Below are 106,656 nucleotides of genomic sequence, written 5' to 3'. Positions count from 1 at the left end.
ACGAAAACCCTCTCCGGGCCTAAGAGCCCGACTCTCCCAGTGGGAGAGTAAAGGCGAATCAAATGTTGCGACGTGCTTAGAACAAGAGCGAACCGGATCCCCGCCACCGGCGCCTGCGCCACCCTACCGCGGCACTTCCAAGGGGTCGGGGCCGAGCGTGACGATGCGAAAGTCCTGGGCGACGTGGCGTTGCCAGTAATCGACGATGTCCTCGCTGCGCACCGCTTCGATCCGCTGTTCCAGTTCCTCCGCCGACATGACTCGGCCCAGATGAAACCAGTCGCTGACCATCGAGGAGGCCCGCGAAGCACTCGATTCCTGTTCCATGATCAGATTGCTTTGCACGCGGACCTTCAAACGCCGCAGCTCGTCCTCCTCGACGCCCTCGACCAGAGCCTGGATCTCGGCCAGGGTCACATCCAGGGTCTGCTGGGCCCGTTCGGCCGTGGTCCCCGCGTAACCGAACACGCCGCCCACGCCACGCAAACTGTGGCAGCTGGCCGAAACGCTGTAGCACAACCCGCGCTGCTCCCGCACGCGATCGAACAATCGGCTGCTCATGCCATCGCTCAGCACGCCCAGGCCGGCGCGGAGCGAGAAGTAGTCCGCGTGGCCATACGGGACGGCCGGATAGGCAAAGCCGATGTGGGTCTGTTGGCTGGGGTGCGAGATATGTTCGTACGCCGCCGGCAAGCGAACGATCTGCGGCGCTTCGGGGCGCGGTTTGGGCTGCCAGTCGGCGAACAATCTTTCGATTTCAGCCAGGATCTCGGACCACTCGAAATGTCCGGCAACCGCTAGGATGCCGCCGGCCGGCGAGTAGTGATTTTTGAAGAAGTCGCGGACCTCATCGGACGACACCGCTCGCACCCCGGCTTCGTTACCGTAGACGCTGCGTCCGAGCACCGGCCCGTAGTGCAATGCTTTCAGCCGCGTCATCACGCGCTGGGTGGGTTCATCGGCCATCGCTCGCAATTCCTGCAGAGCCATCCCCTTTGCGTCGTCCAGTTGGTCGGCCGGCAGGTGAGGACGACGGACGATGTCGGCATACAGCTCCAGCGCCGCCCGCAGCGAAGCGTGCGGCATCGCCGCCCCGAACGACACATTGGCCGTGGAAACGCCCGACGAGCGGTCCAGCCCCAAATTGTCCTGATGCGCCACGATGTCGCGGCTGCTGCGCGATCCCGCCCCGCGCTGGACCATCTCGCAAACGATTCCCGCCAACCCCGCGTGCCGCTCCGATTCCCACTGCACGCCGGCCGGCAAACACAGACTGAACGCCGCCGTGCGCAGCCACGGCATCGGCTCGCCCAAGACCGTCAAACCATTGTCAAAGACGTGCGAGAGCGTGGGTGAGGTGGACGGGTCAGCGGTCGACGACAAAGGAATCTCCCCATTCGGTTCTGGTTCGGAGCGTTCGGCTGGTGGGCCGGAGCGGATAACCTTGGTTATAGCGAGCGTCGCGGAGAAAGTAGACCCGTCCTTGCCGTCGGTCCTGCCAGCGGCCGCCCGGTCGTAGTGAGGGGCCGGGCTGTTTAACGGGGCATATTGCGGAACTGCAATTATTTTGAAAGACTTCGCCCCGATGCAACCCTCGCGATTCCCCTTGAAAAGCGGTTCATCTTTCTCGCACCCGAAGTGCACAAGCATGCCTTCCAACCCGACAAACGCCACGGTCTTCCACCTTCCCGCCGGACGTGGGGTGCGTCGTTTTGCGGCGGGTTTTGCTTTGCTGAGCCTCGTGGCGCTGAGCGTAACGGCTTGGATTTTTCATGATGTCGCGCGCGAACAAGAGATCGTCGCCCGCATCATCACGCACCTGCCACAAAGCGACATGGCGGTGGTCGAGGAGCTGTCCAGTGACATCCGCTTGCGCAGCAAACTCTCATTGTTGTTGGTGTTGAACATCGTGGGCACGGCCATTGCGTTTGCCGTGGTGGTGCGAGGTTATGTCAGCAGCGAGCAATCCCTGCGCGAGGCGCAAATCTTGGCGACCGACATTCGCGCCAGTTTGGATGGAGGCATTATCACGACCGATCGAACAGGACGGATGACCAGCCTGAACCCCTGCGGTCGAGAGCTGTTGGGATTGCCCGAGGGCAGCGGGGAGGGAATGACGCCGTCGCAAGCGAGCCAGGAACACGCCCCACTCGATGCGATCTGCGATGAAGTCAATCGGCATCAAGCCCCCATTCGTGATCGCGACTACACGATCCGCCGCCACGGCCACGAGCATACGCTACGCGTGGGTTGCACCCGCCTGAAGAACCGGCGGAACGAGGCGATCGGCACGGTGATCCATGTGCACGATGTCACCGAGCGGGTTCTCATGGAACAACGTCTACGGCGGATGGAACGCTACATGGGCCTCGGCTCGTTGGCCGCCGGACTGCAGCATGAGATCAAGAATCCGCTGAGCGCCCTCTCGCTTCATCTACAATTGTTGGAAGAGCATCTCAGCACGCATCCTCCCGACACCGAGACCCAGGATATGCTGGATGTGCTGCATACCGAAGTGACGCGGATCACGGACGTGTTGGATAGTTTTCGCAACTATGCCTCCGTCCACGAACTGGGACGCTCCTGGGTCGATGTCGCCACGCTGATCGAAAAATTAGTTCGCTTTCTTCACCCGCAAACCAAACAGCAAAACGTGATCGTCAAAGTCGAGTTGCCGCCCCAACCACTCGGTTCGATCGAAGCCGATGCGGGGCGACTCGAACAAGTGCTGTTGAACTTGGCGCTCAATGCGTTGGCCGCGATGCCCCAGGGAGGAACCTTGCGGTTTCGCTTGAGCCGCCGCGAGCATTCCATTCGCATCGATGTCCACGACACCGGTAATGGCATCCCCGCGGAGATTCAATCACAGATTTTTGACCCCTATTTCACCACTCGCAACGACGGTACCGGAATGGGATTGGCAGTGTGCGACAAGATCGTTCGTCAACACGCCGGCAGCATCGATTTTCGCACCAGCCCTAAAGGAACCGAATTTTCAGTGCTGCTGCCAATGGAGGGAAGCCATGAACACTGATGCCTTCCGCTTGCTGGTCGTCGATGATGAACCGAACATCCGTTCGGGGCTGGCCAAGGGGTTGGCCGGCGAAGCTGACGTCGTCGAAACCGCGGTGGATGCCGAGGACGCACTGCAAAAAACCGAGCAGGCGAACTACCAATTGGTGATCGCCGACGTGCGTCTGAATTCTCAGATGACCGGCATTGAATTGCTCAAAAAGATCCTCGTCAAACAACCCCAAACCGCGGTGATCATGATCACCGCACATGGGACTGTCGCGATGGCGGTCGAAGCGATGCATGCGGGCGCCTTTGACTTCATTTCAAAACCGCTCGACTTGAATCTCATTCGCCAACAGGTCCGCAAGGCTCGCCAGTACCACCGGCTCCGCGTTGAAAACCAACAACTGCGAAATCGCCTCGCCGAAGCTGGTGAAGTCTCCGGCATCATCGGCGGTAGCGCCGCGATGCAGAGTGTGTTGCAGCAGATTCGCCAGGTCGCCGCGACCGAAGCCACCGTGATGATCCAAGGCGAGAGCGGCACCGGCAAAGAATTGGTGGCTCACGCGCTGCACGACTTGAGTGATCGCAGCGGTGGTCCGTTCGTGGCCGTGAATCTCGGAGCGATGCCAGAATCGTTGCTCGAAAGTGAACTGTTCGGGCATGAGAAGGGAGCCTTTAGTGGTGCCACCCGCCAGAAACCGGGATGCTTTGAACAAGCCTGCGGAGGTACCCTGTTCTTAGACGAAGTGACCGAGATGTCGGCCAAGAGCCAAGTGGATCTGTTGCGCGTGCTTGAATCGCGACGCTTTACTCGCGTCGGTGGCGAACAATCGCTGCAAGCCGATGCGCGAATCGTCTCGGCCACCAACCGCAACATCAAAGACTTGATCGCCGAAGGCACCTTTCGCGAAGATTTGTTCTATCGGCTGAATGTGGTCCCGATCCAAGTCCCCGCCCTCCGAGCGCGGCGTGAAGACATCCCGCTGTTGGTCGAACATTTCTTGGAACACTTCTGTCAACGTCACAAACGAGCCATCAAACGACTCGCGCCCGAGGCGATGCAGACGATCTCGGCCGCCGCGTGGCCCGGCAACGTCCGCGAACTACGCAATGTAATCGAGCGAATCGTCGTCACGCACGACGACAACGTAATTAATAACATCGAGCTGCCGAGCGAACTCGGCCCTTCCCAACCGAGCAATCGCGGCCTGCCCCATTCACTGGCGGAAGCGGTGGAAGGCTGCGAGCGTGAGACGATCCAAATGGCACTGCAAGCCTGTGAGATGCACCGCGAAAGAACCGCCAAGGCGCTCGGGGTGAGCGTCCGCACGCTGCACTACAAGATGGGGCGGTACGGGCTGCACTAACGGTACGCTGCGAAAGCGGGCCACCGGCAGCCGGTTTCGGCGTGTCTGCAATAACTTGCACGCATCTGCACAACTCTGCACCCTCACGCCTTGTTGCAGCGACTTTTCCATCGTAGCGGAGAAAACCGAAAACTTTTCTGGCGACGTTTTTTGCGGGCAGATTCCGCGATTGCAGGCTCGGCAGCGAGACCGTGCGTCGGGAACTGGCATCCACCTTGCTTTACCCGCTGGCACACCGTCCCCGAGTCGCCCCCGCGCCGCGCCGAGTCACCCCCGCGCCCAGGCGGTCCCGCACCGAGTCGGCCCACGCGCCGAGTCGGCCCACGCGCCGAGTCGGCCCCCGCGTGCCCCCCGGCCCCCGCGCCCCCCCCCCCGGCCCAGTCGCCTTTAGGAAAGAGTCGATGCAAGATGCCACCTCCAGTCTGGTGCTAGATCCAGATGCCCCCTCCGCACGCTCGCCCGATCGTTCCGGCGTGTTGCGTTCGGCGATCGCGCGTGCGGCCGGTTACCTTCCCACGCAGGGTCCGATTTCGATCTTCGTGCACCACAACACGCTTCATCGGTTCGAGGATCTACCGTTTGAGGAAGCGGTCATCGCAGGAGGAAACCTGTACGGTTGCGAGCCCTACCTCAGCGAGGACCGTTATCGAAGCGAGCTACATCGCGGCCGCATCTCCGTCGACGATCTACGTCAGGTTCTGATCGATGATCTCGAGGACGAGGCCGATGAGTTGGTCGCCAGCTTCGGGACGCGCTACACCCTGCGGTTGGCGATGCTGCAGATGACGTTGCACACGGTCCCCGATGCGGAGCTGCGTTGGCTGCTGGCGGAGACCGACATGTTGCGTCAGTTCCGCGATGACATTTCCGCTCCTCGTCGCGAACAGATGATCCAGCGAACACGGGCTTGGGTGATGCGAGATCGCGAGTCGTCGCCTCACCATCCCGCTCGCGCAGATGCCGCGGCGAGCTCGGCGGCCGATCCACTCAAGGGCCATCGCGGTGCGGCAGCGAGTCGGTTGCCGCCGGTCGTCGAATCGCTGCTCCGTGAATCACGCGGCGAAAAGGTTCAATCATGGAACGAGGCGCAGTGGGAAGCCTTTGTGCTGGAATTGTTGTGGCGAGTATGTCGCGACGGGGTGAGCGCCGCAGATCTGCCCTCGTCAAGTGAAGCGGCGCCGCGACAGATTCGCGATCTCCTGCTCGCCGCGACCGGAGACGACATCGACGCGCTGGTCAACGATGTCCTGATTCGCTGCTGTGGCGGTTTCCTCGATCAAGGTTTTGCGACTTGGGCCTTGCCCCATCGTGACGAAGGGTTTGCCCGAGCGTTTGCCAAGTTGTACTTGCAGCGCATGACCGTCAAACCGAGCTGGATGGAGGGGATGCGGGCTGAGTTGCAGGCGATTTTGGACGGGCCATTCGATCCACTCACCTCGATCGGTAACTCGCTGGCAAGGCTGGGAGTTCCGCCCGCCGAGTTCGATCGCAAAGTGTGCTCGGCGCTGCTGGCTCTGAAGGGCTGGGCGGGAATGATCTGGCAGATGGAGACGGACGCGCCTTGGATGCCCAAACCGATCCCTCAGGGATCACTGGATGAATACCTTGCGATTCGTTTGATTCTGGAATGTCACGCGGTCGCGGAGGTCGGACGGCGACAGTTCGGCACCCGTGATTTACAGGAAGTTCAACGGCTTGCCGAAGTTCAATCGCCGCGTGACCGAGGAGCCTCGCTGGAGCAGCGCACCTACACGGTGTTTCAACTGGCGCAGGTCAGCGGCTGGACTCCCCAACAATTGCTCGACATGGCCGATTCTCAGTGGCGATGTTTGGTTCGCGAGATCGAAGCCTTCTCGTCGCTGGAGCGTCGGCGTATTCTGCACGCCGCCTACGAGCGACATTATCAAGTCGCGGCGCTCAGTGCGGTGGCCAGCCATTCACGACGTCGTCGGCAAGGCGATCATGGTGTCAAGAAAACGCCCGCGTTTCTGGCCATCTTCTGTATCGATGATCGAGAGGAATCGTTCCGCCGGCATTTAGAGGAAGTGGATCGCGAATGCGAAACGGCATCGGCGGCTGGCTATTATGCGGTGGCGATGTATTACCAAGGTGCGGACCATGCTCATTATCGTCCGCTCTGTCCCGCCATCGTCACGCCGCAGCATTACGTGTGCGAGGAACCGCTGTTCTCGGCGGTCGACGTGAACCAGCGACGGGCCAATCGACGACGTCGGATCGGACAATTCACCCACCAAGTGCATGCCAGTTCGCGAACCTTGATCGGCGGTTGGGTGACGGGCGTGTTCGGCGCGATCGCCACGTTTCCGATGGTCGCTCGGATCATGGCGCCCGGTTTGACGTCACGGATTCGCAAATCGCTGGGGACCTTCACCCGTCCGCCCGCCACCGAATTGCATCTCGAACGCGAAGCGGACGAGCCCGGCTGTGCGCCCGAGTCGCTCGGTTACAGCCTCGATGAGATGGCTGCGATTGTCGTCCGCATCCTCCAGGACATCGGCGTGGTCGATCGGTTTCCGCCGATCTTGGTTTTCTTTGGTCACGGTTCGGCGAGTTTGAACAACCCCCACGAATCCGCTTACAACTGCGGTGCGTGCAGCGGGGGCCGCGGCGGCCCCAACGCCCGCGCGTTCGCGATGATGGCCAACGATCCACGCGTGCGACGATTGACAGCCCAGCGTGGGGTGGAGATCCCTGAGAACGTCCGCTTCGTCGGCGCCTTCCACAACACCTGCAGCGACCACGTCGAGTACTACGACCTCGACTTGTTGCCACGCACCCACCGAGCGCTGTTTCGGCGGATCGAAAAAAGTGTCAACGAGACTCGTGCCCGCAATGCTCACGAACGCGCCCGACGATTCGAATCGGCACCGCTCGATTTGACTCCGCGGCAAGCACTCGAGCATGTCGAACAGCGCGGCGAAGACCTCTCCCAGGCCCGTCCCGAATACAACCACGCCACCAACGCCTTGACCTTTGTCGGTCGCCGCCAGTGGAGTCGAGGTTTGTTCGCCGATCGCCGCGTTTTCTTGACCTCTTATGATCCCTGCGTGGATGACGAACAGGGCTCGGTGTTGGCACGAATTCTCGCGGCGGCGATTCCGGTTTGTGCCGGAATCGCGCTGGAGTACTACTTTTCCACGGTGGACACCGAAGGCTATGGGTGCGGATCCAAACTGCCCCACAACGTCGCCTCGATGTTGGGCGTCATGACCGGCGCGGCCAGCGATCTGCGTCCGGGATTGTCGCAGCAGATGATCGAGATACACGAACCGCTGCGTCATTTGTTCGTGATCGAAACGACCACCGAAAAGATGGATCTCGTGATCGCAGAGAACCCGGCGATCGCCCGGCTCGTCAAAGGCAACTGGATTCAGATCGCCCTGCTTGATCCGGAAACATCGACGCTGTTGCGATACGTCAAGGGCGAGTACGAACCGTTTGTCCCGGAGACTTCGGAGTTGCCCGAAGTGGATTCGTCGATCAGGTGGTATCGAGGCCAACGGGGACATCTCGATTTCGCTTCGATCAAAGAAACCCCGCGTCAGGAAAGCCTTGATGAACTTCACTGAAACCGCCTTTGAAATTCTTGGCACCGTGGTGGTGGCAAGCCCCGTCGGGTTGCTTGCAATCTTAGGGCTATCGACGCTGTTCAGTCGGCCTTTGAGCGAAACCAGCATCTCGCGGCTGACACAGATGGGCGTCCTGTTCACGATGGTGCCGGGGATCATGATCCTCGCGCTGATGTTGATGGTGGGGACGCGTTATGTCCCGGTGGAACTGGGCGATTGGGTGACGATCCCGGAGCAGGAGTTTCATTTCAGTTTGAAATTTGTGTTCGATCGTTTGAGCATTCCCTTCTTGTTGTTGTCTTGCGTGCTGTGCGGCGTGGTCGGCGCGTTCACCCGCCGCTATCTGCATCGTGAAGAGGGCTTTGGACGTTTCTTTCTCTACTATGCGGTGTTCTTCTGTGGGATGGTCATCTCCTCGCTTGCTGGCACCATCGAAACTTTGTTCGTCGGCTGGGAAATGGTCGGGTTGTCCTCGGCATTGTTGGTCGCCTACTTCCACCAGCGCCGCAATCCGGTTCGCAATGGGCAACGGGTGTGGTCGGTCTATCGACTCGCCGACGCCGCTTTTCTGATCGCCGCGATCGCCATGCACAGCATGACGGGCGAAGGCGATCTAGGGGGGCTGATGGGATCCGGCGTCTGGCCCGAAGGGGTTGCCGCGATCACGTCGCAACAAGCGTTTGGGGTCGGCACCTTGTTGTTGATCGCGGTTGCAGGAAAATCGGCACTGTTTCCCTTTTCCGGCTGGTTGCCGCGAGCGATGGAAGGGCCGACGCCCTCCAGCGCGATTTTCTACGGCGCGCTGTCGGTGCACTTGGGTGTCTATCTGCTGCTGCGAGTCAGCCCGCTGCTCGAAGCGTCGCTGATGTTGCAGGCCCTGGTAATCACGCTGGGCTTGATCTCCGCGGGCTGTGGCGCGCTGATGTCACGCGTGCAAAACGACGTCAAGGTCTCCTTGGCTTACGCCTCCTTGACCCAGGTTGGCATCATCGTGGTGGAGATTGGGCTGGGGCTACGCTACCTGGCGTTGATTCACATCATCGGCCATGCCTGTTTGCGAACGATGCAATTGTTGCGAGCTCCGACGTTACTGCGTGATTACAACGAACTGGAGAATGCCCTCGGACGACGTCTGCCCGAAGGAGCCTCGCCCTGGACACGCCATCTTCCCGAAGGCTTGCAGGGTTGGCTCTATCGATTTGGTTTCGATCGTGGTTTTATGGACATCGCGTTGGACAAATGGGCGGTGGGACCGTTCATGAATCTGTTCCGGTGGTTTGATCGAATCGAACGTCGCGCGACCAATCGGTTATCCAGCGAGAACCATCGTCAATCGGACCGAATCGAACTGCATCCCGAATCAACCGGCAGGGCCGCGACATGACTGAACTTCACTTTCCTTGGATCGAAGTCTCGATCCTGACCCCTTTGTTGGGCGCGGTTTGGATTCATTTGCTGGGCGCACGCGCGAGCGTGTTGCGGCACGCGATCGCGATCGCGTCAGTCACGTTCGCGTTGACGGTGGGGGAATTGCTCGACTTTATCTTGCTGGGCGCTTTTGAGGCTCACGATCGCCGTTTGTTTCTCGATTGGCTGTTCGATCGCGATATTTTTGTCGTCGATGAGCTCAGCGCGTTTCAATTGCCGTTGGCTGCGTTGATCTTTTTGGTCATCATCATGTCGACGCTCCGCACCAAATCGCCGCGTTTCTCTTTAAAAGCAGCGCTCATTTCGGAGACCTTGTTGTTGGCGACCTTCAGTTGCCGCACTTCCTGGACGCTGGTGGCGTTGTTGGCCGCATCGACCATCCCGCCCTTTTTGGAGCTGCGTCAACGCGGCCACTGCACACGGATCTACACGCTGCATATGAGCCTGTTCGTGGCCCTCTTGGTGGGCGGTTGGGCCTGGCTGTCGATGGTCGACGTGAACTCACCCGCGGCGTTGATCCCGGGGGCCTTGCTGACGGCCGCGGCACTGCTGCGTAGCGGCATCGTGCCGTTTCACCTCTGGATCGCGGACCTGTTCGAAAAGGGCACCTTGGGGACGGCGATCCTGTTCACAACCCCCTTGGTAGGCGCTTACGCGGTGATGCGATTGGTGTTGCCGATCGCTCCTTCGTGGGCTCTGCAGAGCATCGCGATCCTATCGCTGCTGACCGCGGTCTACGCCGCCGGCATGGCGTTGGTACAACGCGAAGCCCGCCGCATGTTCTGTTACATCATGCTCAGCCAATCCTCGTTGGTCCTGGTGGGGTTGGAACTGGTGACCCCGATTGGTTTGACCGGGGCGTTGTGTTTATGGTTATCGGTCGGCCTGTCGTTGACCGGATTCGGCATCACGCTGCGCAGCATCGAGGCCCGCATCTCGCGTATCTCGTTGGTTGATTATCACGGCTTGTATCGCCAGATGCCCATCTTTTCCGGTTTCTTTTTGTTGACCGGTTTAGCATCCATCGGATTCCCGGCCACGGTCGGCTTTGTAGGCATGGAACTGTTGATCGAAGGGGCCGTTGATATTTACCCGTGGGTCGGAACGATGGTGGTGATCGCCGCGGCACTTAACGGGATCACGGTCTTGATGGCCTACTTTCGTATTTTTACCGGACGGCACAATCCAACCCTGATTCCGATGCATGCGCGACGGAGCGAGCAGGTCGCCGTCCTGATCCTCAGTCTGCTGATCCTGGTCGGGGGACTGGTTCCCCAGCCCGGCGTCGCATCGCGGTATCACGCCGCCACGGAACTCACTCGTCAACGCCAGCGCAACCCGATGACCGAAGACGAAACGGTCGCCCGCATACTCGACGCCGGCTCGGAAGAGCAGAACGTTATCACTCGTCCCGTTTCCGTTTCCCACTGATCACCGACGAAGCAACCGAACCCATTAGGAAAGTCCGAAATGAGCCCTCCTGTGCCTACCGCCTCCGACAAACCCCGTGGTGATCTGCGCGGATTGACGCGTTACTTCAAATACGACTTTATCTCGGGGCTGCTCGTCTTTTTGATCGCCTTGCCGCTCTGTCTAGGGATCTCGATTGCCAGCGGTTATCCACCCATCGCGGGCATTTTTACGGCGATCGTCGGCTCGGTGCTGGCCACGTTCATCAGCGATTCGGAACTGACCATCAAAGGCCCCGCGGCGGGTTTGATCGTGATTGCGATCGGATGTATCGGGGACTTTGGTGGCGATGGCATGGTGGGCGGGTGGACGGAGGTCGACACCGCCGCCTATCGAGCGGCGTTGGCCGTGGGAGTCGTCGCCGCGGTTCTGCAGATTCTGTTCGGTGTTTTTCGGGCGGGGATCTTGGGCGAGTTCTTTCCGATCTCCGCGGTGCATGGCATGTTGGCGGCCATCGGCGTGATCATCATCGTCAAACAAATCCCGGTCGCCTTGGGCGTCAGCGCGTCGGGCGAGCCGCTAGAGATGCTGCGGGAAATCCCTCACTACGTCGCCTCGGCCAACCCCGCGATCGCCGTGATCGGCGTGACGAGTGTCTTGATCATGTTCATTTGGCCGATCGTTACCCGCAAAGTCTCACTGCTGAAAGTCCTGCCGTCTCCATTGATCGTGTTGCTCGTCGCCATCCCGATGGGCATGGCATTCAATCTGATGCACTCGCATTCCTATACGCTTCAGAATCATCAATACCAACTGGGCGAGAACTTTCTAGTCGCGATGCCGGATCGCGTGTTCGGCATGTTCGATTCCATCGCGTCACCCGACTTTACGGCGCTCGAACAGCCACAAGCATGGAAATGGATCTTCATGTTTTTCATCATCGGCAGTCTCGAGTCGTTGTTGAGCGCCAAGGCGATCGACATCATCGACCCTTGGAAGCGCAAAAGCAGCATGGACCGCGACATGGTCGCCGTCGGTGCCGGAAATCTGTGCTGTGCATTTATTGGCGGCCTACCGATGATCTCCGAGATCGTGCGGAGCAAAGCCAATATCGACAACGGTGCCCGCACCCGGTTTGCCAACCTCTGGCATGGGATGTTTCTGTTGGTGTGCGTCGCCTTGATCCCCATGGTGCTGCATCGGATCCCGATGGCTGCGCTCGCCGCGATGTTGATCTATACCGGGTTCCGCTTGACGCACCCCAGCGAATTCATGAATGTCTGGAAAATTGGACGCGAACAACTGGTCATCTTCACCGTCACCCTGGTCGCGGTCCTGGCAACCGACCTGTTGATTGGAATCGCGATCGGGATTGCGACCAAGGCCGCCATTCACTTGACCAACGGCGTTTCGCTGCGAGCCCTGTTCAAACCCGAGATCGAGATCACCGCCGACGACGGTGCGACGGTACGCTTGACCGCCTACCGATCCGCGGTGTTCAGCAACTGGATCCCGATCCGTCGTCAAATCGAACGTGTCGGCTTAATCGAACGCAAGAATGTCGAACTCGACCTCTCTGAAACCAAGTTGGTCGACCATAGCGTGATGGACAAACTGCACGAGATGCAAAACGACTTCGAACAACATGGGCTCTGTTTCACCGTGGTCGGACTCGATGCTCATCAACCCTTTGCCGGTCACGCCCAATCGGCCCGCCGCAAAGGACTTTGCACGGTCCAGCGTTTGACGATCATCACCCACCCCGATCTGGAACCCCTGATCGTAGCCGAAATGGTGCGGCTCGGTGCCAGCGGCTACACGTCGATTCCTTGCCGCGGCGCCGGACGCCAACAATTGCAACTGGGGGGCGCGCAAGCGGTTCCACAAGTCCGCATCGAGGTGATCGCAGCAAAGGAGTCGGCTACGAGGATGATGGATCAGCTGCGCCGCGAAATACAGCCACAACATCGTTTGACCTTCTGCCTCGAAACCGTGCAGGTCGAACGGCTGGACGCTTTCGTTGCCGATCCGCAGCCGAACCAACCGAACCAACCGAACACGCCTGCCGAACGCGTGTGTGTGGACGCATAACCGTGCGTCAGGGCCCCGTTGCGGACGAACCCATCAACTCGATGGTTTTTTATTTCACCGGTCGAAAACCTATCCCGCAGGATGCTTACGGATCCGACAAAAGGTCCAACACACGGTCGGCGGCACGGCAACCGCTGGCCAATCGTTCCTCGATGCCGTCTCCTTCCGGACGTTGGCAAACGGTGATCTCGTGGGCATCGCTCTCGCCGCTGCCGACCGACACTTGTGATGCGGCCGATCGCTTGCGAGCAAACCCGCGCAGGCTGCGCCACCGCTTCACGTCCTCGCCAAACCATGCTTCCAGCCGTTCTCGGAAGGCACCTTCCAGTGCCCAGGGGGCCGCGTGTTGACCACTGGCCAGCACACCCACGAGAGTTGCTGCCGCAGTACGAGACCGTTGTGGGGCCGGACCCGAGACATGAATCTGAGTGATTCGCATGGCGTCGTCGCTGGCTGAGCCGTCACGTGGCTCAGCGGAATCGGCTGCGCGGCCGAGCCGCGCTTCGGAGTCGGCGAAGAGCATTATCGAGGCTTCCGGACGAGGCGGCAGAGGTGCGGAAAAATACCAGCACGTCCGCAGCCGGCCAGCGCTGGCCGCCGCGTCCGTTGTCGGTGCTCGACCCGCTGTGTCCAGTAACCGTTGGCTCGCCGAGCTGCCGCATGCCAGGACCACGTGTTGGTACGCCAGCCGTTGGCCATCGCTGGTCTCCGCATCCCCGCGGGCCAGCGACGCGATGGTGCAGCGGAGCGACCGAGTCGCCGCCGGCAGCCGTCCGGCCAATTGCGACGCCACCGCCTGCACACCGTCGTGTGGCCGTGCCCAGGCGGCTCGCTGGGTCGGTGCAAACACCTCGCGGAATTCCGCCGCCCGGCTGTGGTCAAAACGAATCGACGGGTCCTCGATCCAGCGGTCTTCCGAGCGCATCGCGATCGGCTCGCCCAGTGGTTCGAGTCGCAACTTGTCCAGATCCAACAACCGCTGCGTCGCCGGCCCGCCCGTTCGCAGCGGGAAGAAGTCGTGATCGAGGAGGAAATCATCGACTCGGTCGGTGCGCACGCTACCGCCCCAGCGATCGGTCGCTTCGACGATCCGGACCTCGCGGCCCGCTTCGTGCAAACGCGTGGCGCAGGCCAGGGCCGCCAATCCTCCACCCACGACGAGGACCGGTTTGGAAGCATTCATGACGGAGCTTTATCTGAGGAACGCAACGCTCGCCTACCGAGTTAGGTCAAGTATTCCTGCTTCTTGACCAAGCCCGGCATCGGCACAGGGTACTTGCCGTCGGCGTTGGCCTTCAACGGCGATTCCGAATCCAGCGTCAACGATTCGATCTCCGGCGCGAACTCGTGATCGTGCTTCATGAATTGCTCCAGCGTCATTTCCTGACCGGTGTGCGCCACCATGCGGCCCATGGACGTCACGGCGCTGGCCATCACGCCGCGTTCGACTTCGTTGTAGGGCAGGTCGTTGCGGACGGCGTCGATCAAGTGGTCCCATTCCAACTGATAGGGATTGCGTTCGGGTTGCGGGAACGCCCACGCCAGCGAATCGCTCTCCATCGTCTGGTCGGTAAAGATCCGCGACTTGGCCGGCGTATGCGAGGCGGTGGAGATGACCGCACTGCCTTTGCTGCCGTGGGCGTAGCTGGCAAATTCCTGTTTGCAGCCGGGAATGGTGCGTCCATCGACCATCAGTTTGGCACCGTCCTTGAAGGTGTATTCGATGCCGTACACATCGAAGTTCTGGTCGACGTTCTCGCCGCGGTAATGCCGTCCACCCACCGCCATGGCTTTGACCGGCCAATCGTTCTTCATCCAGCAACACTCGTCGATATTGTGAATCAAGAAGTCGCTGACCGCACCGCCGCTGAGCCACAGGAAGCCATGGAAGTTTTTGATCTGGTACATCAATTCGCTGATGCCTTCGGGCTTGGGCAGCACGGCGGCGGTCGCCGTCAGCCCGGCCATCCGGTAAGCACGCAGCAGATGAAGGTCGCCAATTTCGCCGTTCTGGATGCGGTCGAACAATTCCTGTCGACCTTCGCAGTGACGGCACATCAGGCCTACGCCGACCTTCAAGTTCTTGGCTTCGGCCTGCTTGTTGATCTCCAGCATCCGCACCGAAGTCGGGGCATCGACCGTGACGGGTTTTTCCATGAACACGTTCAAGCCGCGCTCGATGGCGTACTTGTACATGACCCAGCGGAAGGCCGGCGGAGTGGCCAGGATCACAACGTCGCCGGGACGCAGGCAGTCCATCGCTTTGCGATACGCATCGAAGCCGATGAAGCGGCGTTCCTCGGGCACATCCACCTTGGAACCGATCGACTTGCTGCCCGAAAGCGCGACGTGCTTGTTTTTGAGGTTCTTTTCAAACACGTCGGCCATCGCGACCAGTTTGATTGGGCCGTTGTCCACCGAGAGAGCATTGCGCGCGGCACCGGTTCCACGACCGCCGCAACCCACCAGGGCCAACTGGATCGTATTGTCTTCTGCCGCATGAGCTTGTCGAGCGGCACCGGTGACCAGGGCACCCACTGCGGCTGCTTGACCGGTTTGTTTCAGGAAATCGCGACGCGTTGAGGACATGAGAACGTACTCCAAAGGAAACCAGGTCTCGTGCGGGCATCTGGGCAAGCCGAAAACGCACCGGCGGAAGACAGGAAGATCAATAAACCAAAGATAATTCGTCGCCACCAACAACGCTCGGCGGACGACATCCGGGAGGCAGGGAAAGTTCAGGTAGGTTGAGCCCGGGACAGGCCGCTGGGACTCGAGACGATTCTAACCGATCCCGTCAAACTGTGCTGCAAGTTCCCGCCAGGGGGGCGGGGGAAGGCTTGACGATTACTCCGGATGTTGGAGATGAAGCACCAAAACGGAAGCGGCTGGGGGGCAACGGACGATGCCCTCTAACACGGCGTGGCGTAGACGCTGCCGCGAGCGGTTGCTCGCCGCGAGGACCAACAAAACACGGATGGCCGTTATGAAAAAAATCCTGAAGCGAACGATTCCCGTGGCGTGCCTGGCCGCCACCGCGTTGACGATGACCGCCACCGAGCGGGCGGAAGCGAGCAACTGGTGGGACAGTTTCAAGCATGAAATGCACATCACCTATCATCGCAATAACGCTTGGCCGCAGCCGTTTGCCGAACTGTCCGCAGCCCAGACCCGGGCCCCGTTCGAGGTCATGACGCACAAGGGTTGGGCGCTGCACAACACAATCGGCCACGAACTGTTTCGCGAGGGCGACGGAGCGTTGACCGCAGCGGGCCGCAACCGCGTGCACTGGATCGCCACACAGGCCCCGCCCGCCCGGCGCGCCATCCACGTGCTTCGCGGCGGCAGCGAACAGGAAACCGATGCTCGCATCGAAGCGGTCCGCGGTGCCCTCGGCCACATGCACCTCAACGGTCCCCAGCCACCGATCTACATCACCGACGTCGCTCCGTCGACCAGCTCCGGCGAGCGAGCTTCGCGAACCAGCCGCGAAGCCCTCGAGAAAATGCTGCCCCCGGTGCTGCCGCAATCCAACAGCTCGGCGGCCACCGGCGGCTGAGCGCTGCCCTCATCGTCACCAGCTCTCCAAACTCGACACGGCGTCCGAAGCCCCCTTCGGACGCCGTTTTTTCATAGCAGCTCGGCTGTCCCCAGCCGAGAAAACGCGACAGCAGCTCGGCGGTCCCCAGCCGTGCTACTTCTTTCCCCGTGCTGGCAAACTAGGAACTCCTGGTTCTTTCCCTACCGATGGGGAAAAACAATGAAGCGTTGCCAGCGGCACAACCGATCTGATCCATACGCCCACAGTATGTGTCCCGAGCAAGGACGCCAAAAGCTCTTTTGGGTTTTGGGTTTTGGAATTTGGGATTTGGGATCAGGGATTAGGGAGATACAAGCCGTGAACCGTTTAGTACCCACTCGCACGCGTAACGCCAAACGGGCGTTGCTGACCGCCACGTTGCTAGCATGCACGGGATGTGCCGGTGGCGGCGGGCCATCGCTGGCATCCTTGAACCCGTTCCAGCAATCGCCTGGGCCGGCCACGGCGAGCCTGGAAGACACTTCCTCGCCGGGCCTGACCGAATCGGTCGCCTCCACCGCACAAGGCGCCCGAGGACAGGTCAGCAGCATGTCCGCGGCCGTCAAAAGCGCCTACAACAAGACCGCTGGCGGGATCGCAGGACTGTTCGGTGGCGACAACGCTACGGCGACCGTCGATCAAGCGGGCAACGCCATTGCCGCTGACGACCCGTTGAGCTTGCAGAACAAGCCGGAGTCGATCGGAGCCGAAGTCTACGTGGCCAATGGCCAGTTGTGGGAGACCAGCGGAAACCTCGAAAGCGCCATGGAAAAATATGCCAAGGCGCTCGAGATCGAACCCAATAACGCTCCGGCCCTGGCCAGCATCGCCCGGCTGAAATTCCGTCAGTCGCAGTACCAAGAAGCCGCCGAGTATTTCAAGCGCGCCACGACCGCCGCACCCAGCGACGCCTCGCTGTACAACGATTGGGGGTTGACGCTGTCCAAGCTCGGACAGCACCCGGAAGCCGCCAAGACGATCCAGAAGGCGTTGGCCATTTCCCCCGGGACATCGCGGTACGCCAACAACCTGGCCAGCGTGCAGTACAACGCCGGAACGCCGGACAAGGCCCTGCATACTCTGCAGCAACACAACAAACCGGCCGTCGCGCACTTCAACATGGCTTACCTGGAATTCAACCAGGGCAATTATGACAAGGCGCGGGTGCAGTTGACCGAGGCGCTCAAGTTCGAACCGCAAGCCGAAGAGGACACGGCCGTCAAACGCGCCGTCGATCGCTCTCGCGAGCTGCTGGCCAAACTTGACGGCCCCATGTCCCAGATCAGCAACGTCGCTCAGGCCGCGACGCAGACCTACAACGCGGCCCAGCAACTGCAGCAAAGCGGCCCGGCCGCCGCCCAGCCGGCCAGTGCCCAAACGGCCCCCGACGATGCCGCCGCAGCGCCGCAGCAAGCGGTGGCAAAGACGCCCGCCGCCCCGGGCGACGATGGCATGTTCAGCTTGCCGCCGGAGTACCAATTGCCCGCCGCACAAACCGCCGCCGCACCGAGCGACACCACCCAGCGCTAACCGTTTCGGCCGAGTGTCGCCTTTCGCTCCGCGAAAGTTGAGACCAAGCCAGCGGCTTTCAGCCGAGTGTCGCCTTTCGCTCCGCGAAAGTTGAGAACCAAGCCAGCGGCTTTCGGCCGAGTGTCGCCGTTCGCTCCGCGAAAGTTGAGAACCAAGCCAGCGGCTTTCGGCGGAGTGTCGCCTTTCGCTCCGCGAAAGTTAAGACCAAACCAGCCGCTTTCGGCCGAGTGTCGCCGTTCGCTCCGCGAAAGTTGAGAACCAAGCCAGCGGCTTTCGGCGGAGTGTCGCCTTTCGCTCCGCGAAAGTTGAGAACCAAGCCAGCGGCTTTCGGCAGAGTATCGCCTTTCGCTCCGCGAAAGTTGAGAACCAAGCCAGCGGCTTTCGGCGGAGTGTCGCCTTTCGCTCCGCGAAAGTTAAGACCAAACCAGCCGCTTTCGGCGGAGCGAAAGGCAACTCTTTCCGGCAGCTACTGCGCAGCGGCGGTTCGGGGTGTCCGCAACATTGGCAGCAGGCCGGCAAAAGCTTCGACGCTGGGGTCGATGCGTTCGCACAACAGCGTGCCGTTTTCGAAACATCCCGGTCCCAAGCGACGGCTGCGCACCACGCGCACCCGCATCCAGAAACTGGGCAGCAGGATGCGAACGCTTTCCTCGGGAAAGAATTGGCGATCGGTCACAAAGCCGAATCCGGTCCGCGAAAAGTCACTGGTATAGATCCCGATCGCTTCGACGGCTCGCGGAATCGCCGGTAGCGTCTGTTCGAGGATGGCCAGGGCGCGCGTTCGCACGCGGATCCGCCCGCCACGGCGATCATCGGCGGCAAGCGCCGGGGCCGGCCCACTTTCTTCAAAAAAACGGACCTGGTGCTCTGGCAACTGGATCGTCCACTCGGTGCGGGCGATCAGTCGTGCCAACAGTTGCGGGTAATCTCCACCCAGCATGCCAGTACCTCCGGCTCGAATGCTTTTCCTGAATCACGCTGCAACAGTTCCAATGCCCGCAGCTTGGGCATCGGCGTACGGTAGGGGCGGTGGCTGGTCAACGCTTCGAACACATCCACCACCGTGCACAGTTTGGCCCAGGGGTGGATTTCGGCGTCGACCAGACCCACGGGGTAGCCGCCGCCGTCGCAGCGTTCGTGATGCTGGTACACCATCATCAGCTGCCCCTCGGTCAGATCGTCTCGATGCGCCAGCTGTAGAAACCCCAGCAAGGAATGGCGTTTGACTTCGCGGAACTCGGCTTCGTCCAGACGCCCCGGTTTACACAGAATCCGATCATCGATCTCCAGTTTCCCCAGGTCGTGCAGCAGGCCGCCGGTCGTGATCTGTTGGATTTCGGTTTGGTTGTAGCCCAGCTCTTTGGCAAGAATCCCGGCGTACATGGCGACGTTGGTGGAGTGGGTAAAGGTCGCATAGTCGTGGCTGAGCACGCGCGACATATCCTTGGCCGCGAAGCTGTCCTCGCAGATGATTTCGGCGGTAAACGCGCCCAGCTGAGTCGCCGCGGCGACGACGGTGTTCGTGTCTTGTCGGTCGAACGCTTCGGCCAGAATATCTCGGACAACCGCACTGAGGGCCTGGGCCCGCACGGCCGTCGAAACCGCTTCGTCGTCGGAGGATTCGAAGGCCAACTCCCGCAGGTAGCTCTGATAACGCTCGCGGTCTTGCTGTTGAATGAACAGGGACGTGACGCCGCGGTCACGCAATTTCGCCACATCTTGATCGCTCAGCGGATACTCGTCGCCGCGGTACAGCGTCAAGCGGTCATGGTCTTCCGATGGCAGAAACAGGTTCAAACCTGTCGCCAGACTTGGCACCAGCGTGGACACACTGATGGGGATGAAGGAGGATATGGTCGCAGCAGTCATCGCAAGCACATACCGAAACGGGCAAAGGGATCACACAGGCAACTGTAGGACACCGCTTCGGCGTGGCTCGGATAAATTAGGCACGACCACCCATTTGGGAGCTGGCCATCCGCCGTGCGCTCCCTGTCACCGCTACAATCCGCGCGGTCGCTAATTCAGCCAGGTAGATGGGGACGCTCGCCCTGCGGTTTGCCGCGAGGCCCGGCCGGTCACAGCGAGCGATACACGTCGACCGTCCGCCGAACCATCGGCTCCACGCCGAAATGCTCGGTGGCGTGGCGGTAGGCTTGGCGGAGGAAATCGGCGCGTCGCGGATCGGGCTGCAGCAAGGTCTGCACGCCGGCGGCGATACTGTCCGCCCGGCCGGGTTCGCAGACGACGGCCAGCGGTGCCGGCCGCAGGTCGACCGCTCGCGTATCAGAATGGCCCGCGGTCGCCGAACTCGCCGCGATTACTTCACGGAGGCCACCGACCGCCGAAGCGACGACCGGACGCTGGAGCATCATCGCGGCCACGACCGTCAGGCACAGGCCCTCCTCGAACGCCGGGTGCACCACCACGTCGGCGGCGGCCAGGCACTGGTGAGGGTCGTCGCGAAAGCCCAACAAGTGAATGCGATCGGGAAACCGCAGCGATGCGATCTTTTGCTCCAGCCCCGCCCGCTCGGAACCTTCGCCAGCGATCGCTAAGACCACCGCGTACCCCTGACAATTCAATCGGTCAACGGCGTCCACCAACGCCGCATGTCCCTTGCACGGCACCAGATTGCCGACCGCCACGGCCAACTGCTGGCCGTCCTGGCACAGGGAATGTCGCAGCCGTGCCACCGCGTGTTCGTCTACCGTCGGTGTGGGGATGCCGACGTGGACCACCGAGATGTGTTCGCGGCGGATCCCATCGCAAACGCAGCGGTCGGCAACCGCATGCGAAACACCGATGACGCGATCGGCCAAGCGATGGTAACGGCGCGGCGAGCGCACGGGAAACATGGTGTGACGCATCGCGATCGTCTTCATCTGCGGCAGGCCCGCCGCAGCCATTCCGCCCAAAGTCAGCGAGTGGGAGTCGTTGCAGTGCACGACGTCCGCACCAAAACGGCGGAGCTCGCGACGCAGCCGCCAGATCGTGCGCGGACTGCGGCCTCGGCCGCGGAACGCGAAAACATCGTAACCGTCATCCCGCATCTGCTCGGCCAGCGGACTGTGCCGGGGAGCCGCAAAGCGGACCTCGTGCCCATCGGCTCGCAAGCCCGCGGCCAAGTGTTGCAGGTAGGTTTCTCCGCCACCCCAGGCAGTCTGTGTCGAGACGAAGCAGATATGCATGGACGGGAAGGACACGGTTGAGGACGGGCCGGAAACGTCGTCCCTGTACGCGCCAAACGCTAGTCGCGTCAAGCTCAGATCTCCTGGCTCCGGCGGATTCGATGTATGGCGTGCGAAGATTGGGGCTACCACAGACAATCGCTCCGCGATTTAGGAACATTCGTTCCCATACATCGAATCCGCCGGAGTCAGCAAATCTCAATTCCCAAATCTCCCTGGACTCGGAAACGGACTTTTGCGTAGGTTCACCACCCCTAACCCTCTCGTTGTCGCTCCACTTGCTCCGTACTGCGATGCACGCTTCGCCCGGCTCCACCCCGTCTCCCTTGATCAGCGTCGTGATGCCGATCTACAACGCCCAGTCGCACCTGCGGCAGGCGCTTGCCAGCATCCTGGCTCAGGACTTTGAGGATTTCGAGGTGGTTGCGGTCAACGACGGCAGTACCGACGACAGCGGCGGGATCCTGCAGCAGTTTGCCGCTCGCGACCGGCGAGTCCGGGTGATCGAACAACGCAATCGCGGTCTGGTGGGAGCGTTGAACCGCGGTTTGGAGGAATCGCGCGGGCGGCTGTTGGCCCGCATGGATGCCGACGATGTGGCCATGCCCGAGCGGTTCGGCAAACAGGTGCGGTTTCTCCAGCAGCACCCGGCGGTGTTGGCCGTGGGCACAGCGATCATGAATATGGATTGCGATGGCGATCGCCTGAACGTTCAGATTTTGCCCACCGAGGCCCCGGCGATCGATGATCAATTGATGCATCGCCGCACCGGTCTGGCGCATCCCTCGGTGATGATGCGCCGCGAGGCGGTGGAAGCGGTCGGCGGATACCGAGCCGAGTTCGAATGGATCGAAGACCACGACCTCTGGCTGCGGCTCTCGGAACGCGGTCCGCTGGCAAACCTACCGGACGTGCTGCTGTGTTATCGCCAGCACTTGAAGAGTTGCAGCTGGAACAATTCGGTGCTCCGCACCCGCCGCATCAATGCGGTCATGCGTACCGCCTACCAGCGCCGCGGCCTGGCGCTGCCGCCGCACCTGGTACTGGACGAGACGCGTCCTCGGTCCGCCGGGGGCCCACACAAATGGATGCGTGCGGCCACCCGTTCCGGTCAGTGGTCGACCGCCGCGAAACACACCCTCGCCCAGTGGCGCCAGCGACCGCTCTCGCCGCTGACCTTGCGGAGCACGATCGAAGCCGCCGCTCGAAGCCTGTTGACGATTGTTTACCGGCCCGCTCCCCTGCCCGCAGTCCCGACCTTTACGGCGGATCAACTGTGTTTGACTCCATCGCCCCCGAGGACCTCTCATGCCGCTTGACACACCCACCGCTCCATCGGTCGCCGCCCCGCAAAGCATGCTGGGACGACTGCGCCGTTTCGCACAGCGCAAACTGGCCAAACGGCGGCAGCGTCATCTTCCGCCCGAGCAGGTTTTTGCGGACATCTATCGATGCAACGCTTGGAAGAGTGGCGAGTCGATCTCGGGGCTCGGTTCGGAACTCTCCCAGACGCAACAGTTGATCGAAACCTTGCCCGCGTGGTTCAAGAAATTGGACGTCCGGCGCGTCATCGATGTGCCCTGCGGCGACTTCCACTGGATGAGCCGTGTGGATCTATCGCAGGTGGACTATCTGGGCTGCGACATCGTGGACGAATTAATTCAGGCCAACCGTCGCTACGAGCGCGAGAACGTTCGCTTTCGCAAGCTGGATCTGTTGACCGATCCGCTGCCGCCGGCCGACCTGATCCTCTGTCGCGACTGTCTGGTGCATTTCTCGTTTGCCCACATCGAGCAGGCTCTTGAGAACATCGCCCGCAGCGGCGCTCGTTACTTGCTGACGACGACCTTTACCGAGCGGGCCGACAACCAGGACATCCCCACCGGTCGCTGGCGACCGCTGAACCTGAGCGCCGCGCCGTTTTCGCTGGCCGAGCCTGTGGCCACGCTGGTGGAACACTGCACCCAGGACGACGGTCAATACGCCGACAAGACGCTGGCCCTGTGGCCGATCGAAGCGCTGCGCCAGCGGACAAGGCTGCACAGCGACGCCGCCTAGGGCGTCCCGCCGAGGCGGCGTTACCAACGCAGCAGGGCCGTGCCCCAGGCCAGTCCCGAACCGAAACCGCACAGCAGCACATGGTCGCCGCGGTTCAGGCGGCCCTCGCGGACGGCTTCGTCCAGCGCCAGCGGGATACTGGCACCGCTGGTGTTGCCGTAACGGTCCAGGTTCACATAGACCCGCTCGGCATCCACAGCCAGATCGCTGACGGCCGAATCGATGATCCGCTGGTTGGCTTGATGCAGGACGACCAACTTCAGGTCTTCGGCCCGGAGGTCGGCGGCCTGCAGGACGTCATCGGCGCTTTCGGCAAACAGGCGTACGGCCCATTTAAACACCGCCCGTCCGTCCATTCGCAGGTACTGCTCGCCGGCTTGCCAAGCGGCGGGAGACAACGCTTTGCGGCTGCCGCCGGCATGGATGCACAGCAGTTCGCCGCCGCATCCCTCGCTGCCCAGTTGATAGGACAGGATGCCCGCTCCCTCCGGCTGGTCGGGGACCAACAACGCGGCTCCCGCACCGTCACCAAACAGAGGAAAGGTTTTCTTGTCATCCGGGTCGATCGCGCCGGTCATCACATCCGCGCCTACGACCAGGACGCATTGAGAGCTGCCGGTGCTGACGAATTGGGCTCCGGTCACCAAGCCGTACATGAACCCGGCACAGGCGGCATTGATGTCCATCGCCGGGGCGATCGCGCCCAGTCGCCGCTGCAGATGACAGGCGGCCGAAGGGGTTGGGTTGTCGGGCGTCATGGTGGCGACGACAATCAGATCGATGTCCTCGGCCGTGACCCCCGCGTCCCGCATGCATCGCAGCGCCGCTTCGTAACACAGATCGCTGGTGGCCTGTCCTTCGGCGGCCCGGCGACGCTGTTGAATGCCGGTGCGGCGAACAATCCAATCACTGTCGCACCCGAGGGCCGCCAGATCTTCGTTGGTGACGATCTGTTCGGGAACGAACGAACCGGTGGCCGCCACGCGAACCCCGAGCAACTGGCCCATCCGGCCACGTTTCGAGCGTTCGGGGACCGGTATTTCCTGGTTGACTGCAGAGAGAGGCGTATCGGACAAAGGACCATCAACGAACAAGGCGTGGGAGCGTGCCCCGGGAACGCGTGTCCCAGCACGCGCTTCTCGAGAACGGGAAACGCGCCGGAGCGACCTATAATGAAGGGGCCGATTATACCGATCAATGCGTTGCTGCGTCAGACGAGTTCTCGTCGTTTTCCCCAGGCTTCCCCAGACCCATCCCAATGCCCTCGCCGTCCCCCACCACGCCCGGCGCAGCACCACCAGGATCCCCGGCATCACGCCCGCCGCCCTCGGGCCGTGAAGCCTTGCTGGCGCAGCAGCCCCCCCGCCGGCCCGGTTTGACGAAGCGGGTTCTGGTCATCTTGGTCTTGGTCGTGCTCGCTCTGGCCGGACACCGCGCGGCGCAGGTCGACGGATGGTTGCGTCCGGCCGTGATTACCGGTCCCTCGATGCAGCCCACGCTGTGGGGGCCGTCCTACGCGGCCACCTGTCCCGGCTGTGCGGCCGGTCAACGTTTCCACGCCTCGCCGACCCCGGGGACGCTGCGATGCTGGAACTGCGGCGCCCGACAGCCCACCACGACGGTCCGGCCGCTGCCGGCCGATCACGTGATCCTGGATCGCGCCGCCTATCGCTGGGCGCCGCTGGGCGTCGAACTGGTTCGGCAGAACCCGCGACGCGGCGACCTGGTGGCGATCGGTAACGGGGATTCGCTGCGAGTCAAACGCGTGCTGGGGATCCCGGGCGACCGCATCTCGGTGCAGGGGAATCAATTGCGCATCAACGGCCATCCGGTCCCCACGGTGCTTGCCGAGCCGGTCGAACCCATCCCGGTGCACCGCCAAACGATCCGTGAACTAGCTCCCTCCGATCGGCGCTCTACCACGGGAGCGTCCTCTCGCGACAAGACCATCGATCCGGCGAGCGATCGCTGGCGGTACCGTGACCCGGTGGACGGTGGTCCGCGTTGGCTGGTCTATCATCATTACTCACTGCACGATCGGCGGCCCGACGTGATCCGCGACGATTATCCGTGCAACGTCACCAGCGTGCGCCGGTTGAACCCGGTGCCCCGTATCGGCTTGGATTTGACCCTCCGCGTGGTCCAGCCGGGGACGCTGCGGATCGCCCTCTGGAGCCCCGAAGCCAGCCAGGTTTATCAGGTGCCCCTGTCTGCGGGAATGCACCACGTGCGCGTGCCGCCGCCTGCCGCCTCCGCCGAGAACAAGATCCTCGTGCCTTCCCCAATCCCCGGAAACGCCCCGCTTCCGGTGGACGCCCAGCATCCGGTCGCGATTGCGGGTCTGGCCGAACTGCAACCGGACCACGTCCGGGCCACCGTCCTCCGCGGCCTGCACTGGTTTTTGCGCCGCAGCGACCGCGGCAGTTGGCCCGAGGACGAGCGCATCCTATCGGCCGGTCGCTACTTCGTCGCCGGCGACAACCAGCCGCTGTCGGAGGACAGTCGCAGTGCGCCCGAGGGCATTCCCTTCGAACAGATCGTCGGCCGCGTGGTCGCGCGATGATGCGGTGTGGAAAGACGCGGTTGAGGAAGAAACGCGAGACGAACCGCCCACGCCGCTAGGGACGACGGACGGCAAACGTGATCGTACGGCTCAGATCCTCAGGACTCGGCAGCGGTGTTCCGCGATAATGCAAGCGCCGAACGGTATTGCCGTAAAAATGGAAGGGCCGGTAGGGACGCATCGTGATGGGCGTGTGTTCGAGGTGTTGTCGATAGTGCCCACGTGCCACAATCACGGGCGACCAGTGAGGTTCTGCGGCTCCCACCCGCTCGGCATATGCGAGGCTGGCCAGCGTAAGGATGACGACGACCGCAGTGCGAAATTTTGTTCCCATGGCTCCCAGGTATCTCGGTTCGAAGGTGTCTCTCTTGATTTACAAAAACAGGTCAGGTCCCGGCGGATCGAAGCCCGGACGATCCTTGACGTTGACCGGAATCGTGCTGGGCGTCGCCGCGATCGCTTACGCACTGCTTCAGCCGCATCTGAACGCTCGCTTCGGCTGGGACCTGCCCACGCTGACCCAACAACCAGCGGAACAGCAGGCAGCGGAACAGCGAGCTGCAGAAAAGCAAACCGCGGACCAAACTCCAGACGCTGCTGCGGCTGCGGACGATTTCACTGCGGCTGCGGCAGATTCTGGGGCTCCGCAGCCTTCCTTCCAACCCGCCCCCCCCGAACAATCGGGATCGGCCGAGCCGTCGGAATCGACCACGGTGGGCGAATCGCGTCCAGCGGCGGATCAGGACTCAGGTAGGGGCTCGGGCCGGACCTTTGGATACCTGCGAACGATCGGTCCCGATCGTTATCTTTCACCGGGCGGAATCGTGTATGGCCCGGGCAGCCAGGAGGGGCATCGCCTGGACCATCTGGCTCGGCACTTGCGTGACCAACCCAACCGTCCCGGACCCCATGGCGTGTTCGCTGGCGACATGCCAACGGTGCTGCGGCTGTTGGACGAGGCTTACCGACGGAGCCAACAGCGGTCGCCGGCGGTTTCCACTCGCGTCGATCGGGATCGCACGATTCACACGGTGGACATGGATCGCGAGATCGGATTTGTGGGCGGCCGCCAGGGGCATCGCGAAGGCAACCCACCGGCCCGCCGCGTGCGGATGGTGCTGGAAGGCAAACGTCTGATCACCGCCTATCCGCTTTGATCCCGCTTTGTGCCGGCGGCTTCCCGGCCGATGCCATCCTGCAAGAATCTATTCGGCCGCCGGGCGGCGGCGAGCGATGATGTACACGTCCTGGTCGATCTGGCGGATTTGGCAGGGTTCGAACTCGGGGCTGTCGTAAACATGGATCCGTCCCAGGCCACCGAGCGGCGAGATGGCGTCCTTGCCGCCGACCACCTTGGGCGCGATGAACACGTGGTACTCGTCGATCGCGTCGACATCAAACAGGGTTCCCAGTAATTTGCCTCCGCCCTCGACCAGCACGTTGGTCATCCCGGCGGCACCGCAGTGGTCCAAGACCATGTGCAGGTGGTCGCCCGGGGTGTCGCCCTCCAGGGCCACCACGTCCACGCCGGCCTCTCGCAGCGGCGCGACGACGGTCTCGGCCGCCGACGTGAACAGTCGCACGGGCCCTTGGTCCAGCGTTTTAACGAGGTTCGAATCGAGGCTTAAGCGGCCCCGTGGACTGACCACGATCCGCGCGGGCGTCCGCGGTCCCGGCGGCCGGGCGGTCAACGTGGGGTTATCCGCCTCGGCCGTACCGCCGCCGACGATCACCGCGTCACAGCGACCTCGCAACCGATGTACGGCCGCTCGCGACGCCTCGCAGGAGATCCACTGACTGTGTCCGGTCGCCGTGGCGATGCGTCCGTCCAGCGTCATGGCCCACTTGGCGATCACCCAGGGCCGGCCTTCTCGCACCCGTTTCAAGTACGGCGCGTTCAGCGTCTCGGCTTCCTTCTGACACACGCCCAGGTGCACCTCGACGCCGGCCTGTCGCAGCCGCTGTAGGCCCCCGCCGTCCACCTTGGGAAAGGGGTCGCGCATGGCCACCACCACGCGCCGCGGCCGAGCGGCCAGCACGGCGTCGGTGCAGGGTGGGGTCTTGCCGGTGTGACAGCAGGGTTCCAGCGTGACGTACCACGTCGCACCTTCCAGCGCCACGTCCTCGGGGCAATTGGCAAGTGCCTGGCGTTCGGCGTGAAGGCCGCCCCACCGCTCGTGGTACCCCTCGCCGATCACCTGACCATCGCGGACGATCACGCAACCGACCATCGGGTTGGGTTCGACCGCGCCTTCGCCCTGCCGAGCCAGCCGGAGGGCGCGCTGCATCCAGCGTGCGTCCTCGGTCGTCGGCGCTGGCGACCGAGGAGCGCCCGGAGCGTTCGGAGCATTCGGAGCGTTCGCTTGCTGCTGCAAAGAATCGGCGTCGTCAGCGTGGTTCGACATCTTGAGCGGCCAAAGAGAAACGTGATCGGGGCGCCCCGGAATGTTAGGGCGCCCCGGGATGCTAGGGTGCCCCGGAATGTTAGGTCGCCGCAGCGTGTCGCTGCCAGAACCGCCGTATGAGCGGTTCGAGCCGCGGCAGTTGTTCGGGGCGGTCCAGCAGCGTAACGGGCCAGGCCAACAATTGGCAACGCGCATCGGCGTCCAACAACGGGCTGACCGCCACCAGATGCAGCACGGACACCGCCGCCGGACGGCGCATCCAGCGCCCCAGCTGCGGCAGCGCCGCGCGACAGGCGGACTCGGTTTCCAAGGACCAGAGCGCTACGCTGACGCGGCTCTGTCCGATCCGCTGCACCATCGCCGGAGCATCGACTGCGAGAATCGAAAGCGACTGGTCGCTCGAGGCCAGCGTGTCCGGAGCAAAACGACGGGACAATTCCAGCCACCGCGACTGCGGTTCGCAGACGAACCAATGACGCCGCTCGATCGGTGCTCGGTCGACAGCCATCACTCGGCCGCCTCGCCGATGTCGTACTCGTCGATTTTTCGCAGCAGCCGTCCGCGACTGATGTTCAACAGCCGCGCGGCCTCGGCGCGATTTCCCTCGGCACGCTCGAGCGCTTGCGTGATCAACCGCCGCTCCAATCGTTGCAGCGAACGATCCAAATCAATCGACGCGGATTCTTTGGCGGCCGGGTCGGACGGTCGATAACTGCGGACGGCCAAGGGCAGGTGCGCCGGCAAAATGGCCGACCCCGTGGCGGTCCGTACCGCGTGCCGGACGGCCGCCTCCAGTTCCCGCAAGTCGCCGGGCCAGGGATACATCACCAACGCATCGAGACTCTGCCGATTGAATCGCTGGGCCGTGCCTTCGCCGCTTTGTCGCCGCAACTGCAACAGCAGCGAAGCGATCGCGGGAATGTCGCTGGCCCGCCCGGCCAGGGGCACAAAACCGATGGCATACACCGCCAACCGCTGGGCCAACGCCGAGTCCAATCGCCCGGACTCCTGCAGACGGTCCAGCCCCTCGACGGTCATCCCCATCAAGCACAGCGTCCGCTCGAATCGTTGGCAGATCTGCTCCAACCGCGACTGGGCTTCGAAGGGCATCTGATCCAGGTTCTGCACCAACACCGTGCCGTGGGCTTCATCGTCCTCACCCAAGCGATGCATCAGAGCACCGAGCGTCGCGTCCAGCAGCTCCGCATCCATCAACGCACCATCGACGACCGCCCACGTCGCGTCCCTCACCGCTGGTCTCGAATCGGTCGGACGGCTCGAGTCGAATCGCCGGTGTTGGCGTTGCCGGTGGATCGCCAAGGCTGCCGATTCGCGGCCGCTGCCCTCCGGCCCGACCAACAACAGATGCTCCTGACAGGCGGCGGCCAACCGCAACTGGCGGCGCAGCCGCAGGCAGGCGTCTGACTCGCCAACCAGACAGGCCAGCTGCGACCAGGATGGCAATTGTTGCTGCCAGCGAAGCAGTTCGCCGTGGATCTCGGCGGCCACCAGTTGGTCGGCATCGACCGCGCTAGAGGGCGGTTGTCCCGCCAGGGCCAGCACATGATCGGCTCCACCGCCGAGAGACAAAAACAGCACCTGCTGCTCTGCCGGCGGCGTCTGGGTCGCGGAGCCGATCGGTGGCGGATGCACGCTGCGATGGAGGCGAGCGAAATCGCTCAGACCGGGTGGAGCGGCCAGGGCACGAACCATTCGGTCCACCGCCCGATCTGCTTCAGTCCGATCTGCTTCAGTCCGGGCCGCTGTGGATGATTCCCCAGCGGGCGGAGAGGTGGCCGAGGTCAAAAGCGTGCTGCGGCCGAGCAAGCGGTCGATGTCCACGCCCAACCACGGCTCGCAGGCCGCCGACAGGTAACACAGGTCTCCGGCCGGATCGATCATCCAAGCCGGCGAGTCGATCGCATCGAGCACGCGAGAGAGCGGCCGGATGCTGGTCCCTCGCTTGCGGTCAGCCATAGCGTTCGGAGTCCAACAGCCTTATCAGCCTAAAACACGTCCAGCTGGAAATGCGCACCGCTGTGGTAGCGGCGATTGGACGGGTAGTAGTTGTGCCATTTCTTGTTGTACACCGGAATCCGCATCTCGGTCGGATAGCGGTGATACATGCTGTCGCTGCTCTGGTAGTACTCCTGCCCGTAGAAGTTCTGCGGGTAGTACACGTATGGGTAGTGGTAGAAGCGATTCCAGTCGCGGGAACTGGCCTGGCCGCCCCAGGTTCGTCCGTACGCCCGCTGGTCAGCATGCGCATCGATGGTGGTGGCAACGCAGGAGCCGGCCACCAGGGCTAGCAACAAGAGCGATCGACGGAACATCGGCGGTTCCCCCTCTGAATCGGCTGATAGTTCGGTTGGTAGAGCGATACCCGGTCTATCGGCACAAGAGGCACAACCGGATCAATAAATACGATCCGAGCCGATCTCAAATCTCAAATCTCCTCGCTCCGGCGGATTCGATGTAGGGCTCGGAGCGGTAGAAAACGATTCTTTTCGTACGCCGCATCTTTTCGTACGCCGAACCCGGCGGCGTTTGCGAATCTCCAATCTCAAAACATCCCGCCGCCTCCCATCCCGCCGCCTCCCATACCGCCGCCCCCCATACCGCCTCCGCCCATGCCGCCTCCGCCCATGCCGCCGGGCTGGACGGTTTCGACTCGTTCGAACTGGGCGTCGCCGGCGAAGTGCTGCTGGCGCAGGGCCGCGAGCAGCTTTTCGATGTCGTGGTGCATGGGCGTGGTGGCACTGACGACCAAGGCCCGGCGATGCTGCGTTCGCAGCGGTGTCATCGTGGCCGGCCCGCCCAAGGCTTCCCAGTTATCGACGTCGGTATGTTGTTCGATCGTTTGCATCATCTGCGACATGTCGGGGACGCCGATGCCGTCGAGCCAGTAGATGCGGGCCAGCAGATTCGCTTCGGCAGCCTCTTCGGTCGTGATGCTCAGAAATTCGCCGCGATTGATATACGTCAGGTCCGCTCGGCCCAACATCAATTCCAGCGCCGTCCGCAGCCGCACGTCTTTCAATTCCACCGTCACCGGCAGATCGGGCGAGAGGCCGATGTCTTCCAGCTCCCGGACGTCCAGGATCAGCGTGATACCGTTGTCGGTGGAAATCTGCCGCAGGGCGTCGGCGAGGGGGACGTCGAAGAAGTTCAGCGAAGTGACGTTGTCCAGCTGCCGATCGATCTGTCGCGCACTCTCGTCCTCGATCGTGATCCACTGGGACGTCGACTTGCCTTGGCGAGCCAGGGCGGTGGGATCGAGCGTGACGACCAATCCCTCGTCTTCCACAATCGCCTGCAATCCCAACGGCTCGAGCGACTGTCGCAGCACGGTGCGCAGCGGCCGCTTGCCGTCACCGAGGCTGAGCTGCTTTGAAGGCTCGACCTCCGCCTCCGCAAGCGCCCGCTGGTCCAACAACATCGGCACTTCGGCCACCGACCGGACCAGCTCGGGCAATGCGGCCAGCGTCACTTCCTGTTGCGGCAGCTCCACCACGGCATCCAGCGCCTCGCGCGCTTGCTCGGCGACCGCCGAATCGGCCGGCAGGGGTTCGTAGTGCGTTTCGACAACGCCAGCGAATCCGCCCATGGCTCCCATGCCGCCGCCCATGCCTTCCATGCCGCCGCCCATACCGCCAAACTGGGCCTGCACCGGGCCAGCCATCACCGCGGCGGCTACCGCCAACGTTCCGCACAACCATCCGCACCTACGCATCACGATCTCGCTCCCAGAAGAAAAACAGTCGAGTGTCTACTACTGTTCTAGCAAGTGCGATGAAAAATGAGGCGCGACAAAATTGGAAAAAAAACGCGTGGCTACAGCCCAAACGTTTCGGCGACCGCTGGATTGACGACTTCGCCGTCACGAATGTTCAGGGCGGCCTGCAGCGGCGGGGCGGCGTCGACCGCCGCGTCGATTCCCCGATCGGCCAGCTGCAGGATCCAGGGCAAGGTGGCGTTACAGAGGGCAAACGTACTGGTGCGCCCCACCGCGCCGGGCATGTTCGTCACGCAGTAGTGAACCACGCCCTCGACAATAAATGTCGGTTCGTGATGGGTCGTCGGCCGGCTGGTTTCGATGCATCCGCCCTGGTCGATGGCCACATCGATGATGACGCTGCCGTGTCGCATCCGCCGCAGATCGTCCTTCCGTACCAAGTGCGGGGCTTTTGCGCCGGGAATCAGTACCGAACCGATCACCAGGTCGGCCAGCGCCAGTTCTTCGCTGATCGTATGCCGGTCGCTGAACAACACGTTCACATTGGCCGGCATGATGTCGTCCAGGTAACGGAGGCGGTCGAGATTGACGTCCAGGATCGTGACGTCGGCTTGAAAGCCCGCGGCGATCTTGGCCGCGTTGGCGCCGACCACTCCGCCACCGAGAATCGTGATATGAGCCGGAGCTACGCCGGGAACGCCACCCAGCAAGATGCCGCGTCCCATCTGCGGCCGTTCTAGAAACTTGGCTCCCTCCTGGATGCTCATCCGCCCGGCCACCTCGCTCATCGGCGTCAACAGGGACAATCGTCCACGGTCGTCGCGCAGCGTTTCGTAGGCCAAACAGGTGGCGCCGGAGTCGACCATGGCTTCGGTCAGCTTCCGGTCGGCGGCAAAATGAAAGTAGGTGAACACGGCTTGGCCGCGGCGAAGCAGCGGCCACTCCTCGGGCAACGGCTCCTTGACCTTCACGATCAGCTCGGCCTGCGAGTAAACCTCGCGAGCGTCGGCAACGATCTCCGCTCCGGCCTGCAGGTAAGCGTGGTCGGCCAGACCCGAACCCAGCCCCGCGCCGGCTTCGATCAGGACCCGATGGCCACGGTCGTGCAGCTCCTCGGCACACGCCGGCAGCATCGCCACACGATACTCGTCCTGTTTGATCTCACGCGGAACACCGATGATCACAGCTACATCCTTTCAAACCAACACGACGACGGAAACAGTACGACAACAACGCGTCGACGATCCATCGTAGTCCCCCGACTACTCCCAGCGATCATCCGGATCGATCTTCTTGTTTTCCCAGATGTAGTCGTCGCCGCGCTGCACCAGGATGCGGTGGGCGCTGCCGGGAGCGGGCGGCTGGGGGTCTTTCGGCAGCCAGCGGCGGTGCTCGGCCAGCACGTCCGCCATGGCGGGGTCGCCGGCCAGATTGTGGTGTTCGTGCGGGTCGCGGCGCGTATCGTACAGTTCCTCCGCGCCATCGAGGTAGCGGATGTAGCGGTAGTGCAGGCTTCGCACCGCGTCGTTGCCACGGTTATGCGTCGTGATCGCCGGCCGCTGGCGTACCGCCTCCTGCGGGTTCATCAACTGCGGCCGCAGCGACAATCCTTCCACGCCTTCGGGGGCGGGCAGACCGGCCAGGTCGGCCAGCGTGGGATACAGGTCCAGCAGCTCGACCGGCTGGGAAGTGCGTTGGTCGGTGGGCAGATTCGGACCGGCAAAGATCAACGGCACCCGCGTCGACCGCTCCCACAGCGAGTTCTTGCCGGAGATACCTTTTTCGCCCAAGTGGTATCCGTGATCGGACCACAACACCACGATCGTGTTGTCCGCCTCGCCGCTCTGCTGGAGCGCATCGAGAACGCGGCCCACTTGGCTGTCCACAAAACTGATCGACGCCAGGTAGGACCGGACCAGCGGTCGCAGTTGGTTGTGACGGCGCAGCCAACTGGTTCGCGGCTCGGGCAGTTTCCAGTGGATGAACCAGGACGAGTCCGGCGTGTCGGCGCGGTCGTCGGCCAGAATCGGCGGCAGTTGTAGTGTGTCCTCGGGGTACAGGTCGAACCACTGCTGGGTGGCGTAACAGGGCACGTGCGGCAAAAAGAATCCGACCGACAAGAACCAGGGTTCGTCGCCCTTGTTTTCCCGCAACTGCTCGACGGCCCAACTGGCCACCTGATAATCGCCTTTGTCCTCATCGCGGTGCGGGAACGTGCCCCAGTCCATCAGCGGATGATTGCCAAACGGCGTGGGCGGGATCAGCTTCTTTTCCGGCTTGGCACCGATTCCGGCCGCTGGTCCCCAGGCGTCCGCTTCGCGCTCGCCGTTGCGGCCGTAGGTGCCGTGATAGACCTTGCCGCCGATCATGGTGCGGTAACCGTGGGAAGCAAAGAACTGCGGCAGGGTTTCGATGTCCTCCAGCGCCGGCACGTTGCGAAACCAGGGTGCCAGTCCGTAGATGCCGGTCGTCGAAGGTCGCCGGCCGGTCATCAGACTGGTCCGCGACGGGTTGCACAGGGGCGACTGGCAGTGGGCGTTGGCAAAGGTGACGCCGCGAGCGGCCAAGCGATCCATGGCCGGAGTGCGGACCTGCGGATGCCCCTGCAAGGGGCCGACCCAGTCGTTCAGGTCATCGATGGCGATCATCAGAATGTTGGGGCGATCCGACTTGCCGGGTCGATCCGAACGCTGCTCGGCGCGGCCGGTCGTGGCCAACCACCCGCTGCAGGCAGCCGTGATCGCAAACAACAAGAATCGAACGGGGCGATGCATTTCGGTCATGGGGATCTGCTTTCGTCCGGGGGGAGCTTCCCGTCTTCTTCACCGCGCAATGGTCCTGCGGGCGCGGCGTCGTGAAGGACGGACGCTGTCGAGGGTGGGGAGTGAAGGAGAACCATCGCCCGCCTCGTTCGGCGTGGCTTGGCGGAGCTCCCAGTGTAACAAGCGATCTGGCCCCGCGTCCTACGAGATCATCGACAGCTGCGCCAGGCGTTCGCGGAGCCAGGTTAATTCGGCGGCGATGTCCTCGGCCAAGCCGCGTCGCCGCATCGTTTCGGGCAGCACGGTCCAGGCGTAGGTTTCCACTTCGACGTCGCCGGTGAACGTGGGCGCGTCCTCGCTGCCCAAGAACCGAACGCACTCGAGGATCGCTTCGCGGGTCGTTCCCAAGTTCCCGAAGGATTCCAGAAAGATGGGCACATGAAAATGCACCCGCCAATCCTCATCGCCCACGGCCTCGGGACCGGCGGCGATCAATGGCGGCAGATCCTCGGCCAGCTCGAACCCGCCCTGGCTGTCACGCCGGCCGGTCTGATGCAGGTAGCGGTCTTCGGCGAACTGGGCCAGCTGTGCAAAGGCTTCGCGGCGCCGTCCCCGGGACATGATCGTCCAGCGCGCTTCGACCGCGCTGCTGACCTGCAACTTGCCCACGGTCAAGCCGGCCGCGGCGTAGGCTCTCAGGGCGGCTTGCTGGTCTTCGAACATCACCGCCGAGTGGCAGACGTCGTGGCAGACCGTCAAGTAACGGCGATGCGGATGATTGGGCAGATGCCGGTCGAAGAAAGCAACCACGTCGCTGGATCGGTCCAGCACACATCCGGGCTCCGGTTCGATCGCCAGCACGATCCGCCGCCCGCTCTGCTGTTCGATGTCGTGCAGGTGATCGGCCACGCGGCGCAGGTTCTCGCCCGCGCGATCGATCGCCGCGGCGTCGGCCGCTTCGCCGGGCCAGCCGATCGGCAGGGTGCTGATCGAACCGTTGCGGCCCGCGGGCAGCAAGCGGTCCAGCACGGTCGCCAACTGCATCGTGTACTCGCGCCGCTGGTCGCTCCACCATGCCGGTTCGTACACGCGGTGCTTGACGATGCGTTGATGAAAGTTGTCGTAGGGGAAACCGTTCAGGGTGTAGGCTTCCAACCGCTGCTCGGCCAGCCAATCCGCAAACCGCTCCGCCTCGCCCTCCTGGCACAGCTGCGCCGCCGCTTCGGCCGGCAGCCACAACCCTACCGGCAATCGTTCCCGCTGGGCCAGCGAGCGGATCGGCACGGCGTACCGGAGCAAGTTGTCGCGAATCGATTCCAAATCGGTTCCGGCATGCACGTTGGTGCAGTAACCGATGGTCCAGGGAGCGTTACTGTGGGGCGGCTGATTGCTGATCATTTGCGAACAAGGGAAAGGAAAACAGTGGCATAGGCTTCCCAGCCTGTGAAAACAGTGGCATAGGCTTCCAGCCTGTGAAAACAGTGGCATAGGCTTCCAGCCTGTGAAAACAGTGGCATAGGCTTCCAGCCTGTGTTGATTGCCTCCACAGGCTGGAAGCCTATGCCACAATTAATAGGGCTGGACCGCGGGCATTTCTTCGTCGCGGCGGCGACGGGCAATCCGCAGTTTGGCACTGCGGGCTCGGGGGTTGTGCTGCGTTTCGGTGTCGCTGGGACGCAGGGGTTTGCGGGTCAGGACTTCCAGCCGTGGGCAGTCGCGAAATTGGTTCTTGACGATGCGGTCTTCCAGGGAATGAAAACTGATCACGGCGATCCGCCCATCGGGATTCAACCAGTCGGCCGCGCGGGAGAGGGCTTGTTCCAGGATCTGCAGTTCGTCGTTGGCGGCGATCCGCAGGGCCTGGAAAGTTCGCGTTGCGGGATCGATATCGTGGTTCTTGGAACGGGGCACACAGCGGCGCACCAGTTCGGCCAAATCGGTTGTGGTTTCGATCGCTTGACCTTCTTGGCGAGCCTGTACGATGCGGCGAGCAATCCGCCGGCTGAAGCGTTCTTCGCCGTAGCGGTAGATGACGTCGGCGATCTGTTTCTCGTTCCAACGTTTCAGCAGTCGACTGGCCGGTTCACCGGAGGACGTATCGAAGCGCAGATCCAGCGGCCCTTCGACGGAGAAGCTGAAGCCTCGCGAACGGTCGGCCAACTGGTCGCTGGACAGGCCCAGGTCCAGCAGGATTCCATCGACACCGTCCAGACCTTCGGCGGCCAGAGCGCGATCGATCTGATGGTAACTGGCACAGTACACCGTGATGGCCGCAGCCGCTTGCGGCGCGTGGACCGCCAGACGCTCGATGATCTGCTGGGATCGCTCGACCGCCCCCTCGTCTCGGTCCAGCCCGATCACACGTCCGCCGGGCAGCACGCTGGCGGCCAACAGCGAGCTGTGGCCGCCGCCACCAAACGTGCCGTCGATGATCGTTTTACCGGGGCCCGGCTCGAGGGCTGCGATCGACTCCTCCGGCATCACCGGCACGTGGATCGTAGGCGTGTTCAAGAATCGCTCTGCTGGAAGGATCGCTCGAGTTGCAGGGGCACTCGCGACGAGAGGATCACCGGGTTCAAGCCGTACCGGCGGGATTGAAATAATCCGGTTCGTTGCCCGGCTGCCATTTGATGTTGCAGCCGATGCTGGGTTTCTGCGTCTCCGGTGCCGCCTGGCCGGCCAGCAGCGCATCGAGCGCGGCGCGGAGATCCTGGCCGTTGGGTTCGGCACCCTGTTTGGGCCGCGTGTCGTCCATCTGGCCGCGATAGAACAAGCGTTTGTCACCGTCGAACAAGAAGAAATCCGGCGTGCATGCCGCCCCGTAAGCTTTGGCGACCTGCTGGGTCTCGTCGTACAGGTAGGGAAAGTTGTAACCCCGCTGGGCCTTCTCGATGACCATCTTCTCCGGGCTGTCATCGGGATACGCCGCAGCATCATTGCTGCTGATGCCGACCACGGCGATCCCCTGCTGAGCGTAATCGTCGGCGATGCGCTTCAGTTCCGGAGCCACATGGATGACGTACGGGCAATGGTTGCACATGAACACGACCAGCACCCCCTTGGCATCGCGGAACTGGTCCACCGAAACCGTCTTGTCGCTACCGGCTTCGGGCAGCGAAAAAGCGGGAGCCTCAGTACCCAATGGCATCATCGTGCTGGCGGTACGAACCATGGAAATCCTCCGTCCTACAGGGTGCGAAAGCGGGCGTCCGACGGCGTGAGCGGCCTGTCGACTTATTCGAAAACGCATTGCGTGGGTGAGCCGGTCGCCGGTGTCGAAGCCGCATCCTACCGCGCACCCGCCTCGGCTCCAAGCGACCGCCCGCTGGGCAAATCTCAAATCTCAAATCTCAAAGATACATCCCCAGGAATCCGCCGGCCTCGTCGCTTTCGGCTTGCCGCTGGGCGATTCTCTGTTTGGTCTTCTCCAGGTCGCCCGCGTCGATATACCGATCGAACTCCACCAAAACCGCTTGGCGGACGCTGGTCGACAGATGTTCGACCATCGGTTCGGTCAGCCACGCGCAGGTTTCCTGCTGCAGCTCGACGATCAAGTCGTTCTGCTTGGCGTGCAGGTCCTGTTGGTCGGTCAGCACGGTGCCCTCGAAGGAGAACCGCACCATGCCACGCTGGGGGTCGTTGGTCAGGTGATAGGTGCAGTGCGCCTGATACAGGTAATAGGTGTTCAGCGTGCCATGCTTTTGTAGCGCGTCCTTGACCCGCAACACGAACTGCTCGTATTTGGGCGACGCGTCGACCGGCACATCCAACCGCGTCACCGAGCGCAGCGGCATACAATCGAATTCAATCTCGACCCAATTCCCAGCCATGTAACAGCTCCTGTGGTGGTCTGGACGCGCCAGATGTTCGGTTTCGGTTTTTCCGCCCCCGCCTAGGTTCGAGATCCTAACGGAACTCGTCAAGATACGGGCAGACCAAGACACGGGCAGACCAAGACACGGGCAGACTCTGCCTCGGGGGGATGCTCACCGAATCCGGCCGCCCGGTCCACAATCGCCGACCGAGGGGTGATCCAACGCCTACTATTGGCGCCCCGCGGTTGTTATCCTTTTAAAGTATGCCGGCACCCGATCGCGACGATTCCTGCCGCCGGCTCCCTCCCCCGTTCCGTTCCAAGGATCTTGATAAATGAAATTCCAGTTGTGGCACGCAGCCGTCCAAACCACCTGCGTGTTTGCCTTGTTGGTCAGCCTCGGTGGCACCCTGCGGGGCCAAGATTCCGAAGCTCCCCAAGGTGACAAACAGATGAGTGAAATCGGTTACTTCCTGGGCATCTCGATCGGCCAACAGATGGCCAATCAGGGATTCGAACCCGGCGACTTTGATCTGGACGCGGTCAAACGCGGCTTGACGCATTCCCTGGCGGGCAAAGATCCGGAGATGAGCGACCAACAGATCCAACAAACCGCCCAGGCGATCGAAAGCCTGCTGCGAACGCGCCAAGAAAAACAGGCTCAGGAAATGCAGTCGGCCGCCGCCGCGAACCTGGAAAAGAGCGAGCTGTTCTTGCAAGAAAACAGCAAGAAAGAAGGCGTCAAGCAGTTGGCCGAGGGCCTGCAGTACAAAGTCCTGAAAGAAGGTGACGGCGATTCGCCCACCGCCGCCAACACCGTCCGCGTGCATTACACCGGCACGCTGATCAACGGCAAAGTGTTCGACAGCTCGGTCAAACGAGGCGAACCAGCTGAGTTTCAGGTTGGTGGCGTGATCAAGGGCTGGCAGACGGCTCTGAAAGAAATGAAGGTCGGCGGCAAGTGGAAGCTGTTCATCCATCCCCAGTTGGCCTATGGCGCCCGTGGCACCCCGGCGCCTCCCGGTGGCGAACCGGCGATCGGTCCCAACGAAGCCCTGATCTTCGAAGTCGAATTGCTCGACATCGTCGACTGATCCTCGGGGGCCTTTCGAAGTTGCCCCCGGCGCCTCGGTCATTCGAGGCACCCAATGCTCTGCCAGTCGCTCGGCCCCCCGCGGGCCGGCGGCTGCAGACAGAAACCGAGGCTAGCGCCTAAACGGCTCACTAGAACGGAAACCGAGGCTAGCGCCTAAACGGCTCATTAGAATGGACCGCCCGCTCGGGCCGGCGGCTGGAGCTCGCTTTTATCCCACGCCTTTGCATAACGTACCGCTTTGTTTTCTCACTACTGAAGGTGTCTCGACGTGATTTTCTCTACGCGTTTGCTCGCGGCCTCGTTGCCGGTTGTTGTCCAGCGGGCGGTTGCCTGCACCCTGACGCTCGGAATTGTCATTGCCGGTACGAGCCTGCCGGTCGGTGGCACGGCCGAAGCCGCGGATCAAGGTTCGCCGACGATTAATCTTGCCGATCCGCCCCAGTCGCTGGACGTTCGCCCGATGCCGGTGAAGGTGGTCGAAGCGTACCCGAACCTGCGGATCGCCCGGCCCATCGTCTTGACCGGTGCCGGCGACGACTCGGGCCGTCTGTACATCGCGGACCAGTACGGCCAAGTGTTCTGGATCGATCAGGACGACACCGAGGTGGAAGAGGCGAATCGGGTTCTGGATATTCGCGATCGCGTCCGCTACGCCGACAACGAGAACGAAGAAGGTTTTCTGGGGCTGGCGTTCCATCCTCAGTACGCTCAAAACGGCCAGATCGTGGTCTATTACACGACAACCAAGGAACCGCATCTGTCGGTGATCTCGCGCTTCACCGTTCCGGAGAACCAACGCGGTCCCGACGCCGACGGCAAGATCGATCCGGACAGTGAAGAGGTGTTGCTGACGATCAAACAGCCGTTCTGGAACCACAACGGTGGCACGGTCGCGTTCGGCCCCGATGGTTATCTGTACGTCGGCCTGGGCGACGGCGGCAAAGCCAACGATCCGCTGCAGGCCGGACAGGACCTCAGCCAATTGCTCGGTTCGATCCTGCGAATCGATGTCGACAGCACGCAGGGCGACAAACCCTACGGCATCCCCGCCGACAACCCGTTCGTCGATCGCGAGGACGCCCAAGGAGAAATCTTCGCCTACGGTATTCGCAACATCTGGCGGCTGGCGTTTGATCCGAAAACCAACGACCTGTGGGCGGCCGATGTCGGACAGAATGAGTGGGAAGAGGTCAATCTGATTCGCAAGGGCGGCAATTATGGCTGGAGCCTTCGCGAAGGCGGCAACCGCTTTACGAAAAACGGCAACGGTGCCCCGCCATCGCCCGAATTGATCGATCCCCTGGTCGAATACCCGCACACCGAGGACTGGGGCAAATCCGTCACCGGGGGTGCCGTGTACCGTGGTTCGCGGACGCCCATCCTCCAGGGGATGTATCTGTACGGCGACTACGTGAGCGGCAAACTGTGGGCGTTGGCCTACGATCGCCAAGCGGAAAAGGTTACCGCCAACCGGCCCATCGCTTGGCAGGGCCTGCCCGTGTTCACCTTTGGACAAACCGACGACGGCGAAGTTCTGATGAGCACGATGATGGGCGGCGGACGCATCTACCGCTTCGAAGCCAAATAGTGATAACGATGCTCGGATAACGCGTGTGACGACACCACGGAAGCGACCGGTTAAAGAACGTCCCTCGAAGGAGCGCCCGCTGATCGGCTGGCGCGAATGGGCCCTGCTGGAAGGCTTGGACCTGCCGCCGATCAAGGTCAAGATCGACACCGGCGCACGCAGTAGCGCCCTGCACGCCACTCGCCTGAAGACGTTCGAGCGTGACGGTCAGACCTGGGCGGCGTTCACGATTCATCCGCTGCAGCGGACGACGCGGCAGAGCCAACGCGTGGAAATGCCGGTCGTCGAATTCCGCCGGGTCCGCAGCAGCAACGGCCAGGAGACGGATCGACCGGTGGTCCGCACGCCGGTCGTGATCGGCCAGACGCGTTGGATACTGGAATTAACCTTGGCGGATCGAGACGCGATGGGATTCCGGATGCTGCTCGGGCGTCAGGCGATGCGCAAGCGTTTTCAGATCGATCCGGGCAAGTCCTATTTGCAAGGAATCCCTCAGGAAAAGGATACTCCATGAAACTCGGCATTCTGTCGCGCTCGCCCAAATGCTACAGCACCCGCCGGCTCCGCGAAGCCGCCCTTTCGCGCGGCCACCGAGCGCGAGTGCTGGACACGCTGAAGTTTTCGATCGACCTCCAGCAGGGCGAACCCGATCTGTTTTATCGCGGCAAGCGATTGAGCGAATACGATGCGGTCCTGCCCCGCATCGGCGCCTCGATCACCTACTACGGCACCGCCGTGATCCGCCAATTCGAACAGATGGATGTGTTCACCCCCAATACCTCGATCGGTGTCTCCAACAGCCGCGACAAGCTGCGGAGTATGCAGATCTTGGCGCGGCACCACATCGGTATCCCGGCCACCACGTTCGTCAAAGACCGCAGCGATGTCCTGCCCGCCATCCAACGCGTGGGCGGTTCGCCGGTGATTATTAAATTGCTCGAAGGCACCCAGGGCGTGGGCGTCATCTTGGCCGAAAACGAAAAGACGGCCGAGTCGATTATTGAAACCCTGCAGAGCACGCGGCAGAACGTGCTGCTGCAAAAATTTGTGGCCGAAAGCAAGGGCCGAGACATCCGCGCCCTGGTCGTCGGTGATCAGGTTGTGGCGGCCATGCGCCGCGTGGCCCAGGGTTCGGAATTCCGCAGCAACGTCCATCGCGGGGGCCGCACCGAACAGGTCGAACTGGACGAGCAGTACCGCGAAACGGCCGTCCGGGCCGCCCAGATCATGGGCCTCCGCGTCGCCGGCGTCGATATGCTCGAGGGCGCCAATGGACCGCAATTGATGGAAGTCAATTCGTCGCCGGGCCTGGAAGGCATCGAAACCACGACCCAGCTGGACGTGGCCGGAGCGATCATCGATTACATCGCCGCCCAAGTCGATTTTCCCGAGCTGGATGTCCGCCAGCGTTTAACGGTCAGCCGCGGTTATGGCGTCACCGAGCTGCACATTCCCGAAGGCTCGGAGTACATCGGGCGCACGATTTTGGAAAGCGGACTGCGCGAGCGCGACATCAACGTCCTGACGCTCAACCGCGGCACCACCGTGATCCCCAATCCCAAACCCTCACGCGACCTGCAAGCCGGCGACCGCCTGCTGTGCTTCGGCCGTTTGGAATCGATGCGCGACCTGATCCCGGCGCGGGCCCGCCGCGCCCGCCGGCCCAAGGTCAAGGAGTTGCCCTCGGATGCGAGCCACGAATCGCCCGCCAGCTCGTGACGCCGGTTAGGCTCTGTGTGAAAACCTCAGCCGAACGCGCGAGCCTCGGGTCCTAAGCACGTCGCAACATTTAATTCGGCATCACTCTCCCTTTGGGAGAGCCCGACCCTCCCGCTGCGCGGGAGGGTGTTGTCGCGGGGTTTCACCGAAAGATTCATGCCGACGTGCTTACCACCGAACCGAACCATTTTCGCCAGGTTTTCGCAGCGGCTCGCGGCCCATCCATTGCACCCGACCAGGTTTTCAGACCGAGCCTAACCGGTGACGTCTTGGAGCAGCCGCGCCAGTCGTTCGATGACGCGGCGGTGGCTGTGGTGCTCGTCCAGGTACGCTTCGACGGCCGCTCGGTCGATCGATAGCTGGCCGTCGTAGAAGGCCTGCAGTGCGCGGGCTGCCGCGGCGTCATCATCGTCACACACCACGCCGGCTCCGCTCGCAGCCAGAAACCCATCGAAGTCTTCCAGCGAGACGATCGGCGTGCCGCTGGCCGCCGCTTGCAAGAGCACGTTGGGAAAGCCCTCGTAGGAGGGTGACCCGGTCGACAGAAACGCGGCCGCCCCGGCAAACAGGGCCGGCATCTGGTCGTGTGGAACGTAGTCCAGCAGGCGGACGTTCGCCGGCAGTTCGGCTCGCACGCGCCGTTCGACTTCGGCGTCCGAGGGATTCGCCACCAGGCGAAACGGAATCTCGGGACAAGCCGCGGCGATCTCGATGGCGCGGTCGATGCGTTTGTGGAACGTTTCAAACCGCCCGATCCACAACACGTACCGATCCTCGCGGTCGCTTTTTCGGTTCCCGTTTTGCCAGCGATCCAGCTCGATGGCGTTGCGAATCAATACGCCGGAGCGGCCGAAACGTTGTCGCAACAAATCCTGCTGGTAGGCCGCTTGGCAAACGATGTGCGTTGCGCCGGTGAGTGCGCGGTGACACGCTGCGGCGGCTTCACCATAAACCGACACCGCGGTGTCGTGCGGATCGGCAAACCGAGCGTTCAGATCCGCCGCGCTGCGGATCATCAACAGGCTAGGGCTGCCTTGTGACTGGGCCGTAGCAACCACTGCCGCGGCTTCGCGATTGACGCCCATCGCGATCCACACATCGCTGTGCATCGGTTGCAGCCGCGGATCCGGCTCGAGTCCCGTGATGTCGCGCGGACGCCAGGGCCAGGTCACGGCCAATAGCGGCACCTGCCACAGCAACCTCAGGCGAAACCGGCTCAAGCGGCGACCCGGAACATCGATGCACTGGGCCACCTGCCGGCGGATCGCCAGAAAGCGATCGGTGACGGCCACGACGTGGACGCCGCGGATCACGGCGTCGCGGCGCGGCTTGGGCGAACGGACGACAAATCGAACCGACCACTGGTTGCCTTCGGCCAACCCCGTGGCGAACTGCCAAGCGGCTGTCTCCAAGCCACCGATCGCCTCACCCGCCCGAGGGTCCACCGCCGGCAGGGCCTGCCAAGCGACCACGGTGACGGTCTTAGCCATCGGCGAGCAGTTCTTGGCCGAGCTGGTAGATTTCGTCCGCATCGAGAACGCGGTCGTTGCTCTCGAACAGGCTTTGGATCGCGGCTCGGTGGATTTTCATTTTTAATCCGCCGACGCCCAACGCCCCATAGGCCACGCGGTCACCGCGTTCGCGCCCCTTGTCCGTCGCCTCGACGCCTTCGATGCCCGCCGGCGGCACGGCGTTCAGGTCGATCAACAGCTTGACCGATGACGCTTTCTCCAGCGCCGCTTGGTCGACCAAACGGACGCCCGCCGCCCCACAGGCGACGATGCCCTGGCAGTCCTCAAGCGCCGCGGCCAACGCGTCATCGCCAGCCGTGGAAACGCCTTCGATCGATACGTCTCCATCGATACTGGTGGCAACCTCGGCCGCGGCTTCGGCGGCTCGATCGGGCGATCGCGAACCGATCCGCACCTGCGCCCCTTGGCGGGCCAGCAACCGCGCGACGCGCCGGCCCACCGGCCCCGTGCCGCCCAGTACCAACAGCGTACTGTTGGCCAGATCCAGATGCTTGCCGGCCGACAAGACGGCCGCCGAGGCCGTGGTATTGCAGCCGTTGCTGTCCAGCATGACCGAGACACGGACCGGACCAAAGAAAGCGTCTTGGACCGCCGAGAGCAGATGTTCGCCGGCCTGCACGTCGTTGCCGCCGATAAACACCGCGGTCGACTTCAGGTCCTCACCGCCGCGGGTGAACATGGCCCCATGCACCAGGCCGGTGACGTTCTCTTCAGTCACCGCGCCGTGGCGAAACAGATGATCGACCTGCGAATCGACCGCCACCACCGCGTCGAACGTGCTGGGTTGGGGATCGCTGTCGAACTGGATCAAAATACGCGGGCGGCTCATCGCAGACGTCCTCGGTGCGGGAAACAAACAGGCCAAAGCGTAGGATAAAGCAGCCGCCGCGGAATCGAAACCGCCGAGCTCGCCTCAATCTCTCCGGAGGGCGCTACAAAAAAAGGCCAACCCGCCCGTATCGAGGCGAGTTGGCCGATCAAGTTAAGCGAGACTGAAGATCTCAAATCTCCTGATTCAAATCGATTCCTAAGAACTAAAAACCCTTGAAGGGGTGCGCGGCGGAATCCTTCTGAGCGATCATTTCATCGGCGCTGGGCTTGCCCTGCATCGCGTTGGCGATGGCCATCTTGGTGGCGCTGTAGTTGTAGTCGTGGATCTTCTGATCGTCTTCGGCGGCCGGGTGAATGAACACGCCACAGACGATGACCAGGTTTTCGGCCTGATCCTTGGGGATCACGCCATCGGCAACCGAATCGGCGACGGCTTTGGCCACGGCGGCCTGAGCCGGTCCGAACATCTGCACGGCTTGCTTCATGCCCTTGATCGTGACCTTGGTAACCATCACGGTGGCCGGTTTGACGGCGACGTTGGGAGCCAACACGGCCAACAGGTTGTTGTGCCCTTCGCTCTGCGTCGCCAGGGCGTTGGCAAACGCGGTACCGACGGGACCATCTTTGTCGCCGATCATCAGGTCGATGTGAGCGATTTCATTTCCGTCGCCATCGAGGGCTTCGCCGATGTAGAACTGCATGCGTAGAGGCTCCGTAAAGGGGGTTCAATGTGAGCCGTGAAGTTAGCAAACTACCAAGACCATGCAAACTCCCCATCCGCCTGACCGGTTCGCCCCGCAGGAATGTTTCCGGCTTCGCCGAGTGGTTGTGGTCGGTGCCTCGGCTCGAGCGGCTGCGGCGTCGGCGCTGGCAGCGGGGTACGAGGTCGCGGCCGTCGACCGCTTTGGTGATGCCGATCTGCGAGCGAGCGTGACCGCCTGGCGGCGATGGGATGCGGATCGGCCGCTGCACGAACCGCTGGCTGAAGTCCTGGCCACCGATCTCGGCACCCCCACGGCCGTCGTGCTGGCCGGCGGAACCGAAGCCTATCCCGACCAGCTCGCCGCGGCAGCCCAGCGACTCCGCTCGCCCCGCGTTCGCTTCCTGATGCCCGCCCAGACGCAGCTTGCCGCGGCCCAAGACCCGGCCCGTCTCGGCGAGATCGCCGCGCAGGGCGGCGTGGCTTACCCGTCGAGTCGGCCGCTGCCGTCCTGGCCCCAAGCTTCCGGCCGCGCCGAAACACTGCCGGGTCGATGGCTGGTCAAACGCCGCGGCGGCTGCGGCGGTCTGGGCGTGGCGGACTGGTTGCCCCGCGACCCAGCCTGCCCTGACGACGCCCGCAGCTACCTGCAAAAGTACGTCGCGGGCGTCTTGCTCGGAGCCAGCTACTGCGCCGACGACGCTGCCACGCACCTGTTGGGCGTCTGTCGCGGACGTGTTGCCGGAGGAGCGGCGGCCCCCTTTCGCTACGCCGGCTCGATCGGGCCGCTGCGTCTCGAACACTCTCTGCGGGACCGCCTGCAGGCCCTGGGCGAAGCCGTCTCTGAGACGCTGGGCCTGCGAGGTCTATTCGGTGTGGACCTGATTTGCAGCAAGGGCTCGCTGCACTTGCTGGAGGTCAATCCGCGGTACTGCGCCTCGATGGAACTGCTCGAAACCGCCGGGCGGTCCTGCGTCGGCCTGCACTGCCAAGCGGCTCTCGGAGACACCATGGACCCGACGCCGTGGGAACACAGGGACGCGGGCGTACGCTGTAAACGCATCGTGTACGCTCGGTCGCATCAGACCTGGGATGATCGCTGCGGCGCGGTGCTGCATCGCTACCTAAAAGCCCACGCCGGCGACGCCTCACTGACGGCGGTGTGCGACATCCCGACGATCGGCACCGACCTCCCGGCACTCGCTCCGATGTTCAGCATCCTCACCCGAGGCCCCACGCCAAGTGAAGCGTATCGTCAGGCGATCAAGCACGAGCGATCCCTTCGAGCAAGCCACCGGCCGCAGGGCGCCAGACCACGGTTCTCCCCATCCGCCGCCGGGCGCTAGCCCAATGCCATCTACTTTCACCATCGCTTGCGATTGAAGCGTTAGCGGAGCGGCGCAAGCCGCCCGGTGTGTGAAGGTTCGCACCGCAAAACCGGACGGCTCGCGCCGTTCCGCTACAAAGGAAGTGGCATTGGGCGCTAGCCCAGGGTTCGATCGTGACTCGGCTGAGGACAGCCGAGCTACTATTGGGGGCTCGCAAGAGAATCGCCAGTTGCGAAGCAACGACCGTCGATAGCCTGGGATGCCAATCCCAGGTCGGCGTCTCCCCCCACCCCATGGATAGTCGCGAAGCGACGACCTTTGGCTTGCGCGACGCAATTCTTCGATGGACGCTGTAAGGCACGAGCACAAACGACTGCCGTCGCTCCGCGACTCCTGATGTGTCTCGGGGGGGGCTCCTACCTCGGATTGCCATCCGAGGCTATCAACTGCCATCGCTTCGCGATTCAGTGCATCACGGCAGACGCCAGAGCACAGAACCGGACGCTAGCGCGCCAGCGGCTGATCAACGCACCGCTCAGCCGCAGGGCGCTAACCCAATGCCATCTACTTTCACCATCGCTTGCGATTGAAGCGTTAGCGGAGCGGCGCAAGCCGCTCGGTGTGTGAAGGTTCGCACCGCAAAACCGGACGGCTCGCGCCGTTCCGCTACAAAGGAAGTGGCATTGGGCGCTAGCCCACGGTTCGATCGTGACTCGGCTGAGGACAGCCGAGCTACTATTGGGGGCTCGCAAGAGAATCGCCAGTTGCGAAGCAACGACCGTCGATAGCCTGGGATGCTAATCCCAGGTCGGCCACACCCCACCCCATGGATAGTCGCGAAGCGACGACCTTTGGCTTGCGCGACGCAATTCCTCGATGGACGCTGTAAGGCACGAGCACAAACGACTGCCGTCGCTCCGCGACTCCTGACGTGTCTCGGGGGGGGGCTCCTACCTCGGATTGCCATCCGAGGCTATCAACTGCCATCGCTTCGCGATTCAGTGCATCACGGCAGGCGCCAGAGCACAGAACCGGACGCTAGCGCGCCAGCGGCTGATAGACGCATCAGCCGCAGGGCGATCGCCCAATGCCATCTACTTTCACCATCGCTTGCGATTGAAGCGTTAGCGGAGCGGCGCAAGCCGCCCGGTGTGTGAAGGTTCGCACCGCAAAACCGGACGGCTCGCGCCGTTCCGCTACAAAGGAAGTGGCATTGGGCGCTAGCCCACGGTTCGCGTGCGTAACCTACCGCGATGTACTGGCACCTGCCGCAGAACCGGACGCTAGCGCGCCAGCGGCTGATCAACGCACCGCTCAGCCGCTGGCGCGCTATTCCAATTCCACGGCCGACTCGATGGCTTGTTCGAATTCTTCGTCGGTCAGATTCAGGTCTTGGCGGATGCTTTCCAAGCGTTGGATCTGATCCGGCGGGAGGTCGCCGCCGGTCGAGGCGGCCAGGAAACAGGCTTTCATCGCGGCTTGCCGTTGTGGCTGCGACCAGCGATGGGCGACGCTTTGAACATAATTGATTGCCGGGATCCGGTTCCAGAACGCCGACGAGCACAATTCGCCCAGCGGCTCGCGCGAGACCGGCCGGCCGAATAGATCTTCGCCGGCCCGCTGGAGCGTCGAAATATCTTCCTCCGTAAAGTGTCCTTTAGCGATCACCATCAACGCGGCCGCTCGCAGCGCTTCCTCGGCAAACAGTTCCGCTTCCAAGCCGCGGTCGACGTCTCGTTTGGGCCGCTCCAAAATCCGCTCGTCGAACCGCTGTTTGCAGCCCTGGCACTGGACAAACAACTCGCGGTTCCCCAGCGGGGCCAGCGGGATCAGGTACACCGTCAGAAAGGGCCGGCGGGCCCGCAGCCGATAGCTCTCCAGCCCCCGGCACTGGGGGCAGATAAAATCGCCTCGTTGAACCGTTCGGTGCAGGTTCATCGAACCGATCAAAATCATCGGATGGCAGGGGATAGGCGACACGAAAACCTGGGACGAAGACACGAATGTAACAGGAATCGATTAATCAAAGAGTGCGGATCGGTCGACAAAGACTGAAGGAGTTCCGTTTGTAACGATTGTACTGGCTGGCCAAACCATGAGCGTGTCATCCGCCGCGGGCACCCGAATCAGCGTTCCTCTGCAGACGCAACAGCTGATCAGCCAGTTGAATTCAGACCAGACGGCGATCCAGTCCTACTACGACCAGCTCAGTACCGGCCGGCGGATCCAGCGTCTGGGCGACGATCCGGTCGTGGCCAGCCGGGCCATTGGCCTGCAAAATTCGATCCGCTACGGCGAACAACTGGTCCGCAACGCCGATCAAGCCACGGCTTTTTACGCCGCCACCGACAACGTTCTGGCCCAGGTTGATTCGGCCCTGATCGAGGGCAAAAGCGCGGCCGTCCAAGCCGCCCAGGGGGTCCTGCCGGACGACGAACGCGAATCGATCGCCGTGGGGATTCGCCAGTCCATCGATCAAATCCTGGCCGCTGGAAACGCTTCGTTCCGCGATCATCAGTTGCTCGGCGGGATCCTATCCAAGGGTCCGGTGTTCGTCCAGGAAGGCAGCACGGTGCTGTTCACCGGCAACGAGGCCACGGGAAAAACCCGAGCGGCCAGCGGGATCGATGTGCAGACCAGCCTGGCCATCGACGAGGCCTTGGGCAGCAGCCAACCGATCGTCCGCGGCGAACCGCTGAACTCCTCACTGGACGGCGACACGCGACTGGTCGACGTGCGGGCCGGCAAAGGCGTTCGGGCGGGTGTGCTGCGCGTCTCCGACGGCAGCGGCTGGCAAGAGGTCGACCTGTCTTCGGCGGCCACGATGGACGATGTCAAAGACGTTTTCGAATCGCTCGAGCTGAACGGTCGCAGCCTTTCGGTGACATTGAACGAGGACGGTTTCCAGGTGGAGTACCTGGATGGGTTGCCCGGAACACTGGCCATCGACGATGTGCCCGGCGGCACGATGGCTCGCGATTTGAATATCGAAAACGCCGATGGCAACGACCCACCGCCGTTGGTGGCCCAGGGCCTGGCCCCGCGGGTGACGCTGACCACGAAACTCAGCGGCCTGCAGCAGGGCGCCGGCATCGATGTTTCGGCCGGTTTGCAAATCCATCAGGACACCCAGCAGTTCACCGTCGACCTCAGCCGTGCGGAAACCTTGGGCGATGTGGTGATCGCCATCAACCGCAGCGGTGCCGATGTCGAGGCCGTGCTGGACGAAGCCGAAGGCCGCATCGACATCCTGGCCCGCCGCGCGGGGGTCGATTATTCGATCGGCGAAAACGGCGGCCTGGCCGCGACCAACCTGGGCATTCGTTCGGCCACCCGCGAAACCACGCTGGACTCGCTGGGACATGATGTCGGCGTGCTGCTCCGCGAGGACACGGCCGAGCTGACGATCGCTCGACCCGACGGCGTCCAATTGGACGTGCAGTTCGAGAACCTCCGCACCGTGGGCGACGTGCTGGACGCGATCAACAACCATCCCGGCAATCAGGATACCCGCCGCGTGGTCGCGCAAATGGCGGCCGAAGGCAACGGCATCCAGTTGGTCGCGCCTCCGGGGGCCGCCCCGCTGACCGTTCGCCAGCCGGCCAACGGCAACGCCGGCGTGCAGCTGGGCCTGATCCCTGCCGGCAGCAACGAAGCGGAAGGCAGCGTCGAAGGCGGCCGCGCGGTGTTGCTGGGAACCGACTATGCCACCAAAGAACCCGGCGGCGCGATCGATTCACTGCTGCGACTGGAAGCCGCGACGCGGGCCGGCGACGTTCGCGAGATCGGCCGGCTGCAAGCCAAACTGGACGTGGATCTGGACCGCTCGGTTTCCGCCCGCGGCCGGGTGGGCGTCTGGACGCAGAACCTGGAAATCCTTCGCGACACGGCCGCCAATCAAGTCGTCGCCTTGAACGGCCAATTGTCCGAAGCGGTCGACACGGACTTTGCCAAAGTGATCAGCGACATGAACTCCCGACAGGTCTCGCTGGAAGCCACGATGCGGCTGGTGGGCCAAACCTCTCAGTTGTCCGTTTTAAATTTCCTGTAGCGATTTTGTCGATTGCTGCGCTGCTTTGTACCGATAGTTCTGAATAACCTACCAAAATGAAGAGCAAGCGATCATGCGTATCGAGACCACCCGCTTTGGAAACCTGACGATCGGCGAGGACCGGCTGCTGCTGTTCCCGCAAGGTTTGATCGGCATGCAGACTCTCCGCCAATGGACGCTGGTGGCCGATCCGGCCAACCCGCGCGTCGCGTGGCTGCAGTCGGCCTCCTGCGGCGATCGCGCTCTGGCCGTGGTCAGCCCACGATCCTACGTTCCCGACTACAAGGTGCGGGTCGGCAAACGCGACTTGACGCCGCTGAATCTTCGTCCGGGTGACGAAACGTATATCTTGACGACCCTGGCCGGTCACGTCGGCAACCTGACGACCAACCTGCGGGCGCCCATCATCATCAACCTGACGCGGCGGGTAGGCTGCCAGGTGGTGACCACCGACGAACAACCGCTGCGGCATCCCGTACCCACCACGCTCTCGACAATTCGCTTGGCAGCCTGAGCCCTCCTCCGAGAGTGCGGCTCCGCGGCCGCTATAACCGCTACCACACCGCCTGTTCGGAATGACCGGCGAAAGCCGTTCCCGGCAAAGGGATATCAATCTTTGCCAAGAATGTTCCGATGACTTGTTTTGTCAGCCAATGGTTCACGCCGGTAGCGTGGTTCGCAGTGCAAGATTTGACAACCCGCTGACAATCGTATTTACACCCCAAGCCACGCCCAACTTGAATTCGAGGGCATCATGCTGGTCCTGTCGCGACACCGTGATGAAAGCATCATGATCGGAGACGACGTTGTCGTCACGATCGTCGACATCCGCGGCGATAAAGTTCGCTTGGGTATCGAAGCACCGCAAAGTATCCCGGTGCACCGCCAGGAGGTCTACGACGCGATTCAGCGAGAGAATCGGCGCGCGTCGCAGATGGGCCCCGGTGCTACCAAAGACGTCCGGGCTACCAAAGACGTGCGGGCCGCCAAAGACGTGCGGGGCGGCAAAGACGCCTAGCGGTACAGCAGGTACTGCTCGCGACGCTGCTCGAACGCCTCCAGCCCCTCGCTGCGCAGCGGCAACACCTCGTCCAGCGACGCTCCCTCGGCGACCGCGTCTCGGATCGCCTGCGAGCTCAACAGGCGGTTAAAGTTCTTCATCTCCCACGCATCCGGGTGATGCGCCCGCAGCAGCGTGGCGATCGCCAAACCGATCTTTACCGGATGCACCTTCGCTCGGTCGCGGATCAGGATGTGGATCCCTTCGCAACGCTCGCCGGCAAACTTGCTGGAGGTGGGCGTGAAATGCTTGGGCACGAAGGCGACGCCGCCCAGATCCAATCGGTTCAGTGCCGTGGCCAACCGGCGACCATCGATCCACGGCGCGCCGATGTGCTCAAACGGCGTATCGGTCCCACGGCCGACCGACAGGTTGGTGAATTCCAACAAGCCGATGCCGGGATACAGAATCGCTTGATTCAGCGTTCGCATATTGGGCGATGGGTTCACCCAGTACAGGTCGGTGTCGTCGTAGTATTCGTCGCGCTGCCAACCTTCGCAGGCGATCACCTGCAGCTTCAGATCCGGATAGCGTTCGCGCTGGAACATCCGCGCCAGTTCGCCGGTCGTCATCCCGTGCCGCACCGGCAACACGTGGTACCCCACAAAGGATTCGTCCTCGCTGTCCAGCATCGGGCCCGCCAGATCGACGCCATTGATGGGATTCGGACGATCCAGCACGACGAACCGCAGCCCGTGTTGCTCGGCCGCGTGCATGGCTTCGCCCATCGTGGCGATGTAGGTATAGAACCGCGTCCCGATGTCCTGGATATCGAACACCAACGTATCGAGTCCCTCGAGCATCTCGGCGGTCGGCCGCCGCGTCTTGCCGTACAGGCTGTAGACATGCAGACCGGTCGTGGGATCGGTCACGTCATCGATTTTGGATTGGTCCAACGCGCCGGCAAACCCGTGCTCGGGGCTGAACAACGTCTCCAGCTGAACCGCGTCGGCCTCGTGCATCAACAGCGCCGTGCTGCGGCCTTGCCGATCGACGCCCGTATGGTTGGTGATCAAGCCGACGCGTTGTGCTTGGAGCGGCTGGAAATCGTCACGCACCAGGACGTCGATCCCGCACAACACGCGACGCGGTGATTCTTCCGCCCGGATTGGCTGCGGCCCGGCCGCAAACAACGCCGCGATCGCCAGCCAGGCAACCCAGCCGGTCCGGACGCGAGCAGAAACAGGACGCGGGCCGCACGGGCGGCGGTGAACCGTCAGAAAGCAGGGAGCAAGCACTGTCATGGGATCGATGGTCTTAGGATGAGGATTTCGAGCGGAGGGAAAGCAAGGTGTCGACCGCATAGGATACCGCGACCGTCGTCAGGCTGGCGACGACCGCGGACCACCAGGAATGAATTTTCAGCGGACTGCCCTCAGGGGCCATGATAACGACTGTCGTTACGATAAAACCGGTCGCCATCCCAAACAGGATGGAACGTTGGTCCCAGCGGCGAGCGGATCGATCCAGCAGGAAGACGCCCAGGATCAGTCCCGACGCCAACCCCGCCACGGCGATGACCTGAAAGATCACCGATGGTGCCGACAGGGCCGGCGTGCTGGCCACCACGATGCCCACCCCGACCTGCAGGACGCCAAAGATCGCCGTCCACCAGCGGCTGGCTCGGGTCAGCCGCCGGTCCATCCGCGCCGCCGCTTCGGCCGAGTCGTCTTCGGAGGGCGCACGGCGCTCCCAGACCGGCTTGACAAAATCGTTCACCACGGCCGAGGCGCTGCTGCTGAGCGAGCTGGACAGGGTCGACATGGCGACGCTGAACACCGCCGCCAGGGTGATGCCGCACAAGCCCACCGGCATGTACTGCACCACATAGGCCGCCAAGGCTTCGTCCTTGTCCCACTGGGCTCCGCTGCCACCGGCCCGGTCGAAGGCCATCAGGGCCACGCCCAGAAACAGGAACAACGCGAACTGGGCGAACACCGCCGGACCGCTCAACGCCACCGCCCACCGCGCACCGCGCCGCGTGGCCGAGCACAGGTAACGCTGGACCATCATCTGGTCGGTGCCGTGGGTCGCCAGGGAGATGAAGCATCCACCGAGCAGGCCCACCCAGAGGTTGGCCGAGGTCAAACCAAAGTCCAGACTCACGCCCTGGAACTTGCCTTCGGCTGCTCCCATCCCGACGATGCTGGTCAAACCATCGGGCAGGGCGGCGGAAATCGTCCAGACCGCGGCGACCGCCCCGGCCAGATAGACCAACAGTTGAATGCAGTCGTTCCAGACCACGCTGCGGATCCCACCAAAGCTGGCGTACAGGATCGTCACCGCTCCGATCGATGCGATGCACGGCGCGATGCCCAGGCCCGTCACCTTCTCCAGCACGATAGCCGTCAGGTACAGCCGCAATCCGTCCGACACCGTCCGCGTGATCATGAAGATCAACGAAGCGGTTCGCTGGGTCAGCCCGCCAAAACGCTGGTGCAAAATATCGTAAGCGGTAAAAATCTGACCTTCGAAGAAACGCGGCAGAAACCACCACACCACCAACCACCGGCCCAGCACGAATCCGGCGGCCAACTGCAGGAAACTGAAATCGCCCCCGGTCGCATAGGTGATCCCGGGAATACTCAAAAACGTGACCGCACTGGTTTCGGTCGCCACGATCGAACCCAGTACTGCGTACCAGGGAAGGTTTCGCCCCCCCACCAGAAAACTGGAAAGGTCCTTGGCGGTCCGCCCCAGATAAAGTCCAAAGACCACCGTCGCGGCGACATAGACCAGGATAATCGCGGTATCGATTGCAGAGATGTTCAGCGGCATGATCACGTCCCGAAAGAAAACGTGGCCCGACGACCGGAGCCACGACGGTGAAGTTTACGGAAATTGTCGCCGTTTGCATGCCACCGGTCCGCGGGCCCAAAGCCACCACTGCCGCTGCCGCCTCGAAGCGTTTGTGACTAAAATGGCCGCAAACCTCAAATCGCAAACCTCCAACCTCAAATCTCCTATGCTGAACGAACCGGTTACCGAACGCGGCAACCCGGCGACGGCGAACGTCGACGCGCTGTCGACGCTCGAGATCGTCCAACGGATCAATGCCGAGGACGCCAAGGTTGCGGCGGCGGTCCACGCCCAGCAAGAAGCGATCGCGGCGGCCATCGATGCGATCACCGTGGCGCTTCGCGGCGGCGGCCGGTTGGTCTATATCGGGGCGGGAACCAGCGGCCGTTTGGGGGTGCTGGACGCCAGCGAATGCCCTCCCACGTTCCGCTGTGATCCCTCCCAAGTCGTCGGTTTGATTGCCGGCGGCCCCACCGCCCTGACGACGGCTGTCGAGGGCGCCGAAGACGACCCGGCCGCCGCGGTCACGGACCTGCAGGCCATCGGCTTTACCGCGGCCGACTGCCTGGTCGGGATCGCGACCAGCGGCCGTACGCCCTATGTGCTCGGCGCGGTGCAGTGGGCGGCCAGCCGCGGCGCGACAACGATCGGGCTGGCCTGCAACCCGGACAGCGAGCTGGCTCGCTGTGTCCAGATCATGATCACCCCCGTGGTCGGCCCCGAAGTGATCACCGGTTCGACGCGGATGAAAGCCGGGACCGCCACCAAGATGGTGCTGAACATGCTCTCCACCGGCGCCATGGTGCGGCTGGGCAAGACCTACGGCAACGCCATGGTCGACCTGCGAGCCTCCAACAGCAAATTGATCGATCGCGCGCGGCGATTGGTGGCTCGCTTGACCGGCGTCTCGCCGGCGGAAGCCCAAGACCTGCTGGATGCCTGCGGCGGCGAAGTCAAAACGGCCGTCGTCATGCACCACCGCGATGTCGATGCCGCGACCGCCAGACAGCAGCTGGCCGCCTGCGAAGGACATCTTCGCCAAGTCATCGGTTCCGTCCCGCAAATGGACCAGTAAGTTGTTAAAGCGAAAATCAAACGAGCCGGCCTGGGTGATCGGCGTCGACGGTGGCGGCACCAAGACCGAAGCCGTTCTGGCCCGCGCCCGAGCCGACGACGAACCGACTGGCGGCCAGGACGATACACAGCCCGAGATTGTCGCGACGAGCGTGACCGGACCGAGCAACCTGCAGCGGTTGCCGATGCAGTCTTCGCTGGATGCCGTCGCGGCCGCCTGCGAGGGTCTGCTCGAACAGGTTCCGGAGGCTCGTGACCGCGTCCAGGCCAGCTGCCTGGCGATGGCCGGCAGCGGCAACCCGTTGCTGAAAGCCGCCTTTGAACGCTGGGTCGAGCAGCAGCCCTGGAGCGGTACGGCGCACGTCACGCACGACGCCCGGGCGGTGATCGCGGCGGGAAACCAGAGCGACGCCGGGATCGCGTTGATCGCCGGAACCGGCTCCTTCGCCTTTGCCCTCGACCGCCAGGGCCGCTCGGCCCAGTGCGGCGGCTGGGGCGGATTACTGGGCGACGAAGGCAGCGCCCACTGGATCGCCCTGGAAGGCTTTCGCCGCAGCCTGCGATCGCTGGACGGCCGCGGCGAGCAGACTTGTTTGGTCGAAGACCTGACGCGTTGGTGTACCGACATCGGCCCTCCGCGATGGCCCCACCATCTGTCGCTGTTGCAGCCCAAGCAGATCGCGGCGGCCGCGCCGGTCGTCACCCGCGCGGCCCAGCACGGCGATGCGGTGGCCAGCCGAATCGTTCAGGCGGCCGCCGACGAACTGGCGACGCTGGTCGTGACGCTGGCCCGCCAGCTGTTTGCGGGCGAATCGTTCGAACTGGCCTGCGCCGGCGGCCCGCTGTGCAACGTGCCCGTGCTGGGCGAGCGACTGCTCGAGCGCCTGGCCGACGACGGTTTCGACAGGGTCCAACTGCAATGCGTCAAACATCCCGCCCACGGCGCCGCCCGCATGGCGGCCGATCACGATCTGACTTTTCGGGGCTCGGAAGGCTAGGCAGATCTTCTTCCCCCCCTCAGGACGTTTCCATCATGGTTCGCTCCCGTGCAATGCGGTTCGTACTTTCGGTTGCCCTCGTCGCCGCCACGCACGGTCTCGCCGCCGGTGCGGACCATCCCGGTTTGCGAATCACCACCCTGCGGCCGGACGACAAGGTGCAGGTCCATGTGGAAAGCAGCAGGACCACCGTCTCCGTCCACAGCCCCGCCGGAATCAGCCGAGCAAAGATCGAACGCCAGGGCCCGCGGTGGCCCTGCCACATCACCTTGCGGCTGCACCTGAAGGGTCTGGAGAAATTAAAAATCACCAGCGGCCCGACCACCCTGCAAGCCGCCGTGTCCAGCCAAAACGATCCCAATAGCGAAGCCCCTCGAGTGCGGCTCTGGAAGGATGGCCGGGAAGACGAACCACTGGATTCAGAACATCCCTACTGGATGCCGATCCGCCTGCTCGGCGCGGACGGCCAGCCAACGAAAAGCATTCCGGCGGAGCAAGGTCGCTTTGAAATGCCATTGCCCCGAGCCTTGTTCGATAACAATCCCAAACAGATCACCATCGACTGGATCGATTTCTACCGCTGAGGATGCGTCCGGGGGCGGGGGATCGGTGGCATCGACGCGAACGTGGGGCAGCAAGTTGCTGGCCGCCAACGTTCTTCACGGTCGTTGATCGAGAGACGGTCGATGGCGCGCTGGAGCTGCTGGGCCAGTTCTTCGACGAACGGTTCGACCATGATGCCTGCCGGATAGGCGCTCAGGCGATGGTACTCCACCGTGCCGCCCACCGGCAGCTCGTCGCCCAGGTGGCAGCGGTAGTCGCGGCGGGGCCGAAACTGGAGGATGTGGCCGGGATACGGCTGGGGGTCGTAGGCCTCGCACAGCTGGTCATGCTTCTTCCAGATCTCCGCCATGTTCACCGTCCCTTGGGGCCGGGGCCCACGGCGCGAGAACCACCGCAGCATGCGGTCCCGCCAAACTCGCGTTCGCCGCCGTGCCGTCTGCCACTTGGACCGCAGGAAATATCGTTTGTGCTGGCGGTCGAGTAACCAAAAATTCCGCAGATGGAAATCCACTCGCTGGTAGCCGTAGCCGAGCCGCGTCCAGACGCTGGGGTTGGTCGACGGGGCCGTTCGCCAGTTATAGGTTTCAATCATCCCCAACAGCGCGACTTCCTCGCCGCTGCGAATCAACTGCTGGGCGATCTCTAACGCCACGGTGCCGCCCGAGCAGTAACCGACCAACAGGTACGGACCCCGCGGTTGGACTCGGCGGATCTGCTTCACCATGCCGGCGGCGAAGGCCTCCAGGGTATCGGCCAGGGGCAACCCGTAGACGCCGGGCGAGTTCAAGCCGTAAACCGGTTGGTCGTCGCCCAGGTGGTCGGCCAGTTCGTGATAGACCAGCGTTAATCCGTCGGCAGCCGGAGCGCAGAACAGCGGTATCCGCTCGCCCGCGGTTTGAATTTCGGCCAGGGTGCAATCCTCCGGCCCTTCCCGCTTGTCATCGTCTTCACCGCGGCAGATTCGCGGTTCATCGCCGCAGACGCTCGATTCATCGCCGCAGACGCTCGCCGGGCGGTTGGAAGGAGGAGTCAGCGGGAGCTTTTTTTTTTCGTCGGTCGCGTGGGGAAAAAAACCGCCCTGGCGGAGCTCGCGACAGCTGGCCTGGACCGCATCGATCACCTGGCGAACGTCCTGGTCGCTGTGGGCGGTCGACAGAAAACAATTGTCGCCCCAGCCCCGGGTGAAAACGCCGCGGTCGAGCAGATGGAAGTACAGCAGGTCGGCGTACTCCAGGTCTGGCGGAAACATGAACCGAAACTGTGAGGCGAACTGCGCCACGCGGATCGGGAACTGTTCGGCTTCGAAAAAACCGTTCAGGCTCTGCGTCAGCTGCGTCGTGCGGGCGGTCAATTCCTGTTGCAGCTCGGGCCCTTCTTCTTTCAACTTGGAGAGCACTTGATGGGCGGCGACCAGGGCCAGCGGATGCCGCACAAAGGTGCCGGCAAAGAAGGTCATGTCGGCCGCCGGCTCGGAATCGTCTTCGTATCGCCAGGTGCCGCCGTCCAGCGCGTCCATGTAGCGGCGCGAACCGGCCAGGGCACCGATCGGCAAACCGCCGCCCAGGATCTTGCCGTAGGTGCACATGTCGGCCCAGACGTCGAACCACTGCTGGGCACCGCCGGGAGCCGCGCGAAAGCCGGTGATCACTTCATCCATGATCATCGCGATGTCGTGCTGGCGGGTTAGGCGGCGGACGGCGTGTAAGAATGCTCGCGGCTGCAAAAACGGGTCGGCGCTCTGCACCGGTTCGATCAAGACCGCGGCGATTTCGTCGGCGCGGGCGGCAATGGTCTGCAAAGCTTCCTGGGTGCCGTAATCCAGAACAATCATGTTGTCGGCATACGCCTGCGGGACGCCCGGGGCGGCCGGCGTGGAGACCCGGCGGTCGCCGATCCGGCTGGAACGGACCAGGACCTGATCGAAGTTGCCGTGGTAGTCCTTGTTGAAGTACACCACCTTGGACTTGCCGGTCACGGTGCGGGCCAGCCGCATCGCTGCCATCACCGCCTCGGAGCCGGTGTTGCAGAACGTGGCGCGGTCCTTGCGGGCAAAGTCGCACAGCAGGGCCGCGACGTCGCCGGCCAGCGGCGACTGGGGACCGACTTCGACGCCGCGGTCGAGCTGTCGATGCAGAGCCTCGGTGATGAACGGCGGCGATTGGCCGAACAGATTCACCCCAAAGCCCATGGCGATGTCGACGTAGCGATTGCCGTCGATGTCCCAGAGATGCGCACCCTGCGAACGTTCGACCACGATCTGATAAACCATCGATTTCCAAATCCGCCGATAACCGGCGACGCCGCGCGGATCGGCGAAATGGTCGCGATGTTGTTGGGCGTGCTGGCGGGACCCCGCGGTGCGGCGCGTAAACCGCTCGGTCAACCCCCTGAGGTGCTCGCTTTGCTGGGCGGTCAAGGCATTGCCGGGCCCACGTCGCACCGGTTTGTAGGGACCAAAACGCTCGCGATTGCCCGTTGCGGCCACCGCCGGAATCGCTGGCGGACGGGCGGCCGGTCGTATCGGTTCACCGGCGACGCTGCCGGCCGGTTCGTCCTCGTTCGTGCGATCGCCGACGTCGAGGGAAACCGGAAATTCGGCGGCCGCCGAGGAAGCCTGTCCTTGCAGCAGCGCCAGGTGCTGCCGCATCAGCGCGTTTTGCTGCAGGATAATCTGTTCGATACCCGTCAGCGATCCATTGCGGTGTGGCGGCGCAGTCACCCCATGATCGGCAAGCGGGGGCACGCCAGCGGATTCGTCGGCCGGCGACTCGGCTGCCGACTCGGCGGAGACGGCCGCATGACCATTGTTCGCCGCCGCCGCTTGCTGCGGTTTCGATTCCGGTTTCGATTCCGATTCCGATTCCAAAGCGGGGGCGGGGGGGGGAGACGCTGCGGGTTTGCCGTTGCCGACCTGCCCGTGCTGCTGCAGATAAGCCAACAGGGCATCGGTCGACGATAGCTCCTCGATCAGTTGCCGAAACGAAAGCTTGACCCCGAAACGCTGCTTGATCTGTTGGCTCAGCTGGATCAAGAACAGCGAATCGAACCCCAGTTCCAGAAAGCTCGCCTCACGATCGATTTCCGACAATTCATACCCAGTGCGTTCGCGCAGGAGGGCAGAGAAAGCGGATTCGATATCCGGTGCTGCGGAAGTTGGGTTCATGGAGATGTTCGGGGGGGCGTTGAGGACGGCGTTGGCATGTGTTGAGGGTTGCCTCGTCGCAACAATTCAAGCTGTTGCTGCATCAGCAGCATCTGTTCATCGATGACTCGGCGCATGGCGGAGGCGGACGGCGCGGGTCGTGGTTCGGCCGGGGCCTCGGCGTCGGGCGTAGGGGACGTCTCGAAGTGGTAACGTTTTCGTTGGAAACGGTATTTGGGCAGGTGCACGCGGCGTCTTGGTTCGTCGCCGTACAGCCCCGACCAGTCGATGGCGACGCCGGCCTGCCACAGTCGGCCCACGGCGCTGACCGCATGGCGGGCGGCCGGTTCTTTGTGTTGGGCATGTGGCAGGGAGGCCACCACGGTGTGCCGCTTCGGATCCAGCGGATGTTGCCGAGCCAAGGTCGACAGGGCCTGACTGGGACCGACTTCCAGCACGGCCAGCGGATCTCCGGTCGTGCCCAGCAGTTCCAGAAAGGCCGCGGAGAATCGCACCGGTTCGCGGATCTGCCGGGCCCAGTAGGCGGGATCGGTGGCGGTGGCCGCATCCAAGGGGCGGCCGGTGACCGAGGAAACCATGGTGGTCGTGGGAGAACGCAATTCAACCTGCCGGACAAGTTGTGCAAAAGGTTCGATCGCGGGCTCCATCGTAGCCGAATGAAAGGCGTGCGAGGTGCGCAGCAGGCGACACGCGATCGGTTCGGCCGCCTTTTCATCGCCGAGCGCTTCGGCAAAACTCGCGACGTCCGGCGGAGCGCCAGCGACAACGCAAAAGGAGGGGCCGTTGATCGCTGCGATCTCCAGGGCCTCGGGCAACCGGGCTCGAAGCGCTGCCTCGTCGAGATGGACCGCCAACATCGCTCCGGCGGGCAGGGCCTGCATCAAACGGCCCCGGTGAGCGACCAGCGTGGCGGCGTCGTCTCGGTCCATCACGCCGGCCAGTGCGGCCGCGGCAAACTCGCCCACACTGTGGCCAAGCATGGCCGTGGGACGAAGGCCCAAGGATTGCCACCAGCGTCCCAACGCGTACGACACCATGAACAATGCAGGCTGAGCGACCTGGGTTTCGTTCAGTCTCGCTGCATCGGCCGGCGAATCACTAAAGACCAACCGGCGGAGGTCGACCTGGAGGATGGACTGGAGGTGCTCGGCACAGGCATCGATATGGCGGCGGACGACCGGTTCGGTGTCGTACAACTGACGCGCCATCTGCTGGTGCTGCGAGCCTTGGCCGGGAAACACAAAAGCCACCGCGGTGGTGCCGGGACGGGCTTGTTTGGCAGGACCGCCGCCGGTGGATTCCTCGCGCAGCTGCCGCACGGCGTCGGCGGTCGATTCCACGACGCGGTACTCGCGAGACGCAAACGATTTGCGGCCCGTTTGCAGTGTGTGGCAAACATCCGCCAAGTTCAACTCGCGGTGACGCTCGAGGTATTCGGCCAGATCGTTTCGCATCGGCTCGACCGCCGCCGGGGTGCGAGCCGAGACGGCCAGCAGATGGAAGGGGCGGGCCGAAGGGGTTTGCGGAACCGCCGGAGCTTCTTCCAGGACCAGGTGCGCATTGGTGCCGCCGACCCCGAAGGAGCTGACCCCGGCTCGTCGCGGTTCGGTCTCGGACGGCCAGTCGGTCAACCGTGTCGTGGGAACGAAGGGGCTGTTGGCAAAGTCGATCCGGGGATTGGCTCGGCGGAAATGCAACATCGGTGGCAACTGACGATGCCGCAGCGACAGCGCCGTTTTGATAATCCCCGTGACGCCGGCGGCCACGTCCAAGTGGCCGATATTGGTTTTTGCGCTGCCGATGTAACAATACTGTTTGGCGTCGGTCGAGCTGGCAAACGCCTCGGATAGTGCCTGGATCTCGATAGGGTCACCGACCAGGGTACCCGTGCCATGAGCTTCGACGTAGGTGATCGTGTCGGCGGTGACGCCCGCACGGCGATGGGCCTGCAGGATCGCATCGCTCTGGCCGGAGACGCTGGGCGCGGTATAGCCCGGTTTGTCGCCGCCGTCGTTGTTCACGCCCCAGCCACGGATCACCGCGTAGATGTCGTCCCCATCGGCGAGGGCCAGGTCGGTACGTTTCAGCACGATCGCGGCGACGCCATCGCCAAAGACCGTCCCCCGAGCGTCGGCGTCGAACGTTCGGCAGGTGCCGTCCGGGGAAAGGATCGAATGTTCGGTGTGCAGGTAGCCCTGATTTTGAGGGAACGTTACCGTCGCGCCGCCGGCCAACGCCATGTCGCAGCTGCCGGCCAGCAGGCTCTCGCACGCCTGGGCGACGGCGACGGCCGAGGTGCTGCAGGCCGTCTGCACCGCCATACAGGGGCCGCGTAGATTCAAATGGTAAGCGACGCGCGTGGCCAAATAATCTTTGTCGTTGGCGATTTCGGCACTCAAGCCGCCGCCGGGGAAAGCGTCGGAAAATTCGCCGCGCAGCCGCGCGTCCGTCGCCAGACGCGTCAGGATGTAGGTGTTCATGTGACAGCCCGCGAATAGTCCCACTCGGCCCGGCGTCGCATCGGGCACATAGCCAGCGTCTTCCAACGCGTGCCAGCATGTTTCCAAGAACAAGCGATGCTGCGGATCCATCTCGACGGCTTGCCGGGGAAAGATCCCGAAGAATTCCGCGTCGAAATGGTCGGCGTGGGGGATCATGGCCGTCTTGCCGACGTAATGCTCTTGCTGGGGCAAGCGGCTGGCATGAGACGACTCGCCCGTCACGTCGATGATCCCGCTGCGGCCCTGGATCAGGTTCTGCCAAAAGGCCGCGACGTCGTCGGCACCGGGAAAGCGGCCTGCCATACCGATAATGGCCACGCAGTTGGCAGCGGACGAAGGCTGGTTGGCGAACAAGGATGGCATGATCGATCACGCGACCGTTAAAACACGACAGGGCAGATCTATCTAGGATAGTCGCCCTGGCGAGGCGAGCGAAGAGATAGCTTCGTACGGGGCCGGCGTTCAGGACCAGGCACCCAGTTGTTGCGATACGCGGTAGGCAAGTTTTGCCAACCGCAGGCGGACCGGCGAGTACGACAGGAGGTAGCGTCCATAGCGGACTTCCCGGCCACCGAAACCGGCTTTGAAGCGGCGGGGACCGTAATCCTGATCGGGCCAACCCGCACCGCCAAAGTCGTAGTGTCGATAACCGGCTTGAGAGGCCCAGCGGATATCATCCCAGACGATGGCGGCAAATGGCGACAGCCCCCGCACACGTTCGGTTCCGCCGTACCAGGAAAAAACACGGTCGCCGTAGGCCAGCGACATGATGCTCGCGACCGGTCGGTCCTGGTACACTGCCGTGCGGACGCGAACCGACTCCGCGGGCAGCAGCCGCACGGCGTTCTCGAACAACTGGTTCGATGGCAGAGGAACCCGCGCCCGACCATAGCTGTGCCGTAACAATCCATACAACCGCTGCAGTCCGGCTTCGCTTCGATCGTCCTGCAGCCGCACGCCTTTGCGAAACGTGGCACGGATTTTCTGACGTACGCGTTTGTGCATGCCGTGCCACAAGGCGTCTTCACCGGCCCCCAGGTCCATCTCGTAATTGATGTAATCAAGCAGTTCGTAGCCGTGCTGCAACATGGCTTGCTGTTCGACTTCCGGAGCGTGTAGGCAGCGGATCTCGGACAGCAACGAACGCGTTTTCAAGGCCGTGTCCATGCGACGGAGCACACGGCTCAAAGCCGCCACGCCCGCTTCGGTGGGTTGGCAAAGTGGTTCGGCGAACTGCACCGCTCGCGATGCCAGGGCGGGCAGGTTGGGAATCGTTTGGACGTGCACACAAACGATCATGGCCAGGATCTCGCCGTCGGCATCCAGGGCGGCGTAGCCCAGCGGCTGGAAGTTCGGCGTGGCGGCGAAGACGCGAATCATGCCGGTCGTGTGAAAGATCGAGCCTTTGGGATGGGCGGCCACGTACCGATCCCAGCCGTCGTGCTCGGGGCCGACGATATGCGGGGTTCGACTGGCGGACGGTAGAAGCATCGACTGGGCTCAGATGTTGATGACCGCGTGCAGCGGTGCGGAGGTGACGCGCCGACGGGTGTCCCGCCGTTCGGTTTCGTCCGTCCCGGCTGTGCTATCGTACTGCAGACGGTCCCGCTGCCGCCACCAACGGGCGACCTCCGAAGGCAACGCTTGCCAGCAATCGGTCTGCTCTGCCAGATGTTCCAGAAACTCCTGATACAGCTGGCGGCGTGGTTCGGTGTCGAGGTAATCGGGGTGGGTCAGCATCAAGGCCATCGCCGAGGCGGCGCGCAGGTGCACGAGTTTCCGCCGCCAGACCTCGGTGGTTTCCATCTTCAAAGAGACGAACAGGGTATGGTCCTGGGGCATGGTGTACGGCAGTTCCACGAATCGTCCCGCCATGAAGGGCCACATCCCGCCCACGCCGCCGGGCATCGGCTGGAAGGGATCGATGTCAAAACACGACGCGTCGTAGTCGATGTCGAGCGCCTGCAACCACTGCAGGTTGCGGTGCACCATCGGGGCTCGGAATCCCGCACAGGAGAAACGCTGCAGCGCCCGATTGATCGGCCGCACGCGACGATTGAAGACCCGCCGCGAGGCGAACAGCCGACCGTCGTGGTTGTAGCCGTGGACGCCGACTTCGTGACCCCGGCGTTTCAGGTCTGCCAGCAAACCGAAATCCAGCGGGTATTTGTGGGGAACAAAGTGCCAGGCGGACCGGAACCCCAACCGTTCCTCCAAGGCGGCCAACTCGCTGACTCGCGAAACGCCTTCGGCCGTTTCCACATCGTGGGTGAGCACGGCGGCCAGGCGGTGTTCGTCGGGCCAGGGGGCGAGCACGGTTTGGTCGGCCTCGACCGCGACCGCCCGACGCAGCCGGTCCGCAAACTCCGGGGCCAGGTACCAGTCCACATCGACGTCCATGCTTTGGTTGCGATGGCGCTGCAGCAAGCGCCGCACGCCGATGGGCATCAGGTGGCGGACGCGGTAATACCACTGGAAGGCCGGCGACAGCTTGGCCTGTTGTTGATCCTGCTCGAAGGTTTGCTCGAGCAACCGGTTGACCTCCCCGACAAACGCAAACCGTATCTCGGGCAGCGGCGTTTGGGCTTCTGGCGGTCGCGGCGGGGCGTGTTGTTCAATCATCGGTGGCGGCTCCAAGCGTACGGGGCTGCTTCCCGGCAGGATCGGTCGCGACGTCCGCGTCGTGAGGCTTGGGCAGTGCAGGTGATGACACGACAGAGGCGGGCAAAAGACTACGGTACAGTTCCAGCAAGGCCACCGCTTGATGGCTCCAGGTTAATCCGTCGTCGATGCGTTTGCGGCCCAAGGCTCCCATCCGCTTGCGCAGGGTCGCGTCGTCCATCAACCGCAAGACCGCCGCGGCAAAGGATGCCACGGCGTTGTCTTGGGCATACAACGCGGCATCGCCGGCCGTATGGCGATTCTCACGCGTTTGAAAACACACTGTCGGCTTGCCCAACGCCATGTACTCCATCGTCTTGATCGTCGTACAGCTGTCGTTGTAGGGATTGCTGTGGTCGGGAGTCAGGCAGATATCAAAGGCCGCGATGTAGGCCGGCACCGAGGCAAAGGGGATCATGCCGGTCAACACGAACAGGTCGCCGACGTCCAAACGGTCGATCTCCTCTCTCAGCCGATCCATCGCCGGCCCGTCGCCCACGATGACCACCCGAAAATCTTCACGCCCGGAATGGACGCGCAGACGACGAGCGACGTGGGCGAGCGTGTCGACATTGTCCTGAATCCCGATGGCCCCGACGTAACCCAGCACCAACTTTCCGCTCTCACACAGGCTCGGTTCGGGTTGGACGTGCTGCAGGAAGCGTTGATTGGGACCATTGCGAACCACGTAACAGTGCTCCGCTGCCGCCCCGCCACGAGTGATCTGGATGTGTTGTTGGCTGGCGTTGGTCGCGATCAGACGATCGGCGCGACGGCAGGCGAGACGTTCGAAAAAGCAGAGTGCGCGGTAGACGAAGTTCGGCGTCGATGCGCCGCGGCGGGCCTGATACAGCTCCGGCGAAAGGTCGTGGTGGTCGAAGACAAAACGTTTGCCCACGGCTTGATAGGCGATCGCGATCAGGGCGGTCAGGTCCGGCGGGGTATGCACATGGACCACGTCGAAGCCGCGGCGCAGCCAGACCCACAGCGACAACACTGTCATGGCGACCAGGCTATAGCCGTATTCCCACATGTAGCCCAGCAGACCGTCGCGCTGGGCGGTTTCGCGATAGCGGTAGACGCGCACGCCATCGATCGTTTCGTGATACCGTCGCGGCGCGCTGGTGGGGCAGATGACCGTCACGGCATAGCCCGCGGCGACCAACGAGCGGGCCTCGAGCAAGACCCGCGTGTCCTCTGGAAAACTTTCGTTCTCCAGCAACATTAATATGCGTTTGGGTTTCTTCGACATGTGCGGTTCGGCCTTGCCTCAGCAACCGGAGGACGTTTGACAGGGTGTGGCTGTAGCCGACGGAGTCTGCGGCGCATCGATAAAACGTCGCATCCACATTTCCAAACTGATCAAGCCCCATAGTTCCGTCGCGTGGTCCGCGTAGCCGGACTGGTGTCGCTGGACCAGCCGTCGCACGACTCGGCAATCGAACAGATCGCGGCGGCGAATCGTTTGCTCGGACAAGTTATCCTCGACCAGTTCTCGAGCCTCATGACGCAGCCAGCGGTCGATCGGAATAGGGAATCCCTGTTTGGGACGATGGATGATCTCCGCTGGCAGCCATCGCTCGGCCACGCGGCGCAGCAGGTACTTGCGGGTGCGACCGCGGATCTTCAGGTCGACGGGCAGAGCGGCCGCAAACTCCACGACCCGGTGGTCCAGCAGCGGCACGCGGGCTTCCAGCGAGTTGGCCATCGACAGTTTGTCACCGCGGAGCAACAGGTAATCCACCAGCCATGCCTTGGTATCGCAGTACAGCATGCGGTCCAGCGGATGCGCCGCGTCACAGCCTTTTAGTAGAGCGTCGTAAACCGGCCTTGCCCCGGCGGCCAGGTGCGCCGGCCAGTTCGCCAGCAGGCTGCGTTTGCGATCGTCGGTAAACATCGGGAACCAATTGGCAAACCGCGTGGCCTGGTCGCGATAAGACAGCGCATTGACCGCTATCTTGCCTCGGCGCAGGCCCGGCAGATGGGAGCACACGCCCCGCATGCCGCGCCCGACCAGCGGCGGCAACCACCGCGTCAGGGCCGCATAGCGATCGCCTTGGTACCGCGCGTACCCGGCGAACAACTCGTCACCCCCCTCGCCGGTCAGCACCATTTTGACGTGTTGCCGGGCCAGTCGGGCGACCATGTGCGTGGCCACGGTCGCCTGATCGGCAATCGGCTGGTCCAGATGCCACAGCACGTCTTCGGCGTGCTGGACAAAGTCCTCCGCGGTGATCTGGAAACTGTGGTGATCGCAGCCGAAGCGGCGGGCGACCTGCCGGGCGTAGGGCAGTTCGTCGGCGCCCTCACTGCCCGCAAACCCGACCGAAAACGTCTGCACCGGTGCATCCAGTTGTTCGGCCATCAGGGCGACAATCAAGCTGGAGTCGACGCCGCCGCTGAGGAAGGCGCCGAACGGCACATCGCTGCGCAGTCGCAGGCGGATCGATTCCTTCAGCAGCCGCTCCAGTTCTTCGATGTATTCGGCCTCACCGCGCGGCGATCCGGACGGCTTGGCGAACGATACGTCCCAGTACTGTTCGATCTTTACCGTGTCGCGGTCCGCCAGCAGGAAATGTCCGGGCAGCAGGCTGTGGATACCGGCGAACATAGTCTGCGGGCCGGGGACGTATTTCAGCGACAGGTAATCGCTGAGTGCCCGCTGGTCCAGTTGCCGCGGCACGGCCGGGTGCTGCAGCAGCGCCTTGATCTCCGAAGCGAAGACCAGGGTTTGGCCGCGCCGCGTGTAGTACAACGGTTTAATGCCCAGGCGATCGCGGGCCAGGAACAAACGCTGCGTGAGGCTGTCCCAGATAGCGATCGCGAACATACCTCGCAATGCTTCCAGACAGGCGGCGCCGCGTTCTTCAAACAGGTGCACGATCACCTCGGTGTCGCTGTGCGTCCGCAGGACGTGTCCCCGAGCGCTCAACTGCGCGCGAAGTTCGCGATAGTTGTAGATCTCGCCGTTGAAGACGATCGCATAACGGCCGGACTCGTCATACATCGGCTGGCTGCCACCGGCCAGATCGATGATGCTTAATCGCCGCATCCCCATGGCCAGGTTGCGATCGATCTCGCGGCCGTCCTCGTCGGGACCACGATGCCGGATCGCCGCGAGCATCCGCTCGAGTACCGCGGCCGACGCCGGACGCCGATCGTCCATTTCAAGAATGCCAGCGATGCCACACATGGAGACGGTCGGGGGAAAGAACGCAGGGGACGAGCACGAGAGAAAAGTCAGCCGGAGGTGAGGTCATTGTAGTTGGGGCCCACGGCCCCGTCTGTTGGAGTGCGAAAACGGGACCCCAACGCCGCTGGAACGGACACCGCTGGAAACGGCCGTGTTGTAGACCTCGAGGATCTGCTGGGCGACGCTGGTTAAATCCAAGCCTCGATCCAAAATCGCCTGCCGAGCGGCCACGTGTGGCCGCGTCAACACGCGATCCACCGCGTGGGCCAAGCGGTCGGCGTCGCGGGGGCAGACCCAGCAACCCGGAACGTCCTGCAACATCGTTTCGACGTCCCCAACGGGCACGCCGATCACGGGGGTGTCGCAAGCCATGGCTTCCTTGACCACGTTGGGCGAGCCCTCGATCAGAGAGGTCATCAGCATCGCGTCGCAGGCGTTCATGTACCAGGGAACGAGATCCGGCTGGACACCCCACAGCGGAATTAATTGGATCGGTTGGCCGCGAAGTTTTTCGGCCGCGTTAATCGTGGCGGTCGCCAGGGCGTGGCCTTTGCGCGGGTTGTCGGGGTCGCCCGGGAACAGCACCAGGGACTGGTCGACCGGCAGATTCAAACGCCGCCGCGCTTCGGCCTGCGGACGAGGGCGGAAACGCTGGGGGTCCACGCCGTTGGGGATCACGGTGCAGGGCGTGGGCGCCAGCACATCGGCCATCTCCTGGCTTTTGACGATGACCGCCGCGGCTTTCGGAGCCAGTCGACGATTGGCACGAACCATCCAGCGACTGAATCGTTCCAGGTCGCCAGCGGCGTTGATCGGTGTGCCCAGCAGGTCGTCGCCCATAAAGGAGATCACCAGCGGCGCGCTCGAGCGCGACCACTGCGGGGCGAGATGCGCCAGCCAGCCGCAGTAGCCGAAGTGAGCATGGATCAAATCGGCTCGACCCGCCAAACGTCGCAGACGAGGAATCACCTGCAAGTATTTGAGTTTGGGAATGCCACGCATGTCGACCACATCGATCTGCAGGCCCAGCGCTCGCAGCGATTCGATTTGCCGAGCGCAGGGGGCCATGCTGCCCGGCGAATCGGCTCGCGGTAGTTCCGGACAAACCATCAAGACCCGCACGAATTCACCTCCGTCGCAGCCCGCGTGACATCCCTGCTGGAACGGTTGGCATCCTCTGCGACGTACTGCCGGTGCCAGGAGGCAAACGAGAGCAGCAGCCAGATCCGGTTGGCGTGGTCGACGACACCGCGACGGTGTTCCTCCAGCGTTCGCTGCACCACGTCGCGGCGGAAAACGTCGGCCGGAAGATGGCTGTCGAGCGTGTCGTGCACGAACGGTTCCAGGCGGCCGCGGAACCAATCACGCAGAGGGACGCTGAATCCTTGTTTGCCCTTGTTCAGGGCTCGCGGCGGTAGACGACGGCGAAGCACTTCGCGGAGCACGTGCTTGCCCTGGCGACCGCGAATCTTCATCGGTGTCGGCATCCGCGCCGCCAGTTCGACCACGTGGTGATCCAACAGTGGCGAACGGACCTCCAACGCGTGCGCCATACTCATCCGATCCACTTTGACCAAGATGTCATCCTGCATGTAGGACTGCACATCGATTTCGGTCAAACGGCTGACCAGATCACGGTCGCTGCACAGCACTTGCCAGTGATCGGCCGGCAAGTACTGCTCGCCCAAGTACTCCGTTTCGGCCAGCACGTCGGGAGTCAACAAGGATTGCAGCCGGGCGGCGGACCAAATGGATGTCTTGTCGCGATAGGCGGCGACCAATGGCAGGGCGCTGTCCCGCAGAACTTTGGCGACTCGCAAGGCGGAATAACGCTGCCGCGTGGGCAGCAGTCGCGAGGCGGATTGAACCGCGCCCGGCAACAGATGACGTCCCAACCAGTAGGGCACGCGCCGCCGGTAGGCCTGGGCAAATAGGGCGCCGCGGTAGGACGAGTATCCCGCGAACAGCTCGTCCCCGCCGTCGCCGCTGAGGATCACCGTGACGTGTTGTCGAGCGAGACGAGCGACGTGGTAGGTGGGAATAGCCGAAGCGTCACCGAACGGTTCGTCGCAGTGCCGGACGATCGCGTCGAGGGTGTCGGCGAAACCGGTCGCCAATTCGGATTCGTTCAACCGCAACAGGTGATGCTCGGTACCAAAATGTTTGGCAATCACCTCGGCATCCTGCGACTCGTCCCACTCCCGACGGTCGAAACCGATCGTAAAGGTCTTCAGCGGTCGCAGTCCGGCTTCGCTGGCATAGGCGACCACGGCACTGGAGTCCAGCCCGCCGCTTAGAAACACGCCCAGCGGCACCTCGCTGTGCAGCCGCACCCGCACCGCTTCGGCCAGCGCCCGATCCAATTGTTCCACCCACGCCTCGGCCGGTTGAACGTCGTCGCTTTCGAAACGCACCGTCCAGTAGGGCTGGATACGGAATTCGCCGCTGGTCGCATCGAACACGCCGTAATGGCCGCCGGGCAGACGTTGGATGTCGCGATAGATCGTATGCGGTTGATGCAGATATGCAAACTGCAGGTAATGACCCAGCCAGCGATAATCCGGACGGTTCAGTTGTGCGTTTTCCGCCAGCAGCGACTTCATCTCCGATCCAAACCACAGCCGCCGCCCGTGATGGGCATAGAACAGTGGTTTTTTGCCCAGCCGGTCACGCGCCAGCAGCAGCCGCCGGCGACGGCCGTCCCAGAGGGCCAGCGCGAACATGCCCCGCAGGTGTTCGAGGCAGCCTTCGCCGTGCTGTTCGTACAAGTGCGCGATGACTTCGGCATCGGATCCGCTGGTGAAACGATGCCCCTGTTGCTGCAGCCGGCGACGCAGTTCGACGAAATTGTAGATCTCGCCGTTGCAGACCACGTGCACGTCGCCCGTCTCGTTGGTCAACGGTTGTTGGCCGCCGGCGACATCGATCACGCTCAAGCGGCGCATGCCCAGGCCCACACCTGCCTCGACGAAACAGCCCTCGTCATCGGGGCCGCGGTGTTCAATCACCCGGTTCATTCTCGCCACGGCTTGCCGCAGCGCGTCGGGCGACATCGCGGGGTCGATCAGTCCGGCAATTCCACACATCGGTTTCTCTTCAGCGTACGTGGATCACGTCGGTCGGGTACGCTTCGACCGGTTGCGGTTTGGTGCGGACAAAGGAAATGATCGTCCGCAGCGTGCTGACGGCGCGCACCAGGACCGACAACAGAGCCCGGTGTACGCTGCGCTTTTTGACCACGACCGCGGCCGCCAACAGGACGAGGGCGGCAATCCACCACAGTACGGTTTGGGTATAGATGGCCACCGGCAAGGCCAGCATCAACAGCAACGCCGTGACGGCGAAAGATACCACGTACGGGATGGCGTCCCTGCAATACTGAATGCCGCCGCCGTACAGGGAGCTGTATCGAATGACCGCGCCGTAATCGTACATCCTGGTGCGGCTGCGGCGAAGCACTTCGTGCAGCGTATCGCGCCGCTCGGTGTACTTGATGGCCATCCGGCCGCGGATCCGGGCCAGTTGAAAACCGGCGTTGCGAAGGCGCAGACACAGCTCGTCGTCCTCGCCGGTGGGCAGATGCGGATTCACCGGTCCGGCCTGCTCGAGCGCCCTGCGGCGGTACATCGCGATCCCGCCCAAGGACTTGCAATCGACTTGCTCGCGGGACGTGTCCTGGCCGAACACGTTCTTCTGGCCGCCGTGACGATGGCCCCGAGCATCGACGTAGTGTTCATCCAGGACGCCGGCGATGGCTCCGTAATGGGGATGGGCGTCCATGAAGGCCACCGCGCGGTGCAACCAATCCGCTTCGATCTCCGCATCCCCGTCCAGGAACAATACGTACTGGCCGCGGGAATGCCGCAGCCCGGTGTAACGTCCGGCGGCGACACACAGCGGCCATTCCGGGCGGAGCTGCAGCACGCGGATCGGATAACCGGTCGCGATTTCGACGCTGCGGTCGGTCGATGCGGAATCGACGAAGATCACTTCCAGGCCGGCCGCCGCTCTCTCGGCGGCACCGGTCAGACCGTCCGCGGCGGCCAAACTGGATTCGATCGAGCGGCCGATGAACTGCTCCTCATTGCGACCGATGATGACCACGGTCACCTTGATGTCGGTGGCCGTCGCGGCAGACGTTTCGTTCATTTACTGGATTCTTCAGCTGCGAGACGGAGGAAGGACGACGGATCGATGCGCACAAAGGCCAGGATCATGTACAGCGACAGACCGATCGATAAAGCGGCGTAAGGGTGCACCGGAAGCAACGCGATCGTGGCGACCGCCACGGCGGTGGGGAACAGCAGACGCACTACTTCGCGGCCCAGTTGCAACCGACCCACGCCGCGATGGAAATGCCAGTAGTGCTGAGCCAGGTTGACTGTGCTGGCCACGACCGACGTTACCGCCGCGCCGATCAGCCCGTAGTAACCGATCAACAACAGGCCGGCGAGCGCGTTGGTCACGACGTTGACGACGACGATACTCAGCACCGTGCGGTCGCGCTGCACCGCCCACAACCCGTGGCCGAGAATCGGGTTCAGCGGATCCAGCAGCAGGGTCAAACTGACGATCTGAAAAACGATTGCTCCGGCGCGAAAATCAGGGTTCCCATACACCACGCCCAACAGGTCACCGGCCAGGACAAACACGCCGATCGTCGCCGGTATCGCCAGCCGGAGGATGAAGCCCAATAACGGCCGGGCCATCGCCGCAACGGCTTCCGCGCCCCCGCGGGCCGCCGTGACCAACTGCGGGAAACAACTGTGCCCGACGCTGCGATAAAACATCTGAATCGGCTGCAGCAGTTGATAGGACGCACCCAGTAACCCCAGTTCCCGTTCGCTGGCGAATTTGCTCAGCAGCACGCCCGACAGCGCCGCCCCGATCGCTTGCATGCCGTCGGTGCCCAGAAAGACCATCGACCGCCGCAGCAGCATCCAGGACAGCTGGACGCGCGGCCGCCGGCGGTCGCGACGCGGAATCGTTTGCATCGCCAACCGGTGCATCGTGATCCAGGTGACCGTACGCGCCAGAACGATGATCGCCGCCACGGCGAGCACGCCGTGCCCTCGCTGGATCGCGACGAAACTGCCCACGACCAACAGCACATTGCCCGGTACACAGCCCAGCGTGATCAGGTGCATCCGTTGACTGCCCTTGATCACCGCCTCGGTGATCATGCTGAGCGCATACGGCGGGACGGCCAACGCCAACAGGACGATCACCAACACGGTTTGACGCTCGTACTGCATCGCGACGGCCAGCAAGATCATCGCAGCGGTGGCCAGCGACGAGGCGAACAGGGCGGCCAAATAACCGTGCCGCAGCAGGCGATGGGTGGCGCGAGGATGCCGCGCCACCTGCCGCGTCAGCGCGACCGGCAACCCCGCAACGGCGAACACATGAAACGTGTACAGCAGCAACAGCCCCAGCGACAACTGGCCAAACTCGTGCACGCTGGCTTGGCGTGCGAGGATCGCATAGACCAGGAACGTGCCGGCCTTGTTCAGCACATCCCCGCCGAGAACCGCCGCGGTGTTCACAGCGATGCGTTTCAAGCTGTGTGTCGATCCGCTCACGCAACCGCTCCGGTTTGCGGGCCGCCGTCGCGCCGCGGCACGCCATCGTCCCGCACGCCATCGCCCCGCACGCCATCGCCCCGCACGCCATCGCCCCGCACGCCACTGTCGCGCGGGCGGAACGCAATCAGCCCCACGGCCATCGTGATCGCGAGAAACTCATATCCATCGCCGATGAACGCCATCTCGGTCAATCCGCTGATCAAGGCCATGGTCAGCAGAGCGGCCACCAGGCGGAGCGCGGGCGAGCGGTACAGGGCGGCCAGCCGCAGGCTGCGAACCAACGTCCCCAGCGCCAGCAGCAATCCGCCCAGCACTCCCACGGCACCCAGGTTGACCAGCGATTCGATGTAGGCCGAATGGCTGTGGGCCAGCGGCCAGCCGTTGCGGCGTTCGAATTCATCCAGCCGCTGCTGGGTCCAGAACGCACCGTATCCGTAACCGGCCAGCGGCCGCCGGGCGTACAGCTGGAGGGCCTGGTTCCAGATCGGCAGTCGTCCGGTCAATTTGCTGGGATCGGCCAATTCCGCGTCGCGACCCAGCGTCAACACCTGTTCCAGCGGCAGCGTGGCCCCGCGAAGTCCGGCGGTCACCAACGCCGCGCCCGCCAAACAGCCCGCCACGATGCTTCCCACCGCCACGCTGCGAAGGGTCAGATGCGGCCAGATCAAAACGCCTCCGGCCAGTACCGTAGCGCCCACGCCCGTACGCGCCTTGGTCATCAGCAGAAAGGCCACGGCCAACGCGACCAGCACCAGATACCGGCGCCGCCGCTGGGCCAGGAATGCCGCCAGAGCGGCCAGGGCCAACATCCCGCAGTTAAAGGCTTGTTTGGCCGGATGAAAGATGCCGCTGAATCGATACTCCTCCGGGGTGGAAAAGAACATGCGATAGCGCAGCTCGACGCCGATGCTGACTATCAACAACAGCGACGAGAGCAGGATGATCGCCAAGCAAAACGCACGAGGCTGCCAGTGCCGCGACAAGCCAAATCCGGCGATCGTAATGCACGCGACCACGATGCCACGCTTGAACGTCATGGCCGGAACCTCGGACCAGAGCGTGCTGGACAGCACAAACGCCAACAGCCCCGCGGCCGGAAGCAGGATGTGCCACACCGGACGTTGGGCCGGACGGGTGGGTAACAACCACAGCAGCAAGCCCATCGCCCCCAAGGTCAAAAACGCCACCTGCCGCGACAGCGTGGCGCCGACTCGCTCGCCCACGGTGATTTCCGCTCCGCCGCCGGCCGCCCACTGCGGACTGCCCGAGACCACGATCAAGACCGCCGCGATCACACCCAGCGGCAGCCAGAAGCGAACGAGCGTGGCGGCCGGAGCAGCGGTTTGCCGGCGAAGCGAAACGCCGGAGCGGGGCCGGGCGAGCGGGAGGGCTGAAGTCATCACGAACTACCTTCGAGCTAGACCCGTTGGCCCACCATTTTTCGCAGCCACACCGGCAGGTAGCGGCGTGTTTTGTTCAGAACAATGCCGATGATTTCGGTGTCGCTGTCGGCCAAGCGGCGCAGCAATCGTTCGGCCGCTTGGCACTGGGTGTTTTCCGATTCGATGACCACCAGCACACAGTCCAGATGTTGGGCCAGAGCGATCGCCTGATCGGGTTGGTCGGGCGAAGGCAGGTCGACCACCAACAGGTCGCAGTCCCGCTGGTAGGCGGAAAGCGCTTGCGCGATCTCCTCGGCGCTGGCACTCAGTTCCTGTTGGTTGTGCTCAGCCGCCGAGGCCACCAGTTCGATCGGCAGATCGCCGGCCGGCTGCAGGCACTCGTCATGGGAAGCGTGTCCGCCGACCAATTCCACCAGTCCCGGAGTCCCGTTCAAACCGAAATGGCGGGAAACCGATCGCTGGCGGGTGTCGGCGTCGACCAGCACCGTTTTCAGACGCGCATCACTGCCGCCGATTTCCGCCAGTCGCGTCGCCAGCGTGCTGGCCCCGGCGCCGTTGTCCACGCCGATCACGCCCAGTGATTGACCGCGGCCGCCGTGACGCCGGCGATGATTCAACAAACACTCGGCCAAGACCACCTGACACTGTCGCCGCAGCAAGGCGGATTCCTTCAGCCGCGGATGATCGATCCGGGCCAGTTTGGGAAGCGTCGCGACGACCGGCAGCCCCAGTTGATGCTCGACGTCCTGTTTGGTTCGCAGCGAATCGGCGGTCCATTCGCGCACAAAGGCCAATCCCAAACCGCCGCACAACCCCAGCATCAGAAAGCCCGCGGCCAGCAGATTCTTCCGCGGGCTGACCGCTCGTTGGACGATCGTTGCGGGCTGGAAGACGTGGACGTTGGAGATTTCTTGGGCCTGCAATTGTTCAAACACCCGAGCCTCTTCCCGTTTCTGGCGAAGGATCTGCAAGCTGGCCTCCTGGGCTTGGATGTCACGTCCAGCGGCCGCCAAAACCTGTTCATCCTCCAGCAATTGGTCGATCTGCTGTTCGACCTCCTCACGCTGCTGGTGTTTCAGTTCCAGCAGCGACTGCAGCCCGGCAACCTGGGTTTGCTGCTGCTGGAGGTTTTCCAGCAACCGAACCTTGGTCGGGTTGGGGGTGGTGCTTTCGTCGACTTGCGTCTGTTTCAAACTGGCTAGGATCTCGCGAGCCCCCTGCAGTTGGCCGCGAATCTGTTTCAGTTCCGGATGGTCTTCGGTGCGGTTGGCGGTCAAGTGCTGTTCGGCCAATTCCAGTTCGTAGATCCGCTGCCGCATCGCGCTCCACGTCGCGTCGCTTTTGGAAGCCACGATTTCGTCTTCGCTGGCGTCCAGTTTGGTCTGCAGGTCCTGCGCTTCGGATTGGGCTTGATGGAGGTGTCCACTGGCCAGGACGAGATCGCGATCGATGCCCGCCAAACGCTCTTTCAACAGATCGCGACTGGCCTCCAGCGAAACGATGTGGCGCTGCTGCATGTACTGGTTCCGCTCGCCGATGCGCTCGGCCAGACGCCGTTCGGCTTCGTCGGCCTGCTGTTGAAAGAACGTAAACGATCCGGTCGTGTGGGCGCCGCGAAGGTGTTCATCCATGAAAGCATCGGTAACGGCCGCCGCGATCCGTTGGGCCATCTCCGGCGTCTCGGACACCGCTTCCAAAGCGATCACCGTGGACTTGCTGGGCGAGTGGATGCGGAGGTTGTCCTGCAGCGACATCACGGCCAGTTCGCGGTCACTGAGTTCATCCTTGATGCCGGCGGCGCGGAGCACGTGGAACAGGCCGCCAGAGACCTGTTGTTTGATCTGGGCCAGCAGCGGCGCCGGGCCCGCGGAACCATCTTCGCCGGGAAGCTTGCCGTCCAGGATGGCGGCGGGGCCGAGTTGATCGACCACGCGCTCGGCGATCTCACGACTGTTCAAAATCTCCAGCGCCGACACGATCTCCTCTTCCTGGGTCTTCTGCAGCATCAGCGTCGCGCTGGTCGTCGCCGTGGGATCCAAAGAAACGCTTTCGTGTCCGGCGCGAATGCGCAGCTTGGCCACCGAGTGGTAGCTGCGCGGGAAGGCCAGGATGGCCAGCCACCCGAGGGCCATGCCCAACAGCACGCACAGCGCGATCAGCCGTTTGTGCATGAAGGGGATTTCCAGCAACGCTCCCAGATCGTTGCCGCGTACCGGACCGCGGTCCGCTGCCGGACTGGGCGGTGCGGGATTCCGCGGCGCCGGAAGCGAACGCGCCGCAATCGAAGGTGTCTCGGCCGGAGCGGTGGTGCTGAGCGCTTGACTGGATCGATTCGGATCAGACCGATTCATGGGCCGACTCCTGAGACGTGGCAAAGGCGGCAACCGCCGCGGCGACACGGGCCACTTGGGGACGCGTCATTTCGGGGTACATGGGAAGCGATACGATTTCACCGGCCAACCGGCTGCACTCGGGCAAGTCTGGCGGGACGGTTCGCGCCTGGCGAAACGGCTGGGCCCGGTTCAAGGGATGGGGGTAGTGGATGCCGCAAGCGATTTGTTGTTCGGCCAGGTTGGCGATCAACGCGTCGCGGCGAGCCGTCCGGATCACGAACAGGTGGTAAACGTGCCGCGCATCCTCACGCTCCGCCGGCAAGACCACGTCGCAGTCCGCCAATTCCTCGCGGTACCACCGGGCGACCTTGCGACGCCGCTGGGTCCAATCTTCCAGATGCCGCAGTTTGGCTAACAGGACACAGGCCTGCAGGGTATCCAGACGACAATTAAAGCCCAGCAGGTCGTGGCGGTTCTTTTGTTTTTGGCCGTAGTTCCGCAGGGCGCGAAGTTTTTCCGCCAACGCAGGATCGTCCGTCACCGCGGCTCCGCCATCGCCAAAGGCTCCGAGGTTCTTGCCGGGATAAAAGCTGAAGCAGCCGATGTCGCCGAACGATCCACAGCGACGTCCGCCGTGTTCGGCGCCGTGCGCTTGGGCGGCGTCTTCGATGATTTTTAAACCATGCTGCCGAGCCAGTTGGCAGATCGCCGTCATGTCCGCCGGTTGGCCATACAGGTGCACCGGAATGATCGCCTTGGTCCGCGGCGTGATCGCTCGTTCGATCAGTGTTACGTCCAGGTTAAAGTCCTGCGGCGAGACGTCCACCAACACGCAATCCGCGCCGGCGTACTCGACCGCCAGGGCCGTCGCAGCAAAGGAGTTGCCGGCCGTGATCACTTCGTCGCCCGGTCCGATCTCCAGAGCTCGCAGCGCCATGTGAAGGGCCTCGGTACCGTTGGCCATGCCCACGCAGTGTGCGGTTTGGCAGTAGGCGGCGAAGGCGTCTTCGAACTGCTGGACCTCCTGGCCGAGGATGTACCGAGCCTCGTCGATGACCGCGCCCATCCGCTCGAGCACTTCGGCTTTGAGGGCTCGGGATTGCGTCTTGAGGTCTACCAGCGGGATGGGAGCCAGATCGTGAGGCATATTCATCGGCATCAGGGCGTCGCCGAAGCGGCCGCGTTTGGGTGAACTCGGCTGGCGGCGGTCTCGCCGCACACCGAGCAGTCGCAGTGCAAGTAATGTCCGGCCAATTTCTGACCACAACGGCATACATAGTCTACTTGGCGGGCCGGAGAACCCATGACCAAGCTGTAACATTCCACGTCTTGGGTCACCACCGAACCGGCGGCGACCATCGAATAGCGGCCCAGGTGGACCCCTGGGCAGAGGATGGCGCCGGCCCCAATCGATGCGCCGCGGCCCACCGTCGTCTTCACCAACCAATCCGCCTTGTCGGCATACCGCGGCGGCGTCGGATGCATCCGCGGCGAGCGTGGGTAGCGATCGTTGGTGAACGTAACGGCAGGACCGATAAAGGCATCGTCTTCGATCCGAATACCTTCCCAGACCAAAACCGCGTTTTTGATCGTCACCCGGTCGCCCACGACGGCGCCGGATTCAATGAACGCATGGTCCCCGATATTGCAGCCGCGACCCACGCGGGCCCCACGCATTACGTGCGCAAAGGCCCACACATTGGTGTCGGCAGGGATCGCCTGCGGGTCGTCGACCAAAGCGTGGGAGTGGATCATGGCGAGTGGCGAGTGGCGAGTGGCGAGTTTCAAATCATCCCCTCAAGCGGTGACCGTTGGGGGCGGGAGGGGCTGGAGCGTTTGGAGGCACACCGGATGGCCGCCGCTGTGCAGCGAAACCTGCGCGGCTTCGAGCACTTGGACAACCTGCAGGCCGTTGGTGCCATCGGTCCGCGGCAGGTCGCCCTCGGCGATGCAGCGCAGGAATTCCCCGCACTCGGCCTTCAACGGTTCCTGTTCCTGGATAAACGGGCTGTAGCTGCCGCCGTAGCGATAGGCGATCTGGAATTCTGCGAAATCGCCGGTCGCGCTGCTCGGCCGATCGATGCCCTTGTCGAAGACTTTGATTTTTTCCTGTTCCAGGTCGTCATACACGGCCATCTTCTTGTCGCCGACGACCGTCAGTACGCGTTCTTTGCGCGGGTCCAACCAGCTGACGTGGACCATTCCCATGCGCTTGTCCGGAAAGTTCAAGGTCAGGTTGCAGACGTCGTGGATGCCCGGATGCAGCCGATCAAAGCCACAACAGGTTACCGACGTGGGCGACTGGTCCAGCAGGTACAGCATCATCGAGATATCGTGGGGGGCCAGGTCGTAAAGGGCGTTGACGTCGCTGCGAACCGGACCGAGGTTCAAGCGGCGGCTGCTGATGTAATTAATCTTTCCCAATTCGTCCGAGGCGATCAACTCGCGCAGCTTGATCACCGGCGAGGCGTGCAGGAAGACGTGGCCGACGAACAAGCACCGGTTGCGTTCTCCGGCCAGCCGTACCAATTCGCGACACTGCTCGGTGGATTCGGCCAACGGTTTTTCGACGAACACGTGCAGATCCCGCTCCAACGCCCGCCGGGTCAGATCAAAGTGGCTGGCCGTGGGCGTGGCGATCACGACGGCGTCGACCAGATCGCGATCGAGCAGGGCGTCGAAGCTTTCCAGCGGATACACGCTGGGATAACGATCCTTGATCTGCAGCAGGTGATCGTAATTCTGGTCACACACGGCCGTGACCTTGCAGTCGTCCAGGTCCGAGAAACAACGGACCAGATTGGGACCCCAGTAGCCCAGGCCAATAATGCCGATGCGAATCATAGGTGTTACTCATCAAGGTGGTGAAAGGCGGCCCCGGCGGGGGCCGCTACTCGTTGCGTTCCTGCACCAGAACCCGCACGGTTCGCAGCAGGATCTGGAGGTCTAGATGCAAACTGCGGTTTTCGATGTAACGGATATCCAGTTCGATCATCTGTTCAAATGTCAGGCGGTTCTTGCCGCTGACCTGCCACAGGCCCGTCATCCCGGGCAGGACTTCGAAACGCCGCAGCTGGACGGGTTGGTAGTCGGCGATCTGCATCAGGTCCGGTCGCGGCCCCACCAAACTCATCTCGCCGCGGGCGACGTTCAACAATTGCGGCAATTCATCGATCGACAGCTTTCGCAACAGCTGTCCGCCGGGAATCAGATCCGCCAGGTAGTCGGGTTTGCGATTGGGAGCATCACTGCCGGCCTGGCGATTCAGGTAATCACGGTGGCCTTGGTCACGACTGACCGGGCTGACGTGCATGGTGCGAAACTTGTAAATCCAAAACGTCTCGCCTCCGTGGCCGAGTCGACGTTGGCGAAACAGCACAGGCCCCGGTGAGACCACCTTGATGAACACGGCCACCGCGGCGAACAACGGCATCAGCAGCGGCATCAGGATCGCTACGCCCGCCAGATCAACCGCTCGCTTCCACCCCGGCGTTGCCCTCTTGAGGATCGCCGGGGCGGTTGTCAGTGGCGGTGGGGCGTCGAGCAGCACCAACGTAGTCGTCCAAACGAAAGAGACGTTTGTTTAGGAGGCCCAACAGGCCGCAGTCACCTGGAAACTGGCCCCGTTTTACCTGAATCACGCCCCGTCACTCGACAACCGTCCCCCGCGGCCGGTTTAACCGTTGCCGCCGGAGCCCGTTTGCGCCATGAGAACCTGTTCACGCCGCTGTAGCCCGTTCGGGCATGGGCCAAAAATGGCTTGAGTGGACAAGACGGTAGGATAGCTGCTCGTTGGCCTTTGTCCAATATTTTCATGGTATTTCTTCGCCGGTTCTGGCCGCTGTGGTCCGGTCGTGCAGGTCGCGCCCGAGCAGCAGACCGACCAGCGTCTTGGCGTCCTGAATGCCGCCGCGGCGCAGCTTGGATTCGATCTCAGGCCACGATAGCAGGCGGTTACAAATCTGTTCACCCTCTTCACGACGGGGCTGAGTCTGGGTCAGTTGTGTTGCCACGAACAGTTGCATCTGTTCGTCCAGAATGCCGGGTGCCGCGAAGAAGCTTTGGACAAAACGCAAGCGGCCGGCGACGAATCCTGTCTCTTCGACCAGCTCGCGGGCCGCCGTCTGCTCGGCGGGCTCGTCTCGTTCCCGCGTGCCCGCCGGCAGCTCCAGCAGGTTGCGGCCGATCGAGTAGCGATAGTTCTCGATCATCACCACTCGGCCATCGTCCAGGATCGGCAGAATGACCACCGCGCCGGGGTGCCGGATGATCTCTTTCTCGATCAGGGCTCCGGAGGGCAATTGCGTTCGGACGCGATGGACCTGAAACCGCGAGCTGCGGAACAGGATCTCTTCGCCTTCGGGCTCAGGCGTGTCGGTCATGGATGGTTCTCCAATGAAAGGGGCCGGGTTCCAACCGCCGCGGAACCTTCGGGCCGCCCCGCGGTTTAAAGGTTTGCAGTGTGATGGGGTGAGTGCTGGAGCAGCGGAAAGGCGGCGGCGGATGATGGCCGTTTCCGGTCTACCACGGGTGATCTAGACTAGATGTGTAAGGTGAATCGGGGAACCGGAAACAGTCAACTCTCAGCGGTGCCAGGGTTTTGGTGGTCAGTCCTTCCACAGCGATGCGGTATCAACAGTCCGATCCGGATGTGCGGTTGATGCTGCGCGTCAAGGAAGACGACGTCGAGGCGTTCGAGGAACTGGTCCAGCGTTATCAGGGGCGGCTGGTTCGGTTGCTCGAGCACCTGGGGCCGCGCCGAGATCTGGCCGATGACATGACGCAAGAGGTGTTCCTGCGGGTGTTCCGGGCTCGCAAGAACTACCAGCCGGGCGCCAAGTTTTCCACCTGGCTGTTTACGATCGCCGGCAACGTCGCTCGCAACGCGGTTCGCTCCAGCGGTCGGCGGCAGGAGGTCAACGAGGTCGACGCCGGCAGCACGCCCTCGGGCAGCCAGGCGGCGGTGTTGGCGAGCCTGGCGACCGATGCCAGTGGATTGATGCCCACGCGGCAGATCGAGGGTGCCGAGCGAGCCGAAGTCGTGCGGGCCGCGGTCCAGATGCTGAACCCGCGGCAACGCGAGGCGTTGTTGTTGAGCAAATTCGAAGGGCTCAGTTACTTGGAGATTGCTGACGTCATGGGCTTGAGCACCAAAGCGGTCAAATCGTTGCTCAGCCGAGCGCGTGTCAACTTGAAAGATCTATTGGTTCCCTATGTCGAAGCCGGCGTCCTTTCGGTCGACGTCGTCGCTGGCAATGGAAGTTCGCGTCCCCAGCATTCAAAGGACCGCTGAGTATGTCGAACGAACCGAGCCGTGAGGATGCTTTGCAGAATACCGGCGGGGCCGATACCGCGGCGGTCGATCCGATCGACGAGCAACTGGTGGCCTACCTCGATGGTGAACTGCCGCCGGAGCAGCGGGGCGAGTTGGAGCAGCGATTGGTCGAGGATGCCCAGCTGCGCCGCCGCCTCCAGCAGCTGCAGCGCGGATGGCAGTTATTGGACGAATTGCCCCAGGCTTCGGTCAGTGACGGATTTGCGCAGACGACGCTGGAAATGGTCGCTGCGGACATGGAAACCACACCCGCCACGCGGCGTTCGCGCCGGCTCGGGGGCTGGCGGCTGCTGGCCGTCGCGCTGTGTACCGCCGCCGCCGTTTTAATCGGTGCGGTCGTCGTCCGGGGCAGCCGCCAGGTGGCTCTGCGGCGACAATTGGCCGACCTGCCTTTGGCCGAACATCTCGATGCGTACCTGGTGGCCGACGACCTGCCGTGGTTAACCCAGGTCAGCCAGAATGACCGCTGGTTGGAAACCGTCGACGCCGCGGAGGCTGCTGGAGGTTTTGGGCCGGCCGGATTGCCGCCGGCGAATTCGCTGCTGAGCCAGACGCCGGTGGCCCAGCGCGCGGAGGTGCTGGAGGAAATGGAACCGGCCCAGCGGAGTCGTTTGGAGTCGGCCTGGCAACGCTTTGAAAAACTCTCTCCGCAGCGGCAACAAGAAGTTCGTCAGCGAGCCGCCGCGGTGGCCGCGGCGGAGAATCCCGAGCGGTTGCTGCGAACCCTCGAAGCCTACGCGCGGCTGCGAACGAACTGGGCCGTCGAAACCCGCGAACAAATCGAACAGGGCAGTCCCGAGCAGCGTGCGGCCGCCTTTGCCAAAGCCCTGGAAGGTTCCAGCCGGTTGTGGCTGAGGCAGTTGAGCGACGAGGATTCCGAAGCCATCTATCGCGTCCTGCACGTGATCGCCGGCGACTGGGTGCAGCGGCTGGGCAACGAACGCGAGAGACGTTCCGGTTGGTGGAGCGGGCAGCTGAAGTCGCTGGCCGGCGACAGTGTTTCAGGACAGTTCAAGGAGGATCCCGAAGCGGCTCTGCTGCACTTTGTGTTCGTACGCCGGCGCGGTTGGTCGATGTTTCAATTGAGCGAGGATGACCTGTACGCCATGAAGTCGGTCATCAGCGACCCAGTCCTCGAAGCTCTCGACAGTTGGGTGCCTTCGCCGCAGGAACAGAAAGAGGTTCTGTATGGCTGGGCCATCGAAGCGGTGCGCCGCAAGACCCAGACGGCGCGCGTCGAAACGCTGCAGGCGCTGGACCCGGCAGACCGCTTGGAGGTGGAGCTGTCGCCGCCGCATGAATTGTTCCCGCTGTTGGAACGCAAGACGCGGGAAGATCGACGGGGCCGCCTCGGACCGACCGGCGGGCCGCGGCCGACGGGTCCTTCGGGACCGCCCGGGCGAAACGGGCGGTTTTAATCGGCCCCAACCAATGATGGATGGTTATGCCTTCCCAACCGTTACCGGCGGATGAACCAACCCCCATCGACCGGCCCGCCGTGATTCGCGCGCACGCGACGCTGCGGATCGTGGTCGGGCTGTATGCCCTGGGGCTGCTGCAGATCGGTTGGCAGCGCCAGATGGATTCGGCGGCGGACAACTGGCAGAGCATCGGCCAGTTGCTGGCCGCGGTGTCGGCCGCCACCGCGGCCTGGTGTTGGTCGGTGCGGCTGTGGCCCCTGGCGGCCGCCGGCGCTGCGATCGTCGTTCTCTGGCAAACCGCTGCGGTGCTGCTGGAGCCGGCCGCGGGCCCGGAGCCGCCGTGGCACCTGCGACGCGCCGCTCAGATGGTCGACCATCTGCCGCGGTTGGCCGCTCCGATCGCCTTGGCATGGCTGTGGCGATGGCGGCCGCGAACCGCGCCGCCGGGGAACACACGCTCTGCGGTCGATGTCAAAGCGGTGCGGCGGATCGGTTGGTTTCTGGCGGCCGCGGCCGCAGCCATGTTCCTGCTGCACGCAGCGAAATTAATTTTTGCGCCCGATTCGGTGGAGGTCTTTCTGACGCGTTCCTTCCAGCGCTGGTACGGATACTCGCTCGACCGCGACGCGGTACAAAGGACGCTGTGGACGATCGCCGCGGTGGATCTCGGGGCGGTCGCGGCGCTGGCGATCGGCCGCACCAGAGGGTCGCTGTGCTACATGGCCCTGTGGGGTATGATGACGGCGGCCAGCCGTGTATCGGCCTATGGGTTGTTCGCTTGGGAAGAAGCCTTCCTGCGTTCGGCCAACGGTGGCGCGGCTCTGGCCGCGTTGTTTCTTTTGGAATGCAGGGAGCCCGCGAACGATGAAAGCTGCGTACATCAAAAAGACCGGACCACCTGAAGCCATTGAGTATGGAGATTTGCCCGATCCGGTCGCCGGCCCGGGACAGGTCCTGATCCGTTGTGAAGCGGTCGCAGTGAATCCCATCGATACCTACATTCGCAGCGGTACGATCGCGATGGACCTGCCCCAGCCCTTCATCGTCGGTTGTGACCTGGCCGGCACCGTGGTCGAAGTGGGCGAAGGCGTCTCGGGGCTGCGGACGGGCGATCGCGTCTGGTCGACCAATCAGGGGTTGCTCGGGCGACAGGGCACGTTCGCGGAACTGGCGGCCGTCGATGCCGATTGGGTGTATCCCACGCCCGACGGTGTGGAATCCACGACCGCGGCCGCCTGTGCCTTGGTCGGCGTGACGGCCCATCTCGGGTTGAGCCGAGTGAAACTGCGGGCCGGCGAAAAACTGCTGGTCATCGGCGGCACCGGAGGCGTGGGATCGATGGTGGTGCAAGCGGCCAAGGCGTTGGGCGCCCAGGTGATCGCAACGGCTGGCAGCGATGAAAAGTGCCAGCGGGCCGAAGCCTTGGGCGCGGATTACACGATCAACTATCACACCGATTCGATCGCCGAAGAAACCAAGAAACTGGCCCCCGAGGGCATCCACGTCCTCTGGGAAACCCGTCGCGAACCCGACTTCGACCTGGCCGTCGACGTGCTGGCCCATCGCGGACGTATGGTCTTGATGGCCGGACGCGAAGCCCGGCCTGAGTTCCCCGTGGGACCGTTCTACGTCAACGAGTTGTCGGTGCATGGCGTCGTGATGTTCAAGGCCACGCCGGATCAAATGCGAACCGCGGCCGACGACATCAACGACTGGTTGACCGACGAGAAGCTCCAGCCGCACATCGGCCGCGTGATGAAACTTTCCGAAGCCGCCGAGGCCCATCGCTTGCAGGAACAGGCCACGCTGCAAGGTGAGAACTGCTTGAGCGGCAAGATCGTCCTGGAGATTTAAATGGCCGTCGAAATTACCGCCGTCTACCAAGGCCAGCTCCGGGTGCAGGCCACCCACGGCCCGAGTGGGGCCACGTTGGTGACCGACGCACCGACCGATAACGGCGGCCGAGGCAGCCAGTTTTCACCGACCGATCTGGTGGCCACGGCGTTGGGCTCGTGCATCCTGACGATTCTGGGATTGCTGGCCCAGCGGCACGCACTGGAACTGGAGGGAACCCAGGTGCAGGTGACCAAGGAGATGATCCCCAAACCGGTACGCCGGATCGGGGCCCTGCGCACCGTGGTGACGTTTCCTCCGGGAGCCGTGCCCGATGACTTTCGCCAACGGCTGGAATCGGCCGCCCACACCTGTCCGGTGCACAAGAGCCTGCACCCGGATATCGATGCCCCAATCGAATTCGTCTATCCGGCGGCTCCGGCCTAGTGCCGCGTCAGCATTGGATCTTGGGATCTGGCCGTAGCTGAACCACGCCAGACTTTGGACCTTTGCGCCGCCTCGGTCCAATCTCTGGCGAGATCCGCTACCCTCCCAGCGCCGCTTCGATGCGGCGCTAGTTCGACGCCTGTTTGACCAGTTCGTCGAAATTCAGTTCCAGCTGTTGATCCGAGGCGTCGTCGCCACCGATTTCACGGAACAGCTTGCTGGGTTGGATGTCGGTGGCGTTTTGATACTTGTCACTGTCGTAATCCTCGCACTCGCCACTGAGCTGGTGGTATAGGATCTGACAGATCTGGATTCCGGCGTAGATTCGGATCGGCTGGACGCAGTGGATCTGCAGGGTCCAGCAGCCGCGGTAACCGACATCGCCGAAGCCGCTGTTGGTGTTGACGAATAGTCCCAGTCGCGTCAGCGAGCTGCGGCTGGCCACCATCGGCACCAGGTTGCGGGTCTCGGTGTGTTCGACCGTGCGTCCCAGGTACAGCTGGCCCGGTTGCAGAACGCGTCCTTCGGGCGGAATGTTCAACCGCCGGTAGCGATTGGGCGTCCGCATGTCCAGCACGACCTCTTCGTAGGTCAACAGTTCGTCGTGCAGTGAAAGGTTGTAACTGTTCGGGTTCAGACGTGCGGCGTCGAAAGGCGAAATGACGATGTCCGAACCAAGTTCCCGCTGAATTTCCTTGCCGGAAAGGATCATGTTGGGGCTTTTTGCAAAGGCAATTTATGAACGCTGTTCGCACAGCAGGCGCTTGCATGATTGTCTAAGGCCCGAGGCCGGCTTGTCAACCAAAAGCTTCCGCGGTTCTTTGCGAAACCTTCATCGAGGATGCGGCCCAGCGGCTATCATGAACGGACGCCGTTGATGGAGCATGGTTTCCAAAGTGGGGGCCGTCGCCGATCGGCTGTTGTTACCCGTTTGGCTGTTGTTACCCGTTTGGCAGTTGTGATGAGCGAATTAGATCAACGCACCCGTTTGCCGGAAGATTTCGACGGCCGCGTGCGGCTGTTTCCCCTGCCGGGCTTGGTTGTGTTTCCCCACGCCCTGCAGCCCCTGCATATCTTCGAACCTCGCTACTGCGAGCTGCTGGCCGAATCGCTGGCGTCCGACAAATTGATCACGATGGCCCTGCCAACCGAACCGGTCCCCTCAACCGAACCGGCCCCCACAACCGAACTGGCTTCCTCAACCGAACCGGTCCTACCGCCCGAAACAGGCCGGCCGGCCCTGGAATCGGTGGTCTGTATCTGCAAGGTGATCAGTCACGTTCCCACCGAAGACAACCGCCATAACGTGCTGTTGTTGGGAGCCCAGCGGGCGAGGATTCTGCGTGAATTCGATACCCAGCGTTCTTTTCGGATGGCCGAAGTGGAGGTCCTGCCGGACGTCTATCCTCCCAACGGAGCGAGCGGCCGGGCGGCTCTGCAGACGCGGTTGTTGGCTGCCTTCAAAGCGCTGATTCCCGCGGCCGGCGAGGTTCACAAGAATCTGCACCAATTGATGGCCTCGCAGATGATGCTCGGCCCGATCACCGACATCATTGCCTATACCCTACAGTTTGACAGTCGGGCCAAGGTCCGCCTGCTGGGGGAGCCGAGTGTTGATCAGCGGGCGGAAGCTTTGACCGCGATTCTGGAGCGTCAAGTGGCGGAGGAGGCGGCGGCCGACGTGGCTCTGGAAGGTGGTTTTCCGCCCCCGTTCAGCCGGAACTGAAGGCTCCCCCCCAAACTGTGCGGCGCGTATCGGGCAGCCCCGTTTTGCAGTAGGATTGCGCTGTTGACGCGTAGAATCACTTTACCCGAAGAGAAATTGATGGAAGCTTCCGCATCATCTAATGTTACCGAAGACCGCGAAGGTGTTGGCGAGACCGTGTTGTATACCGATCGCAATGAAGCTCGTCCGCAGGGGGTCGATCTAAAACGTATTGAAGCGGCCGTCCGTGAGATCCTGGATGCCGTGGGTGAAGATCCCGACCGAGAAGGCCTGCTGGAAACCCCGGCTCGCGTCGCCCGCATGTACGCCGAGATGTTCGCGGGGCTCAAGCACGACGCCGGGCGTCACCTCTCGAAGGTGTTTACCGAAAAATACGACGAGATCGTTTTGGTTCGCGACATCAGCTTTTGCAGCATGTGCGAGCATCACCTGTTGCCCTTCACCGGCACCGCTCACATCGCCTACCTGCCCAGCGGAAAGGTCGTGGGGCTGAGCAAGTTGGCTCGCGTCGTCGAGGAGGTGGCTCGCCGGCCCCAGGTACAGGAACGGATGACCGAAACGGTTGCCGATCTGATCGAGAAACGCCTGGACGCTCGCGGAGTGGCCGTGGTCTGCGAAGCGACGCACTCCTGCATGACGATGCGTGGGGTTCGCAAACCCGGCAGCCTGTGCGTGACCAGTTCGATGCGGGGCGTGTTCCGCGAAGACTCGCGGAGCCGCGCCGAGGTGCTGGGGCTGATCAACCGCGGCGCCTAATTCGGCCGAGCCAAATCTGTGGCATAGGCATCCCGCCTGTGGTTTCGCTTCACAGGCTGGAAGCCTATGCCACAGAGTAGCCGTTACTGGCTGCTGGCGTAGCGCTCGGCGTATTCGACCACCCAGGCGTCGATCATCTGCTCGAACGTTTCGCGGTCGACTTCCTGCAGGCGGTCGAAGTGGCTGCGGTTGAAGACCTCTTTGTTGGCGACCGTGCCCTTGCCCTTGAGCTCCAGGACGAAGTAATCGTTCAGCGGCCGGATGACCAGTTCCAGGCGGCTGTACAGGCTGTTGCGGCGGCCACCCTGGACGTCCAAGTTGTCGCGCCAACAGGCCGCCCCCCAGCCCTTCTCGCCGTACAGCGTTTCGACGCGGAAGCCGGGGAAATGGTTGGCCAGCCGGGCCACGGCCGTCTCGATCCGCTCCGACAGGGCCAGCCGGTGACTGGTGTGCAGCCGCCGCAGCTCCTCTTCGCTGAGCTGTTGCTGACGCTCGGCTTCTCGGTGCAGCTCGCCGCGGCGCTGGCCGCGAGCGATCGCCGCGTCGAGTCTTCGTTCCAGATCATCGCTCATTGATCGGACTCGCTTTTGCCTTCGTCTCGATTGGGGGCAGGGTCGGAAGCGGCGGGCGACGAGGCCGCCGGCGCGTTATCGGCCGAGCCGCTGGCTTGAGCGGCCGGGGATGCGGCGTCCGCCGGCGGTCCCTCGGGCTGGGAAGGCGTGGCCTGCGACGCCGAATTCTCTGCCGTTGCGTGCTGGCCGGCTTCGTCTTTCACCGGTTCGCCCGGAGCGGAGGCTTGCTCTGCCGATGCATGCTTTGCGTCGTCCTGCTTCGGGGCGTCTTGCTTCGGGGGGGCCTTCTTTGCCGGGGCCTCTTGGGCCGGGGCCGACTGGGTTTTCAAGAACTGGGCCAGGTCGCCGAAGGAACGCATCGGTTCCTCGCCGGTCTTCATCGCTTCGGTGATCGGCGGTGGTGGATCGTTGCTGCGAGCGACTTTGGTGTAGACGCGGGGTGCCGCATCGCGTGAGCTGCGGCGATCGGAATCGCGCGAGCCGCGTCCTCGTCGGCCACCTTCACCACCGCGACCGCGGCCGCCGGCGCCGCGTTGACCGCCACCGCGTTGGCCGCCGCCACCGCGCTGCTGGCCGCCGCGGGCTGGGCCGCCACCGCCTCGCGGTGGTCCGCCGCGACCACGAGAGCCGCGTTGGCCCTGTCGCTGTTGACGCTCGGTGGCGAGTTCGGCTTCGCGTTCGGGCGAGACCGCGGACAGGGCCACGCGTCGCCGCTTGGTGTCGACGCCGGTGACCCAGGCCACCATCACGTCGCCCACCTGGACCGCTTCGTTCATGTCTTCGACGAACCGATCCGACAACCGGCTGACATGGATCAGGCCGTTGCAGTCGGGGCCCAGTTCGACGAAGACGCCAAAGCCGGCGACGCCGACGACGATCCCGGCGACTTTGGCGCCCGGTTTCAGATCGCTCAGCTTCGGCACCCGCTGCATGGTCGCCGTGGGCGGTTCCAGTGACACGCCTCCGCTGCTGAACGGATCGCACACCCAATGGACGATCTGCTCGGCACGATACTTACCGATCTGCCACTCTTTGATTCGCTTCTGGATCTCGCTCTTGTCAGGCAGCGGATGCCGATAGGGTTCCACCACGGCAACCGGCTCCGGCGCGGGGCTGGATTCGGCAGCCGCCTTGTCCTTCTTGCTGCCGGCAAATCCCTCCAGCGGCAGCTCCGCTTCACTCGTGGTCGCTGCGCCGGACTCGGAATCAGCTTCGCCGGATTCGGTTGTCGCCTCACCGGTCTCGGTTGCCGCTTCACCGGTCTCGGTTGCTGCTTCACCGGTCTCAGCTGCCGCCTCACCGGTTTCGGTTGTTGACTCGCCGGTCTCGGTAGCGGCTTCCCCAGCGGAGGCTTCCGTGGAGTCGGCTTCCGGCGTGCTCTCTCCGCTCGACTCGCTCACAGCCTGCGATTCGTCTGCCGCCTGCGTCCCCTCCGCGGCCGGAGTTTCATCGGCGGCCGGAGTTTCATCGGCGGCCGGAGTGTCATCGGCGGCCGGAGTTTCTTCGGCCGTTTTCGCTTCTTCGGCCGTTTTCGCTTCTTCGGCCGTTTTCGCTTCTTCGGCGCTTTGAGCTTCGTCGGCGGCTTGGGGTTCGGTTTCCTCGGCGGTTTCGGCGCCGTATTTCGGTGGCTCGTAGCCGGGCGGCATGGCTGGCGGAGCGGGCAGGTCCAACGCGCCCATCAGTTTCTCGGCCAGGGCGTAATCATTGGGATGGATCAGGGTGCCGTCGAGCGTCTGCTGGCTGCCAAAGACGCGGAGGAAGCCCAGGGCTTGATTGCGGGCCACCGCGTCCGGCCAGGGAAGGTCTTCCAGGGCGTCGCGGGAGTCGAACAGGGCTTCGTGGCGGCGCGTGTCAATCTGTTCGGCGACCGTTTCGTTCATCCCGGGCAGACGCGACAGCCAGGAGGGTTCGGCGCCGTTGACGTCCACGCCGTCGCTGCTGACGCCGCTGACCATCACGTCGGTGATGGCTTCGGCCAGGGCATCGTCGGACAATTCTCGCTGGAACGACCCCAGACGCAGCTTGGTTGGATCCACCTTGGTCAGGGCTTGAGCCGGGGTGAGCACCTGGAAGGCCAGCCAAGTGGCCGCGCGGAAACGCCGCGGGGTGCTGCGCATCTCGCGGTTTCCGACCGGGCCGCTGGCATACAGGTCCGCGCCGCTGCGATCGGCCAACGCCCAACGCAGCGATCCCGGTTGGGATTGTTCCAGCAATTCGTTCAGCAGCACCAGGGTCGCGCGGCGGGCCGGACCGTTGCTGACCACGATCAGGTCGACGTGGTGCTGGTGCAGCAGTTCACCCAGGCGCGTGACGGCTTGCTGACGAGCCGCGGCGGACAGCTGGCAGGGCAGGTCTTCGGTGCCCAGCAAGCGGCCATCGGCGGTGACGATCGCGATGGCGACCGTCTGCGGCCCGACCGCATCGATCGACAGCACCACACGAGCGTCGACCGGTTCGCGCAGCATTTGTTTGCGAAGGTGGCCGGCCGCAACGCGGACCAAGCGTGTCGCGGCGGCGTCGAGCAATTCGTCCCACCACGCGCTTTCGCAGGTCTCGCGGATCAAAGCCTGGTGCGTGCCGACGATCTCTTGAAGCTTGTCGCCCAGGGCGTTGTTCCAACCCGCGGCGGTTTTCTGTAGATGCGCCGTCAGCTGGGCGGCATCGTACTGAAAGGCGCACTTGGCGACCTGCGAACGCAGGGCCCGGCCCAGCATCACCTTTTGGAATGCCGTCAGCTTGCCCGGCGCGTGCGTCTTGCCGGCCAGCGGCTGCAGGACGCCAACCAACCACCGACGCCGTCGCTGGCGCGGGGAGATCTTTTTCTTCTTCTTGGACTTGGGCGCTTCGCCCGCAGCTTTCTTGTCGCCCGCAGCTTTCTTGTCGGCTTTCTTGCCGGCCGCTTGCGACTTGCTGGTCGCCGGCGACTCGCCCGAACCGCTGGCCGGGGCGGAAGCGTCTCCGGAGGCTTTTCCGGAGGCTTTGTCAGCGGTGTCAGCTTCAGCAGGGCTGGCAGCTTCGGCGGGCTTGGCGGTTTCGGCAGACGCGGTGGGCTGGGCAGCTTCGGTCGCCGGCGCCGCATCCGCTTCGGTGGCTGGGGAATCCGCGGCGACTGGTTCCGCAGCGGCTTCGGTTGTCGCAGCTTCGGCGGCTGGTGCTTCGGCCGCTGGTGCGTCGGTCGCGGGTGCTTCGGCCGCTGGTGCTTCGGTGGCGGGGGCTTCGGCCGCGGGGGCTTCGGTGGCGGCAGGAGCTGGTGACGCCGTATCGGCTGGCGGCGTGGTTTCGCCGGTGGCGTCGGCCGATGGTGCGCTCTCGCTCTGCGATTCGGCCTTGGGGGCTTCGTCTACTTGGGCGTCCCGTGGTTTCTCGTCGCGTTGTTTGCTTTGGCCTTTCTGGCGGTCGCCTTTTTTGTTTTGGTTCTTGCTTTCCTGCTCGTCTTCGGGCCCATGGGGGTCGGAGACTTCGAGGACTTGGATGCGAGCATTCTTGGCCAACCAGCGAACGCCGGCTTGGATCAACCGCGGGTCAGCGGCCACGCGATCGGCGAGCGCTTCGTCCAGGCCGGTCAGGCCATCGGGTTGGCCGATCGCTTCGGCCAGGGTGGCCGGTTCACCGCTGTCGCCACGCTGAGGCGAGAGCAGGCGTGCGGCCAGTTGTTGGGCGGCCGGTGCGGATTCGGTCGGCTCGGCGCGGAGGCGTCGGGCCAGGCGATCCAGGACGCAGCGATTGCGGGCGTCGTTGATGACCCGTTGGATGGCCGGATCTTGGGTTGCCGTTTGCTGCCAGCGCTGACGCAGCTCTTCGCGGCGCTGTTTGAGTTTGTCCTCGATCCGGACCGCATCGAGCAGCGACCAGAGGGCCGTCTCGGGTAACCCGCCTAGCTCGTCGCGGCGATAGCGAGCGAGAAACGGAGGCAGGTAGCCTTGTTCGAGCAGCGGAAGAGCGTTACGCAGGTTGGTTGCATCGCACCGTTCGTGACGGGCAATCGCTTCAAGATCAACGGACATGCAGAAAGAAGCTCGAATGCGGCTGGACCGATAGCGGCCCCGCGCAATTGTAAGGGTAAGGGCGGATTGTCAGCGTCGATGGGCTTTGCGAATCTAGGGCCTCTCTGGGGCCCTGTCAACCGACGGGCGGCCCCGCGCGGTCGGGCGGTGGTGGGGAGCTTTGTCCTGCCGCGGGCCTGCTAAGCACGTCGGCATGAATCTTTCGGTGAAACCCCGCGACAACACCCTCCCGCGCAGCGGGAGGGTCGGGCTCTTAGGCCCGGGGAGGGCCCTGCGAAAACCCTCTCCGGGCCTAAGAGCCCGACTCTCCCAAAGGGAGAGTGATGCCGAATTAAAGGTTGCGACGTGCTTAGCAACTTCCGCCGCCACCACGCTTTAGCTCGGCCAGCGTTTCGGCTTCGCGGCCGCTTCGCGAGACAGGCCGCAAAGCTTCCCTATCCGCTATGCCCCGAGCCGACCGGCCGCATGTTCGTCGCAGTCGCTAGGAAAAGCATTAGCGCTGCAGTCGGGTAGCCCGAAGTCCTACTAAGCATCCGCCGGGACGGAATCGGTTTCTCGGGGGCGTGGTTAGTTGTCCGGCGAGCAGGCGGCTTGTCAAAAACCCGACAGCTCGCGACGTCCTCTTCGTACGCCAGTCACGCAGTCAATCAGTCATGCCGGACCCCTGGCCGTCGAGCGAAGAGGCCGCGCCCCATCCCGCGCCCCATCCAGCGGGGACAGTGCACGCCGGACCGGGGACAGTGCACGCCGGACCGGGCGGGGATGGACGGGGCCGGGCGGGCGCAGCGTGGACGGCGGGACGACGCGGTCGTTGGCCGCTATGCCGGGACTGGTTCCGCTTCGCCGTCGTTGTGTCGCTTGCCCTGATGTTCAGCTGGTTTGCTAGCACCGCTCGGGCCGACACGTTCCGTTTGCTGCCCGACGACGCGCAAGCGCTGCAGGTGCGGGTGGATCTGATCCAGCAGGCGCAGCACGAGATCGATTGCGCGTACTACGGAGCCGATACGGGGCGTGTTCCGGCGGCGGTACTCAGCCTGTTGGTCGAAGCGGCTCAGCGAGGCGTTCGCGTCCGTCTGCTGGTCGACGGATTGATGTCGCGGCTGCCCGAGGGGCTGCATCGCACGCTTCGTCACCATGGCGTCGATATCCAGATCTATCGGCCGCCCGACGGCCTGAGCTTTCGGGTCTGGAACAAACGGATGCACGACAAGCTGTTGATCGTTGACAAGCGTCGGTTGATCGTCGGCAGCCGCAACCTGCAGGATGCGCATTTTGGCGTGCGTGACCCGCGCTTTATGGATTGCGATGCGTTCATCGAGGGCTCCACCGCGGCCCGTGCCGCGGCGTACTTCCAGTGGATGTGGGACCAGCCGCACGTGCGGCCGCTGGAGGCGGTCAATCTGTGGGGACGCACGGTCGCCAGCCGTCTACCGCTTGTCAAAGATGCTTGGCGACGAGCCTGGCAGCAGGCGGACAGTCCCGAGGTCCATCTCCAGCTGATGTGGATCTCGCGCCAGGGCCTGATCGATCGCGGCATGATCTCGCTGGACACCGGCAACGACTGGTCGAGCGGTGGCGACAGGGGCGTCCCGCTGGAACTGGTGCACGAGGTCGACGCCGATAAATCACAACGCTGGGTGCAGCGACGATTGCTGCGTTTGATCGACAGCAGTACCCGGTCGCTGCTGATTCAGACGCCCTATCCGGTGTTCACCGATGACGCGATGCGAGCCCTTTTCGCGGCTCGGCATCGCGGCGTGCGGGTCGTGCTGTGCACCAACAGCCTGCACAGCACCGACCGTTTGATCACGTTTTCCGCTTTTGAAAACATCAAGGACGCGTTGCTGGCCGCCGGTGTGGAGATCTACGAAATGCCGGGCCCCGAACATCTGCACAGCAAAGCCATGGTGATCGACGATGCGGTCGGCGTGATCGGCAGCTACAACTTCGACGAGCGATCGGCAAAGCTGAATACCGAAGTGTGCGTCATCGCCCCGGATGTCCGGGTGGCGATGCGGCTGCGACGGATGGTCGAAGATCAAATGAGCGGTGGCCGCCGGGTGGGCGTTTCGCCACCGTTGCTCGAAGACCAACATCCGGCCGTGGGACGAGGTCGCGAGTGGACGATGCAGATGGGACGCTTGCTGGTGCCGCCGATCCGGTGGCTGTTGTAAGCGCGGCCTCTTTTTGCCCTCGCCCTGAACCGAGGCCGTTCGCCGAAACGGCTCACTAGAATCGACAGCGCGTGCTAGCGCGTCAGCAGCCGCTGCTGTTTCTCGGTGACCTGGATACCGAAGTGTTCGAGGTAGCGTTGGGTGTCGTTGGTGTAGTTGACATCGTTCTCGCCGGTTTCCAAGCGGAAATGGGTTTCCGGAGCGGGATCGATGGCGCGAAGGTCGTAGATTTTCAGGTAACTGATCAACCGCCGCTGGTCGGGATCGCTGTCGCTCCAGTACTCAAAGCGTACGGGCAAGCCTTTGCCGAACCCGTTTTCGTTGTCGTCCGCGGCGATCGCGATCGCGATGGCTTGCGGGCACAGCGGCGGCCAGTCCTGGCGGTTTCCGCCGGCCAGGATGCGGTCCCGAGCGGCGGGACGCAGGGCGCCTTTGAGCATCCACACCGGACGGCCTTCCAGTTCGCCGGGCACCTGTTGCAAGTCGTAGTCGGCCGCAGCGCGTTCGAGCATTTCGATCAGCCCGCCGACGCGCAGCCGCGGTGAGATGCCCGACAGGCGGGCCGCGACCAATTCGTCCAGCCGACCTACGTCGACGCGGCGCAGACGCACGTCCTGGCCGACCTGCTCGCGAGTCCAGGCCAGCCGTCCATCGCATTTCTGCAACAGTTGGCATTTCTGGTCCTGACTGATGGAGATGTCCATATCCATATGCACGCGGCCCGTATTGCCGCCGGCCTGTTCGTAGCGGCCGACGCCTACGGCCGTGTGGTCCAGGGTCCGCACGTGCTGGGTCAGTTTGGCGTCGAAGGCGGATCCCGAAGCCAATAGGGTTACCGTGCGTTGGATCAAAACCCGGGCGGCTTGCCGCCGCAGCTGGACGCCTTCGGTATCCCCGTCCGGTCCAGCTCCCGCGGCCCTTTCGATCCGGCCGCGGTGCAGAGGGTTCCGGTCGCCGGCGACCGGTTCTTTGTCGGTTCCGCCGCGAGCAACCGCCTCCCGGCGGCCGGCAGCGCCGGGCCTCGTCGCCGGACCCCTGACGGCATGCGGAACGTTCGAGCTGCGTTCGGCTGGTTCCGCGACGGCGTAGGCCGTGGCGTGGGCCGGTTCTTGGGCGGTCAGCGGTTCTTGGGCGGTCAGCGGTTTTTGGGCGGTCAGCGGTTTTTGGGCGGTCAGCGGGCCCGCGGAACCGACCGCGAGCCCCGCGATCGCCGCCCCGGCCAGCACGATCGCCGCAGGGCTTTTTCGAAAGCGGTTTTTCGCGTTGCGCCTATTGTTCATGGGATGTCGATTGATCTTCGTGGGCCGGTTGTACCGGTTTTGTCAAAGAAAGACCCCCGGTTGTGCCGATTGCTGTTTATCAGCGGCCCAAGGTCTGCTCGCGTCGGTTTTTCGAACCGGGGCGGATGTTAGGCCGCTGTGATGGTTCACGTCCAGCCGAATCGCTGGGGTGGCAACCGAAATTGCATGGATTAGCGACTCTCCGCACACCTTCAGAAACGAGTTCTGTTCGACCGGCCGCGAGAGCGGTCTTGCCGAAGGGGGAAAAGATGAAACGACTTGTGACCCACTTATCGCTGTGCCTTGCCGCAGCGGTGTTGGCGGCCGGTTGTACTCCGGTACGCCACAACTTGCCACCTGAACAGCGTTTGTTGGAGCCGGGCCCCGGCGTCGGCGGCCCCGGCCCCGGCGTCCTGGGACCGCCCGCGATGGCTCCTCCCGGCGCCGGCATGATGGGCGCCGGCATGATGGGAGCCGGGATGCCCGGTGGCGGAGCGGCCTGCCCGCCCGGCGCTGCGCCCGCGGCCGGCATGCATTACGGTGCGATGCCCGCGGCCGAGGCCGCCTCGTCGCTGGCCGGCGACGACAACGACGGCCAGATCGCTCAGGTCCAGTACTGCGGACCCGGCGGACCCGGCGGCGGCATGATGGGCCCCGGCGGCATGCCGATGGGACCGCCGCCGACGGTTCAGGTGACCTTCAGCAAGCCCGAATCGATGCACGTCCGCTACAGCATCAGCGGACCGGGCACGTTCGACAGCGAACCGTTGGTCGTGCCGGCCCGGCAGAACTTTCCCCAGGGCGGCCTGTACCGCTTGAAAGTGACCAACATCATCAACCGCGAAGGGGTCGAGTTGTATCCGACCCTGGAGCTGGCCTTTGCCAATCCTCGCACCGGAGCTTACCTGGCGCACAACGCGATCCCGGTCCAGTTCACCGAGGAGGACCTGGATCAGGTCTTGACCGGCAACTTCGTCACCAAAGTGATCTACCTGCCGGATCCGGACTTCCAAGGTCCCGCCCTGGCCGGAATCGATACGCTGGTCAGCACGCGTTTGGATCCGGGCGTCGACCCGATCGTCGAAGCCGACCGCCGCGGTTCGATCCTGGCAATCATCCGCTTGGGTGACAAAGACATCGAAATGGCTCAGGGCATCGACGCCGGATACGCCGGTGGGATGGCCATGGCCGGAGGCCTGCCGATGCCGTTCGCCCCGAGTGCCAGCTGCGGCGAAGGGTCCTGCGGACCCGGCGGCGGCGGTGGTGGCGGACGACCCGCCGCACTGCCCGGAATGATCTCCGGCGTGAACGTGCCGCAGTACGGAATGCCTTCGGTGGGAACCCCGATCGGTCTGCCCGGTCCGCCCCACATTCCCCTGGGAGCTCCGGCGGGTCTGAAGAAGCATGTGATGAAGAACCACACGCACATGAACATCCCGCAGCCGGTCGACAAGGTCAAAATCGGCGTTCGCATGACTCCGGGATACAGCTATCCCAATCCGGTCAGCCGGATCCATGTCAACGAACAGAACATCCATCCGGGTGTGCCGCACGGCCGACCGCACTTCGACCGTCACAGCAAGCACGTCGATTGATCGCCGTACTGATGCCGCGACGGATGAATGGCCCAAAGCTCTGCCCCCGAGGCGTTTCCTCGGGGGCATGATGCGTTGCCGCCGGGCGAGTCGCCCGGAGAGTCACCGCCCCCAACCTGTTTTGCTGAATAGCTCCGATGTGCATGTCCATTGAAACGCTGGTGCGGTCGCTGTCTGCCGCAGCCGTTCTGCTCGCCTGCGGAACGCTCCAAGCCCAGGTTCCCAGCACGGTTCCGCAGGGGGCGGTCAATTACCTGTTCTCGGCTCAGATGCCGCCCGGCGCCGTCGGAGCCGCTCGACTGCAGCGCCGCGGCCCGGTGCAGAACTACTACCAACCGGTGCGCTTCTCCGGACCCGAAGGCGTCCGCTTTGCAATGGCGGAGAACGGCCAGTTCCTCCGCTCCGAAGCGGACTGGGAACGGGCCGCCGGCGTGAGCGGGCAAGCAGCCGTGAGCGAGCAAGCGGGCGTAAGCGGGCAAGCGGGCGTAAGCGGGCAAGCGGGCGTAAGCGGGCAAGCGGCCGTGAGCGATCAAGCAGCCGCGGCGGATCGGGGGTTGTACTGTGGCCTGTTGGTCGGTGCCGTATACCGCTTCAAGATCACGGGCATCCCGCAGGAACCCGGACGCGAACTGTTTCCGACCGTCGAGGTCATCGACCGCACCTATCCACCGCCGGGGCAGGCACACCGTTTTCCGATTCATATTAATTTGGAACTGGCCGACCTGACCGACGCACTGGCCGGACGGATGGTCACCCGCGTGGTCTATCTGGAAGACCCGCAAACCGCCCTGCCGATCGCCGAAACGGTCGATACAGCTCGCTCTCTGGAAGTGATGCACCACCAGGATCCGCTGCAGGTCGCCGACCAGATGGGCCGGCCCGTAGCCATCGTCCGGATCGGATCGATGACGCCGCCGAACGAGCCCAGTTTGCAGGCCCAGTTCTTCTTTGGCGGTCCGCCCTGGATCGCCATGCAGCCGCCTCGCGTTGCCGCCCAGATTCCGCCGGGCGAAGGTGTGGCCGTCCGCACGCCGCATATCCCGCGAACCGACGTGCCCCCGGCCACCAGGGCACCGCTGCCCACGATTCCGGCGACCAGAGGCCCGGCCATCGCTCATCCTTACGGAACCGGTGCCCCGGCGACCGCTCCGCAGTACCGACGATAAATGTCAAAAGAGTGCTTTCGATGAATCACCACCGAGATCGTTTTCTGTTGCCATCGGCCGCTCTCGTGCTGGCGGCCTGGACGTTTGGCATGGCCGGATGCGCGACCACCGAGGTGCCGTTTGCCGCGCCCCGGGCCGGGGTGCCTGCGAACACTTCGGTTCCGCCGGCCGGTCCCGCGCCCGCAGCGGTGCCCCCGAGCGCCGCCCAGCCCACGGCCGCTTGGGGGCCTGTTGGCCAGCCGGCCGTCGCTGCGGTTTCGCATACCGCTCCGCTGGCATCGGCCACGCCCGCACCGGCGGCTGTGGCCCGAGCCCACGCGCCAGGCGTCTCCAGCGAAATCGGCAACAGCCAGCCCGGGGCCGCAAACCCGGCGGCCGTCACGGCGGATTACACGGTTGATGCCGCCGGTGGCGAAGACACTCAGGTCGCGGCGGCCGGATGGGGGCGGGCGGCGTCCAGGCCGGTAGGCGGGCCGGGCTCTGAAAGCGATTCCGCCGGGTGCGGTTGTTGCTCCAAGTCGCGTTACTTCACCAGTGGTCCCTGGAACCAGACGGGCGTGGATCCGCAGGAATTCCTGTGCGACGGCGGCGACTACCGCGACGACGCTCACGTTCGTCGCGACGACGCCATCGTGGGCGTCGACCTGGAAGACACGGTCGTCAAGTACACGACCGAAGCCGGCGACATCCACGTCCAGCCCAGCAATCGCGTCTGCTTGTACGCTCCGCGTTTCGCGGCTGTTCGCAAGGTGACCGAAGCGGCGGCGGGGGGCCGAGCCGTCGGTGCGAAGGGTTACGACCTGCCGGAAGGACCGGGAAGAATCGATCTGAACCAGCCCAGCAGCGCGGTCACCGCCCAGCACGGACCCGAACGCCAGGTCGCCGCCCGGACACCCGATGCGATGCGGGACCGCAACCGCGGGGTGCCCGTGGAAAACGTCGACCAACCGTTGTTGGCCGAAGATACGGTCGCCGTACTGGCCAATCTGAGCCTGATGGTGCGAGGTCAATTGACCGAAGCCGACAAGCCGTGGCTGAGCAAAGGGGCGCTGGCCGCCGAGACCTGGACGATCGAGGAGAACGTGGCCGTGACGGTCAACGATGTCAAACCCGTCGAACAGATTCGCCACGCCGCGGCCGAGGGCCTGACGGTCTACGAATTCCCCGACGCGGGACGGCTGCGGATCGCCAAACTGGCCGACAAGCACAACGCCCTGCCCGGCGACATCGTGACGTTCCTGTTACGAGTCGACAACGTGGGCGATTCTCCGGTGCATGACATTGTCTTGACCGATAACCTGACGACGCGGCTGGAGTACGTCGAAGGCAGCCAGACCTGCAGCGTGGGTGCGGAATTCGAGACCCAACAGAACCAAGGTGCGTCGCTGCGATTGTCCTGGCGGTTGACCGACCGGCTGGGGGTGGGCGAGAGCGCTTCGATTCGCTTCCGTTGCCGCGTAAGATAAAACGTTTTGACGCGGCGCCGGAAACGGAAACGGAAACGGAAACAAGAACGAAAACGAGAATCAACCCGCGCTCCCGCAACCCGAGGCCACGCATGCTCAACCGTCGAGAAACCCTGAGGGCCGCCCTGGCCCTAGCCGGCACCGCCGGGATCGGTGCCCGGTGTACCGCTCAGACCACCGCCGTATCGGGCTACCGTCCGGCGGATGTGCTGCGCGGGCCGGCGGGGATGGCCGTCAGCAATTCCGCGGCCGCCAGCAGCGCCGGTCGCGACATCTTGGCTGCCGGCGGCAATGCCGTGGATGCCGCGGTGGCGGTCGCCTTTGCGTTGGCCGTGACGTGGCCCGAAGCCGGTAATATCGGCGGCGGCGGATTCATGATGATCGCGCCGCCCGAGCAGGATCCGGTGTGCGTGGATTATCGCGAAACCGCACCGCAAGCGGTTACGGCGACGACGTTGGCCGAGCAGACCGATCGACGGCACCCGCGGATGGTCGGCGTACCGGGAACGGTGCGCGGCTTGGCGCTTGCCCAGCAGAGCCACGGCCGGCTGTCCTGGCAGGCGGTGCTGCAGCCCGCGATCGCGCTGGCCGCCGGCGGATGCGTGGTCGAAGCCCCGCTGGCGGATTCACTCAACGCGGTTTTGGCGGCGGTCAGCAAATCGACCGCCCCCTGGCACCGACCGCTGGAGCAAACCTTTGGGCACCCCCAGCGGCGGCGCTGGCGGGCCGGCGACCGCTTGGTTCAGCCGGTCTTGGCCGCGACGCTGCAGCGGATCGCCGAAGAGGGACCCGATGAATTCTACAGCGGCCAGACCGCCCGCTCCCTGGCAGATTATTTCGAACAGCACCAAGGCCTGATCACCGCCGAGGACCTCGAAGGCTATCAAGCCGTCCTGCGGCAGCCGATCCGCACGAACTTTGCCGGCCACCAGGTGTGGGCCGCTCCGCCGCCCTCGTCCGGCGGAGTGGCTTTGCGGTTGGCCCTGCAAATGATCGAACACGTGGGGATGCCCGATCCGGGCGACGCCGCCTGGACACCGATGACCGTTCACATCGTTGCCGAAGCGATGCGGCGGACGTTTCGCGAGCGAGCGGCGTATCTGGGCGATCCGGATTTCACGCCCCTGCCCGCCTGGCTTGGCCGCAGAGCGCACGCGGCGAAGCTGGCGGAAAGTATTTCCCGCAGCCGCGCCACTGACAGCCGGACGCTGGCCGGCGACATCCCGCTCGAGACGGGCCCGGTGGAAAGTCCTCAGACGACGCATTTCTCGGTCATCGATGCCGAGGGGATGGCCGTCTCGAACACCTATACCCTGGAAGCCTCGTGGGGATCGTGGCTGTTGGATCCGGCCACCGGTTTCGTGCTGAACAACGAGATGGGGGATTTTAATCCGGTGCCGGGCGTGACCGATCTGAAGGGCCAGATCGGTACTGCGCCCAACCAGTTGGCCCCCGGCAAACGCATGCTCAGTTCTCAGACGCCGACGATTGTCCGGCGCGACGGCAAGACCGTGTTGATCACGGGCAGTCCCGGCGGTCGCACGATCATCAACACCGTCCTGTGCGTGTTGGTCCAGCATCTGTTGTTCGCCCGTCCCCTGCCCGAGGCGATCGCCGCGCCGCGGTTCCATCACGGTTGGTTGCCGGACCAATTGCGGATCGAAACCGGCGGGCAAAGCCGCCTGGGCGAGCTCCGGGGACGGCTGGAGTCGTTGGGCCATCGCGTGGTCGAAACCCGTGGTCAGGGCGCCGCCCACAGCATCGCCATCGAGCCCGCCAGCGGGATCCGCGTGGGCGTCGCCGACGGTCGCCGGGGCGGACGCGTCGCCGCGACCTTGATCGGCTAGGCCTGATACGCTCCTTGCCCTATCGTGCAGGCTGTCGGCGACCGGCGCCGATGCGGGATGCCTAACATCGCTCAGGAAACGATCATGTCTGCGATCGAAGCGGCCACCGAAGCCGCCGAGGAACTTGCCGAAGCGGTCGATCGGCTGCGCTTTGCCGACCCGGTCACGCACGTCTACAACCCGCTGCGGTACGCCTGGCAGGCCCATCGCCAGTACCTGCAGATGTTGAATCCCGAGGGTTGCCGAGTCCTGTTCCTGGGCATGAATCCGGGCCCCTGGGGGATGGCGCAAAGCGGTGTGCCCTTCGGCCAGATCGAAGCGGTCAAGCAGTGGTTGGGAATCGACGCCCCGGTCGGTAAACCCGACAATGAGCATCCCAAGCGGCCGGTCGAAGGTTTGGATTGCCCGCGCAGCGAAGTCTCCGGCCAGCGGCTGTGGGGATGGATACGGGAGCGTTTCGGCACACCTGGCGATTTTTTCCGCGAACACTTTGTCGCCAATTACTGCCCGCTGGTATTCATGGAAGCCTCGGCGCGAAATCGTACGCCCGACAAACTGCCGGCCGCTGAACGCGAGCCGTTGGTCGAAGCCTGCGATGACCACCTGCTAAAACTGCTCGACGCCCTTCGCCCACGCTTCGCCGTCGGCGTGGGCATGTACGCCGAAAAATGTTTGCAGCGCGTCGCCCGGCAGGTCGCGGAGAACACGGCCGCTGAGGGGCACGACCTGCAGGTGACGCGAATCCTGCACCCCAGCCCCGCCAGTCCCGCCGCCAACCGCGGCTGGGCCCCGCAGGCGACCGAGCAAATGATCGCCGCCGGAGTCTGGCAATGATTCCTCGACCCTCCCCTGCTCACACGGAGACCTAACCGCGTGGCCGAAGACCCGGAACCGGATCCCTTGGACGATCCTTCGACACTCGACGACCCGCTGGACGACTCACCGATCGGCGCCGACGAGCTGGCCGATGATGCGCCGGCGGCCGACGAGAACTGGATCGTCGGCAAGCGGATCGCATTCGCGGGCAAACTGGGCGGCGTTTCCCGGCGCGAAGCGATGAAGATGGTCCGCGGCCAGGGCGCGATCGCCGTCGAAGGCGTGGACATCCGGGCGGACGTGATCGTCATCGGCGCCGAGGAATCGCCGTTGGCCGAAGCGGAGCTGTTGAGCGTGGAGGTTCGCAGTGCGGCCGGCCGCGGCGAACTGGAGGTGATCCACGAGACGGAGTTCTGGCAGCGTCTGGGATTGGTCGATTCGGAGCAGGCGGTCAAGCGGCTGTACACGCCGGCGATGCTGGCGGATCTGTTGGGCGTATCGGTGCGAGTGATCCGGCGCTGGCACCGGCGGGGGCTGATCGTGCCGGTGCGGACGGTTCACAAGCTGCCGTATTTTGATTTCCAGGAAATCGCCACGGCCCGGCGGTTGGCCGAGTTGGTGGCCGCCGGCGCGAGTCCTCAGGAGATCGAACGCAAACTGCTGGAGCTGAACCAGGTCATCGCCGATGTGCAGCGGCCGCTTGCGCAGTTGAGCGTCCTGGTCGAAGGCAAACAACTGCTGCTGCGACAGGGTGAGGGGCTGCTGGAACCGGGCGGCCAGCTGCGGATCGACTTCGACGCTCTGGAACAACCGCCCCAGACGCCTGCCGAGACTTCGCCCGCCATCCTTTCGCTGACCCCGTCCGTCGCGCCCCGCCGGTTTGATCCGGATGCCGCCGACGAAGGGCCGGCCGGGAACGACACGCTGTACGAATCCTCGCTGGAGTTTCCACCGCCGAATTGGCATCAGGCCCAAACGTCCGCCGGTGGCAGCGGCACACCGAACCCGCAGGACGATCCGCTGCAGCAGCAGGCCTACGACAGCGAAGATGCGGGAGAATTGGAAGTGGCGGTCGACCTGTACCACGCCATCCTGGCCCGCGATGGGGCGCGGGCCGACATCAGTTTCCAGCTGGGAGAATTGTTGTACCGGATGGGCGAAGTCGCCGCGGCTCGCGAGCGCTACTACATGGCGATCGAACTGGACGAAGCCTTCGTGGAAGCTCGAGCCAGCCTGGGCAGCGTGTTGGCCGAAACCGGACAGTTGGAACTGGCCGTGGCGGCGTTTCGCGGCACCCTGGCGATGCACGACGAGTACCCCGATGTGCACTACAACCTCGCCCGGACGCTGGACGACCTCCAGCGCAGCGAGGAGGCCGATCCGCATTGGCGACGGTTCCTACAGCTGGCGCCGAACAGCCCCTGGGCCGACGAAGCCCACCGGCGTCTGGAGCGGCATAGTAGCTCGGCTGTCCCAGCCGAGGACCGTACAGACTG

General features: G+C 63.6%; 83 protein-coding genes. 37 read left to right on the top strand and 46 right to left on the bottom strand.

Going from position 1 to position 106,656, the window contains the following annotated elements:
• Positions 1-123: 123 nt before the first annotated feature.
• Positions 124-1,383 (bottom strand): M16 family metallopeptidase, encoded by a 1,260-nt coding sequence (locus GE027_RS10080; RefSeq protein ID WP_237607438.1) that lies wholly within the window; start codon positions 1,381-1,383, stop codon positions 124-126.
• A 265-nt stretch (positions 1,384-1,648) separates the two neighbouring features.
• Here GE027_RS10080 and GE027_RS10075 point away from each other — a divergent pair, with 265 nt between their 5' ends.
• From GE027_RS10075 to GE027_RS10050, 6 genes are all read left to right on the top strand, one after another.
• Positions 1,649-3,034 (top strand): two-component system sensor histidine kinase NtrB, encoded by a 1,386-nt coding sequence (locus GE027_RS10075; protein ID WP_153557066.1) that lies wholly within the window; start codon positions 1,649-1,651, stop codon positions 3,032-3,034.
• The gene (locus GE027_RS10070) at positions 3,024-4,385 is read left to right on the top strand and encodes a sigma-54-dependent transcriptional regulator (protein WP_153557065.1); all 1,362 of its coding nucleotides are present in this window, start codon (positions 3,024-3,026) and stop codon (positions 4,383-4,385) included. The genes GE027_RS10075 and GE027_RS10070 overlap by 11 nt, the downstream gene beginning before the upstream one ends.
• Before the next feature lie 401 nt (positions 4,386-4,786).
• Positions 4,787-7,975 (top strand): DUF2309 domain-containing protein, encoded by a 3,189-nt coding sequence (locus GE027_RS10065; RefSeq protein WP_153557064.1) that lies wholly within the window; start codon positions 4,787-4,789, stop codon positions 7,973-7,975.
• A complete protein-coding gene (locus GE027_RS10060) occupies positions 7,962-9,359 on the top strand; it encodes a proton-conducting transporter transmembrane domain-containing protein (RefSeq protein ID WP_153557063.1) in 1,398 nt (465 codons plus the stop codon). The genes GE027_RS10065 and GE027_RS10060 overlap by 14 nt, the downstream gene beginning before the upstream one ends.
• Positions 9,356-10,834 (top strand): proton-conducting transporter transmembrane domain-containing protein, encoded by a 1,479-nt coding sequence (locus GE027_RS10055; RefSeq protein ID WP_153557062.1) that lies wholly within the window; start codon positions 9,356-9,358, stop codon positions 10,832-10,834. The genes GE027_RS10060 and GE027_RS10055 overlap by 4 nt, the downstream gene beginning before the upstream one ends.
• Positions 10,835-10,885: 51 nt before the next feature.
• The gene (locus tag GE027_RS10050; RefSeq protein WP_237607436.1) at positions 10,886-12,904 is read left to right on the top strand and encodes a SulP family inorganic anion transporter; all 2,019 of its coding nucleotides are present in this window, start codon (positions 10,886-10,888) and stop codon (positions 12,902-12,904) included.
• An 85-nt stretch (positions 12,905-12,989) separates the two neighbouring features.
• Here the strand turns inward: GE027_RS10050 and GE027_RS10045 are convergent, their stop codons facing one another.
• Both GE027_RS10045 and GE027_RS10040 read right to left on the bottom strand, forming a co-directional pair.
• The gene (locus GE027_RS10045) at positions 12,990-14,087 is read right to left on the bottom strand and encodes an FAD-dependent oxidoreductase (RefSeq protein WP_153557060.1); all 1,098 of its coding nucleotides are present in this window, start codon (positions 14,085-14,087) and stop codon (positions 12,990-12,992) included.
• Between the two features lie 41 nt (positions 14,088-14,128).
• Positions 14,129-15,493, bottom strand: coding sequence for a Gfo/Idh/MocA family oxidoreductase (locus GE027_RS10040; protein ID WP_153557059.1), 1,365 nt, complete (start codon positions 15,491-15,493; stop codon positions 14,129-14,131).
• 397 nt (positions 15,494-15,890) lie between these two features.
• Here GE027_RS10040 and GE027_RS10035 point away from each other — a divergent pair, with 397 nt between their 5' ends.
• Positions 15,891-16,463: a hypothetical protein gene (locus GE027_RS10035; protein WP_237607435.1), complete on the top strand. Its 573-nt coding sequence runs from the start codon at positions 15,891-15,893 to the stop codon at positions 16,461-16,463.
• A 339-nt stretch (positions 16,464-16,802) separates the two neighbouring features.
• Positions 16,803-18,014 (top strand): tetratricopeptide repeat protein, encoded by a 1,212-nt coding sequence (locus tag GE027_RS10030; protein WP_162006663.1) that lies wholly within the window; start codon positions 16,803-16,805, stop codon positions 18,012-18,014.
• Positions 18,015-18,480: 466 nt separating this feature from the next.
• On the opposite strand, the gene GE027_RS10025 is transcribed toward GE027_RS10030, so the two are convergent.
• The 3 genes from GE027_RS10025 to GE027_RS10015 form a co-directional block, all read right to left on the bottom strand.
• Positions 18,481-18,954: a hypothetical protein gene (locus GE027_RS10025; protein WP_153557056.1), complete on the bottom strand. Its 474-nt coding sequence runs from the start codon at positions 18,952-18,954 to the stop codon at positions 18,481-18,483.
• Complete coding sequence (locus GE027_RS10020) at positions 18,915-19,883, bottom strand: HD-GYP domain-containing protein (RefSeq protein WP_153557055.1); 969 nt, start codon at positions 19,881-19,883, stop codon at positions 18,915-18,917. Before GE027_RS10020 ends, GE027_RS10025 begins: the two co-directional genes overlap by 40 nt.
• A 209-nt stretch (positions 19,884-20,092) precedes the next feature.
• Complete coding sequence (locus tag GE027_RS10015; RefSeq protein ID WP_153557054.1) at positions 20,093-21,205, bottom strand: glycosyltransferase; 1,113 nt, start codon at positions 21,203-21,205, stop codon at positions 20,093-20,095.
• A gap of 293 nt (positions 21,206-21,498) precedes the next feature.
• Here GE027_RS10015 and GE027_RS10010 point away from each other — a divergent pair, with 293 nt between their 5' ends.
• Both GE027_RS10010 and GE027_RS10005 read left to right on the top strand, forming a co-directional pair.
• Positions 21,499-22,524, top strand: a complete 1,026-nt coding sequence (locus tag GE027_RS10010) for a glycosyltransferase family 2 protein (RefSeq protein ID WP_162006662.1) — start codon at positions 21,499-21,501, stop codon at positions 22,522-22,524.
• A complete protein-coding gene (locus GE027_RS10005; RefSeq protein ID WP_153557052.1) occupies positions 22,514-23,263 on the top strand; it encodes a class I SAM-dependent methyltransferase in 750 nt (249 codons plus the stop codon). Before GE027_RS10010 ends, GE027_RS10005 begins: the two co-directional genes overlap by 11 nt.
• 20 nt (positions 23,264-23,283) lie before the next feature.
• Here GE027_RS10005 and GE027_RS10000 read toward each other — a convergent pair whose 3' ends face one another.
• Positions 23,284-24,270 (bottom strand): beta-ketoacyl-ACP synthase III, encoded by a 987-nt coding sequence (locus GE027_RS10000; RefSeq protein WP_153557051.1) that lies wholly within the window; start codon positions 24,268-24,270, stop codon positions 23,284-23,286.
• A gap of 251 nt (positions 24,271-24,521) precedes the next feature.
• On the opposite strand from GE027_RS10000, the gene GE027_RS09995 reads away from it, so the two are divergent.
• Positions 24,522-25,826: a S26 family signal peptidase gene (locus GE027_RS09995; RefSeq protein WP_153557050.1), complete on the top strand. Its 1,305-nt coding sequence runs from the start codon at positions 24,522-24,524 to the stop codon at positions 25,824-25,826.
• A gap of 55 nt (positions 25,827-25,881) precedes the next feature.
• Here GE027_RS09995 and GE027_RS09990 read toward each other — a convergent pair whose 3' ends face one another.
• Entirely contained in the window at positions 25,882-26,160 is a 279-nt protein-coding gene (locus GE027_RS09990; protein ID WP_153557049.1) for a hypothetical protein, read from the bottom strand.
• 85 nt (positions 26,161-26,245) lie between these two features.
• Here GE027_RS09990 and GE027_RS09985 point away from each other — a divergent pair, with 85 nt between their 5' ends.
• Positions 26,246-26,983: a hypothetical protein gene (locus tag GE027_RS09985; RefSeq protein WP_153557048.1), complete on the top strand. Its 738-nt coding sequence runs from the start codon at positions 26,246-26,248 to the stop codon at positions 26,981-26,983.
• A gap of 48 nt (positions 26,984-27,031) precedes the next feature.
• Here GE027_RS09985 and ribD read toward each other — a convergent pair whose 3' ends face one another.
• The 11 genes from ribD to GE027_RS09930 form a co-directional block, all read right to left on the bottom strand.
• Positions 27,032-28,231, bottom strand: a complete 1,200-nt coding sequence (gene ribD / locus GE027_RS09980) for a bifunctional diaminohydroxyphosphoribosylaminopyrimidine deaminase/5-amino-6-(5-phosphoribosylamino)uracil reductase RibD (RefSeq protein ID WP_202617380.1) — start codon at positions 28,229-28,231, stop codon at positions 27,032-27,034.
• Between the two features lie 79 nt (positions 28,232-28,310).
• Positions 28,311-28,739 carry a hypothetical protein gene (locus GE027_RS09975; protein WP_153557047.1) on the bottom strand — a complete coding sequence of 143 codons (429 nt, stop codon included), beginning with the start codon at positions 28,737-28,739 and terminating at the stop codon, positions 28,311-28,313.
• Positions 28,739-30,208, bottom strand: coding sequence for an AAA-type ATPase lid domain-containing protein (locus GE027_RS09970; protein ID WP_153557046.1), 1,470 nt, complete (start codon positions 30,206-30,208; stop codon positions 28,739-28,741). Before GE027_RS09970 ends, GE027_RS09975 begins: the two co-directional genes overlap by 1 nt.
• Positions 30,209-30,237: 29 nt before the next feature.
• The gene (locus GE027_RS09965; protein ID WP_153557045.1) at positions 30,238-30,564 is read right to left on the bottom strand and encodes a calmodulin-binding protein; all 327 of its coding nucleotides are present in this window, start codon (positions 30,562-30,564) and stop codon (positions 30,238-30,240) included.
• Positions 30,565-30,794: 230 nt separating this feature from the next.
• Positions 30,795-31,964 (bottom strand): hypothetical protein, encoded by a 1,170-nt coding sequence (locus GE027_RS23060; RefSeq protein WP_202617379.1) that lies wholly within the window; start codon positions 31,962-31,964, stop codon positions 30,795-30,797.
• 101 nt (positions 31,965-32,065) lie between these two features.
• On the bottom strand, positions 32,066-33,151 hold the full coding sequence (gene ald, locus GE027_RS09955; protein ID WP_153557044.1) for an alanine dehydrogenase: 1,086 nt from the start codon (positions 33,149-33,151) through the stop codon (positions 32,066-32,068).
• A gap of 78 nt (positions 33,152-33,229) precedes the next feature.
• Positions 33,230-34,741 carry a sulfatase gene (locus GE027_RS09950; RefSeq protein ID WP_153557043.1) on the bottom strand — a complete coding sequence of 504 codons (1,512 nt, stop codon included), beginning with the start codon at positions 34,739-34,741 and terminating at the stop codon, positions 33,230-33,232.
• A gap of 189 nt (positions 34,742-34,930) precedes the next feature.
• Positions 34,931-36,127, bottom strand: a complete 1,197-nt coding sequence (eboE, locus tag GE027_RS09945) for a metabolite traffic protein EboE (protein WP_153557042.1) — start codon at positions 36,125-36,127, stop codon at positions 34,931-34,933.
• 171 nt (positions 36,128-36,298) lie between these two features.
• Positions 36,299-37,240 carry a 16S rRNA (cytosine(1402)-N(4))-methyltransferase RsmH gene (rsmH, locus tag GE027_RS09940; RefSeq protein WP_237607434.1) on the bottom strand — a complete coding sequence of 314 codons (942 nt, stop codon included), beginning with the start codon at positions 37,238-37,240 and terminating at the stop codon, positions 36,299-36,301.
• Positions 37,241-37,304: 64 nt separating this feature from the next.
• Complete coding sequence (locus GE027_RS09935; RefSeq protein ID WP_153557041.1) at positions 37,305-37,901, bottom strand: thioredoxin family protein; 597 nt, start codon at positions 37,899-37,901, stop codon at positions 37,305-37,307.
• Positions 37,902-38,079: 178 nt separating this feature from the next.
• Positions 38,080-38,559 (bottom strand): hypothetical protein, encoded by a 480-nt coding sequence (locus GE027_RS09930; protein ID WP_153557040.1) that lies wholly within the window; start codon positions 38,557-38,559, stop codon positions 38,080-38,082.
• Between the two features lie 319 nt (positions 38,560-38,878).
• On the opposite strand from GE027_RS09930, the gene GE027_RS09925 reads away from it, so the two are divergent.
• From GE027_RS09925 to rimK, 4 genes are all read left to right on the top strand, one after another.
• Positions 38,879-39,637: an FKBP-type peptidyl-prolyl cis-trans isomerase gene (locus tag GE027_RS09925; RefSeq protein ID WP_153557039.1), complete on the top strand. Its 759-nt coding sequence runs from the start codon at positions 38,879-38,881 to the stop codon at positions 39,635-39,637.
• Between the two features lie 270 nt (positions 39,638-39,907).
• Entirely contained in the window at positions 39,908-41,227 is a 1,320-nt protein-coding gene (locus tag GE027_RS09920) for a PQQ-dependent sugar dehydrogenase (protein WP_237607433.1), read from the top strand.
• A gap of 25 nt (positions 41,228-41,252) precedes the next feature.
• Complete coding sequence (locus GE027_RS09915; RefSeq protein WP_153557038.1) at positions 41,253-41,741, top strand: ATP-dependent zinc protease family protein; 489 nt, start codon at positions 41,253-41,255, stop codon at positions 41,739-41,741.
• Positions 41,738-42,946 carry a 30S ribosomal protein S6--L-glutamate ligase gene (gene rimK, locus GE027_RS09910; RefSeq protein WP_153557037.1) on the top strand — a complete coding sequence of 403 codons (1,209 nt, stop codon included), beginning with the start codon at positions 41,738-41,740 and terminating at the stop codon, positions 42,944-42,946. The genes GE027_RS09915 and rimK overlap by 4 nt, the downstream gene beginning before the upstream one ends.
• A 254-nt stretch (positions 42,947-43,200) precedes the next feature.
• Here the strand turns inward: rimK and GE027_RS09905 are convergent, their stop codons facing one another.
• The 3 genes from GE027_RS09905 to fae form a co-directional block, all read right to left on the bottom strand.
• Positions 43,201-44,436 carry a glycosyltransferase gene (locus GE027_RS09905; protein WP_162006661.1) on the bottom strand — a complete coding sequence of 412 codons (1,236 nt, stop codon included), beginning with the start codon at positions 44,434-44,436 and terminating at the stop codon, positions 43,201-43,203.
• On the bottom strand, positions 44,429-45,307 hold the full coding sequence (locus tag GE027_RS09900; protein ID WP_153557035.1) for an NADP-dependent methylenetetrahydromethanopterin/methylenetetrahydrofolate dehydrogenase: 879 nt from the start codon (positions 45,305-45,307) through the stop codon (positions 44,429-44,431). Before GE027_RS09900 ends, GE027_RS09905 begins: the two co-directional genes overlap by 8 nt.
• A gap of 205 nt (positions 45,308-45,512) precedes the next feature.
• Complete coding sequence (fae, locus tag GE027_RS09895; protein WP_153557034.1) at positions 45,513-46,010, bottom strand: formaldehyde-activating enzyme; 498 nt, start codon at positions 46,008-46,010, stop codon at positions 45,513-45,515.
• Positions 46,011-46,071: 61 nt separating this feature from the next.
• Between fae and GE027_RS09890 the strand changes: the two genes are divergently transcribed.
• A complete protein-coding gene (locus tag GE027_RS09890; RefSeq protein WP_153557033.1) occupies positions 46,072-47,355 on the top strand; it encodes an ATP-grasp domain-containing protein in 1,284 nt (427 codons plus the stop codon).
• A gap of 1,311 nt (positions 47,356-48,666) precedes the next feature.
• On the opposite strand, the gene GE027_RS09885 is transcribed toward GE027_RS09890, so the two are convergent.
• Positions 48,667-49,275 carry a zinc-ribbon domain-containing protein gene (locus tag GE027_RS09885; protein WP_153557032.1) on the bottom strand — a complete coding sequence of 203 codons (609 nt, stop codon included), beginning with the start codon at positions 49,273-49,275 and terminating at the stop codon, positions 48,667-48,669.
• A gap of 157 nt (positions 49,276-49,432) precedes the next feature.
• Between GE027_RS09885 and GE027_RS09880 the strand changes: the two genes are divergently transcribed.
• The 3 genes from GE027_RS09880 to csrA all read left to right on the top strand — a co-directional run bounded on the left by GE027_RS09880 (position 49,433) and on the right by csrA (position 52,406).
• Positions 49,433-51,388, top strand: a complete 1,956-nt coding sequence (locus tag GE027_RS09880) for a flagellin N-terminal helical domain-containing protein (protein ID WP_153557031.1) — start codon at positions 49,433-49,435, stop codon at positions 51,386-51,388.
• 73 nt (positions 51,389-51,461) lie between these two features.
• Positions 51,462-51,902, top strand: a complete 441-nt coding sequence (gene fliW, locus GE027_RS09875; protein ID WP_153557030.1) for a flagellar assembly protein FliW — start codon at positions 51,462-51,464, stop codon at positions 51,900-51,902.
• 240 nt (positions 51,903-52,142) lie between these two features.
• Complete coding sequence (gene csrA, locus GE027_RS09870) at positions 52,143-52,406, top strand: carbon storage regulator CsrA (protein ID WP_153557029.1); 264 nt, start codon at positions 52,143-52,145, stop codon at positions 52,404-52,406.
• Here csrA and GE027_RS09865 read toward each other — a convergent pair.
• Both GE027_RS09865 and GE027_RS09860 read right to left on the bottom strand, forming a co-directional pair.
• Positions 52,403-53,692: an exo-beta-N-acetylmuramidase NamZ family protein gene (locus GE027_RS09865; RefSeq protein ID WP_153557028.1), complete on the bottom strand. Its 1,290-nt coding sequence runs from the start codon at positions 53,690-53,692 to the stop codon at positions 52,403-52,405. The genes csrA and GE027_RS09865 overlap by 4 nt on opposite strands.
• A 13-nt stretch (positions 53,693-53,705) precedes the next feature.
• Positions 53,706-55,226, bottom strand: coding sequence for a sodium:solute symporter family transporter (locus tag GE027_RS09860; protein ID WP_153557027.1), 1,521 nt, complete (start codon positions 55,224-55,226; stop codon positions 53,706-53,708).
• A 187-nt stretch (positions 55,227-55,413) separates the two neighbouring features.
• Here GE027_RS09860 and murQ point away from each other — a divergent pair, with 187 nt between their 5' ends.
• Genes murQ through GE027_RS09845 form a run of 3 tightly spaced genes read left to right on the top strand, consistent with a single transcriptional unit; the run spans position 55,414 to position 57,903 of the window.
• Positions 55,414-56,322 (top strand): N-acetylmuramic acid 6-phosphate etherase, encoded by a 909-nt coding sequence (gene murQ / locus GE027_RS09855; protein WP_153557026.1) that lies wholly within the window; start codon positions 55,414-55,416, stop codon positions 56,320-56,322.
• A gap of 1 nt (position 56,323) precedes the next feature.
• Positions 56,324-57,319, top strand: coding sequence for an N-acetylglucosamine kinase (locus tag GE027_RS09850; protein ID WP_162006660.1), 996 nt, complete (start codon positions 56,324-56,326; stop codon positions 57,317-57,319).
• Positions 57,320-57,354: 35 nt separating this feature from the next.
• Complete coding sequence (locus GE027_RS09845) at positions 57,355-57,903, top strand: hypothetical protein (protein ID WP_153557024.1); 549 nt, start codon at positions 57,355-57,357, stop codon at positions 57,901-57,903.
• On the opposite strand, the gene GE027_RS09840 is transcribed toward GE027_RS09845, so the two are convergent.
• The 17 genes from GE027_RS09840 to GE027_RS09760 all read right to left on the bottom strand — a co-directional run bounded on the left by GE027_RS09840 (position 57,894) and on the right by GE027_RS09760 (position 83,104).
• Positions 57,894-61,046, bottom strand: coding sequence for an aminotransferase class III-fold pyridoxal phosphate-dependent enzyme (locus GE027_RS09840; protein ID WP_153557023.1), 3,153 nt, complete (start codon positions 61,044-61,046; stop codon positions 57,894-57,896). The genes GE027_RS09845 and GE027_RS09840 overlap by 10 nt on opposite strands.
• The gene (locus tag GE027_RS09835; protein WP_153557022.1) at positions 61,043-63,910 is read right to left on the bottom strand and encodes a type I polyketide synthase; all 2,868 of its coding nucleotides are present in this window, start codon (positions 63,908-63,910) and stop codon (positions 61,043-61,045) included. The genes GE027_RS09840 and GE027_RS09835 overlap by 4 nt, the downstream gene beginning before the upstream one ends.
• 99 nt (positions 63,911-64,009) lie before the next feature.
• On the bottom strand, positions 64,010-65,038 hold the full coding sequence (locus tag GE027_RS09830; protein WP_153557021.1) for a lipid II:glycine glycyltransferase FemX: 1,029 nt from the start codon (positions 65,036-65,038) through the stop codon (positions 64,010-64,012).
• A 9-nt stretch (positions 65,039-65,047) separates the two neighbouring features.
• Positions 65,048-66,169, bottom strand: a complete 1,122-nt coding sequence (locus GE027_RS09825; RefSeq protein ID WP_153557020.1) for a polysaccharide deacetylase family protein — start codon at positions 66,167-66,169, stop codon at positions 65,048-65,050.
• Complete coding sequence (locus tag GE027_RS09820) at positions 66,162-67,460, bottom strand: glycosyltransferase family 4 protein (protein WP_153557019.1); 1,299 nt, start codon at positions 67,458-67,460, stop codon at positions 66,162-66,164. Before GE027_RS09820 ends, GE027_RS09825 begins: the two co-directional genes overlap by 8 nt.
• 18 nt (positions 67,461-67,478) lie before the next feature.
• Entirely contained in the window at positions 67,479-69,401 is a 1,923-nt protein-coding gene (gene asnB, locus GE027_RS09815; RefSeq protein ID WP_153557018.1) for an asparagine synthase (glutamine-hydrolyzing), read from the bottom strand.
• A 63-nt stretch (positions 69,402-69,464) separates the two neighbouring features.
• Positions 69,465-70,523 (bottom strand): glycosyltransferase family 4 protein, encoded by a 1,059-nt coding sequence (locus GE027_RS09810; protein WP_153557017.1) that lies wholly within the window; start codon positions 70,521-70,523, stop codon positions 69,465-69,467.
• Positions 70,511-72,487 (bottom strand): asparagine synthase (glutamine-hydrolyzing), encoded by a 1,977-nt coding sequence (gene asnB, locus GE027_RS09805; RefSeq protein WP_153557016.1) that lies wholly within the window; start codon positions 72,485-72,487, stop codon positions 70,511-70,513. The genes GE027_RS09810 and asnB (GE027_RS09805) overlap by 13 nt, the downstream gene beginning before the upstream one ends.
• Positions 72,488-72,497: 10 nt before the next feature.
• Positions 72,498-73,550, bottom strand: coding sequence for a glycosyltransferase (locus GE027_RS09800; protein ID WP_153557015.1), 1,053 nt, complete (start codon positions 73,548-73,550; stop codon positions 72,498-72,500).
• Positions 73,547-74,983, bottom strand: coding sequence for an oligosaccharide flippase family protein (locus tag GE027_RS09795; protein WP_153557014.1), 1,437 nt, complete (start codon positions 74,981-74,983; stop codon positions 73,547-73,549). The genes GE027_RS09800 and GE027_RS09795 overlap by 4 nt, the downstream gene beginning before the upstream one ends.
• A complete protein-coding gene (locus GE027_RS09790) occupies positions 74,980-76,386 on the bottom strand; it encodes an O-antigen ligase family protein (RefSeq protein WP_153557013.1) in 1,407 nt (468 codons plus the stop codon). Before GE027_RS09790 ends, GE027_RS09795 begins: the two co-directional genes overlap by 4 nt.
• A 17-nt stretch (positions 76,387-76,403) precedes the next feature.
• Positions 76,404-78,740, bottom strand: coding sequence for a GumC family protein (locus GE027_RS09785; RefSeq protein WP_153557012.1), 2,337 nt, complete (start codon positions 78,738-78,740; stop codon positions 76,404-76,406).
• Positions 78,727-79,875, bottom strand: a complete 1,149-nt coding sequence (locus tag GE027_RS09780; protein WP_202617378.1) for a DegT/DnrJ/EryC1/StrS family aminotransferase — start codon at positions 79,873-79,875, stop codon at positions 78,727-78,729. Before GE027_RS09780 ends, GE027_RS09785 begins: the two co-directional genes overlap by 14 nt.
• A 5-nt stretch (positions 79,876-79,880) precedes the next feature.
• Complete coding sequence (locus GE027_RS09775) at positions 79,881-80,477, bottom strand: acyltransferase (protein ID WP_153557010.1); 597 nt, start codon at positions 80,475-80,477, stop codon at positions 79,881-79,883.
• A 42-nt stretch (positions 80,478-80,519) separates the two neighbouring features.
• Positions 80,520-81,566, bottom strand: coding sequence for a Gfo/Idh/MocA family protein (locus tag GE027_RS09770; RefSeq protein WP_153557009.1), 1,047 nt, complete (start codon positions 81,564-81,566; stop codon positions 80,520-80,522).
• 46 nt (positions 81,567-81,612) lie between these two features.
• The gene (locus GE027_RS09765) at positions 81,613-82,272 is read right to left on the bottom strand and encodes a sugar transferase (protein ID WP_162006659.1); all 660 of its coding nucleotides are present in this window, start codon (positions 82,270-82,272) and stop codon (positions 81,613-81,615) included.
• Positions 82,273-82,534: 262 nt separating this feature from the next.
• Positions 82,535-83,104, bottom strand: a complete 570-nt coding sequence (locus tag GE027_RS09760; RefSeq protein WP_153557007.1) for an NUDIX hydrolase — start codon at positions 83,102-83,104, stop codon at positions 82,535-82,537.
• Positions 83,105-83,346: 242 nt separating this feature from the next.
• Here GE027_RS09760 and GE027_RS09755 point away from each other — a divergent pair, with 242 nt between their 5' ends.
• From GE027_RS09755 to GE027_RS09735, 5 genes are read left to right on the top strand one after another with little or no spacing between them, the layout of a single operon-like run.
• Positions 83,347-84,015 (top strand): RNA polymerase sigma factor, encoded by a 669-nt coding sequence (locus GE027_RS09755; protein ID WP_153557006.1) that lies wholly within the window; start codon positions 83,347-83,349, stop codon positions 84,013-84,015.
• 2 nt (positions 84,016-84,017) lie between these two features.
• Entirely contained in the window at positions 84,018-85,475 is a 1,458-nt protein-coding gene (locus tag GE027_RS09750) for a hypothetical protein (RefSeq protein ID WP_153557005.1), read from the top strand.
• 26 nt (positions 85,476-85,501) lie between these two features.
• Positions 85,502-86,380, top strand: a complete 879-nt coding sequence (locus tag GE027_RS09745) for a hypothetical protein (RefSeq protein WP_153557004.1) — start codon at positions 85,502-85,504, stop codon at positions 86,378-86,380.
• On the top strand, positions 86,343-87,332 hold the full coding sequence (locus GE027_RS09740; RefSeq protein WP_153557003.1) for an NADPH:quinone reductase: 990 nt from the start codon (positions 86,343-86,345) through the stop codon (positions 87,330-87,332). Before GE027_RS09745 ends, GE027_RS09740 begins: the two co-directional genes overlap by 38 nt.
• Positions 87,333-87,758, top strand: coding sequence for an OsmC family protein (locus GE027_RS09735; protein ID WP_153557002.1), 426 nt, complete (start codon positions 87,333-87,335; stop codon positions 87,756-87,758).
• 127 nt (positions 87,759-87,885) lie between these two features.
• On the opposite strand, the gene GE027_RS09730 is transcribed toward GE027_RS09735, so the two are convergent.
• Positions 87,886-88,470, bottom strand: coding sequence for a dCTP deaminase (locus GE027_RS09730; RefSeq protein ID WP_153557001.1), 585 nt, complete (start codon positions 88,468-88,470; stop codon positions 87,886-87,888).
• Between the two features lie 249 nt (positions 88,471-88,719).
• Between GE027_RS09730 and GE027_RS09725 the strand changes: the two genes are divergently transcribed.
• The gene (locus GE027_RS09725; protein ID WP_162006658.1) at positions 88,720-89,484 is read left to right on the top strand and encodes an LON peptidase substrate-binding domain-containing protein; all 765 of its coding nucleotides are present in this window, start codon (positions 88,720-88,722) and stop codon (positions 89,482-89,484) included.
• A 99-nt stretch (positions 89,485-89,583) separates the two neighbouring features.
• Positions 89,584-90,240, top strand: coding sequence for a GTP cyclohydrolase I FolE (gene folE / locus GE027_RS09720; protein ID WP_153556999.1), 657 nt, complete (start codon positions 89,584-89,586; stop codon positions 90,238-90,240).
• An 83-nt stretch (positions 90,241-90,323) separates the two neighbouring features.
• Here folE and GE027_RS09715 read toward each other — a convergent pair whose 3' ends face one another.
• Together GE027_RS09715 and GE027_RS09710 are read right to left on the bottom strand one after the other, a co-directional pair.
• Positions 90,324-90,812, bottom strand: a complete 489-nt coding sequence (locus tag GE027_RS09715) for a hypothetical protein (protein ID WP_153556998.1) — start codon at positions 90,810-90,812, stop codon at positions 90,324-90,326.
• Positions 90,809-94,816, bottom strand: a complete 4,008-nt coding sequence (locus GE027_RS09710) for a S1 RNA-binding domain-containing protein (protein WP_153556997.1) — start codon at positions 94,814-94,816, stop codon at positions 90,809-90,811. The genes GE027_RS09715 and GE027_RS09710 overlap by 4 nt, the downstream gene beginning before the upstream one ends.
• Positions 94,817-95,667: 851 nt before the next feature.
• Between GE027_RS09710 and GE027_RS09705 the strand changes: the two genes are divergently transcribed.
• Positions 95,668-96,990: a phospholipase D-like domain-containing protein gene (locus tag GE027_RS09705; protein WP_162006657.1), complete on the top strand. Its 1,323-nt coding sequence runs from the start codon at positions 95,668-95,670 to the stop codon at positions 96,988-96,990.
• A 74-nt stretch (positions 96,991-97,064) separates the two neighbouring features.
• On the opposite strand, the gene GE027_RS09700 is transcribed toward GE027_RS09705, so the two are convergent.
• The gene (locus tag GE027_RS09700; RefSeq protein WP_153556995.1) at positions 97,065-98,270 is read right to left on the bottom strand and encodes a hypothetical protein; all 1,206 of its coding nucleotides are present in this window, start codon (positions 98,268-98,270) and stop codon (positions 97,065-97,067) included.
• A gap of 269 nt (positions 98,271-98,539) precedes the next feature.
• Between GE027_RS09700 and GE027_RS09695 the strand changes: the two genes are divergently transcribed.
• The 6 genes from GE027_RS09695 to GE027_RS09670 form a co-directional block, all read left to right on the top strand.
• Positions 98,540-99,865 (top strand): hypothetical protein, encoded by a 1,326-nt coding sequence (locus GE027_RS09695; RefSeq protein ID WP_153556994.1) that lies wholly within the window; start codon positions 98,540-98,542, stop codon positions 99,863-99,865.
• A 143-nt stretch (positions 99,866-100,008) separates the two neighbouring features.
• Complete coding sequence (locus GE027_RS09690) at positions 100,009-101,031, top strand: hypothetical protein (RefSeq protein ID WP_153556993.1); 1,023 nt, start codon at positions 100,009-100,011, stop codon at positions 101,029-101,031.
• A gap of 20 nt (positions 101,032-101,051) precedes the next feature.
• A complete protein-coding gene (locus GE027_RS09685; RefSeq protein ID WP_153556992.1) occupies positions 101,052-102,497 on the top strand; it encodes a DUF11 domain-containing protein in 1,446 nt (481 codons plus the stop codon).
• 92 nt (positions 102,498-102,589) lie between these two features.
• Positions 102,590-104,344 (top strand): gamma-glutamyltransferase, encoded by a 1,755-nt coding sequence (gene ggt, locus GE027_RS09680; protein ID WP_153556991.1) that lies wholly within the window; start codon positions 102,590-102,592, stop codon positions 104,342-104,344.
• An 84-nt stretch (positions 104,345-104,428) separates the two neighbouring features.
• Positions 104,429-105,178, top strand: coding sequence for a uracil-DNA glycosylase family protein (locus tag GE027_RS09675; RefSeq protein ID WP_237607432.1), 750 nt, complete (start codon positions 104,429-104,431; stop codon positions 105,176-105,178).
• 39 nt (positions 105,179-105,217) lie between these two features.
• The coding region (locus GE027_RS09670) for a MerR family transcriptional regulator (protein ID WP_237607431.1) at positions 105,218-106,656 on the top strand (1,439 nt) is incomplete at its 3' end.

This window comes from Roseimaritima sediminicola (assembly GCF_009618275.1).
In the GTDB taxonomy this organism is placed as follows: Bacteria; Planctomycetota; Planctomycetia; order Pirellulales; family Pirellulaceae; genus Roseimaritima; species Roseimaritima sediminicola.
Note: the sequence above shows the minus strand (reverse complement) of the source record. Positions and strands in the feature narration are given on the sequence as shown.

Coding starts and splice junctions, on each gene's coding strand:
- GE027_RS09775 (WP_153557010.1), bottom strand. CDS start 80,477: ATGATCCACTCCCACGCTTTGGTCGACGACCCGCAGGCGATCCCTGCC.
- GE027_RS09700 (WP_153556995.1), bottom strand. CDS start 98,270: ATGAACAATAGGCGCAACGCGAAAAACCGCTTTCGAAAAAGCCCTGCG.
- GE027_RS09750 (WP_153557005.1), top strand. CDS start 84,018: ATGTCGAACGAACCGAGCCGTGAGGATGCTTTGCAGAATACCGGCGGG.
- GE027_RS10045 (WP_153557060.1), bottom strand. CDS start 14,087: ATGAATGCTTCCAAACCGGTCCTCGTCGTGGGTGGAGGATTGGCGGCC.
- murQ (WP_153557026.1), top strand. CDS start 55,414: ATGCTGAACGAACCGGTTACCGAACGCGGCAACCCGGCGACGGCGAAC.
- GE027_RS09780 (WP_202617378.1), bottom strand. CDS start 79,875: ATGAATATGCCTCACGATCTGGCTCCCATCCCGCTGGTAGACCTCAAG.
- fliW (WP_153557030.1), top strand. CDS start 51,462: ATGCGTATCGAGACCACCCGCTTTGGAAACCTGACGATCGGCGAGGAC.
- GE027_RS10070 (WP_153557065.1), top strand. CDS start 3,024: ATGAACACTGATGCCTTCCGCTTGCTGGTCGTCGATGATGAACCGAAC.
- GE027_RS09925 (WP_153557039.1), top strand. CDS start 38,879: ATGAAATTCCAGTTGTGGCACGCAGCCGTCCAAACCACCTGCGTGTTT.
- folE (WP_153556999.1), top strand. CDS start 89,584: ATGGAAGCTTCCGCATCATCTAATGTTACCGAAGACCGCGAAGGTGTT.
- ggt (WP_153556991.1), top strand. CDS start 102,590: ATGCTCAACCGTCGAGAAACCCTGAGGGCCGCCCTGGCCCTAGCCGGC.
- GE027_RS10060 (WP_153557063.1), top strand. CDS start 7,962: ATGAACTTCACTGAAACCGCCTTTGAAATTCTTGGCACCGTGGTGGTG.
- GE027_RS09800 (WP_153557015.1), bottom strand. CDS start 73,550: ATGAACGAAACGTCTGCCGCGACGGCCACCGACATCAAGGTGACCGTG.
- GE027_RS10025 (WP_153557056.1), bottom strand. CDS start 18,954: ATGCTGGGTGGAGATTACCCGCAACTGTTGGCACGACTGATCGCCCGC.
- GE027_RS09725 (WP_162006658.1), top strand. CDS start 88,720: ATGAGCGAATTAGATCAACGCACCCGTTTGCCGGAAGATTTCGACGGC.
- GE027_RS09990 (WP_153557049.1), bottom strand. CDS start 26,160: ATGGGAACAAAATTTCGCACTGCGGTCGTCGTCATCCTTACGCTGGCC.
- GE027_RS09950 (WP_153557043.1), bottom strand. CDS start 34,741: ATGCATCGCCCCGTTCGATTCTTGTTGTTTGCGATCACGGCTGCCTGC.
- asnB (WP_153557018.1), bottom strand. CDS start 69,401: ATGTGTGGCATCGCTGGCATTCTTGAAATGGACGATCGGCGTCCGGCG.
- GE027_RS09790 (WP_153557013.1), bottom strand. CDS start 76,386: ATGACTTCAGCCCTCCCGCTCGCCCGGCCCCGCTCCGGCGTTTCGCTT.
- GE027_RS09730 (WP_153557001.1), bottom strand. CDS start 88,470: ATGATCCTTTCCGGCAAGGAAATTCAGCGGGAACTTGGTTCGGACATC.
- asnB (WP_153557016.1), bottom strand. CDS start 72,487: ATGTGTGGAATTGCCGGACTGATCGACCCCGCGATGTCGCCCGACGCG.
- GE027_RS10005 (WP_153557052.1), top strand. CDS start 22,514: ATGCCGCTTGACACACCCACCGCTCCATCGGTCGCCGCCCCGCAAAGC.
- rimK (WP_153557037.1), top strand. CDS start 41,738: ATGAAACTCGGCATTCTGTCGCGCTCGCCCAAATGCTACAGCACCCGC.
- GE027_RS09930 (WP_153557040.1), bottom strand. CDS start 38,559: ATGGCTGGGAATTGGGTCGAGATTGAATTCGATTGTATGCCGCTGCGC.
- GE027_RS09755 (WP_153557006.1), top strand. CDS start 83,347: ATGCGGTATCAACAGTCCGATCCGGATGTGCGGTTGATGCTGCGCGTC.
- GE027_RS10015 (WP_153557054.1), bottom strand. CDS start 21,205: ATGCATATCTGCTTCGTCTCGACACAGACTGCCTGGGGTGGCGGAGAA.
- GE027_RS09820 (WP_153557019.1), bottom strand. CDS start 67,460: ATGTCGAAGAAACCCAAACGCATATTAATGTTGCTGGAGAACGAAAGT.
- GE027_RS09885 (WP_153557032.1), bottom strand. CDS start 49,275: ATGAACCTGCACCGAACGGTTCAACGAGGCGATTTTATCTGCCCCCAG.
- fae (WP_153557034.1), bottom strand. CDS start 46,010: ATGCAGTTCTACATCGGCGAAGCCCTCGATGGCGACGGAAATGAAATC.
- GE027_RS09770 (WP_153557009.1), bottom strand. CDS start 81,566: ATGATTCGCATCGGCATTATTGGCCTGGGCTACTGGGGTCCCAATCTG.
- GE027_RS10075 (WP_153557066.1), top strand. CDS start 1,649: ATGCCTTCCAACCCGACAAACGCCACGGTCTTCCACCTTCCCGCCGGA.
- GE027_RS10065 (WP_153557064.1), top strand. CDS start 4,787: ATGCAAGATGCCACCTCCAGTCTGGTGCTAGATCCAGATGCCCCCTCC.
- GE027_RS09745 (WP_153557004.1), top strand. CDS start 85,502: ATGCCTTCCCAACCGTTACCGGCGGATGAACCAACCCCCATCGACCGG.
- GE027_RS09735 (WP_153557002.1), top strand. CDS start 87,333: ATGGCCGTCGAAATTACCGCCGTCTACCAAGGCCAGCTCCGGGTGCAG.
- GE027_RS09685 (WP_153556992.1), top strand. CDS start 101,052: ATGAATCACCACCGAGATCGTTTTCTGTTGCCATCGGCCGCTCTCGTG.
- GE027_RS09760 (WP_153557007.1), bottom strand. CDS start 83,104: ATGACCGACACGCCTGAGCCCGAAGGCGAAGAGATCCTGTTCCGCAGC.
- GE027_RS09890 (WP_153557033.1), top strand. CDS start 46,072: ATGCAAACTCCCCATCCGCCTGACCGGTTCGCCCCGCAGGAATGTTTC.
- GE027_RS09860 (WP_153557027.1), bottom strand. CDS start 55,226: ATGCCGCTGAACATCTCTGCAATCGATACCGCGATTATCCTGGTCTAT.
- GE027_RS10020 (WP_153557055.1), bottom strand. CDS start 19,883: ATGACTGCTGCGACCATATCCTCCTTCATCCCCATCAGTGTGTCCACG.
- GE027_RS09965 (WP_153557045.1), bottom strand. CDS start 30,564: ATGTTCCGTCGATCGCTCTTGTTGCTAGCCCTGGTGGCCGGCTCCTGC.
- GE027_RS09900 (WP_153557035.1), bottom strand. CDS start 45,307: ATGAGCCGCCCGCGTATTTTGATCCAGTTCGACAGCGATCCCCAACCC.
- GE027_RS10035 (WP_237607435.1), top strand. CDS start 15,891: ATGAAAAAAATCCTGAAGCGAACGATTCCCGTGGCGTGCCTGGCCGCC.
- GE027_RS09710 (WP_153556997.1), bottom strand. CDS start 94,816: ATGTCCGTTGATCTTGAAGCGATTGCCCGTCACGAACGGTGCGATGCA.
- GE027_RS09975 (WP_153557047.1), bottom strand. CDS start 28,739: ATGGCTGTCGACCGAGCACCGATCGAGCGGCGTCATTGGTTCGTCTGC.
- GE027_RS09690 (WP_153556993.1), top strand. CDS start 100,009: ATGTCCATTGAAACGCTGGTGCGGTCGCTGTCTGCCGCAGCCGTTCTG.
- GE027_RS10000 (WP_153557051.1), bottom strand. CDS start 24,270: ATGGGCCAGTTGCTCGGGGTTCGCGTGGCGGCCACCGGTTCGTTCGTT.
- GE027_RS09830 (WP_153557021.1), bottom strand. CDS start 65,038: ATGCTTCTACCGTCCGCCAGTCGAACCCCGCATATCGTCGGCCCCGAG.
- GE027_RS09880 (WP_153557031.1), top strand. CDS start 49,433: ATGAGCGTGTCATCCGCCGCGGGCACCCGAATCAGCGTTCCTCTGCAG.
- GE027_RS23060 (WP_202617379.1), bottom strand. CDS start 31,964: ATGCGTAGGTGCGGATGGTTGTGCGGAACGTTGGCGGTAGCCGCCGCG.
- csrA (WP_153557029.1), top strand. CDS start 52,143: ATGCTGGTCCTGTCGCGACACCGTGATGAAAGCATCATGATCGGAGAC.
- GE027_RS09695 (WP_153556994.1), top strand. CDS start 98,540: ATGAAACGACTTGTGACCCACTTATCGCTGTGCCTTGCCGCAGCGGTG.
- eboE (WP_153557042.1), bottom strand. CDS start 36,127: ATGATCAGCAATCAGCCGCCCCACAGTAACGCTCCCTGGACCATCGGT.
- GE027_RS10040 (WP_153557059.1), bottom strand. CDS start 15,493: ATGTCCTCAACGCGTCGCGATTTCCTGAAACAAACCGGTCAAGCAGCC.
- GE027_RS09825 (WP_153557020.1), bottom strand. CDS start 66,169: ATGATTGAACAACACGCCCCGCCGCGACCGCCAGAAGCCCAAACGCCG.
- GE027_RS09905 (WP_162006661.1), bottom strand. CDS start 44,436: ATGGCTAAGACCGTCACCGTGGTCGCTTGGCAGGCCCTGCCGGCGGTG.
- GE027_RS09995 (WP_153557050.1), top strand. CDS start 24,522: ATGCCCTCGCCGTCCCCCACCACGCCCGGCGCAGCACCACCAGGATCC.
- GE027_RS09840 (WP_153557023.1), bottom strand. CDS start 61,046: ATGAACCCAACTTCCGCAGCACCGGATATCGAATCCGCTTTCTCTGCC.
- GE027_RS09845 (WP_153557024.1), top strand. CDS start 57,355: ATGGTTCGCTCCCGTGCAATGCGGTTCGTACTTTCGGTTGCCCTCGTC.
- ribD (WP_202617380.1), bottom strand. CDS start 28,231: ATGTCGAACCACGCTGACGACGCCGATTCTTTGCAGCAGCAAGCGAAC.
- GE027_RS10055 (WP_153557062.1), top strand. CDS start 9,356: ATGACTGAACTTCACTTTCCTTGGATCGAAGTCTCGATCCTGACCCCT.
- GE027_RS09740 (WP_153557003.1), top strand. CDS start 86,343: ATGAAAGCTGCGTACATCAAAAAGACCGGACCACCTGAAGCCATTGAG.
- GE027_RS09865 (WP_153557028.1), bottom strand. CDS start 53,692: ATGACAGTGCTTGCTCCCTGCTTTCTGACGGTTCACCGCCGCCCGTGC.
- GE027_RS09675 (WP_237607432.1), top strand. CDS start 104,429: ATGTCTGCGATCGAAGCGGCCACCGAAGCCGCCGAGGAACTTGCCGAA.
- GE027_RS09715 (WP_153556998.1), bottom strand. CDS start 90,812: ATGAGCGATGATCTGGAACGAAGACTCGACGCGGCGATCGCTCGCGGC.
- GE027_RS09935 (WP_153557041.1), bottom strand. CDS start 37,901: ATGGTTCGTACCGCCAGCACGATGATGCCATTGGGTACTGAGGCTCCC.
- GE027_RS09970 (WP_153557046.1), bottom strand. CDS start 30,208: ATGGCTGACCGCAAGCGAGGGACCAGCATCCGGCCGCTCTCTCGCGTG.
- GE027_RS09785 (WP_153557012.1), bottom strand. CDS start 78,740: ATGAATCGGTCTGATCCGAATCGATCCAGTCAAGCGCTCAGCACCACC.
- GE027_RS09835 (WP_153557022.1), bottom strand. CDS start 63,910: ATGCCATCCTTGTTCGCCAACCAGCCTTCGTCCGCTGCCAACTGCGTG.
- GE027_RS10010 (WP_162006662.1), top strand. CDS start 21,499: ATGCACGCTTCGCCCGGCTCCACCCCGTCTCCCTTGATCAGCGTCGTG.